General features: G+C 24.0%; 100 protein-coding genes, 2 tRNA genes and 1 pseudogene (1 of these 103 only partly in view). 61 read left to right on the top strand and 42 right to left on the bottom strand.

Translation table 11 applies throughout. The annotated features are described in order from the left end of the window. Nucleotides 1–17: 17 nt before the first annotated feature. The 12 genes from ACZ5EC_RS03990 (at nucleotide 18) to ACZ5EC_RS03935 (ending at nucleotide 13,646) form a co-directional block, all read left to right on the top strand. A complete protein-coding gene (locus tag ACZ5EC_RS03990; protein WP_464303670.1) occupies nucleotides 18–971 on the top strand; it encodes a flagellar filament outer layer protein FlaA in 954 nt (317 codons plus the stop codon). A 119-nt stretch (nucleotides 972–1,090) separates the two neighbouring features. Next, the gene (locus ACZ5EC_RS03985; protein WP_464303669.1) at nucleotides 1,091–1,594 is read left to right on the top strand and encodes a CvpA family protein; all 504 of its coding nucleotides are present in this window, start codon (nucleotides 1,091–1,093) and stop codon (nucleotides 1,592–1,594) included. 36 nt (nucleotides 1,595–1,630) lie between these two features. After that, nucleotides 1,631–2,338, top strand: coding sequence for a FliG C-terminal domain-containing protein (locus ACZ5EC_RS03980; protein WP_464303668.1), 708 nt, complete (start codon nucleotides 1,631–1,633; stop codon nucleotides 2,336–2,338). 64 nt (nucleotides 2,339–2,402) lie between these two features. Continuing rightward, nucleotides 2,403–4,730 (top strand): endonuclease MutS2, encoded by a 2,328-nt coding sequence (locus tag ACZ5EC_RS03975; RefSeq protein ID WP_464303667.1) that lies wholly within the window; start codon nucleotides 2,403–2,405, stop codon nucleotides 4,728–4,730. After that, a complete protein-coding gene (locus ACZ5EC_RS03970) occupies nucleotides 4,703–5,503 on the top strand; it encodes an aldolase/citrate lyase family protein (RefSeq protein ID WP_464303666.1) in 801 nt (266 codons plus the stop codon). Before ACZ5EC_RS03975 ends, ACZ5EC_RS03970 begins: the two co-directional genes overlap by 28 nt. 12 nt (nucleotides 5,504–5,515) lie before the next feature. Continuing rightward, on the top strand, nucleotides 5,516–6,088 hold the full coding sequence (locus ACZ5EC_RS03965) for a hypothetical protein (protein ID WP_464303665.1): 573 nt from the start codon (nucleotides 5,516–5,518) through the stop codon (nucleotides 6,086–6,088). 59 nt (nucleotides 6,089–6,147) lie between these two features. Continuing rightward, nucleotides 6,148–7,278: a tRNA guanosine(34) transglycosylase Tgt gene (gene tgt, locus ACZ5EC_RS03960; RefSeq protein WP_464304151.1), complete on the top strand. Its 1,131-nt coding sequence runs from the start codon at nucleotides 6,148–6,150 to the stop codon at nucleotides 7,276–7,278. A 371-nt stretch (nucleotides 7,279–7,649) separates the two neighbouring features. Continuing rightward, a complete protein-coding gene (locus ACZ5EC_RS03955) occupies nucleotides 7,650–9,251 on the top strand; it encodes an ABC transporter substrate-binding protein (protein WP_464303664.1) in 1,602 nt (533 codons plus the stop codon). 63 nt (nucleotides 9,252–9,314) lie between these two features. After that, nucleotides 9,315–10,328, top strand: coding sequence for an ABC transporter permease (locus ACZ5EC_RS03950; RefSeq protein WP_464303663.1), 1,014 nt, complete (start codon nucleotides 9,315–9,317; stop codon nucleotides 10,326–10,328). A 302-nt stretch (nucleotides 10,329–10,630) separates the two neighbouring features. Further along, complete coding sequence (locus ACZ5EC_RS03945) at nucleotides 10,631–11,584, top strand: ABC transporter permease (protein ID WP_464303662.1); 954 nt, start codon at nucleotides 10,631–10,633, stop codon at nucleotides 11,582–11,584. 55 nt (nucleotides 11,585–11,639) lie between these two features. Further along, nucleotides 11,640–12,632: an ABC transporter ATP-binding protein gene (locus ACZ5EC_RS03940; protein ID WP_464303661.1), complete on the top strand. Its 993-nt coding sequence runs from the start codon at nucleotides 11,640–11,642 to the stop codon at nucleotides 12,630–12,632. Nucleotides 12,633–12,680: 48 nt separating this feature from the next. Further along, a complete protein-coding gene (locus ACZ5EC_RS03935) occupies nucleotides 12,681–13,646 on the top strand; it encodes an ABC transporter ATP-binding protein (RefSeq protein WP_464303660.1) in 966 nt (321 codons plus the stop codon). A gap of 3 nt (nucleotides 13,647–13,649) precedes the next feature. Here ACZ5EC_RS03935 and ACZ5EC_RS03930 read toward each other — a convergent pair whose 3' ends face one another. From ACZ5EC_RS03930 to ACZ5EC_RS03910, 5 genes are all read right to left on the bottom strand, one after another. After that, a complete protein-coding gene (locus ACZ5EC_RS03930) occupies nucleotides 13,650–15,269 on the bottom strand; it encodes a hypothetical protein (protein WP_464303659.1) in 1,620 nt (539 codons plus the stop codon). Next, complete coding sequence (locus tag ACZ5EC_RS03925) at nucleotides 15,262–16,116, bottom strand: DUF58 domain-containing protein (protein WP_464303658.1); 855 nt, start codon at nucleotides 16,114–16,116, stop codon at nucleotides 15,262–15,264. Before ACZ5EC_RS03925 ends, ACZ5EC_RS03930 begins: the two co-directional genes overlap by 8 nt. A gap of 152 nt (nucleotides 16,117–16,268) precedes the next feature. Further along, the gene (locus ACZ5EC_RS03920) at nucleotides 16,269–17,336 is read right to left on the bottom strand and encodes an AAA family ATPase (RefSeq protein ID WP_464303657.1); all 1,068 of its coding nucleotides are present in this window, start codon (nucleotides 17,334–17,336) and stop codon (nucleotides 16,269–16,271) included. A gap of 15 nt (nucleotides 17,337–17,351) precedes the next feature. Continuing rightward, complete coding sequence (locus ACZ5EC_RS03915) at nucleotides 17,352–18,131, bottom strand: hypothetical protein (RefSeq protein ID WP_464303656.1); 780 nt, start codon at nucleotides 18,129–18,131, stop codon at nucleotides 17,352–17,354. Then, on the bottom strand, nucleotides 18,128–19,030 hold the full coding sequence (locus tag ACZ5EC_RS03910; protein WP_464303655.1) for a hypothetical protein: 903 nt from the start codon (nucleotides 19,028–19,030) through the stop codon (nucleotides 18,128–18,130). The genes ACZ5EC_RS03915 and ACZ5EC_RS03910 overlap by 4 nt, the downstream gene beginning before the upstream one ends. 524 nt (nucleotides 19,031–19,554) lie before the next feature. On the opposite strand from ACZ5EC_RS03910, the gene ACZ5EC_RS03905 reads away from it, so the two are divergent. The 12 genes from ACZ5EC_RS03905 to ACZ5EC_RS03850 all read left to right on the top strand — a co-directional run bounded on the left by ACZ5EC_RS03905 (nucleotide 19,555) and on the right by ACZ5EC_RS03850 (nucleotide 34,075). Further along, nucleotides 19,555–22,377, top strand: coding sequence for a prenyltransferase/squalene oxidase repeat-containing protein (locus tag ACZ5EC_RS03905; RefSeq protein WP_464303654.1), 2,823 nt, complete (start codon nucleotides 19,555–19,557; stop codon nucleotides 22,375–22,377). 158 nt (nucleotides 22,378–22,535) lie between these two features. After that, on the top strand, nucleotides 22,536–23,021 hold the full coding sequence (locus ACZ5EC_RS03900; protein WP_464303653.1) for a hypothetical protein: 486 nt from the start codon (nucleotides 22,536–22,538) through the stop codon (nucleotides 23,019–23,021). Between the two features lie 76 nt (nucleotides 23,022–23,097). Beyond that, entirely contained in the window at nucleotides 23,098–24,765 is a 1,668-nt protein-coding gene (locus ACZ5EC_RS03895; protein WP_464303085.1) for an IS1182 family transposase, read from the top strand. A 132-nt stretch (nucleotides 24,766–24,897) separates the two neighbouring features. Continuing rightward, nucleotides 24,898–25,407, top strand: coding sequence for a hypothetical protein (locus ACZ5EC_RS03890; protein ID WP_464303652.1), 510 nt, complete (start codon nucleotides 24,898–24,900; stop codon nucleotides 25,405–25,407). Between the two features lie 189 nt (nucleotides 25,408–25,596). Continuing rightward, the gene (locus ACZ5EC_RS03885) at nucleotides 25,597–26,142 is read left to right on the top strand and encodes a class I SAM-dependent methyltransferase (protein ID WP_464303651.1); all 546 of its coding nucleotides are present in this window, start codon (nucleotides 25,597–25,599) and stop codon (nucleotides 26,140–26,142) included. Between the two features lie 138 nt (nucleotides 26,143–26,280). After that, entirely contained in the window at nucleotides 26,281–27,048 is a 768-nt protein-coding gene (locus tag ACZ5EC_RS03880) for a DNA-3-methyladenine glycosylase I (protein ID WP_464303650.1), read from the top strand. A 222-nt stretch (nucleotides 27,049–27,270) separates the two neighbouring features. Then, nucleotides 27,271–27,579 carry a hypothetical protein gene (locus ACZ5EC_RS03875; RefSeq protein ID WP_464303649.1) on the top strand — a complete coding sequence of 103 codons (309 nt, stop codon included), beginning with the start codon at nucleotides 27,271–27,273 and terminating at the stop codon, nucleotides 27,577–27,579. Between the two features lie 272 nt (nucleotides 27,580–27,851). Further along, complete coding sequence (locus tag ACZ5EC_RS03870) at nucleotides 27,852–29,483, top strand: right-handed parallel beta-helix repeat-containing protein (RefSeq protein WP_464303648.1); 1,632 nt, start codon at nucleotides 27,852–27,854, stop codon at nucleotides 29,481–29,483. A 384-nt stretch (nucleotides 29,484–29,867) separates the two neighbouring features. After that, on the top strand, nucleotides 29,868–30,980 hold the full coding sequence (locus ACZ5EC_RS03865; RefSeq protein WP_464303647.1) for an SLC13 family permease: 1,113 nt from the start codon (nucleotides 29,868–29,870) through the stop codon (nucleotides 30,978–30,980). A 99-nt stretch (nucleotides 30,981–31,079) separates the two neighbouring features. Further along, nucleotides 31,080–32,093: a CE1 family esterase gene (locus ACZ5EC_RS03860; RefSeq protein WP_464303646.1), complete on the top strand. Its 1,014-nt coding sequence runs from the start codon at nucleotides 31,080–31,082 to the stop codon at nucleotides 32,091–32,093. Continuing rightward, nucleotides 32,093–32,854: a type 1 glutamine amidotransferase domain-containing protein gene (locus ACZ5EC_RS03855; RefSeq protein WP_464303645.1), complete on the top strand. Its 762-nt coding sequence runs from the start codon at nucleotides 32,093–32,095 to the stop codon at nucleotides 32,852–32,854. The genes ACZ5EC_RS03860 and ACZ5EC_RS03855 overlap by 1 nt, the downstream gene beginning before the upstream one ends. Before the next feature lie 549 nt (nucleotides 32,855–33,403). Then, nucleotides 33,404–34,075: a DUF6064 family protein gene (locus ACZ5EC_RS03850; RefSeq protein ID WP_464303644.1), complete on the top strand. Its 672-nt coding sequence runs from the start codon at nucleotides 33,404–33,406 to the stop codon at nucleotides 34,073–34,075. Nucleotides 34,076–34,268: 193 nt separating this feature from the next. On the opposite strand, the gene ACZ5EC_RS03845 is transcribed toward ACZ5EC_RS03850, so the two are convergent. From ACZ5EC_RS03845 to ACZ5EC_RS03825, 5 genes are all read right to left on the bottom strand, one after another. Beyond that, nucleotides 34,269–34,766 carry a hypothetical protein gene (locus ACZ5EC_RS03845; RefSeq protein WP_464303643.1) on the bottom strand — a complete coding sequence of 166 codons (498 nt, stop codon included), beginning with the start codon at nucleotides 34,764–34,766 and terminating at the stop codon, nucleotides 34,269–34,271. Beyond that, entirely contained in the window at nucleotides 34,763–36,247 is a 1,485-nt protein-coding gene (locus ACZ5EC_RS03840; RefSeq protein ID WP_464303642.1) for a hypothetical protein, read from the bottom strand. Before ACZ5EC_RS03840 ends, ACZ5EC_RS03845 begins: the two co-directional genes overlap by 4 nt. A 502-nt stretch (nucleotides 36,248–36,749) precedes the next feature. After that, nucleotides 36,750–39,401, bottom strand: a complete 2,652-nt coding sequence (locus ACZ5EC_RS03835; RefSeq protein WP_464303641.1) for a vWA domain-containing protein — start codon at nucleotides 39,399–39,401, stop codon at nucleotides 36,750–36,752. A 433-nt stretch (nucleotides 39,402–39,834) separates the two neighbouring features. Further along, the gene (locus tag ACZ5EC_RS03830; RefSeq protein ID WP_464303640.1) at nucleotides 39,835–43,236 is read right to left on the bottom strand and encodes a hypothetical protein; all 3,402 of its coding nucleotides are present in this window, start codon (nucleotides 43,234–43,236) and stop codon (nucleotides 39,835–39,837) included. Nucleotides 43,237–43,259: 23 nt separating this feature from the next. After that, nucleotides 43,260–44,423, bottom strand: coding sequence for a hypothetical protein (locus ACZ5EC_RS03825; protein ID WP_464303639.1), 1,164 nt, complete (start codon nucleotides 44,421–44,423; stop codon nucleotides 43,260–43,262). 511 nt (nucleotides 44,424–44,934) lie between these two features. Here ACZ5EC_RS03825 and ACZ5EC_RS03820 point away from each other — a divergent pair. Beyond that, complete coding sequence (locus tag ACZ5EC_RS03820; RefSeq protein ID WP_464303638.1) at nucleotides 44,935–46,869, top strand: aconitate hydratase; 1,935 nt, start codon at nucleotides 44,935–44,937, stop codon at nucleotides 46,867–46,869. 251 nt (nucleotides 46,870–47,120) lie between these two features. Here ACZ5EC_RS03820 and tsaD read toward each other — a convergent pair whose 3' ends face one another. Further along, nucleotides 47,121–48,353 carry a tRNA (adenosine(37)-N6)-threonylcarbamoyltransferase complex transferase subunit TsaD gene (gene tsaD, locus ACZ5EC_RS03815; RefSeq protein WP_464303637.1) on the bottom strand — a complete coding sequence of 411 codons (1,233 nt, stop codon included), beginning with the start codon at nucleotides 48,351–48,353 and terminating at the stop codon, nucleotides 47,121–47,123. Between the two features lie 53 nt (nucleotides 48,354–48,406). Continuing rightward, the gene (locus ACZ5EC_RS03810) at nucleotides 48,407–48,598 is read right to left on the bottom strand and encodes a hypothetical protein (protein WP_464303636.1); all 192 of its coding nucleotides are present in this window, start codon (nucleotides 48,596–48,598) and stop codon (nucleotides 48,407–48,409) included. A 311-nt stretch (nucleotides 48,599–48,909) separates the two neighbouring features. On the opposite strand from ACZ5EC_RS03810, the gene ACZ5EC_RS03805 reads away from it, so the two are divergent. From ACZ5EC_RS03805 to ACZ5EC_RS03790, 4 genes are all read left to right on the top strand, one after another. Then, the gene (locus tag ACZ5EC_RS03805; protein ID WP_464303635.1) at nucleotides 48,910–49,155 is read left to right on the top strand and encodes a hypothetical protein; all 246 of its coding nucleotides are present in this window, start codon (nucleotides 48,910–48,912) and stop codon (nucleotides 49,153–49,155) included. Between the two features lie 484 nt (nucleotides 49,156–49,639). Beyond that, nucleotides 49,640–50,194, top strand: coding sequence for a hypothetical protein (locus ACZ5EC_RS03800; RefSeq protein WP_464303634.1), 555 nt, complete (start codon nucleotides 49,640–49,642; stop codon nucleotides 50,192–50,194). Nucleotides 50,195–50,841: 647 nt separating this feature from the next. Then, nucleotides 50,842–51,396, top strand: coding sequence for a hypothetical protein (locus tag ACZ5EC_RS03795; RefSeq protein ID WP_464303634.1), 555 nt, complete (start codon nucleotides 50,842–50,844; stop codon nucleotides 51,394–51,396). A gap of 46 nt (nucleotides 51,397–51,442) precedes the next feature. Beyond that, nucleotides 51,443–52,000: a hypothetical protein gene (locus ACZ5EC_RS03790; RefSeq protein ID WP_464303633.1), complete on the top strand. Its 558-nt coding sequence runs from the start codon at nucleotides 51,443–51,445 to the stop codon at nucleotides 51,998–52,000. A 202-nt stretch (nucleotides 52,001–52,202) separates the two neighbouring features. Here the strand turns inward: ACZ5EC_RS03790 and ACZ5EC_RS03785 are convergent, their stop codons facing one another. Next, nucleotides 52,203–53,441: an IS110 family RNA-guided transposase gene (locus ACZ5EC_RS03785; RefSeq protein WP_464303632.1), complete on the bottom strand. Its 1,239-nt coding sequence runs from the start codon at nucleotides 53,439–53,441 to the stop codon at nucleotides 52,203–52,205. Nucleotides 53,442–53,725: 284 nt separating this feature from the next. On the opposite strand from ACZ5EC_RS03785, the gene argF reads away from it, so the two are divergent. Continuing rightward, nucleotides 53,726–54,706, top strand: coding sequence for an ornithine carbamoyltransferase (gene argF / locus ACZ5EC_RS03780; RefSeq protein ID WP_464303631.1), 981 nt, complete (start codon nucleotides 53,726–53,728; stop codon nucleotides 54,704–54,706). 136 nt (nucleotides 54,707–54,842) lie between these two features. Here argF and ACZ5EC_RS03775 read toward each other — a convergent pair whose 3' ends face one another. After that, nucleotides 54,843–55,184: an HP0495 family protein gene (locus tag ACZ5EC_RS03775; protein ID WP_464303630.1), complete on the bottom strand. Its 342-nt coding sequence runs from the start codon at nucleotides 55,182–55,184 to the stop codon at nucleotides 54,843–54,845. 420 nt (nucleotides 55,185–55,604) lie between these two features. Between ACZ5EC_RS03775 and prfA the strand changes: the two genes are divergently transcribed. Next, nucleotides 55,605–56,687 carry a peptide chain release factor 1 gene (gene prfA, locus ACZ5EC_RS03770; protein ID WP_464303629.1) on the top strand — a complete coding sequence of 361 codons (1,083 nt, stop codon included), beginning with the start codon at nucleotides 55,605–55,607 and terminating at the stop codon, nucleotides 56,685–56,687. A 126-nt stretch (nucleotides 56,688–56,813) separates the two neighbouring features. Here prfA and ACZ5EC_RS03765 read toward each other — a convergent pair whose 3' ends face one another. The 13 genes from ACZ5EC_RS03765 to ACZ5EC_RS03705 all read right to left on the bottom strand — a co-directional run bounded on the left by ACZ5EC_RS03765 (nucleotide 56,814) and on the right by ACZ5EC_RS03705 (nucleotide 70,067). Then, nucleotides 56,814–57,233 (bottom strand): putative zinc-binding protein, encoded by a 420-nt coding sequence (locus ACZ5EC_RS03765; protein WP_464303628.1) that lies wholly within the window; start codon nucleotides 57,231–57,233, stop codon nucleotides 56,814–56,816. Between the two features lie 241 nt (nucleotides 57,234–57,474). Beyond that, nucleotides 57,475–58,119, bottom strand: coding sequence for an IS110 family transposase (locus ACZ5EC_RS03760; RefSeq protein ID WP_464303627.1), 645 nt, complete (start codon nucleotides 58,117–58,119; stop codon nucleotides 57,475–57,477). 1,002 nt (nucleotides 58,120–59,121) lie between these two features. After that, the gene (locus ACZ5EC_RS03755) at nucleotides 59,122–59,304 is read right to left on the bottom strand and encodes a hypothetical protein (RefSeq protein ID WP_464303626.1); all 183 of its coding nucleotides are present in this window, start codon (nucleotides 59,302–59,304) and stop codon (nucleotides 59,122–59,124) included. Nucleotides 59,305–59,490: 186 nt separating this feature from the next. Further along, nucleotides 59,491–60,696 (bottom strand): Shedu immune nuclease family protein, encoded by a 1,206-nt coding sequence (locus ACZ5EC_RS03750; RefSeq protein ID WP_464303625.1) that lies wholly within the window; start codon nucleotides 60,694–60,696, stop codon nucleotides 59,491–59,493. Between the two features lie 279 nt (nucleotides 60,697–60,975). After that, nucleotides 60,976–64,107 (bottom strand): N-6 DNA methylase, encoded by a 3,132-nt coding sequence (locus ACZ5EC_RS03745; RefSeq protein WP_464303624.1) that lies wholly within the window; start codon nucleotides 64,105–64,107, stop codon nucleotides 60,976–60,978. Between the two features lie 57 nt (nucleotides 64,108–64,164). Next, nucleotides 64,165–64,353 (bottom strand): hypothetical protein, encoded by a 189-nt coding sequence (locus tag ACZ5EC_RS03740; RefSeq protein ID WP_464303623.1) that lies wholly within the window; start codon nucleotides 64,351–64,353, stop codon nucleotides 64,165–64,167. 338 nt (nucleotides 64,354–64,691) lie between these two features. Next, nucleotides 64,692–65,468: a S1 family peptidase gene (locus ACZ5EC_RS03735; protein WP_464303622.1), complete on the bottom strand. Its 777-nt coding sequence runs from the start codon at nucleotides 65,466–65,468 to the stop codon at nucleotides 64,692–64,694. Further along, complete coding sequence (locus tag ACZ5EC_RS03730) at nucleotides 65,465–65,932, bottom strand: hypothetical protein (RefSeq protein WP_464303621.1); 468 nt, start codon at nucleotides 65,930–65,932, stop codon at nucleotides 65,465–65,467. The genes ACZ5EC_RS03735 and ACZ5EC_RS03730 overlap by 4 nt, the downstream gene beginning before the upstream one ends. A gap of 141 nt (nucleotides 65,933–66,073) precedes the next feature. Continuing rightward, a complete protein-coding gene (locus ACZ5EC_RS03725) occupies nucleotides 66,074–66,199 on the bottom strand; it encodes a hypothetical protein (protein WP_464303620.1) in 126 nt (41 codons plus the stop codon). Nucleotides 66,200–66,543: 344 nt separating this feature from the next. Continuing rightward, nucleotides 66,544–67,239, bottom strand: a complete 696-nt coding sequence (locus tag ACZ5EC_RS03720) for a class I SAM-dependent methyltransferase (protein ID WP_464303619.1) — start codon at nucleotides 67,237–67,239, stop codon at nucleotides 66,544–66,546. 441 nt (nucleotides 67,240–67,680) lie between these two features. Further along, on the bottom strand, nucleotides 67,681–68,532 hold the full coding sequence (locus tag ACZ5EC_RS03715) for a GIY-YIG nuclease family protein (RefSeq protein WP_464303618.1): 852 nt from the start codon (nucleotides 68,530–68,532) through the stop codon (nucleotides 67,681–67,683). 177 nt (nucleotides 68,533–68,709) lie between these two features. After that, a complete protein-coding gene (locus ACZ5EC_RS03710) occupies nucleotides 68,710–69,162 on the bottom strand; it encodes a DUF6884 domain-containing protein (protein ID WP_464303617.1) in 453 nt (150 codons plus the stop codon). Then, a complete protein-coding gene (locus ACZ5EC_RS03705; protein WP_464303616.1) occupies nucleotides 69,159–70,067 on the bottom strand; it encodes a hypothetical protein in 909 nt (302 codons plus the stop codon). The genes ACZ5EC_RS03710 and ACZ5EC_RS03705 overlap by 4 nt, the downstream gene beginning before the upstream one ends. A gap of 799 nt (nucleotides 70,068–70,866) precedes the next feature. Here ACZ5EC_RS03705 and prmC point away from each other — a divergent pair. The 4 genes from prmC (at nucleotide 70,867) to ACZ5EC_RS03685 (ending at nucleotide 77,552) form a co-directional block, all read left to right on the top strand. After that, complete coding sequence (gene prmC, locus ACZ5EC_RS03700; RefSeq protein WP_464303615.1) at nucleotides 70,867–71,775, top strand: peptide chain release factor N(5)-glutamine methyltransferase; 909 nt, start codon at nucleotides 70,867–70,869, stop codon at nucleotides 71,773–71,775. Then, the gene (locus ACZ5EC_RS03695) at nucleotides 71,768–73,768 is read left to right on the top strand and encodes a RelA/SpoT family protein (RefSeq protein WP_464303614.1); all 2,001 of its coding nucleotides are present in this window, start codon (nucleotides 71,768–71,770) and stop codon (nucleotides 73,766–73,768) included. The genes prmC and ACZ5EC_RS03695 overlap by 8 nt, the downstream gene beginning before the upstream one ends. A 201-nt stretch (nucleotides 73,769–73,969) precedes the next feature. Next, nucleotides 73,970–76,099, top strand: coding sequence for a replication restart helicase PriA (priA, locus tag ACZ5EC_RS03690; protein ID WP_464303613.1), 2,130 nt, complete (start codon nucleotides 73,970–73,972; stop codon nucleotides 76,097–76,099). Between the two features lie 148 nt (nucleotides 76,100–76,247). Beyond that, the gene (locus ACZ5EC_RS03685; RefSeq protein ID WP_464303612.1) at nucleotides 76,248–77,552 is read left to right on the top strand and encodes a 3-deoxy-D-manno-octulosonic acid transferase; all 1,305 of its coding nucleotides are present in this window, start codon (nucleotides 76,248–76,250) and stop codon (nucleotides 77,550–77,552) included. Between the two features lie 230 nt (nucleotides 77,553–77,782). Here the strand turns inward: ACZ5EC_RS03685 and ACZ5EC_RS03680 are convergent, their stop codons facing one another. The 3 genes from ACZ5EC_RS03680 to ACZ5EC_RS03670 are packed head-to-tail and all read right to left on the bottom strand — an operon-like array spanning nucleotide 77,783 to nucleotide 78,989. Beyond that, the gene (locus ACZ5EC_RS03680; protein ID WP_464303611.1) at nucleotides 77,783–78,187 is read right to left on the bottom strand and encodes an ISL3 family transposase; all 405 of its coding nucleotides are present in this window, start codon (nucleotides 78,185–78,187) and stop codon (nucleotides 77,783–77,785) included. Nucleotides 78,188–78,194: 7 nt separating this feature from the next. Then, nucleotides 78,195–78,476: a transposase gene (locus ACZ5EC_RS03675; RefSeq protein ID WP_464304150.1), complete on the bottom strand. Its 282-nt coding sequence runs from the start codon at nucleotides 78,474–78,476 to the stop codon at nucleotides 78,195–78,197. 6 nt (nucleotides 78,477–78,482) lie between these two features. Continuing rightward, nucleotides 78,483–78,989 (bottom strand): DUF6431 domain-containing protein, encoded by a 507-nt coding sequence (locus ACZ5EC_RS03670; RefSeq protein WP_464303610.1) that lies wholly within the window; start codon nucleotides 78,987–78,989, stop codon nucleotides 78,483–78,485. A gap of 309 nt (nucleotides 78,990–79,298) precedes the next feature. Between ACZ5EC_RS03670 and ACZ5EC_RS03665 the strand changes: the two genes are divergently transcribed. From ACZ5EC_RS03665 to ACZ5EC_RS03640, 6 genes and pseudogenes are all read left to right on the top strand, one after another. Continuing rightward, nucleotides 79,299–79,961 (top strand): SPOR domain-containing protein, encoded by a 663-nt coding sequence (locus tag ACZ5EC_RS03665; protein WP_464303609.1) that lies wholly within the window; start codon nucleotides 79,299–79,301, stop codon nucleotides 79,959–79,961. 13 nt (nucleotides 79,962–79,974) lie between these two features. After that, nucleotides 79,975–80,460, top strand: a complete 486-nt coding sequence (locus ACZ5EC_RS03660) for a metallophosphoesterase family protein (protein WP_464303608.1) — start codon at nucleotides 79,975–79,977, stop codon at nucleotides 80,458–80,460. Nucleotides 80,461–80,493: 33 nt separating this feature from the next. Next, the gene (locus ACZ5EC_RS03655; RefSeq protein WP_464303607.1) at nucleotides 80,494–81,513 is read left to right on the top strand and encodes a bifunctional heptose 7-phosphate kinase/heptose 1-phosphate adenyltransferase; all 1,020 of its coding nucleotides are present in this window, start codon (nucleotides 80,494–80,496) and stop codon (nucleotides 81,511–81,513) included. Between the two features lie 80 nt (nucleotides 81,514–81,593). After that, a complete protein-coding gene (locus ACZ5EC_RS03650; RefSeq protein ID WP_464303606.1) occupies nucleotides 81,594–82,484 on the top strand; it encodes a M23 family metallopeptidase in 891 nt (296 codons plus the stop codon). A 39-nt stretch (nucleotides 82,485–82,523) separates the two neighbouring features. Then, nucleotides 82,524–82,610 (top strand): annotated as a pseudogene (locus tag ACZ5EC_RS03645) (hypothetical protein); the annotation flags it as partial. Between the two features lie 240 nt (nucleotides 82,611–82,850). Continuing rightward, nucleotides 82,851–84,053, top strand: a complete 1,203-nt coding sequence (locus ACZ5EC_RS03640; RefSeq protein ID WP_464302846.1) for an ISL3 family transposase — start codon at nucleotides 82,851–82,853, stop codon at nucleotides 84,051–84,053. Between the two features lie 46 nt (nucleotides 84,054–84,099). On the opposite strand, the gene ACZ5EC_RS03635 is transcribed toward ACZ5EC_RS03640, so the two are convergent. Continuing rightward, complete coding sequence (locus ACZ5EC_RS03635; protein WP_464303605.1) at nucleotides 84,100–84,621, bottom strand: hypothetical protein; 522 nt, start codon at nucleotides 84,619–84,621, stop codon at nucleotides 84,100–84,102. 159 nt (nucleotides 84,622–84,780) lie between these two features. Here ACZ5EC_RS03635 and ACZ5EC_RS03630 point away from each other — a divergent pair, with 159 nt between their 5' ends. The 6 genes from ACZ5EC_RS03630 (at nucleotide 84,781) to ACZ5EC_RS03605 (ending at nucleotide 90,052) form a co-directional block, all read left to right on the top strand. Next, nucleotides 84,781–85,512 carry a hypothetical protein gene (locus tag ACZ5EC_RS03630; protein ID WP_464303604.1) on the top strand — a complete coding sequence of 244 codons (732 nt, stop codon included), beginning with the start codon at nucleotides 84,781–84,783 and terminating at the stop codon, nucleotides 85,510–85,512. Continuing rightward, nucleotides 85,505–86,494: a Gfo/Idh/MocA family oxidoreductase gene (locus ACZ5EC_RS03625; RefSeq protein ID WP_464303603.1), complete on the top strand. Its 990-nt coding sequence runs from the start codon at nucleotides 85,505–85,507 to the stop codon at nucleotides 86,492–86,494. The genes ACZ5EC_RS03630 and ACZ5EC_RS03625 overlap by 8 nt, the downstream gene beginning before the upstream one ends. Beyond that, entirely contained in the window at nucleotides 86,491–87,513 is a 1,023-nt protein-coding gene (locus tag ACZ5EC_RS03620; RefSeq protein WP_464303602.1) for an aspartate-semialdehyde dehydrogenase, read from the top strand. The genes ACZ5EC_RS03625 and ACZ5EC_RS03620 overlap by 4 nt, the downstream gene beginning before the upstream one ends. 25 nt (nucleotides 87,514–87,538) lie before the next feature. Then, entirely contained in the window at nucleotides 87,539–88,432 is an 894-nt protein-coding gene (locus tag ACZ5EC_RS03615) for a bifunctional enoyl-CoA hydratase/phosphate acetyltransferase (protein WP_464303601.1), read from the top strand. Between the two features lie 272 nt (nucleotides 88,433–88,704). Further along, a complete protein-coding gene (locus ACZ5EC_RS03610; RefSeq protein WP_464303600.1) occupies nucleotides 88,705–89,337 on the top strand; it encodes a hypothetical protein in 633 nt (210 codons plus the stop codon). 25 nt (nucleotides 89,338–89,362) lie between these two features. Next, a complete protein-coding gene (locus tag ACZ5EC_RS03605; protein WP_464303599.1) occupies nucleotides 89,363–90,052 on the top strand; it encodes a HEAT repeat domain-containing protein in 690 nt (229 codons plus the stop codon). Nucleotides 90,053–90,073: 21 nt separating this feature from the next. On the opposite strand, the gene ACZ5EC_RS03600 is transcribed toward ACZ5EC_RS03605, so the two are convergent. The 3 genes from ACZ5EC_RS03600 to ACZ5EC_RS03590 all read right to left on the bottom strand — a co-directional run bounded on the left by ACZ5EC_RS03600 (nucleotide 90,074) and on the right by ACZ5EC_RS03590 (nucleotide 92,255). Beyond that, nucleotides 90,074–90,604, bottom strand: a complete 531-nt coding sequence (locus ACZ5EC_RS03600; protein ID WP_464303598.1) for a hypothetical protein — start codon at nucleotides 90,602–90,604, stop codon at nucleotides 90,074–90,076. A gap of 173 nt (nucleotides 90,605–90,777) precedes the next feature. Beyond that, nucleotides 90,778–91,833: an N-acetylneuraminate synthase family protein gene (locus ACZ5EC_RS03595; RefSeq protein WP_464303597.1), complete on the bottom strand. Its 1,056-nt coding sequence runs from the start codon at nucleotides 91,831–91,833 to the stop codon at nucleotides 90,778–90,780. Nucleotides 91,834–91,943: 110 nt separating this feature from the next. Continuing rightward, on the bottom strand, nucleotides 91,944–92,255 hold the full coding sequence (locus ACZ5EC_RS03590) for a hypothetical protein (protein ID WP_464303596.1): 312 nt from the start codon (nucleotides 92,253–92,255) through the stop codon (nucleotides 91,944–91,946). 122 nt (nucleotides 92,256–92,377) lie between these two features. On the opposite strand from ACZ5EC_RS03590, the gene ACZ5EC_RS03585 reads away from it, so the two are divergent. The 5 genes from ACZ5EC_RS03585 to ACZ5EC_RS03565 all read left to right on the top strand — a co-directional run bounded on the left by ACZ5EC_RS03585 (nucleotide 92,378) and on the right by ACZ5EC_RS03565 (nucleotide 96,595). After that, nucleotides 92,378–92,448: transfer RNA gene (locus ACZ5EC_RS03585), tRNA-Gln, on the top strand. A 454-nt stretch (nucleotides 92,449–92,902) separates the two neighbouring features. Further along, nucleotides 92,903–93,976 (top strand): IS110 family RNA-guided transposase, encoded by a 1,074-nt coding sequence (locus ACZ5EC_RS03580; protein WP_464301847.1) that lies wholly within the window; start codon nucleotides 92,903–92,905, stop codon nucleotides 93,974–93,976. A gap of 83 nt (nucleotides 93,977–94,059) precedes the next feature. Then, on the top strand, nucleotides 94,060–94,878 hold the full coding sequence (locus tag ACZ5EC_RS03575) for an SDR family oxidoreductase (RefSeq protein WP_464303595.1): 819 nt from the start codon (nucleotides 94,060–94,062) through the stop codon (nucleotides 94,876–94,878). A gap of 15 nt (nucleotides 94,879–94,893) precedes the next feature. Continuing rightward, nucleotides 94,894–96,465, top strand: coding sequence for an aldehyde dehydrogenase family protein (locus ACZ5EC_RS03570; RefSeq protein WP_464303594.1), 1,572 nt, complete (start codon nucleotides 94,894–94,896; stop codon nucleotides 96,463–96,465). Nucleotides 96,466–96,523: 58 nt separating this feature from the next. After that, nucleotides 96,524–96,595, top strand: a tRNA-Glu gene (locus ACZ5EC_RS03565). A 78-nt stretch (nucleotides 96,596–96,673) separates the two neighbouring features. On the opposite strand, the gene ACZ5EC_RS03560 is transcribed toward ACZ5EC_RS03565, so the two are convergent. Next, nucleotides 96,674–97,111: an NUDIX hydrolase gene (locus tag ACZ5EC_RS03560; RefSeq protein WP_464303593.1), complete on the bottom strand. Its 438-nt coding sequence runs from the start codon at nucleotides 97,109–97,111 to the stop codon at nucleotides 96,674–96,676. A 77-nt stretch (nucleotides 97,112–97,188) separates the two neighbouring features. Continuing rightward, nucleotides 97,189–97,413 carry a hypothetical protein gene (locus tag ACZ5EC_RS03555; RefSeq protein ID WP_464303592.1) on the bottom strand — a complete coding sequence of 75 codons (225 nt, stop codon included), beginning with the start codon at nucleotides 97,411–97,413 and terminating at the stop codon, nucleotides 97,189–97,191. Nucleotides 97,414–97,588: 175 nt separating this feature from the next. Here ACZ5EC_RS03555 and ACZ5EC_RS03550 point away from each other — a divergent pair, with 175 nt between their 5' ends. Further along, entirely contained in the window at nucleotides 97,589–98,224 is a 636-nt protein-coding gene (locus ACZ5EC_RS03550; protein WP_464303591.1) for an MBL fold metallo-hydrolase, read from the top strand. 9 nt (nucleotides 98,225–98,233) lie between these two features. Here the strand turns inward: ACZ5EC_RS03550 and ACZ5EC_RS03545 are convergent, their stop codons facing one another. Further along, nucleotides 98,234–99,244 carry a hypothetical protein gene (locus ACZ5EC_RS03545; RefSeq protein ID WP_464303590.1) on the bottom strand — a complete coding sequence of 337 codons (1,011 nt, stop codon included), beginning with the start codon at nucleotides 99,242–99,244 and terminating at the stop codon, nucleotides 98,234–98,236. A 158-nt stretch (nucleotides 99,245–99,402) separates the two neighbouring features. Between ACZ5EC_RS03545 and ACZ5EC_RS03540 the strand changes: the two genes are divergently transcribed. From ACZ5EC_RS03540 to ACZ5EC_RS03505, 8 genes are all read left to right on the top strand, one after another. Beyond that, on the top strand, nucleotides 99,403–101,676 hold the full coding sequence (locus ACZ5EC_RS03540; protein ID WP_464303589.1) for a DNA translocase FtsK: 2,274 nt from the start codon (nucleotides 99,403–99,405) through the stop codon (nucleotides 101,674–101,676). Between the two features lie 130 nt (nucleotides 101,677–101,806). Further along, nucleotides 101,807–102,490: a LolA family protein gene (locus ACZ5EC_RS03535; RefSeq protein ID WP_464303588.1), complete on the top strand. Its 684-nt coding sequence runs from the start codon at nucleotides 101,807–101,809 to the stop codon at nucleotides 102,488–102,490. Nucleotides 102,491–102,499: 9 nt separating this feature from the next. After that, nucleotides 102,500–103,591 (top strand): helix-turn-helix domain-containing protein, encoded by a 1,092-nt coding sequence (locus ACZ5EC_RS03530; protein ID WP_464303587.1) that lies wholly within the window; start codon nucleotides 102,500–102,502, stop codon nucleotides 103,589–103,591. Further along, nucleotides 103,545–104,831: a MiaB/RimO family radical SAM methylthiotransferase gene (locus ACZ5EC_RS03525; protein WP_464303586.1), complete on the top strand. Its 1,287-nt coding sequence runs from the start codon at nucleotides 103,545–103,547 to the stop codon at nucleotides 104,829–104,831. Before ACZ5EC_RS03530 ends, ACZ5EC_RS03525 begins: the two co-directional genes overlap by 47 nt. Then, nucleotides 104,828–105,916: a CDP-diacylglycerol--glycerol-3-phosphate 3-phosphatidyltransferase gene (pgsA, locus tag ACZ5EC_RS03520; protein WP_464303585.1), complete on the top strand. Its 1,089-nt coding sequence runs from the start codon at nucleotides 104,828–104,830 to the stop codon at nucleotides 105,914–105,916. The genes ACZ5EC_RS03525 and pgsA overlap by 4 nt, the downstream gene beginning before the upstream one ends. 38 nt (nucleotides 105,917–105,954) lie before the next feature. Further along, nucleotides 105,955–106,575, top strand: coding sequence for an RNA polymerase sigma factor (locus ACZ5EC_RS03515; protein ID WP_464303584.1), 621 nt, complete (start codon nucleotides 105,955–105,957; stop codon nucleotides 106,573–106,575). A gap of 95 nt (nucleotides 106,576–106,670) precedes the next feature. Then, nucleotides 106,671–108,986, top strand: coding sequence for an ATP-dependent helicase (locus ACZ5EC_RS03510; protein ID WP_464303583.1), 2,316 nt, complete (start codon nucleotides 106,671–106,673; stop codon nucleotides 108,984–108,986). A 207-nt stretch (nucleotides 108,987–109,193) separates the two neighbouring features. After that, entirely contained in the window at nucleotides 109,194–110,315 is a 1,122-nt protein-coding gene (locus ACZ5EC_RS03505; RefSeq protein WP_464303582.1) for a deoxyguanosinetriphosphate triphosphohydrolase family protein, read from the top strand. A 4-nt stretch (nucleotides 110,316–110,319) separates the two neighbouring features. On the opposite strand, the gene ACZ5EC_RS03500 is transcribed toward ACZ5EC_RS03505, so the two are convergent. From ACZ5EC_RS03500 to rbr, 5 genes are all read right to left on the bottom strand, one after another. Beyond that, nucleotides 110,320–111,036, bottom strand: a complete 717-nt coding sequence (locus tag ACZ5EC_RS03500; RefSeq protein WP_464303581.1) for a hypothetical protein — start codon at nucleotides 111,034–111,036, stop codon at nucleotides 110,320–110,322. Nucleotides 111,037–111,111: 75 nt separating this feature from the next. Then, nucleotides 111,112–112,632, bottom strand: a complete 1,521-nt coding sequence (phnE, locus tag ACZ5EC_RS03495; RefSeq protein WP_464303580.1) for a phosphonate ABC transporter, permease protein PhnE — start codon at nucleotides 112,630–112,632, stop codon at nucleotides 111,112–111,114. Continuing rightward, entirely contained in the window at nucleotides 112,622–113,416 is a 795-nt protein-coding gene (gene phnC, locus ACZ5EC_RS03490; RefSeq protein ID WP_464303579.1) for a phosphonate ABC transporter ATP-binding protein, read from the bottom strand. The genes phnE and phnC overlap by 11 nt, the downstream gene beginning before the upstream one ends. Before the next feature lie 160 nt (nucleotides 113,417–113,576). Then, nucleotides 113,577–114,485 (bottom strand): phosphate/phosphite/phosphonate ABC transporter substrate-binding protein, encoded by a 909-nt coding sequence (locus ACZ5EC_RS03485; protein ID WP_464303578.1) that lies wholly within the window; start codon nucleotides 114,483–114,485, stop codon nucleotides 113,577–113,579. A 306-nt stretch (nucleotides 114,486–114,791) separates the two neighbouring features. After that, nucleotides 114,792–115,343, bottom strand: partial view of a rubrerythrin gene (gene rbr, locus ACZ5EC_RS03480; RefSeq protein ID WP_464303577.1) — the 3' portion only. The gene runs 24 nt beyond the window's last position; the window shows 552 of its 576 coding nt (coding positions 25–576); its start codon lies off the right edge, out of view; the stop codon is at nucleotides 114,792–114,794.

Below are 115,343 nucleotides of genomic sequence, written 5' to 3'. Positions count from 1 at the left end.
AATTAAAGGAGAATTTTATGAAGAAATGGATTTCCATTCTAGCTGTTTTATTGCTTTTTGCAAGTGTTAGTGCATTTGCTGAGCGTCAAGTTTTAATTGATTTTAATTCTTTAGATAATACTGACTTAGATATTATTAAAATTGCTGGACCTAATGCTTTTTCATCTATTGGTGCTGAAGAAAAAAAAGATTTACTTGTAAATCTTTCACCTGAAAACTGGGAAGTTCAATTATCTCCATCAGCAAGAACAATTGAAAATATTGTTAATTCATATTGTAAAACTGTTAAAGTTGCTGGTGGTAAATATAAGGATCAAAATGTTTTAGGCGCTAGAATTCATTTTCCAACAGGAAGATATAGTGCCTGGGCTAAAATTATGCCTCCATATGAAATACCATCGTATGAACCAGCTGATGAAAATGATAAAATTGGTAACAAGTATGTTAATAAAGGTGTATTAAGAAATGTTGGTCCTATTAAAACAATTATGGTAACTGTTTATGGAAGAAATTTTCCACATTCATTATCTTTAAGATTAAAAAACCAGAACGATGAATATATTGACTGGTTTGTTGGCTATTTAAATTTTACCGGATGGTTAACTTTTAGAATTGATAACCCAAATTATATTCCAGATGCTAGAAAAAGAGCATTAAAAAAATATCCTTTATATCCACAAGAAGAACCTTATATAAAATTAGATTCTTTTATTATTTATAAATATGCTGATAACCCAGGTGGTGATTTTATTATTTACATAAAATCAGTTGAATTAATTTATGACCTTGCAATATTAAAAACTACTGAAGATATTAATGATGAAGAGGTTTGGGGTATTTTAGCAGCTAGAAGAGAAGCTAAAAAGAGAGCTGAAGCAGCAAGAGTAGGTGTTATTCAATTATTAAGATTTGAAGAAAAGAAAAAAATAGCAACTGAAAAGGCTACAGATCAAACTAATAATGGACAATAAGTTAATAATAATTAATAATAAGAATAAGAAAAGGGGCTGTCTCAAGTTTAGAGGCAGCTCTTTTTTTATTTCTTGACGAAATATAATTTGACTGTAAATTTTTAATATAGGAGTTAAAAATGGGAATAAATTATTTTGATTTAATTATATTAGTAATTATTATTTCTTTTTCTATTTCATCACTATTAAGAGGCTTTATAAAAGAGTTTTTTAGTTTATTTGATAATATTTTAGCCATTATATTTACCTTATTAACAATGGATTATTTTACTAAATTTTTAATATCAAAGATTGGTAATTTTAAATATATTCAAATTATATCCTTTATATTGATGTATTTTGTTTTTTTATTAATTTTCAAATTAATATTACATCCTTTAGAAAATGCTATTAACAATATTGTTGAGGAATCACAAATAAATGGTATAAATAAACTATTAGGATTTTTATTTGGGTTAACAAAGGCTATTTTAATTATTGTATTGATTGTAATTTTTTATCAAAAGTATTTTTATAATATTAATCTTGGAAATTTTAATGAAACCATAAATAATTCTATTACCTACAAAGTTGTTAAAATTTCATTTTTCAAAATAAAAATGGTAGCTAATTTTCTTAAATAATTAGAAAATATAAAAAATTAATATGGAACACTTGCAATGAGATTAAAAGAAAAATATCTAAAAAGATTTAAAGAAATTGTTGATAAATTAAATTTAAATCAAAGTGCTATTGAACAAATAGAAAAAAATTATTATTTACCTATTATCAGTTATATTTTCGAAGATGAGATTATTTTCAAAGAAAAAAATTTATTGGTTTACAAGAAAGGTAATTTAATTGGATTTAAACTTAATGATTTTTTAATTAAATTAATAATAAGTAATGTTTTAGATGAACCTAAAAAATCATTAGTTATCCCTTTTTCACTTGATGAAGGGGAAGAATTGCTTATAAATCTTATGGAGGAACAAAAAGGTATTTATGATTTTATTGATATTGTTTTTTCTAAATTAAGTGAAAAAGAAAAAAAAGTTCTATATAAAAATATTGATAAATTGGATGATGATATAAAATATTATGTATTAAGAAATTATCCTTTACTAACAAGGATTAATGGGATCTTAGACGATGTTATAATGAAAATTCTTGAAAAGATGACAAATAATGAAATTGTTACTTTGATGTTAATGATGGATATTCCAGATAGAAAGAAAATATTAAGAAATATTTCAAAAGGTAGAAAAAAAATTATACTGGAAGAACTTTCCTACATTCATTATTTTAGAAAAAGTGAAAGACAAAGAGTAAAAAATAAATTTTTTAAACTACTTAAACAATTCATGGTAGTTGAGGAATTAAAATAATTCAAAGTTATGTATATCAAAATATTTTTTTTATTTTTTATAGAAAAACTAAAGGTTGTTATAAGTGAATAAACATACAATAGATATATTAGAATTTAATAAAATTATTGAATCTATATCTAAATATTGTTTTACTGATATAGGTAAACAAAAGGTAATAAATTATAATTTCTATTTTAACAAAAAAGAAATAAATGAAGAATTATCCAAAATTGAAGAAATTTATCAAAATTTAAAAGATCAAAAAAAGATAACTTTTGAGCAAGTTGAAAAAATTGATAAAATTTTTGAAAATCTAAAAAGTTCTGGTTTTATCAATTCTTTTCAGATATTAAGATTAAACAAAATTTTAAAACTTTATGAAAAATTTAAAAATTTTTTTAAACTTAATAATGAGAATTATCCATATTTTGCAAATATTTTCCAGTTTGATGAAGATTTCAAAAATATAATAAATAAAATTGAAAATTCTATTTCAGAAAATGGTGAAATTTTGGATTCTGCTTCTCACGAAATTCGATCTATTCGAAAGCAAATAAAAACTTTAACAAATAAAGTATTTGAGAAATTAAACAATTTTACAAAATCTAATAAATTTAAGGATATTTTAGCTGATAATAATTATGTTATTAAAGATGGAAAATATCTTTTGCCAATTAAACCTCATAAGAAAAAAGAAATCCCTGGTATAGTTCAAGAAATTTCAGCAACAGGAAAAACTATATTTTTAGAACCATTTGAAATAATTGAATTAAATAATAAAATCTTACTTGAAAAAGCAAAGGAAAATGAAGAAATTTATAAAATACTAAAGAATTTTTCAGATTTTTTTTTAGAAAACATAAAGGTTATAGAAGATTTTTTAAAGGTTTATTATGAACTTGATTGTTATAATGCTAAAGCTGTATTTTTTTACATAAATAAATATTCAAGACCTATATTAAGTGAAATAAAAGAAATTAAGTTAAACGACTTTTATCACCCATTTCTAAAAAATCCAGTTAAAAACAATTTAAAAATTGAAAAAGAAAAACCAATTTTAATTATTTCTGGACCTAATACTGGAGGTAAGACTGTTACTTTAAAAGCAATTGGAATAATTTTTCTTTTAGCTAAAGCTGGTTTATTTATTCCAGCATCTGATAATTCTACAATTCCAGTAGTGAGAGAGATTTTTGTTGATATTGGTGATGAGCAATCTATTGATAATTCGTTATCTACTTTTTCCTCTCATTTACAAAATTTAAAAATTATAACTGAAAATGCTGATGAAAATGATCTTGTTATAATAGACGAAATAGGTACAGGAACTTCTCCTGAAGAAGGTGAAGCTTTATCATGTGCTATTATAGAAAGACTTATTGAAAAAGGACCAATTTCAATTATCTCTTCCCATTTTACAAAAGTTAAATTGTTATCAACTAAATTTAAAGAAATTAAAAATGGTGCCATGCAATTTGATCTTAAAAATTTAAATCCATTATATAAGCTTGTTCTTGATATCCCTGGTGCTTCATATGCTTTTTATATATCTAAAAAACTTGGATTGGATGATAGATTAATTGAAAAAGCTAAAAATTATATATCAAGAGATCGTAATATTGATGATATAGTTATTGAATTACAAAATAAATTATCAAATTTAAATTTAGAAATTATTGAGTATAATAAAAAAAAAGTTGAACTTGATAAACTAAAATTAGAATTGGAAGAAAGAATAAAACAATATAATAAAACTAAAAATGAAATAAAAAAGGAATTTTCTGAAAAAATTAATCAAGAAGTGAAAGATTTAAAGAAAATTGTAGAAAGACGAATATCTATTTTAAAAAAAGGGGGATATGATTTAAATAAATCCAGGGAATTAAGCGAGATAATTAATATTAAAAAAAATAAACTGGAAAAAGAACTAAAATATGATATTTTACCAGAAGAAAATGAAAAGTATAATTTTCAAATTGGTGATAAAGTATTGGTAAAATCTATTAAAAAAAATGGAAAAATACTCGAAATTAAAAAGAACAGGATTAAGGTTTCTGTTGATAATATAACACTGGTTATTGAACCTAAATATCTTGAAAAATTAGAAAATTTTGAAAAACCTGAAAATACATATTCTTTTTATGCAAAGGGAATTTCAAAAAAAATATTAGATAGTATTGATATTAGAGGTAAAACCAGTATTGAAGCAAAAGATTTACTAGATGATTTTTTTGATTCAATTGTTTTTACTAATTTTGAAAAAATATATATTATCCATGGTAAAGGTGAAGGGAAACTTCAGGAGTTTGTTCATGATTATTTAAGTGAAAACCCTTTTGTAAAATCATTCAATTTTGCTTTACCTGAGGAGGGAGGAACTGGATGCACAGTAGTTTATCTAAAATTATAGAATTTAATGAAGATGTTATTGAAAGAGATTTACCTGAATCAAGAATAATTAGCCTTTTAAAAAGTATTTCATCAAAAGATTGGTTTGATGCAATAAAACTTGGAACAGAAGTAGAGAGTAATGATTTTGATCAGATTAAATTGGTAAGAGAAATTTTTAAAGATAAAATAATAAAATTGAAAATAGGTGGAGCAGGAGCTAAAAATGATATAAAAAAAGCTTTTGAGTTAAATCTTAATGGATTGATCTTACCTATGGCTGAAACCGCTTATGCTGTGGAAAATTTTTTAAATAATTATTTTTACTTTAACAATAAGTTTAATAAAAAAATGTTTTTAGCTATGAACCTTGAAACAATAACAACTGTTGAAAACCTTATAGAAATAAAAAAATTTTTTGAATATTTTAGTGCTGTAACTATTGGAAGATCTGATTTATCAGCTTCAATGCATGTAAATGTAGATTCAGATGAAGTTGATAATGTTATTCAGAAAATATTTAAATTTTTTGAAGATGAGAAAATTTCTTTGAAAATCTCTATAGGTGGTAAAATTACACCAAATTCTTCCTATAAATTATATGAAAAGTATAAATCTGATTTTATTAATACAAAATATGTTTATGTTAAGCGAACTGAAAATATTTCCTTTAATGTAAATGAAGCATTGATTTTTGAAATATTGCTTTATAAATTATTTTATAAAAAAGAACTTGTAACAAAAGAGGATTATAAGCTTTTTGTTGAAAATAACATTAAAAGGATACATGCTTAAAGAGAGGGAAAAATGGGGAAATTTAACAAATTTAATTTTAACAAAAATAAAAAAAATAAAAAAAGTAAAAATAAGAATAAAAATTATAATAATAACAATAGAAATAACAAAAGTAATGCAAATAATTACGGAAAATATTATAACTACTCAAGTAACAAAAATAATCATCAGGAAAATAGTAAAAATAAAATATATAAAAATTTTATTCCTAAAAATAATAAATATGTTCAAAAGGATAAAAAGGAGACTCAAACACAGGAAAGTTTTAAAGAATTTAAAGTCTGCTCTTTATGTAAAAAGAAAATTATTGATGATACTACCTCCTTTTATATTGAAGATGAAGATAGATACTTATGTTTTGATTGTGCAATAAAAGAAATTAAAAATAAATTTAACATCTCTTCAAAAAACAAAATTATTTATCTGGGTTCTGGTACATTTGGAGAAATAAGAGAAATTAAATCTGAAAACACTTTTGTCATTTTAAGAAGAATTCAATTAGTAAAACCAAAATATGAAAAATTTACTTCAAGTTATTTGCAAAATACTAAAATCGAAGAATATAATGACAAAGATTCAGAATAAAAATAATATAATATAAAATCAATAGTATAATATAAAATCAGGGTACTATATTGAAAAATATGAAAATATTTACCTTAGAAAAAAAATCAAAAAATTCAAAAGCAAGAGCAGGTATTTTAAATTTACCCCATGGTAAAGTTGAAACTCCTGTATTTATGCCTGTTGGAACAAATGGTGTAGTTAAAGCTTTAACATTTGATCAAGTTAGAGAAATCAATTTCAAAATTATTTTATCAAATACTTATCATCTTTATCTTAAACCTGGAGTGGAAGTATTAAAAAAAGCTTCAGGTTTACATAAATTTTCTGGATGGGAAAGAAACATATTAACTGACTCAGGTGGGTTTCAGGTATTTTCACTAAGTGATTTCAGAAAAGTTAATGAAGAAGGGGTAATATTTTCCTCTTACATTGATGGTTCAAGACATTTTTTTACACCAGAACATGTTATTGAAGTTGAAAAAATTATAGGTTCAGATATTATAATGCCACTTGATGAATGTACTCCTATTCCAATTGAAAAAAAAATTGCAGAACTTGCAATGAAAAGAACAATAAATTGGTTAAAAAGAAGTAAAGAATACTGGATATCGAATTTAGATATATCAAAACAGTTTTTATTTGGGATAATACAGGGGAATAAATTTTTCGATTTAAGGAAAGAATCTGCTTTACAAACATTATCTCTTGATTTGCCAGGTATTGCAATAGGTGGTCTATCTGTAGGAGAAGAAAAATCTATAATGTATGATATAATTGAATATCTTGATGAAATAATTCCTGACACAAAACCAAGATACCTTATGGGGGTCGGAACACCTGAAGATCTTATTAATGGTGTTTTAAGAGGCATTGATATGTTTGATTGTATTTTCCCAACCAGAGTAGGTAGAAATGGAACATTTTTTACAGATGAAGGTAAAAAAAATATAAAAAATTCAATATTTAAATTTGATTTTGCTCCTTTAGATGAGAATTGTACATGTTATACATGCAGGAATTTTTCAAGAAGTTATATAAGGCACTTATTTAGAGCAAAGGAAATTACAGCCTTAACATTACTTTCAATTCATAATTTGCATTATCTATATAATTTAATGAACAAAATAAGAGAATCTATTCTTAATAACAACTTTGAAAATTTTGCAAAAGATTTTCTAGATAAATATTCAAATAAAAATAAATTTTAAATTTCTCATGTAATTTTTTTCAAAATATTTTCAATCTTTTTGATAAACTAAGATAAAAATATAATTAACAATTAATAATATATATTTGTAATTTTTAATTTTAATTTTAAATATAAATAAAATAAAATTTTTTATTGACAAATGTTGATAATTAAATACAATATTTAATAAATAACAAAGAATATAAATATAGCTATAATTTAATTATATTAATAAAATTACTTTTTAAAATTCATTAAATTATAATATAACACAAATTAATTAATAATATTTTAAAGTATATTAGTTAGTAGAAATATTAATGTTATTTTTTATTTATAATCTTTAAATTTTTTAAGTATTAAAAAATAAACTAAAAAGGGGGAGTTCTTATGAACAAAAAGTTTATTGTAGTGATCCTTTTGGTTGTTGCTTTAATGTTCACATTCTTTTGGGGATGTGGAAAAAAAGCTGAAACAACTCAAAAGAATGAGAAAATGGGTGGTGTACTTGTTTTTGGTACATCTGGAGATGCTGTAGGATTAGATCCAGCAAGAGAAGATGACGGTAATTCATTTAATGTTACCAATAATATTTATGAAACTTTAGTAGCATTTAAACCTGGTACTACTGAATTAGTACCTGCTTTAGCTACTTCCTGGGATATTTCCAGTGATGGATTAAAATTTACTTTTCATTTAAGAAAAGGTGTAAAATTTCAGGATGGAACTGATTTTAATGCTGATGCTGTTGTATTTTCTCTGGGAAGACAGTTCTACAAAGATCATCCATTTTATCAATATGGTCCATGGAAATACTGGGGCTATATGGATATGGATAATATAATAAAAGATATTAAAAAAGTTGATGATTATACTGTAGAAATTAATCTCAAAAAACCAGAAGCTCCATTTTTAGCTGACCTTGCTATGGATTTTGCTTCAATTGTTTCACCAACTGCAGCTAAAAAATGGAAAGAAGATTTTAAAAATCATCCTGTAGGTACAGGTCCTTTTAAATTTGTTGAATGGATTAAAGATTCTTCAATTACATTAGAGAGATTTGATGGTTATTGGGGACAAAAAGCTTACCTTGATAAGTTAGTATTTAAACCAATACAAGATCCTACTGCTAGATATTTAGCTTTAAAAAAGGGTGAAATTGATATAATGGATTTTCCATCACCTGAAGATCTTCCAAAAATTGAAGAAGATACTAATTTAAAAATAGTTCAACAACCTGGATTAAATGTTGGTTATTTAGCAATGAATACTCAGAAAAAACCTTTTGACAATAAATTAGTAAGACAGGCTGTAAACTATGCTGTTAATAAACAGGATATTATAAAAGCTGTATATGGTAAATTAGGTATTCCGGCTAAAAATCCATTGCCACCTACAATGTGGGCATACAATGATAATATTAAAGATTATCCTTATGATCCAGAAAAAGCAAAAGAATTATTAAAAGAAGCTGGTTATCCAGATGGATTTGAAACAACTTTATGGGCAATGCCTGTATCAAGACCATATAACCCTAATGCAAGAAAAGTTGCAGAGGTATTACAGGCTCAATTTGCTAAAGTTGGAATAAAAACTAAAATTGTATCTTATGAATGGGGTACTTATCTTGATAAAACAGATCACGGTGAACATGATATGGCAATGTTAGGATGGACAGGTGATAATGGAGATCCTGATAACTTTTTATGGGTATTATTATCTATACCTTCAGCAGAAGTACCTGCTGGTAATATTGCTTTCTGGAAAAACGAACAATTTACAGATTTAATTAAACAAGCTAAAGAAACTTTTGATCAAGAAAAGAGAAAAGAATTGTACTTTAAAGCTCAAGAAATTTTTCATGAAGAAGCACCTTGGGTTTGCTTAGCACACTCAATTGTTGTTGAACCTATGAAAAAAGAAGTTATGGATTTTGTTTTATATCCAACTGGTAAAAGAATTTTTCATCAAGTATGGATTCAGAAAAAATAAATTAATCTTTCATGGAGGGGGATTAAACCCCCCTCTTTTTTATAAAGATTTGGGAGCTTATTGATGTTTAGATATATTTTAAAGCGATTAGCTCTTTTAATTCCAACATTGTGGGGTGTTGTTACATTAGTATTTCTAATGATTGTGTTCGCTCCAGGTGATCCTGCAAGAGTAATGCTTGGAGAAAGAGCAACAAAAGAGTCTGTTGAAAAATTAAGGCATGAACTGGGTCTTGATCAACCCTTACATGTCCAATACTGGAGATATTTAAAAAGAGTTGTAGTTTTTGATTTTGGTAGATCAATAAAATCTGGACAAAAAGTAATTGATGAAATAAATGCTAGATTTCCTGCAACTATAGAATTATCTTTAGTATCAATGTTATTTGCAGTTGTTTTTGGAATTTTATTTGGAGTGTTATCTGCAACGAAGCAGTATTCATTTATTGATTATTCCTCCATGGTTGTTGCCTTAATTGGTGTTTCTATGCCTATTTTCTGGTTAGGATTGGTTTTAATAATTATTTTTTCAATAAACTTAAATATACTTCCAACAGGAGGAAGAATTGGTGTAAGATTATTTTTTAAACCAATTACGAACTACTATATTATTGATTCATTTATTTATTATTTTAAATCTGGTAATATCAAGTATCTGGGATCAACCTTATCCCATTTGATCTTACCTGCTGTTACTCTTGGTACAATACCTTTAGCTATTATTGCAAGAATTACAAGAAGTTCTATGTTAGAAGTTTTAAGACAGGATTATATCAGAACAGCCAGAGCAAAAGGAATTTCAGAAAGAAAAGTGATTTATAGTCATGCATTAAAAAATGCATTATTACCTGTAGTAACTGTTATAGGTTTACAATTTGGTATGTTACTTGGTGGTGCTATTTTGACTGAAACAATTTTTGCATGGCCAGGTATTGGTAGATGGTTGTATAATGCAATTGAAGCAAGAGATTATCCTGCAGTTCAAGGTGGAGTTATAATAATTTCTACTTCATTTGTTTTAATTAATTTATTAGTTGATCTACTTTATTCATATATAAACCCAAAAATTAAGTATTAAAAAAAGATAAGTATATCTATTAAATAGATTAAATTAATTGAAGAATAAAATTGCTATTTACAATACTATTTACAATAAAAGATAATTAAGCTAAAAAATAAATAAAAATAAATAATAATAAATAGTAATAAAATTTTAAAAAACTAATGAAAGAAATATAAATGTATAAAAAATTTATAAATTAATAATTTATAATGAAAAAATTGTTTTAAAAAATATGTAAAATTTAAAACTGGATTTTAAATTTTATTAAAATAGATTTAAATAGTTTTAAAAAATAAAATTATAGGTTAGGGGTTAATATGGATTTAATCTCTTTTTTTAAAAAAATACTTAAATTAACTGATCCAGAAAAAGAAAAAGCTAAAAAAGAATTATTAAGAAAACAGAGAGAAGAACTTAAAGAAAAAGAATACACATTGTTTCATGAAAACTGGATAATGTTTAGAAAAAATAAAACTGCTATGGCTGGGTTAATTATAATTATCTTTTTTATATTACTTGCTATTTTTGCTCCGTATATTTCTCCACATAAACCTATTGAACAAAATATAGAAATGAGATTAACAAAACCTTTTACAGGAAATTATATACTGGGTACAGATGATTTTGGAAGAGATATTTTAACAAGAATTATATATGGTTCAAGAATTTCACTTATGATTGGTGTTGTTTCTGTTTCTATTTCATTGTTTTTTGGTTTAATAATTGGTTTAACAGCTGGTTATTATGGTGGCTGGTATGATAATATAACTATGAGATTAATGGATATAATGTTAGCTTTTCCATATATTCTTTTAGCAATTGTAATTGTCGCAGTTTTAGGTCCTTCGTTAATAAATGGTATGATTGCAATAGGTATTGTAGGAATACCTCAATATGCTAGAATTATAAGGTCTTCTGTTTTAGCTGAAAAAGAGAATGACTATGTAGTTGCTGAAAGATCGTTAGGAGAAAGTGATAATAAATTAATGTTATTTAGTATTTTACCAAATTGTATAGCTCCTATTATTGTACAGACAACATTAGGTTTTGCTAATGCAATTTTAGAAGCAGCTGGATTATCATTTTTAGGATTAGGAGCTCAACCACCTACACCAGAATGGGGTTTAATGCTTGCTTCAGGTAAAGAATTTGTTGCAAATGCATGGTGGGTTATTACTTTTCCAGGTATTGCTATTTTACTTGCTGTTTTAGGATTTAATTTATTAGGTGATGGATTAAGAGATGTATTAGATCCTAGACTAAAAGATTAATATATAATTCTAATCTTATCGTTTAACTAATTTATATTTATAAAGGGAGTCAATTGTGGTTGAAGAAAAATTATTAGAGATTAAAAGTTTAAATACATTTTTCTATACACAAAAAGGGATAGTTAAAGCTGTTAGGGATCTGGATTTAACTATTTCAAAGGGTGAAACTTTATGTGTTGTTGGTGAATCAGGATGTGGAAAATCTGTAACAGCATTATCAATAATGAGGTTAATACCTGAACCACCAGGAAAAATTGTTTCAGGTGAAATAATTTTTGAAGGAAAAAATTTATTAAAATATTCAAAAGAAGAGATGAGAAAGTTTAGAGGTGATAGAATATCTATGATTTTTCAAGAACCTATGACTTCTTTAAATCCTGTTTTTAAAATTGGTGAACAGATTTCAGAGGTTTTTATCACCCATCATAAATTACCAAAAAAAGAAGCTTTAGAAAGATCAATTGAAATGTTAAAACTTGTAGGTATACCTTCACCTGAAAAAAGAGTTTATGATTATCCACATCAATTATCAGGTGGTATGAGACAAAGAGTTATGATTGCTATGGCTTTAGCATCTCCAAATCCTGGATTATTAATTGCTGATGAACCTACTACAGCTTTAGATGTTACAATACAAGCACAAATTCTAGAATTAATGAAAGATCTACAAAATAAAATTGGAATGTCTATTATGTTGATTACCCATGATATGGGTGTTGTAGCTGAAATGGCAAAAAAAGTTATTGTTATGTATGCTGGTAGAAAAGTTGAAGAGACAGATATTTTCACTATTTTTGAAAATCCTTTACATCCATATACAGTTGGTTTATTAAATTCTATTCCCTCAAATAAGAAATATAAAAATGCTAAAAGATTAGAAGCAATTCCTGGAACTGTTCCAAATTTGCTTGAAATTGGTGATGGATGTCCTTTTGCAAATAGATGTAAATATGCTAAAAAAATCTGTTTTGAAAAGTTTCCTGAAGATAAATATTTTAATGATAACCATTTAGTTAGATGTCATTTTGCAGGAGAAATAAAATTTTAATTAAATTCATTATCTTAAATAAAGTGATAATTTAATAGGGAGTAAAGAATGGAAGAACTTCTTAAAGTTAATAAATTAAAAAAATTTTTTGAAATAAAACCTCAGGGTATGAGAGATAAAAAAGCTACTTTAAAAGCAGTTGATGATGTCAGTTTTAGTGTTTATAAAGGAGAAACATTAGGTATTGTTGGTGAATCAGGATGTGGAAAATCAACTTTAGGTAAGACTATTTTAAGATTATATGAAAAAACTGCAGGAGAAGTTTTTTATAATGATAAAGAAATATTTTCCTTAAATAAAATAGAGATGAAAAATTTACGAAGAAAAATGCAAATGATTTTTCAAGATCCATATTCTTCTTTAAATCCACGAAAAACTGTTTCTGCAATGTTAGCCCAACCATTTAAAATTCATAATATAATTCCTCAAAATGAAATTCAAGATAGAGTAAATGAATTACTTGAAGAAGTTGGACTTGATCCCAGATATAAAAGAAGATATCCTCACCAATTTTCTGGAGGTCAAAGGCAAAGAATTGGTATTGCAAGAGCAATAGCTTTAAATCCTGAACTAATTGTTTGTGATGAAGCTGTATCTGCTCTTGATGTTTCTATTCAAGCGCAAATATTAAATTTATTATTGGATTTACAGGGAAAATATAATTTAACATATATTTTTATTGCTCATGATTTATCAGTTGTAGAATTTATTTCTGACAGAATTATTGTTATGTATCTTGGAAAAATTGTTGAATATGCTGATAAAAAAGAACTTGTGGAAAATCATTTACATCCATATACAAAAGCATTATTTGCTGCTTCTCCGATAATTGATCCAAAAGAACGAAGTGATAAAAAAATAATTTTAGGTGATGTACCTTCGCCAATAAACCCTCCAAAAGGGTGTTATTTTCATCCAAGATGTCCATATAAAAAGGATATATGTACAAAAGAATATCCTCCAATGAAAGAAGTTAGACCAGGGCACTTTGTTTCTTGCTGGTTGTATGAATAAAAATTATACTATATTTTTTCTTTGGGTTTTGAATAAAAAATAAAATTTAGCTACAAAAATTAATATTAATAAAATTATAAAAAGTATTTTTGAATTGTTTTTATTGTGGATAATAAACTTTTTATTTAAATAAATAGGTTTTATAAATTCATCAATCGCAAGATTTTTAATTATTAATGTATCATTAAATTTGTATATAAAATTTTGTGTTCCATCATAAATTAATTTTAATTTTTGATTTATTGTTTTTGTAATATTATTATTTGAAATTGAATCTAAATTTAATTTATAAATTAAATTTAAAACAGTAACCGGGAAATATAAGGATTTAGAAAAATTCTCATCAATTACTAGGATATTTTCAAGATTTTGTGTTTTTTCTAAATTAGAAAAATTTTTTAAAAATCTGGATTTATAATTTTGAAAATTATTTTTATTAAGAAAAAATATTAATGATTTAAAATAAATTTGAGATCCATAATTATTATCAGTGATCTCTGGGTCAAGATAATAATAAAATATATCAGGTGCTATTACTTTTTCCTGGTCATCACCCCATAAATCATCTGTCTTTATAAAAAGGATAAAACTTTGTTTATTTGAAATATTTAATTTTAGATTATTTTTGAAATCATAATAATATAAATTAATACTTTTTTTTGTTTTATCTTTTATTTCGCTGTTAATATTTTTATTTGCAAAAAAAATCTTAAAATTATCAGTAAATTTTGAATGAGATATTATATTTAAAGCTGGATATTCTAGATTTATAATAAAATTTAAATTCCCTTCTTTCAATAAATAATAACCTTCTTCACCTATAATAATTTTTAATTTATCAGGATTATCCATTATTATTTTATAATTATTAAATGGTTTTAATTTATTGTAATCATCTTCTAAACTAAACAATTGAATATCTATATCATTTGAAAAAGGGATATTTGAAATTGTATTAATAAAGTATATTTCAAATTGTTTTGTAAAGATATTATAATAAATATTTACAGGATAGAATATTGAAGTAGAGTCAAATCCTGATTGATAAATGTCAATATTATAAATTGTAAATGGAAAGTAATCTGTTAAAAAGATAATTTTTTTGTATTTTTGTTTTAGCTTTGTAAATAATTTGTAAATATTATTATAATCATTATTAAAATGGATAAAATTGTTATTAATAAACAAGTAAAAGTTAGAAAAATTATCATGAGGTAATTTCCCGCGAACATTATACAACTTGTTTTTGCCAATTTTAGAATCATAGGAAAGAATAAAAATATCTTTATTAAAACCATTTTTTGTTTTTAAATAATTGTAAAATTTTTTTAAGCTTTTTTGTTTTATTGAATAAGAACTATCAATAACAAACGCTACTTCTTTTTTATGGAAAATGTTAATGTTTGATAAAATTAAAGAAATTACAATTATTATTAAAAAATCAAAAAGTAAGTCATAATAAAGTAAAAACAAAATACTTAATCTACTTTTGAATTTGTGAGTTTCATTTTGTTTTAGTAAAAAATGGGAATAAACAACTTTTATTTTTTTACTTGAAGAAAAAAATAATAAAAAAATAAATGGAATTGATAAAATAAATAACCAGAATAAAAAATTAAGCATAAAATTGTTCCATTACATTAAAGTAAATATTGTATCTTTGTTTATGAGGTTCAATTAAAAAATAATTAGCATAATTTTGTTTACTTAAAAATAAAAGATCATTTAAATAATTGTTTTCTTTTTCAATAATTTTATTTTCAGTAAGATTATTTAATGGAAAAATTAAAGTTTTCATAAACTCTTCATCATTTACTAACAGTGTATCATAATCAAAGTTAAAATTTTTAAAACGATTATAAAAATGTAATAAAAAAATTTTTTTAAAATTTTTAAATGTGGTGAAATAATTATTTTCAAAAAGAAAATCTGAAAAAATAAAAATGATTTTAGGATTAAATTTAGTATTTAATTGTTTTAAAGAATACATAAAATTGGAATCTCCAGTAAAACTTGTTTTTGAAAAAACTGAAATAATTTTTGAAATATTTTTAACTCCCTTTAATTGAGTTAAAAAACTTCTAATTCTATTATTAAAAAATACAATATTTAAAGTAAAATCAAGTTTTAAGAAGATATATGATAGAGAAAATATAAAATTTAGATAATAATTTAAATCGAAAAGTTTCATTGATGCTGAAATATCAATAAAAAAATATATAGGAAGGTTTTCATGTTCAAAATATTCTTTTATGTAAAATCTTTCAGTTCTTCCATAAAGTTTCCAATCAATTTTTCTAAAATCATCTGTTATCTGGTATTCCCTTATATTTTTTAGTTCAAAAGAATTACCAGCTTTTTTATAAATTTGATTTTGTATTTTATTATTACCATGAATTTGTAGTTTTACCTGTCTTTTGATAAATATATTAATAATTTTTTGTGTTTCTTTATCAATATGAATATTCATAATTATTTTCACTATATTTTTAATTCATCTATATTTAATTAAAATTATATTATATTTTTATTATATACTATTATTGACATGACCTTCTATAATGCATAAATTAAATTTAAATATTTAAAAATACATAAATATTTATAAAAAACTAAAATGATTTAAAATTCTAATTCTCTTTTTGATTTAAAAATTATATCTTCTATTATCCCTTTTTTATTTAAATTTTCTGCTTCACCCTCAAAATTCAACACTATTCTATGTATTAAAATACTATAAACCAGTGAATCTACATCCTCGATAGAAACATTTAATCTACCGTCAAGCAGAGCTTTCCATTTGCTTCCTATTATCAAAAAAATTCCAGTCCTTACAGAAGCAGGATATAAAATATATTTTTTAACCAATGATGATGATGAAGATTCAGGATTTGTATTTAATACAATTGAAGTTATATATTTTTTTATGTTGTCAGCTACAACAACTTTTGAAATTAAGTTATAAAATTCTTTTTTAATTATTTTATTATTAGAATTATTATTAGAATTATTATTAGAAATATTATTAGAAATATTATTAGAATCAGGATTTTTATTTAAAATATTTTTATGAAAATTTAAATTTATTTGTTTTTCTTTAAGATTGATAATGTTGTAAAGAGTTTTATAATCAGGATAATCTATGTTTAATTTAAACATAAATCTATCAATTTGCGCTTCTGGAAGGGGGTAAGTCCCTGATAGTTCAATAGGATTTTGAGTGGCAAAAACTAAAAATGGATATTCTAAAGGATAAGTATTTCCTAAAAAAGTTATTTTTTTCTCTTCCATTGCTTCTAAAAAAGCTGATTGGGTTTTTGGTGTTGCTCGGTTAATTTCATCACCTAAAATGATATTTGAAAAGATAGGCCCTTTGTAAAATTCAAAATATTTTTTACCTTTTTCATCTTCCTGAATAATATTTGATCCAATAATATCTAATGGCATCAAGTCAGGTGTGAATTGTATCCTTGAAAATTTTAAATTAAAAAAAGATGCAAAAGTTTTTACTAAAGTTGTTTTTGCAAGTCCAGGATAACTTTCAATTAAACAATTACCATTTGAAAATAGAGCAATAAACATTTTTTCAATTATATCTTCAAGTCCAACAATATATTTTTTTATGTAATTTTTATAATCATTGTATAGTTGAATAAAATCATTTAAAATTTCCATTGTATTATCATTCATAAAATACCCTTTTAATTATTTTAAAAAATTAAATAAAAAATAATTTTTCATGTTGTTTATTGTTCCTGATAATAAAATAAGAAATAAAATTGGATTTGCAATAAATAAAATTTTTATATTATAAATTCCTTTGTATAAAATAATATTGTTAGAATAGTGATAGAGGGAAGTAGTTATTAAAAAGATTAAGTAGAAAGCTATATATTTGATAAAATTAATTAAATTTATATTTAACTTAAAATTGTTTATAAAATTTATAATTTTTGTTTTAGAAATTAAATAGGTTAATAATAGTCCAGTATTAATATGAATTAAAAACCCAGTTATTATTCTTAAATAAACAGTATTAGTGGGATAAGCTATAAAATAAAATATATTTTCCGTTATGGTAAAAGTAAAATAAATTAAAAAACAATTTAATATAAAAAGATTAAAATTTTTTAAACTCTTTAAAGATAGTAATATTGCCAGCCAGTTTTTAAAAGTTAATTTGATATTAAAATTCAGGTTAAATTGATAACTATTTTTTTTTGTTGAATTTAAAATTTTAATATTATTGTTATTATTGTTGTTGGTATTATTGTAATTATTTTTATTGTAATTTATATTATTATGCCCTTTGTTATGGTTAATTTTAGTTAACCTCTCAATTATAATTAATATAAATAAATAAATTAAACCAATTGATTTTAAAAATTCCTCAATAAATGCTTTAATGAATATATTATTAATACTAATTTCTAAATATCGTGATAGTAAAAATATTAAAATTCCTGTTATAATAGAATAAATCATTTTATTATCTTTTTGTTTTTATATAGATCATACAATTTTATAATATCTTCATCAATTATATTATTATTATCTGTATTAATTATAAAGTCATTAAATAGAGTATCAATGATATTTAGTTTAACTTTATTAGAATATATATTTAAAGTTTTAATGTTATTTCCTTTTTTTTCGGAATAAATAATATCCAGAAAAGTTTTGTATTTTTTTATAGGGGATTCAATTAAAATTTTTTGATCGATTTTTTTAAATCCTTTCTGGTTTTGTGAAAAAGATATAGGGAAATTTTTCTTTATCTCACTTTTGTTTTGATTTTTATCATTTTCATTTAAAAAAGAATTTTCAAGCAATTTATTAAAACTATTATTAGATTTATTTTCGTTTAAAGTTTTTTCATTTTGTTGTTTTATTATTTTAGATTTATTTTGATTATCAATATCCCCATTTTTTAATTTTCTTTCTAGTTTATTTAAAGTTTCTAACAATTCAACTTCATTATTAAATTTATTATTTTTTATATTGCTTCTAATTTTGCTTATTTCTGATAATAATAATTGCTTTTCATTATCTTTTAAAACCGGGAATTTATAGAGATTTTCTTTTTGAGATATAAATTTTTCAATATTTAAGATTTTTTTCTTATTTTCACTTACATAAGAGAAGAAAAAAGAATCAAATTTTTTATAAGATATAATTTCTATTATGATTAAAAATATTAAGTTTAACAATATTAAAAATATTAATGATTTAGAGAATTTAAATTTTATTTTTTTAAAACTATTTTTTGATAATCTTAATTTATAAAGCGATTTTTTATAGAATATATTTAAAAGAAGGTCTAATTTTTTCTTAATGTCATTTTTATCATTCTCATTACGCTTTTCTAATTCATTTAAATACAAATATGAATATAAAATATTTTTATAATCTATTATATAGATAAATTTTTTATTGTTAGAAGTTAGTAAAGGAAAAATTATAAATATAGGAAATAGAGAGATAATAAAATAATTGATAAAATGAAAAATAATAGGTTTGTAATTAAATATTAATGATAATAATACCAATGATAAATATACAAAGCAATAACTTAATAAATAATATATAAAAAATTTGTATATTTTATATAAAATAAAATATATATAATTTAGTGATATAAATTTTTTAATTGCTTTTTTTATTTTGTATCCCATTTCCAAAATAAATTATAAGTTATTATAATAGTTTTGCAAAGTAGGATGTAATTAAAAATGTGAAAATAGAATTGAAATGAGTTTGACTTTTTGATTTAGTTTTATAAAATCTATAATATGATGATATACTTTTAAATGCTAAAAAAGAATATAAATTTTGATGTATATCCACAATGCGGATATGAATTAGTTAGGTGACATTTCCAAGACTACCTTTGAAGGAGGAAGAAACCATGAGAATTAAAAAAGTAAGGATTAGAAATTTTCGATCAATAATCGATAGTAGTGAGATTAGCCTAGATGATAAGATAACCATTTTATTAGGAAAAAACGAGCAAGGAAAAACTAATTTTCTTAAAGCAATTGAATCGTTTGATAAAGACTATGAATATCAGGAGGATGATCTTAGTTATTTGTTAAGTCATGGAGAAATATCAAAAATACCTATTATCACAATTTGGTTTATACTGGACAATGCTGAAAAAAAAGATTTAATATCTATAAATGAAAGTTTTGAAATATCTAATGAACTTGTAATTACAAAGTATTTTGATGGGCATTATGAAATAGAAAAACCTGATATGAGTAAAAAATTACAATTGAAAATTGAGAATATAAAACATGATATTTTAAACCTTTTTAAAAAGAATGAGAACAACCTAAAACAATCTGTTAATTGCATAGACAAGATTGATAAAACCAAACACATCAATTGGTTAAAATCTCTTCAAAAGTCAGACGGTGGATTTAGTCATGTTCCTGGACAAGCATCACATATAACATATACCTATTTTGCTGTTAGAGCATTAATAGAATTAGGGGGATTAGAACAGATAGATAAAAACAAACTTATCCAATTTGTTGTTTCCTGTCAGAATCAAAATGGTGGGTTCGGTCATCTTCCAAATCAGCAACCACAAGTGCAATTTGTCTATAATGCCATCCTGCTTCTAAAAGAATTAGGTGCATTAGACAAGATAGACAAAACCAAACATATCAATTGGCTTAAATCTCTTCAAAAGTCAGATGGTGGATTTAGTCATGTTCCTGGACAAGCATCACATATAACATATACCTATTTTGCTGTTAGAGCATTAATAGAATTAGGGGGATTAGAACAGATAGATAAAAACAAACTTATCCAATTTGTTGTTTCCTGTCAGAATCAAAATGGTGGGTTCGGTCATCTTCCAAATCAGCAACCACAAGTGCAATTTGTCTATAATGCCATCCTGCTTCTAAAAGAATTAGGTGCATTAGACAAGATAGACAAAACCAAACACATCAATTGGCTTAAATCTCTTCAAAAGTCAGATGGTGGATTTAGTCATGTTCCTGGACAAGCATCACATATAACATATACCTATTTTGCTGTTAGAGCATTAATAGAATTAGGGGGATTAGAACAGATAGATAAAAACAAACTTATCCAATTTGTTGTTTCCTGTCAGAATCAAAATGGTGGGTTCGGTCATCTTCCAAATCAACAACCACAAGTGCAATTTGTCTATAATGCCATCCTGCTTCTAAAAGAATTAGATGCATATCTTATGGTATTATATAATGAGTACATTGAAAAACTTAAAAAAGCTACTGATGCAACAAAAATCGATAAAATATTAACTAATATTATAAACTTTCCATTGATAAATGTCGAATTAGTTGATGTGATAAAAAAAGACTTGGAAAATCTAAGAAAGATCATTAATAATAATCTGCAAAATAAAATCTTAAATCTAATCCATAATTTTGTATATTTTGATAGTATAGATTTTGTAGGAGACTCTATTTCTCTTGATCAGTATCTAAACAACAAAGACAAATATAGAACTTTTTCAAATTTATTTCAATTGGCGAATTTAGATATTGAAAAGATAAAAAATACAAAAAATCCACATACTATAAGTCGATTTTTTAAAAAAGCAACCACAAATATAACTGGGATGATCAACGAATTTTGGGAACAAGAAGAAGTAACTGTAAATTTAGAGATGATCGGTGATGAAATATTGGTATCAATTGACGACAAGTTGGGTGCTAAAGCTGATCCCCCAAGTAGGAGAAGTGATGGGTTTAGATGGTTCTTATCATTTTATATTAATTTTATAGCTGGAACAAATGGGGAATTAAGTAATGCAGTTATTCTACTTGATAATATAGGATGGTTGTTACACCCTTCTGGACAAAAAGATTTTCTAAGAGCTTTGGAAAAGATTTCAAAAACAAATCAAATAATATTCTCTACACATTCTCCTTTTTTAATAGATAAAAACAAACTGGAAAGAATTAGAATTGTAGAAAGAAAAGAAAGTAAAGGAACAAAAATATATGAAAAATTCTGGGACACTTTATATGATTCTTTATATGTAATCAGGGCAAGTATTGGAGCAGATATATCAGATTCACTTTTTGGACATAAAAATAATATTATTGTAGAGGGAATTTCTGATAAGGTATATTTGGAAACTATAAACAATTATTTGAAGAAAAAAAATAAGAAAACAATTAAAATGAACAAAGTAATGATTAATGGTGCTGGAGGTGCGGATAAAATCCTCTATCTATGGGCATGGCAAAAAGCAGAAAAATATAATGTATTAGCTCTTGTTGATGCAGATAATGAAGGAAGGAAAGTTGTTCAGGAAATTAAAAGTAAGTATATGTATGAGGATTCAGAAATTTTAAAGTTAGATGAAATTTCTAATGATTTTAAAGGAAAAGATATTGAAATAGAAGACTTATTTAATGAAGAATTTTATCATATGGCTGTTAACAGAGCATACAAAGATATTTTTGAAAGTAAATTAAAGAAATCCGAGATTAAATTAGAAGAAGTATCTACTAATGGATTGAGAACTAAAAGATACAGTAAGTTTTTTAAAGATAATGGTTTAGGAAGTTTCGATAAAATAAAAGTTGCATTAGAAATTAAGAAGATATTGTCAAAAAAGATAAGTAAAGACACAGAGAACACACTCAAAGAAACTATTGATAATTTTGAAAAATTGTTTGAAAAAATCAAAGAAAAATTCAAAAATAAGGAGATAGAACTGTAATATAAAACGGGTTTAGGTATTCTGCAGTGCTTCCTTGCCCCTATCGGGGTCACTTAACAAGCGGGTATCTGGTTCGGGCTTTCAGCCCTTACCCAAATCACCTTCGGCGACCTCAGATACCCGCCGACCGACGTTAGGCAAAAGAAGGTGTTTAAAATATGAATGAACTACTTAATGCAGTTAAACAAGCTCTAATTAGATTTATTGAAGAAATCAAAATGGAAAATTGGTTTGGAAAAGAACGGGAGATAATCAGCAGATTTGCATTCACCAACCTACTGGAACAGACAGTCACGATAATCCAACCAAGTCAAATAGGGATCGAAGTCCGAGTACGTCAAATAACTGGAAAAGGTAAAAAGGAAGTCTGCAAAGACTTAGTTATATGGAAATTTCCATTTCAAACAGTATGGTCAAAACAAAGTTCAGTTCCTATGATGATTATTGAATGGAAACACAACCAAGGGACCCCAAATCAAATTGATATTGAATGGCTGAAACAATACACATTCATGAACTCTGATTGTATAGGTGTTGCTGTAAATGTAGATACAAATCCAGAATATCGATTAGTTGCATCATTAATAAATAATGGGGTCGTGAAAGAAGAAAAGTGGATTGATTTTCCACGGTCATTCACCTAAAAATTGATAAAAGGGGTTGTCTCAAAACTTGGGGACAACCTCTTTTTTTTTATAATTTATTTGCTATAATTGAATTATGAAAAAGAGAAGAACAAAAGTACATAATAAGGTAGTATTTAAAAGATATATACAGGATGAACCACTATTATTTCCAGAAAGATTAGAAGAATATATACCAGAAAATGATATAGTAAGAATAGTAAATGATTTAATAGAAAATATGGATTTAAATTTTCTTTACAGAAGCTATAAAGGAGGTGGTAGAAGTAGTTATCATCCGAAGATGCTTTTAAAGGTAATAGTTTATGCTTATACCCAGAAAATATATTCATCAAGGAAGATAGCCAAGGCATTAAGAGAGAATATATATTTCATGTGGTTAAGTGGGAAGAATTATCCAGATTTCAGGACAATAAACAAATTCAGGAAAGAGAAGTTAGGAAGACATTTGGAAGAAATATTCAGTATATTATTATCCTATTTATATGAAACAGGTTATGTAGATTTAAACAATTATTTTTTAGATGGGACAAAAATAGAAGCTAATGCGAATAAATATAGTTTTGTATGGTCAAAGAGCATAAAAAATTACAAAAAGAAGCTTAAAGAGAATGTAAAGAAATTATTAAAAGAGATAGATTATTTAAATGAAGAAGAAGATAGATATTATGAAGAAAAAGAGTCTGAAGAATCTAAAGGTAAAAAGGAAGTATTAGATTCAAAGAAACTAAAAAAGATAGCAAAAGAATTAGAAGAGGTATTGAAAGAAGGAGGAGAAGATAAAAAAGATAAAAAGAGCAAACAATTAAAAAAAAGTATTAAGAAGTTAAAACAGGATTACATACCAAGATTAGAAAGATATGAAGAGCAGGAAAAGAAATTTAAAGGACGTAATAGTTATTCTAAGACAGATGAAGAAGCTACATTTATGAGGATGAAAGAAGATGCAATGTTAAATGGTCAATTAAAAGCAGGCTATAATGTACAGATAGGCACACAAAATCAATTTATATTGTGGTATAGTATCCATCAAGATAGATCAGATACAAACACCTTAATCCCTCATTTAGAAAGTTTAATATCAAAGACAGGGAGAAAACCAACAAATTTAATAACTGATGCAGGATATGGTTCTACTTATAATTATTTATATTTAAAAAGGAGAGGAATAAATAATTATGTTAAATATTCAGGATATTTTAAAGAAAGTAAAAGAAGTTTTAAAAAGGATAAATTAAACAGACAGAATTGGAAATATGATGAGTCAAAAGATTGTTTTATATGTGCAAATGGGAAAGAATTAAAATATGTTTATACTGCAAGATCTACAAAAAGGAAGAAATTAGAATTATACAAAGTATATTCAACAAATGGATGTAAAGGTTGTATTTATCAGGATAGGTGTAGTAAAGGAAAACCTTACAAGAATATATGGGTAAATCCAGTATTTTTAAAATTAAAATCAGAAGTTAAATCGAATTTATCAACATTAATGGGACAGGAGTTATCATTTAGAAGGAAGATAGAAGTTGAGACCGTATTTGGAGATATTAAACACAATATGGGATTCAGGAGATTTATGTTAAGAGGAATAAATAATGTAAAAATAGAATGGGGATTAATAAGTATAGCACATAATATTAGAAAGTTGTTTAAACTAAATAAAGGAAAAATTTTACCTTATTTTTTATATTTATTAAATAATTCATTTGAAAATTCTTTTATTTTTTCCTTTAATTTATAAATTTTTATATTTTTATTTTTTTTAAAAAAAAGGACTGCCTTAAGATCTAAGACAGCCCCCAAATTGCCTTCGGCAACTTCTCTTATCCTTGGCCATTATTCACTTTACCAATACAAAAGGAGATAATGAATTATGCAAAAACGAGATGAAATTACAAAAGGGGAACTGAAAGAAATATTAAAAAACCCACTGCTAAACCAGAAATTACATGAAATTCTGTCTACTAGATATTTTAATAATTGCTGGAAATTCATTGACGAAACAGAGAAAACTTCTGATGATGTCGAAAATATGATTCTTTTGGCATATTCCTCTCTTTGGCACTGGAAACAAAGAAAAGACTACAAACCTGTGAATCTTTCTGTTGGTTACTGGCTTGTTTCTAGGGTTCATGCCCTTGCTGGACATTATGAGATGGCAAAATTCTGGGGAGAAAAATGTTTAAAAATAAGCCTTGAAAATAACCTTTCTCCATTCTATGTAGGTTATGCTTATGAAGCTCTTGCACGTGCAGAATTGCTTGGGAAAAATAGCGATTTAGGGAAGGATTTTTTAAATAAAGCACAAAAAGAATTAGAAAAGATTGAAAATACAGAAGAAAGGGAGTTTTTATACAGTGATATCTCTTCTTTAATGAAATAAAATCGATTAATGTTTTTGAAGTATAAATTATGATGACAGATACAGTGTATAATAAGCGGGTATCTGGGTTTGGTTTAGATCTACCTAAATTTGCTCTGCTATGTTCCTCAAACCTTAGATACATATAACATATTATACGTTATTATCCTAAAAATAGGGAGTTAAAAAATGAAAAATTTTAAAGCAGAAATGTTTAACAAAAAGGCAGCAGATCCAAAAAATAAACCCGATAAAATTATTGAAGTTATAGGATTGAAACAAGGACAATCCATTGCTGATATTGGAGCAGGAGGAGGTTATTTTTCACTAAGATTTGCTGAAATAGTTGGAGATAAAGGTAAAGTTTATGCTATTGATACAAATCCAGAATTTTTACAATTTATCAAAAGTAATGCTAAAGAAAAAAGTTTGAACAATGTAGTTACAATTTTAACCAAAGATAAACTGGATTTACCTGAAAATAATTTAGATTTCATATTTATGAGAAATGTCACTCACCATATACCAAATCGAATAGAATATTTTAAGAATCTAAAACGATTTCTAAAGTCGAATGGCAAAATTGTTATCATAGAATATAAAAAAGGTAAGATTTTCACTTTTCGTGGATTATTTGGACATGATGTTCCTAAAGAAACTATCATTCAAGAAATGAAAGAAGCAGGGTACTTATTGGAAGAAGAATTTGATTTTTTACCAGAACAGCATTTCACAATTTTCTCAAAAAGTGAGTAATTATGAAAAGAATGTTGGTAATAGCTTATAACAAGCAATTATCTGACTATGGTAATTTGCACATACATTTAAATCCTCATTACTCTTAGAATTTAGATACTTATCAGACATTACCTATAATTATTTGCAGGTGTGAAAATGGAAAAATATAAAGAAATATTTAATCAAATAGAAAAGACACTACGAAAGAATAGCAAACTTTCCAAAGAACAATTTGAATCACATTTTGGAAAATTTAAAAATCTAAGTTATAAGAACATGCAAGACAAAAATATTTTTTGGGTGCTTGTTTATGTGACTTTTTATTCAGGAATGCGTGCATCTACTGTGACAGAGAAGCTACCGACAATAAAAAAATACCTTTACGATTTTAAAAAAGTAAAAGATTACTCTGAGAAAGAAATAAATAAAATCTTAAAGGATCCAAATGTAATTCATCACAAGGGAAAAATTGTAGCGTGTATTAATAATGCTAAAGCATTTTATAAACTTTTAAATGAATATGGTTCTTTTTATAAATATCTTGAGTCTTTTGGTCAATTCTCAAAAGAAGAAACTATTGATAAGTTGAGAGCAAATTTGAGAAGAAGATTTCAATATCTCGGTGAAAGGACAGTTAATCATTTTTTAACAGATTTAGGATTAAATACTCTTAAACCAGATAGGGTTATTTGTAGAATTTTCTCACGACTTGGATTTATTGATGATGTAAATAATCTCTCTCAAGCTATTAAAGTGGGTAAGGAGATTTCAATTGCAACAGGTTACCCAATAAGATATATAGATATTGTTTTTGTAACATATGGTCAAATGGGAGATTATGGAATTTGTTTAGAAAAAAATCCAAAATGCTCTATCTGTGGTGTCAAGAAATATTGTTATTATTATGCTAATAATAGAAGATAATATAGTGTATATTGTTTTGTTCCTTTGATTCTTCCTCTAAATTTTCATTTAGAGCATTTACATATGTTAATAATATTATATGTTATTTAAAATTAAACTTTATGCAATTACAGATTAACCAATACAAGGTTTAAATTAATATAGAACATTTTTAATAGGATGAAAAAAGGTATTATCACATTTATTTTTTCTTTAATTTTGCTTACATTCAATGTGTATAAAATGAGTCAAAAATTGTCTGTGGAAAATCCAGGTTATTTATTAAATACTAAATTTAGTGAAAAATCAGAATTAATAATTATAGGAACAGTTATAAAAAAGGAAGAAATATGGAATAGGCGCCCTAATCCCATGATGGGGAGACTGGATTTTCTTGAAGAAATAATTTATACTGTAAAACCAGAAATCATTTTAAAAGGTACATTGCTTATAAATAATAAACCAGTTACTGTTTCAGTTAAAGGAAAAACATTACTGATATTGTTTCATGATCTGATACATATTGCAATTTGGAAAATTAAAAAAAGGTGATACACTTGAAGATCCAAAACACTATCAAAAATAACTTATATTATGCAAGAAAAAACATTTTGATTTGTTTTGCAAAGCAAGATGTAATAAAAAAAATATGAAAATAAAATTGTAATGAGTTTGAATTTTTTATTTGTTTTGCTAAAATTTCTATATGACATTATGCTTTTAAGATGAATAGTATATGTACTAAAATTGCTAATATAAATGAGTTAATTATAATAGCATACCAAAACCATTGCTATATAAATATCAATTAAAGGAGTAGCAAAATGAAGAGTAAAACAATATTTTTTATAATTTTAATTACAATTATCATTTTAGTACCATCATGTAAAACTTTAACATATGTACCTGAAATAATAAATCCCATACCACCAGTTATATATGTAGCAGGTGACGGTAGTGGAAATTATAATTGCGATGGGAAAAGTGACCAGATAGAAATAAATGCTGCATTGGATTTTGTAGCTGAACATCCGGAATTTACAACAGTACATCTAAAAGGTCCAAATACTTTTTGGATTGATGAACCGATTTACATCTCTGCAAATACGATATTGGAGGGAGATAAAGACGCAGTTGTTAAACTCGTTAATCATGCTAGATGGTGGAAAAAATACAAACCACTTATTGGACAAAAAGGAACCGTATTTCTTGTTAGGCCTGAAGACCAAAGTGTTACTACTGGAAATATTACAATAAGAGGATTTGAACTTGACGGAAATAGAGCAAACCAAAGCGAACCCGCAGGGCATGGTTACTATCGAATGATACAGTTGCAAAATTGTTATAATGTTACAATAAATGATATGTACATACATCATGGTCTTGCTGATGGGATTATTATAACTAATCCAGGACCAATTATGGACATTAATGCTAAATTTTATAATAACCGTATTCATTATGACGGACATGATGGTATTTATGTTGAATATGGCGAAAATATTGAGATTTATAACAATAACATAACCAATACAAGAACAGATGCTGCTATAAGAGTGCAAAATTGTAATCATGTGAAAATTTATAATAACATTGCAGGAAATGCAGTAGACAGGCGAATATCAGGAGTTGCAGCTGTTCATGTTGAAAACAGGGGAGATGTTCCAGTTAATGATATTGAGATTTATAACAATTTCTTTTATGGAAATCAAAATTGGCATAGTATCTGGTTGGAACGAGTAAAAAAGGGGTGTCCTGCTGACCTAAATACTCATACAGGAGTATATATTCACAACAATGTAATTTCACAATACAAATTAGCTGGTATTGGAATTTATGGTTTCAATAATACACGAATTGAAAATAATATTATAGAAATCAGTACAGAAGGAGCAGGAATAGCTTTTTATAGGGGTGATCCTGTAAATACATCATCATCAGGATTTATTACTTATGTGAAAAATAATATTATTATTAGAAATGCAACTTACGGAATTGACAACCAGGCACCTGATATTCACACCTTTGTTTCAAATTATAATTGTATCTATGGAAATATTAGAGGAAATTATAATAATGTAATGTCCAAAACCGATATTTATACTGACCCATTATTACCGTGTAAATATGAACTTTATGATAACAGATATTATAATGCTACAAGCTACTACATTTTTAGCCCAATTTGGATTAACGCTGATGATGAAAACGATGCAGAAAATCCAGTTTGCAAAACTGATTTAGGTGCAAACAAAGTTTGGCAAATTTACCATCTGAAATCTCAAAGCGGACGTTGGTATAATAATCAATGGGTTAAAGATAGTGTTACAAGTCCTTGTATTGATGCTGGTGATCCAACTTCTGATTATTCAAATGAACCGATACCAAATGGAGGCAGAATAAATATTGGAGCTTTTGGTAATACTTCTACAGCTTCAAAATCGAATAAAAATTAAAATTAGTTAAAAATTGAAAAATTTAGAGATTCAAAACTCCTAACTATGTAAGGCAATAGGATTGAGTCGACCATGATAAGACCAGTCCAATGTTATAAAAGTATCATAAAATTTAGTATAATTAGCCTGTGTTAAAAAAAGTTCTTTAATTTGTTTGTTAATATTATCAGTTATGTTCGTTTTTTTGTTGTAGGATTTTTTGGATATGTTTGAATCTTAGGTGAAAAACAAGAATATCAAAAAAAAAGATTTAAAAGAGCATTTTACAATATGAAAATATTTCCCTACAGATATGAACATTGTTAGTATATTACTCAAAAATGCAAAGATATCCGAACCAATTTAATATATAACAACATTAAATGAAATTTAGTTGGAGTAAAATTGAAAATAATTAATATTGTTAAAAAAGAATTTATTTTATCTATATTTATCATCTTGCTTATAATTTTATCTATTATTTTTCCTGATCAAATAATTAATTATCCTAACTTTGTTGACTGGAGAACAATAATAGCACTTATAGGATTGCTCATAATTACAACTGGATTAAAAGAAAGTATGATTTTTGATAATATATCAGGAATAATGTTAAAAAGAATTGAAACTGAAAAATCTCTTTCATTATTTTTAATTATTTTATCAGTATTTCTATCCACATTTCTTACAAATGACATTACACTTTTTTTAGTTGTTCCTCTAACTCTTAGAATTCAGCACATAATCAAAAACGATATTTCTAAGTTAATAATCTTTGAAGTTATTTCTGTTAATGTTGGTTCTTCTTTAACTCCAATTGGCAATCCACAAAATCTATTTTTATGGCACAAATGGAATATTTCTTTTATCACATTCGTTATAAAGATGTTTCCATTAGTTATTTTTCTTCTTATAATTCTTTTGATATTTGCATGGATTATTTTCTCTGATAAAAAGATAAAGATTTCAAATGATATCAATAACAGTAAGACATTTGAAAAACCACTAGTATTCTTATCTACATTGATGCTATTAGTTTATATTATCTTTTTAGAGTTAAAATTGGCTATTTGGATATTACCAGTTATTTTTCTGATATATATAATATATAACATGAAAATTTTATTGAAGATAGATTGGGGATTATTGTTACTTTTTATAATTATTTTCATTGATTTTCATATTATATCTACTATACCAATAGTGTCAAAAACTATAAATGCCCTTAATTTAAGCTCTACACACAATATTTTTTTAGTATCTGCGTTAATATCTCAGGGGATTAGCAATGTTCCAGCAAGTGTATTTATTACAAGATTTACTCATAATTGGTATGCAATAACATATGGAGTAAATGTTGGTGGAAATGGTTTATTAATCTCTTCATTGGCAAACATTATTGCTTTGAGAATAGCAAGAAATAAAAGGTTATGGTTGAGTTTCCACAAATATTCTATTCCATACTTTCTTTTAACAGAAGGAATCATATATGTTTTTATGTTGTATTTTGGGATTTAATACTAACCATACTGATGATACCCACAATCCATTGTATGGAATTTAAACAAGACCAAGGAGAATATTTATATTAAAGAATATTATATTAAAGGGGATAATATGAAAATAACAAATAAAAAAAACATTTTGTTTTTCATCCTCATTGTTCAATTATTAATTTCTATGGGTTGTCATGAACTTGATAATAGAATTGAACAGAAAAAATATGGTTTATTTATAAAAAATATTATAATAAATGGTGAATCAAGAAGATATGCAATTTATGTTCCACAAAACATAGGGAATTTCCCTGTTCCGTTAATTATCGAACTTCATGGTGGTGGTATTTATATTGAAGATATGACTGGTGAAAGTGGGCATAAAACACCTTACAAATTATGGATGAAACTTGCCAATAAGGAAAAATTTATAGTTGTTTATCCAGAAGGATTGAATGGAGCATATAATAAACCAACCTGGAATGATTGCCGTGGTGATTGTATTGTAAATTCCAATGCTGATGATGTACACTTTATTGATATATTGATTGATAAAATAGAAGCACAATATCTTATTGACTCCAGCCGTATTTATGTATCGGGAACTTCAAATGGTGGATTTATGGCTCAAAGATTAGGAATTGAATTGAATAACAAAATTGCAGCAGTAGCCTCTATTGCCGCTGCAAAACCCGCAGTTTCTAAATGTGGTTCACCATCTTATCCTATTTCTATATTATTTATGAATGGAACTGATGACAATCATATGCCTTACAATGGAGGGACAATTGGAAATCCTCCAGATTCTTACAATGGTACTGTTTTATCAACCGATACCACCATCAAATATTGGATAAATTTCAATCATACTGATACAATTCCTGAAAGTTATACTTATCCTGATTTGGATACAACTGATGGAGGAGTTGTTCAAAGATTTGTTTACAAAAATGGGGATTTGGGAACAGAAGTTGTTTTATATAAAGTTAATGGTGGAGGGCATTCGGCTCCAAGTATTGAAGAACGATATTCACAATTATATGAAAAATATTTTAATAAACAAAATCACGATATAGAAATGACAACAGAAGTATGGAATTTTTTTAAAAATAAAACATTAAAAAGGAGGCAATAATGCAAAGAAAAATAAACATATTAATTCCCTTACCTTCATACGGCTTTGACCCATCAGAAGCTGCTATCCCATGGAAAATATTGTCTGCTAATAATATTAAAATAACATTCGCTACACCGAAAGGAATACCTGCTTCTGGAGATGAGATAATGCTAACCGGAAAAAAATTGGGGATATTCAAAAGCTTACTAAAAGCAAGAAATGATGCAGTCCAAGCTTACAATATGATGATTAATAGTAATGAATACAAACATCCTTTACGATATGATGAAATACAACCCTCAGATTATGATGGCATTTTTTTACCCGGGGGTCATGATAAAGGCGTTAAAGAATATCTGGAAAGTGAGATACTGCAAAATATTATTCCATTGTTTTTTCAATATAATAAGAAAATAGGAGCAGTCTGTCATGGTGTTGTTCTATTGGCTCGAAGTAAAGACAAAAAAACAAACAAGTCGGTAATTTATGATTACAAAACAACAGCATTATTAAAAAAACAAGAATTATTAGCTTATAATTTAACAAAACTTTGGCTGAAAGATTATTACCTGACTTATCCAGAAATGACTGTTGAAGATGAAGTTAAATCCGCGTTGAAAAATCATTCAAATTTTATTCATGGAAATTTACCTATTTTTAGAGATAGTGAAAATAACCTTAAACCTGGATTTGTAGTAAAGGATAGAAATTATTTATCAGCAAGATGGCCAGGTGATATTTATAAATTTAGCAATGAATATTTGAAATTAATAACATAAAAAAGTTGATAACAAAGACTATACATAATGTGTGTGATATTGATAAATAGAAGAATTGTAAAAAATAATAGAATTTAGTAGTGAATTAAAAGTTAGGTTTTTTAAATTGTCTAACATCTTATATATTTAATGTTAAGCCAAATGCAAGTTATTTCATTTCAAGGTTTTGGGATAAATAGGAGGAGAACTCATAGAGTTAGAATGGTCAAAAAAGAAATTGAAAGTATAGTATCAGGGATAAAAAAAAATAAATAGTATAGAAAGTTTAATATCAGAAATAGAGAAAGAGCTTTTAAAGATGGCAGAAAAAGATGAAGCAGTAAGAATTTTAAGGAAGTGGAAAAGCAATAATAGCGACTTCAAGAAAGTCAAGTAAATTGATATGGACATTATTAAAAAAGATTTCAGAATAAGATCCAATAAAATCAAATGATATATTGTTAGATAAAGATTATTCTATGCCTGAAAGCAATAATTTGAGGTTTTACCTCGTTTATATAAATTAGTAGATTTTTTGATATTTAATATTGATCTTTATAGGAGACAAAAATGTATAACAAAGAAATGGTAGATAAGATATTAGAAGGTATTGTGTGGTTAAACAATTTATTGGGTATTTGGGCTTTTATTATTCCCATTGTTTTTGCAATAGTTGTTTTGATTCAGCTTTATCGCAGCTATAAAAAGCCATCAAAAACTAATAGCAGAATTTTAATGGGAATTTATGCTGTTATTTATATTTTTTCGGGTTATTCAATCTACATTGGTAAAGATTTTATGGGAGAAAATGCTGCTATTATTGGGGGAATTGCACTTTGGTTGGTTGCTTTTTTCTTAGTTTTAGATGTTCTTTTTAATTGGACACATATTAAATTATCTGATAATAAAACTATTAGATACACTTCCTTGTTTTTTATTTTTACAGGAATTTTTCTATATCCTTTAGTTGAGATTGCAACAGGATTTACATTTCCAAAAATGGTATTTTTTGGTGCTGAGTGCCCTACAACTATAAGTCTGATAGGGATATTTATAGGTAGTATTCCAAAAGTGAATAAACCATTATTTATTCTTGTAAGTTTAAATGCTATGTTTACTGGTATTTCTGTTGCAATTTACGGTGCTATATTCGATTATTTATATGGATTAGCTGGTTTTTTTGGAATATTATTTATGATCATATATTTTAAAGATATTTTTTTGAAAAAAGTAAAACAATAAAATTAAATAATTAAACAATAACAAAATGTATAAGTAAATTTGATAAAAATTTTAAAAAATTTAATCAAAAAAATGAAAAATATTATGAAACAAAATTTGCAGAAAGAATAAAACAGATACTTTAAAATTTTATATTGAAAATTCTAATGAGAAAAGAATACATTTTTAATATAAACTAACACATATATAATAACTAAACATATTTTTTATTCTTATTTATCAATATATAAAATATTATTAGTAAAAATAAAATTAGTGAAACTATATAAAAACTAATGTTTATAAATGAATAGATTTTTATAAACACATAAGAAAGAAAAATATTTATAATAAAAGTTAAAAGAACAAAGACAGCATCGTCTTTGATACTTATAAAAAATTCATTTACAATAATATAAACTTCTAAAATGGTAAGAAGCTTAATATTTATAATAATCAATTTTTGATAGGATACAAAAGAACCTATTAGAAGAATTCTATCAAATACAGGTATAGAAAATCCAAAAAGTAAAAAAAGAATAAGAGCATTTATTTTCAAAAATGTGTTTGTAAAAAATATAAATATTAAATAGAAAAAAATTATAAAATTAAGGTTTAAACTAAAATTGTAAATTTTAAAATATTCAAACAATAGCTCAAAATAATATAAAAATAAAATTAAATAAACAATATTTTTTGTTTTTGTATTCATTTTATTCCTATTAAAGAGATAGTTTTATCAAATTTAATGTAAAACTTTTTGTTTTTTTTCACCATAGTAGGGTCTTTATCTATTTTTATAAAATAAAATTTTTGAAGTTCCTCAATGGGATATAAATTATTTTGAGATAATATTTTTATATAAAAAAATGAATTTGTTCGGGAACAGTTATTATGATCTGGAGAAAGTAAAACTTTGTAAAAATTGTTTTTGTCATACTTTAAATTAATAGATTTTGTTGAGAAATTAATGTATTTTTCACAAATATTGTTTAATGGAAGTTCAAATGATAAAATATAGGTAGAATCAGGTTTATAAAATAGATAAGTGGAATATAAAAATAAAATTATAAAAATAAGAAAAATAGAAACAATTTTATTATAAAGTTTAGACTTATAAAAAATCAATAATAGAATTGTCAATAATGCAATAATTATTATATATATGGTTAAATTTAAATTTATAATTTTAGGTTTATAAAAATATTTATTTATAGTTGTAATTGTTTGATTAATGTTCTCTATATTGATTTTGTATTTATTATTATTGGTAAATTCGATATAAGCTTGAGTTCTTGAATTAAAATTAAACTCAATAAATTTATTATAAAATTTTAATTTTAAAAATTTTAATTTTTCAAGTATTTGTTTTAATTTATCTATATCTATATTATTTTTTTTAAATTTTACAAAGGTAATTGAATTAGAAGAAATTTGATTTGTAATTTGATAAATAATATTATTGTAATTTTTATTGTTATCATTATTTTTATTATTATTGTTGTTATTACTATTATAATTAGAAAAGTTATTGATAATATTTATTGAATTTTTACTTTTAATTATTTTATTAAATAAATTTATTGAGGATATTAAATTATCATCGGTGTTATAAAAGAATATAATATTTAGGTATTTACAGGTAAATAACTTATAGAAAGATTGAAAAAGATCTTTAATTTTATTAAAATCATTGTTTTTATATAAATTATCTATGTTTACAAATAAAATGTCAAAAGGTTCTAAATTATTTAGTTTATTACTTTTTATTAGTTTATAAATATTATCTAAATTTAAATTATTTAAATTAATATTATAAAGATAATATTTTTGATATAGGATAGGATTTTGAACAATAAAAACCTGTTTGTATTTTTTATAATCATCAATATTTACAATAATCTCAATTTTAGATATCTTTTCTGATACAAAAAAAATAATTCTATATTCTTGATTAAAAATTTTATAAGATTTATTAAATAAAATAATTTTATTGTTATTAAAATCTATTGCATTAACAGTTATATTAAAAGATTTTTCAAATTGAATATTTTTTAAAGTAATAACATTAAATTTATTATTGAAAATAAAATTTTGATTAATAAGAATATCAGGTTTATTTAAATTATTATTTGATAAAATATTATTATTGAATTCCTGAGCTAATAAACTGGATGGTTTAAATAATAGCATCCGACTGTCATAAGAATTAAGAAAAAAGCTGAAACATAGTAAAAAGATTATAGAAAATGCATATTTTCTTAATTTAAATTTTGATAATTTAAACTTACTTGATATATAATTAATTAATAATGAAAATGATTTTTTTAATTTTTTGAAGTCTTTTATAAAATAGAAATAAAACTTTGAAATTAAATGTGAAATCATATAAAAAAATGTTTTTATCATAATTAAATATTTTTATTTAATTTTTTTTTAAAAATTTATTTTTTAATATTTTATTTTTTTATATTTTTTTAAATTTTTCAATATTTCTTTATATTTTTATTTTTATACTTTCATAAATTGCATGAACAATTATCAAGTAATGTAATTGACATTACCTTTTTCTTTTATTTTTTATAGTTTTTTTATATTTTTTTTAATTTTATATTTTTTTTAATTTTATATTTTTTTTAATTTTATATTTTTTTTATATTTAATTTGATTAATAAAATAACTTTATTAAAAATTATCAATGTTTTGATTTATTTATTTTAATATTTCTATTAAGTACAGTTAGATATAATGAAAGTAGAAAGAAAAAAATTAGCCAGTATTTTGAATCAGCAATATTAACAAAAAATGTCTTATTAGATTTTAAATAATTATTAACCATGGGTTGTGTAATACCAGAAAAATTATTATTAAAATAAATTTCATATTTTAAAATGTTTTCATTTTTATCATTTACTGCAATTAAATATTTACCAGGTTTTTCCATAAAAATATTTTTATTGTAATAATTCAAATTGTATTTATTTAATTTAACCCTTTTTATTTCTTTATTGTCTTTATAAATAATTACTTCTGGAGAATATAAAAATTCTCTTTTTAGTGATATAGTTATCTCTTTAAAATGTTCAGATATAGATACAGGAATATTTCTATTTTTATTTAAATTATCAAGTATTTTTAAAAAACTATTTTTAACAAAATTATTATTAAAAAAGATATTTGTATACTTTCCATAAATATCTGAAGAAAATAATATTTGAAATCTATTTTTGTATTTTTTGTAAATCAAAAGGGGATCATTAAATTCATTTTGAAAAATTACAATGCTTTGATCTTTTGGGGTATAGAAATTCATGCCGGTTATATAAGAAATGTAATCATTATTAAAATCATATATATTAAATTTATTATTTGCAAAATTTGACCGTGATATCTTTTTTCTATCTTCAAGTATAACTTTTGGTATAGCATCAAACGAATTAACCTGATAAAAATTACCAGAAGTTTGAGAACTGAGTTTTGATAAAAGTTGAAAATTTATTTTATCTCCAATTCCAATAGTAGTTATAGTTATATTTTTTAATTTTGTTCTGTAAATCAAATTATCAAAATCAGCTTTTTTGGTAAATCCATCTGAAATAACAATTATATGTTTATCTTTATCATCATTAATTGAATATTGATTTATGATTTTTAATAGAGGAGTGTAAAGGTCTGTACCACCCTGTGCTTTGATCTCTTCAATATTAAAGGATTTAATAATTTGATTTTTTGTTAGATGTTCAAAAAGCAATTTGTATTTATCCCAGAAAAGAACAATTGTAATTAAATCCTGATCTTTTAAATTTTTTATAAATTCAAGTAAAGAAACTTTTGCAAGTGATAACTTTTGGCCAAGCATACTTGAAGAGATATCCAGTAATAAAGCAATATTGATAGGAGGTAAGTATTTTAGAGATCTTGGTTTTAAAATAACAGGTAAAATATTTTCAATTAAAGTATTATCCTTTTCTTTTCCTAAAAATTTTCCATTAGATATAAACATAAAAGATGTTAATCCATTCTCATATAATGAATAAAATATATTTGAAATATCTCTATTTAATTGTTTAATATTTATACCATCAAGTATTATTAAATTATATGATGTTAAATCTTTATTTAATAAATTGTTTATATCAATTTTATCCATTTTAAAAAAATTATCAAAAAAGTTATATTTATAATTCTGGCTAACAAATAGAATATTATTTTTTTTAGATTCTGGAAAAATAATTTTAAAATATGTTTCAAATACTATATCATTTTTTTGTTCAGATTTTAATTTAATATTAAATAGAACATTTTGATATTTTGAAGGTATTAATATTTTCATCTTATAATCATTTTGAATTAAACTATTTAAATTCACTTTTAAAGATTTAAAGGGTTTATAAAAATTATAGCTGTTATTTTGATAAAAATAAGAGAGATCAATTAAAAATTGAAAATCTTTAAAAGATAAATTTTGTTCTTTTCCAAAATATGTTGAAATCCAATTTTTTGAGAAATATATTGTAACATAATTTGTTTTTTGAAATGAATTAAAAGTATAACTAACATTATCTAAAAAGGAATAATATTTTGAAAAATTAGATAAATTTGTATCATTAAATAAATATTTTATTGTTATATTTTTTTTGAATATTTTAGAAAAATTTTCAATATTTTGCATTTCTTCATTAGTTAAAAAATAAGGAGATAAAATTGTAAATCTATTATAAAAATGAAAATTATTTAAAGGTAATAGGATTTCTTTTGTTATTGTTTGAGGGAAAATAGCACTTAAAAGAAAATTATTTTCTTTATTATCATAATTAAAGTTATTTTTATTATCATAATTAAAGTTATTAGAGACATATTGAAGTATATATCTGGATAATATATTTTTTAAATTCTCTTTGGTTTTAATTTTTTTATATTTTAATTTTAAAAAACCATTATAAGTCACCAATAAAACTGATTTATTTTTTTTAAGTATATTAAAAATAACATTATAATCTATTTGTTCATTTAAAAAATTTGTTAATTTGTTTAAATTTATTTTATTGTTATCTTTATTGTTTTTATTTTGATTATTTTTATCTTTATCTTTATCTTTATTTTTATTTTTATTATTATTTTTATTGTTATTATTATTTTCTTTAGTGGAGTTATTAATAACATTATCATTTGTAGAGCTAATGTTAATTACAGTATTGAAATTATTTTTAGTTAATTTATATTCAGGGATTAACAAAATATAGTTATTTTTAAGAAATAAAGCTGGAATAGTAATAGGAATATTAAATATATATAAAAATAAAAACAATAGAGCAAGTATGCTGGTTATTAATTTTTTTATATTCATCATTTATAATTTAGTAGTATAAAAGATTTTATCAATTGGTTTTTAAAAAAAAAGAATTAGTAAGTTAAAGCAAAATTACAGATAAAACAATATACAATATAAATGATATAATATAAGCAAAAGAATATAAACCAATTAAATATAAAGCAAAAAATATTTTTAATTAGTTTTTTAAAAAAATAATGAATTAAAAAAAATTGCAGATAGAACAATATCAATAATATAATCAAAATAATAAAATATAATCTAACTAATAGAAAATAAATAGCATATTAAATATTAGAATATTATAAAATAAAATAATATAAATAAAATAAAGTAATACAAAAAACAAAATAATATAAAAATATATTATGAAATGAGAAAATGTAAATTACTTAATAAGTTGTACAAATTAAGTTATTGGTCTTTTTTAAATTAAAGTAAAAATCAATTATAAATTAAATTTTGTTATATAAATATATGAATCTGTATTAGAATTAATTGCATTAATAATTGGTTTTTCAATTTTCTCAAATTCAAGATTGGTTATATCAATAAGTTGATAACGATAACTATATTTTTGAACATCAAAAGGTGTAAGCTTAATATTAATATCAACTATATTGTTTTTAGAAAAATTATAAAAACTTGAGATAAAAAAGAAATTATCATTATTTAATGTTTTAACTTTTTTAATATCAACATTATTGTTTTGAGATTTAATTTTTATCCCTTTTAAAATAGAGCTAATAATATCTATTTTTAGTATAATAAGTTCACTTTTACCTCGTATTCCTGAAATAAAGATATTATCTTTATTATTTTTAAAAATAGATAATGGTAACATTGATGAAAATAATTTATATGATTTTATAATATCAAAATTTGAATCTAATTGAATTAAAAATGATCTATAATTTGTAGAATTTTCATTTTTTGTTTTACCATATATATAGTAATTATTTTTATAGCTTAAAAATTTTGTTGTATAAATATTTTGGTTAAATTTATATTGATATGAATTTAAAATATCAATATCAAAATTAGTTTGTAAAATATAAATCTTATCTTTATTATATCCTGTTAAAATTAAGGTATTAGAATTTTTATCGTATTCTAAAGATTTAAAATAATTAAAATTTTTAAATTTTTTAATAAAAGAAATTTCATCATTTTCAATTTTTATTAATAAATTGCTTAAATTATTTTCATAATATCTTGCAAGAATAACTAAATTTGAAATATTATCTGTTTTTGCAATTATAAATTTAATATTATTTTTAAAGGATCTGGAATAAATAATTCTGTCTGAAAATAAAGAACCATCAGAATTTAGTTTAATTATTCTAATGGAGTATTTTGATTTACCATTAATTTTTTCTAAATTTGTTCCAATTATATAAATGAAATTTTTTAATGGATAAATATTTGGATTTATCAATGTACTCTGGGGTGAAAAAGTTTTTTTCCAGATAATTTTCCCATTTTTGTCAGTTTTGAAAAGTGTATAAATAAAAATATCAGATTTATATGAGGTTAAAATATAGGAAAAACCATTTTTATCTATTACAAATGAATTAAATATTGATTTATCAGGAATTTCATATTTTTTAGAAAATTCTTTATTAGAAGTTTTAATAATATCAAACTTAATTGAAATAATTTGAGAAATATTATTATAAACATCCTCTGCTTTTATATATATAGTATGGTTACCAGTATTAATATTTTCTAATAAATAATTAAAGGACTTTTTTGAAAATTCTATTGAAATCCATTTTGAATCATCAATCTTTATAAAGATATTTTTTATCTTAGAAAAATCTTTTATCTTCCCACTCAAAAAATAAGGAATTTCAATTTTATCCCCATTTTTTATATTTAATGAAGTTATTTCAGGAGGGGACAAATCAGTAACATACAAAGATAAAATAACAGGTTCAGATTCATTTCCATTTGCATCAATTGCCTTAATATAAACTAAATGATTCCCTTCATTAATGTTTTCAAATTTAAATTGAAATGAATTGTTTCCTTCTATAGTTTTCCAATTATTACTATCAATTTTTAATAATATTGATTTAATTTTAGATAACTCAGATATTTCCCCTTTAACTAAAAATGTGTTATCTACCTTTGAAGTATTAATAGGAGATGTAATTGTAATTTTTGGTGGTTCAAGATCTTTGACATTAAATATCAATTTAAAAACTTTTGATTCATTGTTTTTAGAATCAGTTGCTTTAATTAAAATAATATGCATTCCAATATTTAGATTACTAAAATCACAATAAATTTCATAAACATAATTATCTTTCTTTTTAAATTTAATATTACTTATGTTTTTAGTTAATTGAGTATTTTTATTTATAGTTTCCCATCCTTTATTATCAAGATTAATAGAAATTTTTGAAATATCATTTTGATCTATGTAATTGAACAATAAAGTAAAATTGGTACCAACAGTTGAATTATTTTCAGGATTAATAAATACAATTTTAGGTGGGTTTGAATCTTCTTTTATTGAAACATTTTTCCTGGTTTCATAAGTTTCAATGTTTTTTGAATTGTCCATAATAAATGTGATGGAATTATGAATTTTATAAAGTGTATCAAAATTTTTAAAAATTTTATCATTTTTTATTTTATCAAATAATTCCTGTTCAAATTGATCTAAAGTACCCAAATAGTAAAGATAATAAACAATTTCATTTTGAGAAGAAGTTTTTGATTCAAAACTTTTTGTTTTTTTTAAGTTTTTTACTAAATTTCTGAATTTTATTTTCATTGGTGTAAGTTTGTTTGATGTATTATTGATCAATTTCACCTTATATCTAATTCCATCTTTAAATGATTGGATGAAATAGTAACTGGTTCTTTCAAGGATATCATCTATAACTTTAGAAATAGCATAGGATATTGTGCTTTTAATTGTAAATTCTAGATTTTTTCCGGTTTTTTCTACAATTAAAGGTTTTTCTCCAAGTCCTCTTCCTGTTAAAGAATCAAAAGTTTTAATAATTGCGCTAATAACAACATTATAACTATTAATATTTTTTTTGTATTTAATATCAAGAGAAGAAAGTAATATTATAATATCAGAACCATATTTTTGAGATATTTGATTAATAATTTTTTGATCTTTAGTGGTTGAATTGATAGATGTTTCATATTGATTTAAAGAGTTTAAAATTTCTATATAATATTCATAGTTAAGATATTCAAAAGAATTTTTTGAAAGATAATCATTTATAACAGATATTGCATAAGAAACATATTGTGAATTTTCTTCTTGAATTAGATTTACAGAAGGGATAGTTGCAATAATCAAATTATTAAGATACTGATACAAAGCTATTTTCAAATCTTGAGGTAATGAATTGATCAAATTTATCGATTCTTTAGAAAGATATTTAAAAGATAAAATTCCTGTAGATGATTTTAAAGAAAACTCATTTTTTAATTTAATATTAAGTTTTTTTAATTCACTTTTTAGTTTATCTATATTCACTACAATCTCAGCAGTTATCTGTAATTTATCAGAAATTTTTTCTTTTTTTAAAATTTTTATACTAATAATATAGATCTGGGGTTCATTTAAAATAGAATTATTAATCTTATTTTCAAAAGTTTTGTAAGATCCATCTTCAGTTAATTTAATAATAAAATATTTTAAAGCTTTTATATAACTATCCCTTTTTGCTGAGATTATGCTTTTACCAATACCTGTTACCTGTATTGAAGTAGAACTTTGAGCGTATACTTTAGTTGAAAAATAGTAGTAACTAAATGCTGAAACTATAATTATTACAAGGAAAAATATTTTTAAAAACAGAAAATATTTTGTTTTCATTTTTTACTCAATCAAATATATATTTAAAACTCAACCTCAATAGATTTAGAATAAACATAATATACATTTACCCAATCTTTATCTTTTAGAGAAGTTAATTGTTCATCGCTATGAGTATAACTGCAAGCATTAACATAGATTGTTCCAATTAGATCATCTTCTGATTTTCCTTTAAGGTATTTTAAATCAGATAAAATGTCATCTATATACAATTCCCCTTCATCTTTAACGATATAATATGCTATAAAATCAAATCCATCTTTAGTTTTTTTATAAAATTGTATTTCGTTATTTTTAAAAGCAAAATTTGAAACATTTAATGTAAAATTAATATCATCATATTCAACTGATGGAAATTTTGGGAATCCCATATTACTTGAGTTTCCAAAAGAAACATTTTGTGATGCTTGAACTATTGTTCCTTCTTTAAATTTTGCTTCAAAAGTATATTTACCATTTAAAAATCCATCCTTATTGGTAATTTTATTGTGAAATACAAAATAATATTTTTCTTTATTGTATTTTACTAAATTTAAATTCCAGGATTTACTACCATTACCTGGTTCAAAAACACCTAAATATTCTAATGAAGAGAGAAGGTAAGATTCAAAAAGATAAGCATATATTTCCATAACCTGTGAGTCTTTTTCCCAATCAAGAAATCCATTTTGATAAAATTTTATAGGTCCTATCGAAATAGAAGCTGATGGAAAATAGTTATCAACATAATTAAATTTTGCTGTTAAAGATTTTTTAAAATCACCTTTTTGTAAAAACAAATTTATTAAAAATTGTTTTTTTAATAATCTATAAGGTACAGTATAATATAAAGTAATACTTAATTCTTTTTTAGCAGGGATTATTAATGATTTAAATAAAGATTTTAAAGTTTCGTTATCAGTAACTTTATCTGAAAAAAGTTCTTCACCTTTATCATCTAAAATGGCAATATCAAATTCTGATATTTCTACATCAAAAGAATTAAGATTTGTAATTTTTAGTAATAATGGATATTTAAATGTTCCTTTTTCTGTATTCCATGTATAGTTTTGGTTATCAACCTTAAAATCAAGTTGAGCATTAATATCGCTTTTGACTATTGATGGACCAAAACATGAAATTAAAGAAAATATAGATATTGACAGGATTAAAAATAGTAAAGGTATTTTCCTTTTTTTTGAAAACATAAAATCTCCTTTTAAATTTAATTTGTTTATTATAAATGTTTATAATAAAAATTTATTACAAATACAAAATAAACTATTTATTAAACATATTGTTTTAAAAATAACTTTTTCCTTAAAAGAGATATAAAATTATAATTTGCTGGATAATATAAAGAAATAAATAGAAATAATTTAAAAAGAATAATTTATAAGGATTGAAAAATTTCTATAAATAAAGAAATGAGTCATATTAAAGGATAATAAGGTTAATTAATAAAAATCCCTATATTTAAAATTATTCTAAATATTTAAAATTATTCTAATATAAATTATCTTTTTGTCAATTTTATATTAATATTTTTTTATTTTTATAATAAATATATAATTTTGTTAAAAAATTAATATAAATTTCAAAAATGATTAATTTATTGATTAAATATAAAAATATAAACTTAAATTTAAACTCATTGTTGACAAAATATGTTATTAATCTACATTTTTAATTGTATACATCAATTAAATGGAGGCCTAAATGGGAAAATCTTTAGCGTACAAGATTTTAGAAAAACATCTTGTTTCTGGTAAAATGATCCCTGGTGAAGAAATTGCAATTAAGATTGATCAAACTTTAACTCAAGATGCTACAGGTACTATGGCATATTTACAATTTGAAAGTATTGGAGTTGACTCTGTTAAAACTGAATTGTCTGTTTCATATGTTGATCATAATACTTTACAAACCAATTTCATGAATGCAGATGACCACAGATATTTAATGAGTGTTGCAAAAAAATTTGGAATTTATTTTTCTAGACCTGGTAATGGTATATGTCATCAAGTTCATCTTGAAAGATTTGGTATACCTGGAAAAACATTACTCGGTTCTGATTCTCATACACCTACAGGTGGTGGATTAGGTATGATTGCTATTGGAGCAGGAGGATTGGATATTGCTGTTGCAATGGCAGGCGGAGCATTTCATTTAAGAATGCCAAAAATTGTTAAAGTTCATTTGACTGGTAAATTACCACCTTTTGTTGCAGCAAAAGATGTTATTCTTGAACTTTTAAGAAGATTTAAAGTTAAAGGTGGTGTGGGAAAAATTTATGAATATTCTGGTCCTGGAGTTAAAACATTATCTGTTCCTGAAAGAGCAACTATTACAAACATGGGAACTGAACTTGGTCTTACTACTTCTATTTTTCCTTCAGATGAAATAACCTTAGAATTTTTAAAATCTCAAGGTAGAGAAAAAGATTGGGTAGAATTAAAAGCTGATAGTGATGCAGAGTATGATGAAATTATTGAAATTAATCTTTCCGAATTAGAACCAATGATTGCAAAACCACATATGCCTGATCAGGTTGTAAAAATTTCTGAATTAGAAGGTATGAAGATTGATCAGGTAGCTATTGGTTCATGTACTAATTCTTCATTAAAAGATATTTTAACAGTTGCAGAACTTGTTGATGGAGAAACTGTTGCTGAAAATGTTGAAGCAGCTTTATCTCCAGGTTCAAAAAATGTAATTTTAAATGCTATTGAATTAGGTGCAATGAAGAAGATAACAGATGCTGGTTTTAGAATTTTAGAATCAGCCTGTGGTCCATGTATTGGAATGGGATTTGCTCCAAATTCAAAAGCAAAAAGTTTAAGAACATTTAATAGAAATTTTAAAGGAAGGTCAGGTACTAAAGATGCAGAAATTTATCTTGCATCTCCTGAGGTCGCTGCAGTTTCTGCAATAAGAGGAGAAATAACAGATCCAAGAAAATTTGGAAAAAAAATTGAAGTTAAATTACCTGAAAAATTTATTGTTAATGATAATTTAATTATTCCTCCAGCAAAAGAAGAAGAAAGAAAAAAAATTGATATAATCAGAGGTCCTAATATTAAACCTTGTCCTGTAAATTCACCTTTAGAAAATTCAATTGAAGCAAAAGTTTTAATAAAAGTAGGGGATAACATTACAACTGACCATATTATGCCAGCGGGAGCAAAAATTTTACCATTAAGATCAAATGTACCTGAAATTTCAAAACATGTTTTTGAACAGGTCGATCCTGAATTTTACAACAAAGCTAAAGAAGCTGGTATTGGATTTATAATTGGGGGAGATAATTATGGACAGGGTTCTTCAAGAGAACATGCTGCACTTGCTCCTATGTATTTAGGTGTTAAAGGTGTAATTGTTAAATCTTTTGCTAGAATTCATAGAGCAAACCTGATTAATTTTGGTATTTTACCATTAGTTTTTGTAGATCCTTCTGATTACGATAAAATTGAAGAAGGAGATGTTCTTAAAATTGAAAATATTCTTGATAATCTTGAAAAAGGAGAGTTTGTATTAAAAAATATTACTAAAAATCAAGATTATAAAATCAAACTTGATGCAAGTGGAAGATTTATTGATATATTAAAAGAAGGTGGACTTTTAAATTATACTAAAAAACATGGAAGTAATTAATAAACCATTATAAAAAACATTTTAAAAACTTTTATTTAAAAATTTTTATAAGGACTACCAGATTATTACTGGTGGTCCTTTTTTGCAATTTTAAAATCTTTATTATTCTATCAAAAACTTTTTAATTCGATTTCAATATTTTAATACTATTAAAATCTTAATTAATCTTAAATTATTGTTTATAGCATGTAAATTATTTAATTTATTTTAATAATTAATAATATTTTTTATAAAAATTTTGATAAAAATAATTAGATAAATGTTCCCCGTTTTAAAGTTTTAATTCGTGAAAAAGGGTTAAGTGTAAGGTCAGCAAATATTTTTTTGTTGTAGTAATGATATGCAATTCCAGCTACCATTGCACCATTATCCATACATAAATTTAAAGGGGGAAAATGTACTTTGAAACCTGAAGATTGAAAATCTGATAAAAGTTCTCTAACTTTGCTATTAGCTGAAGCTCCTCCAGCAACCACTATATTCTTTATATCAGGATTTTGTTTCAAAGCTGCATTAACTTTTAAATATAAAGTTTTTGCAATAGTATTCTGGAATGATGCAGCTATATCAAAAAGATTTTCATTTTCACCTAATTTCTTAACTGATTTTAGATATTTTTGTTTTAAAATCATGTTATAATAAAATTCATCTTTGTCTTTAGATAAATCAATTTTCTTTTTATCAATATTTTTATTTTGTTCTTTTTTAACAATATTTCCCTTTTGTTTATTTCCAACAATATTTTCATTTTGTTTTTTTTCAATAATATTTTCATTTTGATTGGTATTTATTATTTTAGTGTTTTTGTATTTTTCTCTATGATACATTACAGCAGTTTTAATACCTGAAAAAGAGAAATTAAGTCCATATTTTTTTAAATTGTTTAATGGTACAGGGAAAGAATAAGCATCTTTATTTCCATATTTAGAAAGCTTATCAATTATAGGACCTCCAGGATAACCAAGTTCAAAATATTTGGATACTTTATCAAATGCTTCACCAGTAGCATCATCAATAGTTTTTCCAATAATTTCGTAATCAAAAAAGTCATTCATCCTTATAATAGCAGTATGTCCACCAGAAATAAGTAAGGCAATTATAGGAAATTCTATATCATTGGAAAGAAAAGATGAGTAAATATGAGCAATGAGATGATTAACTGCTATTAAAGGTTTTCCAAGACTAATTGATAATCCCTTTGCAAAATTTACACCAACAATCAATGATCCAATTAAACCTGGATAATTTGTAACAGCAATTGCATCAATTTTAGTTAATGGTATATTTGATAATTTGATTGCCTCATTAAATACAAAGTCTATAATTTTAAGGTGTTCCCTTGAAGCAATTTCAGGAACAACACCAAAATATTTTTCATGTTTTTTAATTTGAGAAAAAACTACATTGGATAAAATTTCTTTTCCATCTTTTACAATTGAAATTGATGTATCATCACATGATGATTCAATACCTAAAATATACAAAATTAACCCTTTTTTTAAATTTAATAAAATTAAATAAAAATGAAAGGTTAATTTTAGACTTTTTCATTAACTATATTACCAATAGATTCATCTTTTAATTCAATTTTAGGTGATTCATTTGCTTTAATTATTTCTTCAGATTGTGCTTTAGTAATATCTAGTAATTTTTTAATAAAAAATGCCTGTATATTTATATGTTGTTCAGTTGCCTTAAATTGAGTTATTCCCTCAACAGATATGTTCATAACTACCTCCTTGTAGTTATCTATAATAATTTATTATTTTTAATAACTTTACTTTTAATTAACTTAATTTAATTCTTAATTTTTTTATTAAAGTTTTCTTACTCTATTTATCGGTAAATAATTATAAAAATAACATTATTACTAAAAATATTTTAAAAATAATAAAAAAAATTAAATAAAACTAAATAATATAAAAAAATAGGAAAAAATAATTTGACATATTTTTAACATTTATTAAAAATTTTCAAAATCATTTTTTAGTAAATTAAATATTTAATTTAAATTAAAATAATACAGTATTGGATTCATATATGTATTTAAAAGTAAAAAAATGTATTATTAAAAATATTGTATTAATTTCGTTAATTGTTTTTTTATTATATTCTTCATCATCATTCCTTTTTTCACAAAATAACCAAAAATTAAGCAAAGAATTAAATGATTTTAGCTTGCATCCTGTTATCTATAAGAATCTATTATTTAAAATAATTTTAAAGGAGAAAAAATATACTCATAACATTTTTTCGAGGTTGGTGCTTTTAATTATAAAATTATAAATTGTTGTATTTTATTAAATAAGGGAAAGATAAATATCTATCATTACAAAAATTTTTTGAGTGGATGTCAGTTGCCAAAGGCTAAAAAGAATATATTATTTGATTTTTTTAAATGTTTTAAAAAGATTAAATAACAAATTAGAAAACTGACTTAATGAGAAAAATTTTTATAATGATAGAATCTTATTCATTTTTTAAATAACTCAATAATTTAAATTTATTATTAACAAAAAAGGATGAATTTATGTTATATTTTAAGTTTGATTTTATAAGGGACAACAAATTGTTTTAAAAACCCTGCAGGTATGCAAAAGGCAGAATTTATTAGGTTCTGTCAATGTTTGTTCTTCACAATATCCAACCAATTAAAAGTTTTTAAAAAACTTTAAAAAAGAAGTTAAAACACATACCTGCAGGGTTTATATAAATATAATATTATTTGTAAAAAATATCAATTTCTAAAGAGATAAAATGGAGGATAATGATGAGAAAAATTACATATATACTTGTAACATTAATTTTGTTAATTTCTTTAACTACAATAAACATATTTGCGGAAGAAGTTAATAAAGCTTCAATTGGACAAAAGATATTTGCTCAATCTATAGAAAATAATGAAATTACAATCAACAATAATGAAGAAGAGGATTTTGCAGAGCTTGATGCAATAATTGGAGATAATGAAATAAGTGATGAAGAGATGAGCAAAGTTGTAGGAGAAGTTGGTCACAGTTTGGTTTTAACTGGTAGTCATAAACCTTGTGGTGGAGTTCCTAGCAAAAATTATTTAATAAAAGAAAGAGATAAATTAGCATATAAATATAGATTAATAGGTTATGGAATTGAAGGAAGTTTATTTATTAGTGGAATATTTACATATGGAATTGGAACTATAGTCATAAATTCAATTAATGGTATAATATTGTACAATAACATTATAACTTATATTGCTTCAAAAGGTAAATCTGATTTTGCACAAGTAATCAGTCTTCTAATTGCTACAGATAAAATAGAAAAAAAAATACAAAACCGACATTAATGGTGATGGTAAAAGTGGTCTTTAATAATTTATAGGAGAATTAAATGATTTTAGCTTGCATCCTGTTATCTATAAGAATCTATTATTTAAAATAATTTTAAAGGAGAAAAAATATACTCATAACATTTTTTTGAGGTTGGTGCTTTTAATTATAAAATTATAAATTGTTGTATTTTATTAAATAAGGGAAAGATAAATATCTATCATTACAAAAATTTTTTGAGTGGATGTCAGTTGCCAAAGGCTAAAAAGAATATATTATTTGATTTTTTTAAATGTTTTAAAAAGATTAAATAACAAATTAGAAAACTGACTTAATGAGAAAAATTTTTATAATGATAGAATCTTATTCATTTTTTAAATAACTCAATAATTTAAATTTATTATTAACAAAAAAGGATGAATTTATGTTATATTTTAAGTTTGATTTTATAAGGGACAACAAATTATTTTAAAAACCCTGCAGGTATGCAAAAGGCAGAATTTATTAGGTTCTGTCAATGTTTGTTCTTCACAATATCCAACCAATTAAAAGTTTTTAAAAAACTTTAAAAAAGAAGTTAAAACACATACCTGCAGGGTTTATATAAATATAATATTATTTGTAAAAAATATCAATTTCTAAAGAGATAAAATGGAGGATAATGATGAGAAAAATTACATATATACTTGTAACATTAATTTTGTTAATTTCTTTAACTACAATAAACATATTTGCGGAAGAAGTTAATAAAGCTTCAATTGGACAAAAGATATTTGCTCAATCTATAGAAAATAATGAAATTACAATCAACAATAATGAAGAAGAGGATTTTGCAGAGCTTGATGCAATAATTGGAGATAATGAAATAAGTGATGAAGAGATGAGCAAAGTTGTAGGAGAAGTTGGTCACAGTTTGGTTTTAACTGGTAGTCATAAACCTTGTGGTGGAGTTCCTAGCAAAAATTATTTAATAAAAGAAAGAGATAAATTAGCATATAAATATAGATTAATAGGTTATGGAATTGAAGGAAGTTTATTTATTAGTGGAATATTTACATATGGAATTGGAACTATAGTCATAAATTCAATTAATGGTATAATATTGTACAATAACATTATAACTTATATTGCTTCAAAAGGTAAATCTGATTTTGCACAAGTAATCAGTCTTCTAATTGCTACAGATAAAATAGAAAAAAAAATACAAAACCGACATTAATGGTGATGGTAAAAGTGGTCTTTAATAATTTATAGGAGATATAAAAATGATAAATATTAATATTTTTTTATTTATTTTAATTATTCTATGTGGTTTTATTATAATGATATTAAGTTACAATATATATGAATTGGTATATTCTTATAATAAAATAAAAAAAAATAAAAATAAAGTATTGCTTATAAAATCAAAATTAAAAATGAATTTAATTAATTATAAAATTGAAATTTTATATGGACTTCTTTTATTAATAATCTTGTCTATATATTTGTTTTTTAATATAAAATATATTAAAATGTACTTTAATATAAAATATATTATTAGAAGTATTATAATTTTAATACCTTTATTTTCAATTATTTTTTCAATAATATTTCATTTATTTCCTGAAAAAATATTTATAGTTAATAATGATGGTATTATAATTAATAGAAAATATTTTAGTTTTAAAGAGATTACTATTAGAAAGGAAGCAGAAAATGTAATAATTATAGAAATTAAAAATAAATTAAAGAAATATCTATTTAAAAATAAGTATGTAATTTTTTTAGATGAAGTTAAAAATTCAAATTTTGTTAATAAAATTAAAAATTATTTTGTTTAGTTATTTTTAATTATTTGGTTTGATAATTTAAAAAGATTTTTTGTATTATTAAAATCTAAATAAAAATTTTATTGACTTTAAATGTTAATAATTTATCTATACAAAAATAGTTTAAGACATCCTATAATATGTCAACAAAAAAATAAAAAAAATAGGATGTTGACAACCTAATATAATTAGTGTTCTTTGACATTTATATATATCAGGCACAATGAGGTTTAGCAACAAAAACCTTAACAGGATCATAAATAGAGGAATAAGTATACAAATGCCAGATAATTTTAGCAAGTTTAACCATAACTTTAAAAATAGCTTTTTTAGAATTACCTCCTTTATTAATTTCATTAAGGTAAACCTGTTTTAATTCATTATTATGCATTAAAGCAGATACAGCACAACAATATAATTGTTTTTTAACAATAGAGATTCCTTTTGATTTTTGATATGCCCTATCTTTAGAACCACTTTGATCTTTACCAGGGTAAAGGCCAATGTATCCTAAAAATTTATTTACATTAGTAAATTTGTTTAAATCACCACAACAACCAATGATTGTAGCAACTGTTTTTTTACCAACACCAGGGATTGATAAAACAGCTTTTATAGGGTTAATACTATTTTTGTTATTATTATCAGAATAATTAAATTCTAAATTTTTTAATATAAGGTTAATATTTTTTTCTATATTTTTTATTTGTTCAAGAAGAAGTTCTAACACAGTAATTTGATTTCTTAGATTAAATTCATTAGCTTTAATGCCATTATTTGGAGTAATAGAAATTTTAGCAAATTCAATAATTTTTTTAGCTTTATGTTCAGAATTATTGTTACCTTTAATTGATCTAAAAATTTTAACAATATCGTTTTTGTTAGCTTTGGCTAAAGCAAAAGCAGAAGGATATTTTTTTAAAATGGTTCTTGATGTAACATTAAAAGGGTCTCTAAAAACAATATCATACTCATAAAAAGTTTTTTGTAAAATACTTGAAATTCTTCTTTTGAGATTGTATATTTGTTTCATAAGGAAATTGTATTCCTTTATGAGTTCTCTTAGGTTAGAGACATCATTTTCTGGAACCAGTGATTCTTTAATTAATCCAGTAGATAACTGGATAGCAAGATTTAAAGCATCTTGTTTATCAGTTTTAGTATGTTTATTAAAGGATTTAGAGAAATAGGAAGAGGAATAAGGATTAACAAGAGAAATTTTATATCCTTTTTCTCTAATACTAAAGAACACTGGTTTCCAGAAAACATTTGTAGCTTCTAAAGCAAATTCAAAATCATTTTTATTATTTGACAGTTTATTAATAATTTCAAAAAACTTTTTAAAATTCTTAGAATTATGAATTAATTTAAATTTTTTAACAATTTTTCTTTTTTCATTGATAATACAAACTTCAGAAGATTTTTTTGCTACATCAATACCCACAAAAAACATAATTCAACTCCTTTTAATTTTTTTTTAATATCTGGCATTTGCACAACCTCGAATACACAGTGAGACGAATAACTTCGAATCCTGTAACATCCTGAATATTTGCTAAACAGCCTGATATATAGATTTAAGATGGATAAAATCAAAATTCTTAATTAAGTCTTTAAAAAGACAAGGAGATTTCTATTTGTATTTTATCCATTAAACACATACTATATTTATTATCCCTAATATTATTAGGTTGTCAATAGTACTTTTATTTTTAATATATTATACGAGGAGAATTTATGGGATTTAATTTAAAAGGTAGGTCATTATTAACTTTAAAAGATTTCACTCCATATGAAATTGAATATTTAATTGATCTTGCTATTGATTTAAAAAAATTAAAAAATATGGGAGTTTCTGGAAAAAATTTAGAAAATAAAAATATTGCATTAATTTTTGAAAAACCTTCAACAAGAACAAGAGCTGCATTTGTAGTTGCATGCGTTGATGAAGGTGCTCATCCAGAATACCTTGGTAAAAATGATATACAGTTTGGTAAAAAGGAAACTGTAAAAGATACTGCAAGAGTTTTAGGTAGAATGTTTGATGGTATTGAATTTAGAGGCTTTAAACATGAAACAGTTGAAGAATTAGCAAAATGGTCAGGTGTTCCTGTATGGAATGGTTTAACTGATAAATTTCATCCAACACAGGTATTAGCTGATTTTATGACAGTTAAAGAAAAATTTGGGTATTTAAAAGGTATTAAATTTGCTTTTGTTGGAGATGGTAGAAATAATATGGCAAATTCTTTAATGATTGGTGCTGCTAAAATGGGTATGGATTTTAGAATTGTTGCTCCTAAATCTTTATTTCCAGAAAAAGAACTTATTGAATATTGTGAAAACATTGCAAAAGAAACTCATGGAAAAATAACAATTACTGATAATATTGATGAAGGTGTAAAAGATGCTCATGTTATTTATACAGATGTTTGGGCTTCAATGGGTGAAGAAGAAAAAATTCCTGAAAGAATTAGATTATTAAAACCATATCAGATTACAATGGACATGATTAAAAAAACTGGAAGAGATGAAGTTATATTTATGCACTGTTTACCATCATTTCATAACCATGATACAGATGTTTCTAAAAAATATCCTGAAATACTTGAAGTTACAGAAGAAGTTTTTGAATCAAAACATTCTGTTGTTTTTGATGAAGCAGAAAATAGAGTTCATACTATAAAAGCGGTTATGGTGGCAACATTGGGAAAATAATATTTAAACTATTGAAAAAAAATGAAATAAGATATTAATAAATTATTAAAAAAATATATTCTTAAAAAAAATTAATATAAAAATAAAATTGGAGACTTTCCTTAAGTATTTTATACTAATGGAAAGTCTCTTTTTTTTAAAGAGCAAATTTGACTTCTTTTATTTGTTTAATTTCATTGTAAATTTTATCTAATTCGTTTTTTGAAGTAACATAAATTTCAAAAGTATATGAGATGTATTTTTTATTTTTAGAAAATTTATACATTGGTCTATCTTTAAGTTTTTTGTTGGTTAAAAAATCAATTATTTTTTCCCCAAATTTTTCATTGTTTACACCAATAACTTTAAAAACCCACCATGCAGGAAATACATATTTAACTTTGATATGTTTTGCTAAATGTTCAAGTTCAATATATTTTTGTTTATTTTCTTCAAATGGGATAAAAAAATTTTCAGGATCAATTTTGTAATCAGACACAATTTTCTCCATTTTTTTTTTAAATTAATTAATAAGAGTTATTAGTCAATTAATAATTATTTTTATTTTAAAAATATTAATTTATGGTAATTTTTCAAAGAAGATTTTAAATAATTGATATTGTTTGTTATAATAAAATGGTATATTAAAAAATATATTTAGTTAAATTATTAAAAAATATTTTATTCTGTTTTATTTTTAGGAAATAGTTTAATTTAATATATTACCTTTTAATTTATTATACTATCTTTTAATTTGTTATATATCATTAGATTATTTATTACACTGGTTTTTAAAATTAATAATATTTTATATTATTAACAAAATTTATTTTATTAAATATACCTTATATTAATATTATATAGTTAAATTTAATAAATTTACTTTTATTTTAATATGCTATACAGGAGGAGTTTTTTAATGAATACAGAATTTGAGAATCAAATGAAAAGTATTTTGGACACATACAATAAACTTTTAAATCAATTAGCTGATATTAAAATTATTCAAAATCAAAAATTATATAAAGAGATTGGTAAAAAGAAAGCATCTTTAGATGAACTAGTCCAGAAAATTAATTTGTATTTTAAAATTAAGGAAGAAATTGATGAAGCTAATGAAATTATTTCTGAAGGTGGTGATGAAGAATTTGTAGAAATGGCTAAAGGTGAATTAAAAGAAAATGAAGAAAAACTGGAAAATATAATTAATGAAATAAGATTTTTAATGTTACCAAAGGATCCTAATGAAGGAAAGAATGTTATAGTTGAAATTAGAGCAGGGACTGGTGGAGATGAAGCAGCACTATTTGCAGCAGATCTATTTAGAATGTATTCAAGATATTGTGAAAGAAAAAGATGGAAAATGGAAATTATTTCTATGAGTGAAACAGGAATAGGTGGATTTAAAGAAATAATATTTTATGTAAAAGGGGAAAATGTTTATAATTATTTAAAGTTTGAATCGGGAGTTCACAGGGTTCAAAGGGTTCCAGAAACAGAATCTCAGGGAAGAGTTCATACTTCTGCTGTTACAGTTGCAGTCCTACCAGAAATTGAAGAAACTGAAATTAATATTGATCCAAAAGATTTGAGAATTGATGTTTATAGAGCTTCAGGTCATGGTGGGCAACATGTAAACAAAACTGAATCAGCTGTTAGAATTACTCATATTCCAACAGGAATAGTTGTTACATGCCAGGATGAGAAATCGCAATTGAAAAATAAAGCTAAAGCAATGAAAGTATTAAGGGCTAGAATATATGAATTAGAGGAAAGTAAGAAAAATTCTGAGTTAGCCAATAAAAGAAGGGAATTAATTAAAACAGGAGATAGATCAGAAAAAATTAGAACATATAATTACCCTCAATCAAGGGTTACCGACCATAGAATCAACCTTACTCTTTATAAGTTACCTCAAATTATGGATGGTGACCTTGAAGATATTTTAAATGCTTTAATTGTAAATGAAAAAGAACAACTTTTAAAAATGAATAATTTTTAAATTAAATAAAAATAATATTTTTTACATTAACTCTCATCAATTTTCTTGTGCTAATTTGTATCTTTTGCCAGTATGCTTTTATAAATTGTAATTTTTTATCCAATTTTTTCATTTCTTTACTTATGTTTACTCCTCTTTTCTTGATTTATTCAAAATTTTATAAATCTTTTCAAGAATATAAGATGATACTTTTTCAATTTCATAATCTGTGCATTCAAAACTTGTAAATGGACCTTTTTTCTTTAATCCTAAATCTTTCTCCAGATTTATGTAATCATTATAACTTATATGGATATTCTCTAATATTTTTTTAGCACATTGCTGATGACATCCATCTATCACAATAAGGTGATTAATTTTTTGCACAAGCATTACTTGCCTGGGAACACTATTAGCCAATGAAGGTAAAGAACATATTCCTACTTGATTATTATCTATCTTTTCAATTACTCTAAAGACAGCAGAACCTGTTATGTAACCTGCATTTGATGCACCACTATTGCACATAATAATCCCTATTTTAGGTATTTTAATGTTGTTTTCCATTTTTATCTCTCCTCCTATAAAAATCAATATTAAATATTAAAAAATCTGCTAATTTATATAAACGAGGTAAAACCTGAAAATTTTTGCTTTCAGGCAACGGAATAATCTTTATCTAACAATATATCATTTGATTTTGTTGGATCATATTCTGAAACCTTTTTTAATAATGTCCATACCAATTTACTTAATTTTCTTGAAGTTGCTATTATTGCTTTTCCCCTTCCTTAATATATTTGCTGTTTCATCTTTCTCTTCTCATCTTTGAAAGCTCTTTCTCTATTTCTGATATTAAACTTTCTATACTATTTATTGTTTTTATTATCCCTGATACTATACTTTTTTTTATTGGGTCCGATATTTGTTCTATAATTTTTACCCTTCCTGTTTTTGTATTAAGCTGTCCATTCTTTGTTTCTATACCCATTTCTAACATTATTCCATGTATTTGATTCTTTAAACTTACATTGGTCTTTTTTAATACTGACCTATGCTTTAATAAATCTCTTAAATTTTTACTATCTTCTTTACATAAATTTACTTCTGGTATCATGTCTTTCGATAAAAATTCTGCTAATGTCCTTGCATCATGTTTATCTGTTTTGTTTATTGATTCATTTATTACTTTAAACTTTAAGGTATTTACTACATGTACTTTAAATCCATAATTTTCCATTTCTCTTTTAAAATATCTTGTATTTCCTGTAGATTCTACTGCTATTTCAATTTCTTCTGGTTGGGATAATTTCTTTAACAATCTTACAAATTCCATATATCCTTCTTTTTTTGTAGAAAATTTCCAATTAATATCTGCAATCCTTTGTTCTAAATTTTTTATACATACTGTCATTTGATGCTTGTGTAAATCAACTCCAACTGATAGTTTCATCTGCCTCCTCCAATTATTTTTTTTAATTGAAAGCAGATTCTTTACGATATTTATTACAGAGAATAATCCATTCTCCTATTCAATCTGGATTGTTAAAATCCGATTATTATGTTGATTCGGCTGTAGGCTCTTCATTCTCCTAAACGGTCTTTTTGACCAAATTAAATGTCGAACCTAAGCCTATCTGCTTTCAGGTTTATTTTCGTTGCCTGAAAGCAGTTTCTTTATCCCCTGCTATTGATTTTTATCACATCTCTTTTTTTCAATATATAAAAATTAATAAAATTGTAAATTCATCTTATTTATTTATTTTGACAAATTATGTAATGAAATAGATTATGTGTATATGGAGTCTATAAAGGTGATTTAGAAGAGGGATCAGCAAGATATATAACCCTATACTTGACTATCAGCTGAATTTGTAATTTTATTTTCAAAAAAAATGTTGATACTTTAGACAGGTTTACATTCCTGGGTAAATAGTGTTGTAACTAAATTCTTAACATATATTGGACATAAATATAAAGATGTGTCCTATTAATAGGACGAAATATATTACAGAATAGTAACAGGTTAATTTAAAAAGCCAATACAATTGGAATAGAAGGGTAATATACATAAAGATTTCAAGTAATGTTAAATTAATTTTATTAAACTTAGATTTAAATTTTCAATTTATATAAATTATAATAGAAGGAACTTATACCTTTTCGACCATAGATAGATGTTTTTGTTGTCACACATTGTATTCTTTTTTAATATTATTTATATAATTTTTAAAAATATCAGGTTATGATTTTGAAGACATCTAATGTTCTAAGATATATAGAAAAAACATTGGAATACTGCAAATATCTGGAGATTACTTGCCTTTCAGATATATATTTTTTTATTTAGATCCGCATTTTTACTGATAAAATTCCATCCGAAAACTTCCTCATTATAATAAATCAGGAATTTGTAGCTATTATTAAAAATAATCAAATTTGTGCTTGCTTTAAATCATTTAAAAATATTGTCTCCAAGTTTATCAAGATATTCATGCACACCTTTCAGCATTTTAGGTTTTTTAATATTATTCATTTTAATAACCTTGCCTAATTCGAATAATCTTTGTTTCAATTTATCAAATGCCTGTGTAACTACATCAAAAATAGGCTCATATAATTTGCTGAAAGATTCCACATTCCTTGTTTCCGGTTTTTGATAACTTTTTTTGATGTATGCGACATTTTCATACAATTGTAGTAGAGTTAAAGATGTGGTGAAGTAGAAGCGACCAAAGAATTACAACACATGACATCAAGTTATATGATGTTTTAGGCTTTGCAAGCAAAAGTTTTCAAAGTAAACGGATGTTTTTTGAAAAAGTTAGTCAATATAAATTTTATTTTGTTGATTTTTCAACCTTTCTAATAATTCATCATATAGTATTATCTCAATATTTTTGAGTGACATTCTTAAAATTCTAAAATCTTCCATTTTATTATCATTATCAAGCTGGGAATTATTACCTATTAACAAAAATACTCTAGGTTTTACAATTTTAACTGATATATTATTTTCTCTCTTTATATCAGCAGCTAATGTATCCTTTTTTGATATTGCATTATATAAATATTTCTCAGCTTGAGTAATTGCTTTTATAGCATCTGTTGACCAATAATAATTACCTCTATCTTTATTTTGGGATAAAAGAGAAGTTGTAGGTTTTTTTATTTCAAAAATATCTAGAAAACCTTGAGAATCAATTAATCCAAAATCAACTTTTCTAGATGTTGATAAGACTAGATTTAACTCTGGAATTATTGACACATATTTTGAATCTAAAAGATATAGATTTTTTTGTAGAAATTTACCCCATTTTGTTTCATGAGGATTTTTTTTCAATAGCGTTTCAAATTCATCCAAAATTTGTTTAATTGCAATATCATCAACTTTTAATTTTGCTAAACCTAACAACTTATGTTTATTTATAGATTCATTATATTTAGATTTTAGTAATTTACTAAAGAAAGCCATTATTTTATCAATATCATCTTGAGTTAATATATCTATTATTGACGGATCAAGATTATTAATAACTTTTTTAGCCTTTTTGTTTTTTGTGATACCTTTTGATTTATATTGATCAGGAAATTCTTTAGCAAAAAAATCATCTACAGCAATACTTCTCTCATTCTTTGCTTCGTGAAATAAGATAGAAAGATATTTAGATAGAGTTTTAATTGAATCATAATTAATAATTATCTTTGTCCCATTTTTCAATTTACGAATTGAACTTGATTTATTTTTTGATATTATAATATTTTTTGCGTTTATTTCCTTTAATTTCTTATCAATGTAATAAGATAAACCTGCTTTAAAATAACCTTTTTCATTCATTATATCAGGTAATTTTGAAAAACCATCGAAAATAATTTTTTCTTTACTATGTAATTTCGGATAAAAAAATATTTTTTCTTTACTTTTATAAATTTTAAAAACTAGATGTTCTTCTTCAGGATATTTTTCATTAAAAATATATACTTTTTGAACATCATCTGATATGTTTTCATATCTAATATCAAATCCCATTTTTTATCCTTTAAATTTCATTTTCAGGGTCAAATATGACAAATCTAAAAAATTTATAAGCTGTAAATATCATATAATAGTCAAGTGTATGATCAGTTACGCATTTTTTCCTCACTTTGCTTCAATTTTTACTTCTGTTTATTTTATTCATATCTATTTTATTTTTAAGACTTTTAACGTCATTGCTTATACACAATGTTGTGCCATGTGTTTTTTCATTCTGTTCAATACTTTTAATTTTACTAACATTTTTTTCAGTAGCGGTTTGCTGTACACTGGCTATTCATAATCAATTTTTGTTTCTTCTATTTTTTTTAATTCGGTATCTATTATTTTTTTTATTTCTTCAATTTTTTTGTATTTATTGGCTATTTCTTTTTGTGCCTCCAGGTTAAATTCTCCATTTGGTTTTATTGGAATTGGGATAAGGATATTTTTAATTTTGCTTTTCCCCGCTTTATTTTTAAACCCGAAAGAATATTTTTTAAATTCATTTTCAATAGTATACTTTAAAAAAATATAATCTAATGATTTAATATACTTATCTTTAATGATTAATGGAATAACTTTTTCAGATAAACTGAATTTACCTTCTCTAAAATGAGCCACCCCAATAGAACCATCAATATTCCAGGTTAAACAATCATTGAAATATTTAATTCCTTTTAAATTATCAGCAACATAACCATATTCAACATTATTAGGGTCTTTTGACGCTGAATAAACAGGAATAGTTCCCTTATGTTTATTTATAAATGTTTTAGTAAATTTACTATTATTAGTTTCTCTCGTAAGGTCAAATATTTCATCAATTTTTTTTAGAGAGAAGTTATATTTTTCTTTTATTTCAATTTTGACTTCTTGAACTTTTTCTCTGTATTCTTTTACTTGTTTTTTTATTTCTTGAATGGCATTGTAACGCTCTATTACTTCTTTTTGTTTTTCAATATCAATATTTCCGTTTTTATCTATCGGAATTAATATTTTGACTTTTGACATATTTTTCAAAGAAGCACGCAATCCCCTATCAAAACCATATATATGTTTCACACTTTCTAATTGTATCATTAAATATTTTGGTAAAATATTGTCAGATAAAATTCTGATTACACCACAATGATCTGTTGAAATGAAAGGTGTATTTTTAGGAATTGCGTTAAATTTAAAATCTCCATCAATACCCCATAAAACAAAATTATTATCAAAGTTTGCTATATTACTTTTATCTGAATAACCAACAGGTTTAAAAACATTTGCACTATATATTGGAATATTACCAGAGAAATTTACAATGTCTTTTTTTAGAATCCTTTTACCAATAGATAAATCAAAAAATGATTTATCACTTAAAGAAATTTCTTTAAATTCACTTATTTCTTTTTTTTTTACAGAAACTTCTTTTGCTATTTCACTAAATTCTTCAAGAGTAGAAGAAATATCTTTAATGAGTTCACTAAATTCTTCTATTGTAATAATATTTTCTTTTTCTTCAATTCCAAGTTCAATTTTTTCTTCCTTTGTCCACCATCTATCAATTGACCAATGTTCATTGGCTTGAAATTTTGATATTGGTTGGATTTTACATCTTTTGTCTGTGTTTATTTTTTCGAAATTTGATTTATTCCCTTTGAAAAAAGAAAAAAGTGTAACTGCTTCCTGTAAATCATTTTGTTCAATATCAAAACGATAAACATCTCTTGTTTCGCCTATTTCACTTACAAGATATGTAAATACAGGATCTGTTTGTTCTATATTTTTGTCTCTTTTTTTTGTTAAAGCAAGGATATATGTTTTTTTGGGTGTAGTAAAAAAAGTTTTTTCTGGTAAAGAAATTATAGCATCAATAAAACATTCATCTAACAAAAATTTACGCAGTTTTGCATCGTTTTGTCTATTAAAAATTCCATCAGGAACAACAATAAAAGCTTTTCCTCCAGGTTTTAAAGCTCTAACAATCCACTCCATAAATAAGCCTTCAACGCCCATTGCGTTTACCTTATAATATTTTTCAAGTTCCGCAACCTTTTTAATTTCTTCTTTTAAATTACTACTACCACTTGTTACATAAGGTGGATTGGTTAAAATTAGATCGTATTTTTCTTTTACAGGGTCAGCAAGTGTTCCAAGAATTGAATTTGTTTTTAATATAAAACTTTCATTGAAAAGTTTAGCAAAATCTTTTGTTAAACCTGGATTTTCTTTTATTAAATCTGAAAAATAAATCAACATATTTGCTTTTGCCAATATGATTGTTTTTTGTTCGTCTTTATCAAATCCTTTATCAAATCCGTGAATAGTTATTTTAGGTTTGATGCTGTTCTTTTCAATTTTGTAAAATTGGTCAAGTTTTGTTTTAATTGGCTCTAACAAGAATTTTCCAACGCCACAAGCAGGGTCGCAAATCTTAATACCTTCTTTTATTTCATCTTTTGCCATTTCAACTACAGCACGAACAACTTTTAACGGAGTAAAGAATTGTCCCCAATTTTTCTTACTGATACTTTCTTTTAAAAAACTTTCAAATAATTGGCTTTTAAAGTCATAGTCAATATGTTCAAGCTTGCCGTAATCTTTAAATCTCAATAAAACTTTTTTGAAAACCGTGCTGTATCCGGCTACGGCTTTTTGGTCTTTACTGACAAAGATAGTTCCGTTTATAATAGTTGTATTGTCAATATCATTTTTAGGAAATAACTCTTTTATTTTGGGTCTAATATTTTTTGCATAATATTCTAATACAAATTCACTATTCCGTTTTTCATAAAGGTTAAGTAAGTAATCAAAATTTTCAGGGTCTTGTAAAACTTCTAAATCACTTAAATACTTGAAAATAAAAAGTTCTACAAATGTATAAAGGCAATTTTCAGGTGTTGCCCCACTAACTGACCATATATCTTGCCAAATTTGTTTTGCGAGGTCAGTTGGATTTACTAACTTTTTTGGTTTTATTTGGTCATTTTTCTCATTAATTGAATTTATTATTTTTTCAATTAATTCGGGTAATCTCTCATCTTTAAAATCAAAATTATATTTTAAAGTTTTTCCGTCCTCGTCTTTTATTTTATTCCCTGTTTCTACATTTATCCAAATACTTTCTTTGCTATCAGTTGCGATTAGGATATTTGCTTTGAGTTTCTGTGCAACCGTTAGTTCTTGCTTAACAGCTTTTTGTTTTTTTGCTTCGGTATTAAATTCAGAAGGTTTTTTATATTCAATAACTGCAATTACATTTTTCTTCTGAACAATTAAAGCATCTACCTTTTTCTTCTCTTCTTTACCATAATCAACATTTCGGATAATACCATTTTCTTTGAGTTGTTTAATTGTTGTAGCACCTATATTATAAAAATCCCATTTTCCAATTTTTTCTGGGTTTTTTATTAAGTCTTTTTGTATTAATTCTTCGCTCATAGTAATTGCCTTTAAAATTCTAAATTATTTTGTTTGGTATTGGTTGTTTTAAATACTTCACTTTTTTTCTGCAACCTTAAAAACTATTTCTAAAACTTGGTTTTTATAAACTTTATATACGAATTTGTCACTAATATATTTTTCTTGTAATGTTTCAAAAGAAATTTTAATTTTTTCAGCAAGTTTTGGTAATAAATTTTCTTTAAAACTAATTTTATTATTTTCAATTTTAGTAATTGTCGACATACTAAACCTCTAAATCATTATAAGATGAATTTTATTTAATACATTTTTTTTACATAATTTTTCATGTATTTGCTAAAACTTTCCATATTTCTCTTTTTAAAAAACAAATGTCAGCAATATTACTATTTTATTTGTGTATTTGCTTTTTGATAACTCAATCATATTTTTCATCTATCTTTTCTCGCATTAGATACAACATTATAAGAATAGGCGAAGTTTATCATGGTCCAATTTGAGTGAAACGAAGTGTACCCGCCTATTCGATGTTATAAGAAGTACTTGACTTTTTATTTTAATTTTTCTCAAAGTATACCTATGTAATTTGAGAACAGTATAAGTTATTTATTAACTTCTGTGCTTACTCTATCTATCAGTTCTTGAACTTTAGAACTGTGAATTACCTCTCCTAAACCTAAGTATACCTGAGATTCGTTTTCATTTCTTTTAAATGTTTTGGAAATTACTCCTAAAAAAAGCACTCTATTACCAATTGTGATACCATTTCGAGTGGAATAGGAGCCACTGTTTATAATTAATACAGGACTACCACTCGAGCCGGGATAAACACCTGCATCAATTAGGAATCGATGCTCCCCATTGAAATTATTCCAGACAGGTGTTGCGGTTATTCCTTTTCGAACAATAGGAGTATTATTTTTCCGATCATATAAACCACTTGGATAACCAATAAAAGTAATTTCTTCTATTGCTGATAAATCATTTAAAACACTATCTTTAGGGATAATTGTTTCATCGATTGATCTAAAAAAAACTTCAATATTTTTATTTGAAAGCTGATTCAAAATTGGACCTATTGGAAAAATAGCAAGATCATTCGCTTCATCTTTAAAACGAGTCAGCATTTCAGCGGGAATTTCAACTGTAATTTTTTCTGTTAATATAGGTTCTTCACCATTTTTTTTAATTAACGAAAGAAATCCTTTTTTAGCTCCAGAAACAACATGATGATTTGTAACAATAAATGGAATACTTGTATTCTCAGATATTTTCTTTATATAGAAGAAGCCAGTTCCTGTTTCTATTTTTCCTTCTTTTTCAATCCACAACGGTACAGTTATAAAAATTATTTGTGTACTAATGTCATTGATATTCACAATTTATCCTCCAATTCATCTTTATTAAAATAGATATCAATTATACTCTGAATGGTAGTTGCAGAGTTATTTGAAGTTTTTGCTATAAATATTTTATACATAATAGTAAAAATGAGAGTGCCCATACTAATTAAAGGTACCACAATATAAAATAAAATACCTAAATTGTCTGTTAAACTTAATCCTGATAACAATGCACTTAAAGTTGCTCCCAATCCTAATGTAGTTATTCCCAATGAAATCTCATCCCACTTGATTTTATTTTGCTTAATATTTTGCAATTCTTTATATATTTTACTAATGTCACTTCTTTTAATTGGACGTACAAAATCATTTTTAGTATTAATTTTAGGAATAACAGGGAGTTGTTCAGTCTGTACTATTCCATTTTCATTTTCAGTTAGTACAATATCTGCTACAGGTTCAGATTCTACATTTGGTTCTGGTTCAATAAAGTCACTCATGTTTTCCTCTCTTTTCTTTCAAGCTAGGATATTAAGGTCTTTTTTTTTAATATGTCTCAAGTATTTATTTTAACTCGTTTATATCCTAAGTTAGTTCAGATATACCTTCCGCTGGTTGAAGCTTTTTTTAATTGAATATGGCTATCCTTCATTTTTATTATTATTTCCCAGTTCAATTTTAATATATAAGATTTTTATTTCCCTTGCCATTTCATAAAGATTAAATTTTACTAATTTTAAATATTTTGTGTTTTTCTCAAAGATCATTACTTATTCTAAATTTTCCATCATATGTTTAACTTCTTTTGAGTTTTAAAAAACTAATTATCATTAAACATAGATTAATAATAAAAAGAAAAAAATCAAGTACATTTTTAAAAAAATCCTTTTCAGAAAGGGTAGGGATGAATTTCATTGCCGATTTTTTAGCTTTTTTTAAATTATCAATTGTAACACTTGACTAAAAACATTACATTTTTTCCATTTCTCTAAATTCTTTCAATATAATAACAAGTTGAGTTGTTTGGTGTAAAATTGCATTTGTTTATGTATATGCAAAAGACTGTAATATATCCAAATATACCCAAAATGTTTGTTATGTTCTAATTTTCTTAAATATCTTTAGTCCATACTCCAGTGTATTCTTCAATAATTATCTTTTTATGATTTATAATATCTTCTTTCATATAATCTCCAAAGAAAAAGCCCATTATTCTAGCTGCTTCTTTAAAATTAGGGAATTTATAATCTGTTCTTAAAACTACTTTTTTAAATTTATATTCCTCTTCCATCAAATTATAGAAATTTCCCAACACTTCAAGAGAAAATGTTGGTTCAGAAACATTTGTTCCCAATGATTCAATTATTACAATTTTACCATTTCCATCTAATATTTTGATAATTCTATTATAGATATTTGCAAATATTTTCTTAAAATTTTCTTTATTTTCAACTATAGTATGACCAAAGCTCCAGCCTTCAATAAAAACATCTATATTTTGATTTAATAACGAGAGATTACAATTATCAGAGATATTCAGCATCAACTTGTCAGAGAAAACTTTTAAATTATTCGCACATTGTTTTAACATGTGATTTTCTCTATCAAATCCATAACAAAATTTAACTTTATCAATATACAATCTAGTTAATCGACCTGTTCCAATTCCTGCTTCATATACTGATTTATTTTCCCAATTAGTTATGTTTTTTATATATTGAGCCAAATTTTCTTCATAATCTTCCGCTGATACAAGTTCATCATAATTGGTTGAATATTTTTTATATATTTCCATCATACCAGGCATTAGTTTTTCTCCTATTTATTAATAATATAGTACATTTTTCATAAAAAAACTTGCAATATTTAAAATCATACAATCAATTTGTATCTTCTACTCTTTTTAATTTTATTTTCAGGTAATTTTCTATGTTTTCTATGAAATCTTGAATTTATTATTTCATTTTTATGATATTTATTTTTCTTATTTATATTTTTATTTTTTTCCTTGTTTTATAGTTCTAATGGTTTTCACACATACTACCAGGTTCATAATATATTACATTATTAGTTTTTCTTAATTATTCTTTGCCTTACCATTCATGGCAATGAACTATAGAGCTAAGCCAAGTATTTAATTTAACAGTTAGATACTATACTCGCTGACGAAGTAGGTGACATGAGGTGCAAATAACTTGTTTCTTGAGGTATGATGTTAAATTACCTACTAAATGGCTTTAATATCAACTTAATTTTTATTTAATCCAAATGCACGAGAGCCTAACTTTTTCTTATAAAAATTTTCTCTCGCAATAACTTCATTTTTTGTCAAACTTTTTGGTAATGTTTGCAATATAGAAAATTCAAAATTATATTTATATATATTATTATTTTTAGTAAGTGCAATCAATAAATCATTACCACCATTACCATTTTTAACATAATTTTCCCACCGACCCCAAATCCCGTTTTCGCCATATGCTGAACCAATATATTGTTTCCCTGTTTTAGTATCTAAAATCAAATATATACCATTAACTTCTGAAAGCATTTCTTTCCATTTTTTATTAGCATCTGGATAAGAATAAATCAATTCTAACTCTTTAAATTCTAATATAAAATCCAAATAACCAGGAAATTCTTTAACATAACCTTTTGGTAAGATTTGTATAACTTCTTTTTCAATATCCCATTGATGCCATGCTAAGGTGCTTTTTCCCCAATCAATTATTACTCTATTTTCAAGATCATCAAAACCAGAAACTTTTTTTAAGTCATACCAATAATCAAAATTTAAAAATTCATCCCATTGCTTTTTATATATGAATTCTTTAGGTAAAGGATGATTTTTCCCTGGTTCACCTTTGCTAGTAACCGAAAAAATTCCATAAAATTTTGCTTTAGTATTTTCTATTCCAATAAAGGAGATTATATAGTCACATTTATCAAAAATTGGTTTAGATTGGTAAGATTGATATATTTCTAGCTGATTATATAGTACTAATTTATTAACATCAAAACGATTATCTTTATGTCTAACCAATTTAACTTTTTTTGAAAGATCAAAATTTTTCATCAACAATATATCTTTTAAGTTCATATCATATCCTTTATTGTTTTTTATAGAATCTCTATTAATTATACTTTTATTTTGGGAGTATTACTAATTCAATTAGTTATTAAACATTGTATGGCAGGAATCTGAAGTTCTTATTAGTGGATTTGGCCGAAACATAGCTAAGATATATACTTGCCTTGTTAGGCGATAGTGTGTAAGTCATAGCGGAACTCCTCTTTGAATAGCTTTGTTGAGTTTTCCCATTATATATCCAATTCCTTGGCAATCAGATAATGGTGCATAAATTTCCTTTTGATGAAAGACTACTTTTACCATATTTACATAATTCTTCCCACCTAAAACTACTATTTTGTTGAATCTATCCAATCTTTTTTCTATTACTTGGTTAGAAAGTTCATTTAAAGAAATTGGGTTTGTGTTTTTGTCATTAAAACTTACATTATATGGTCCTGGGACAATTTCATCTGGGAACAGAAATCCATATTTTGCAGATAGAATATACCAAGAGGATGGAAAAAATTTCTCTGCATATTCTCTACACTTTTTAGCAAAAGTACCTATATATACATTTCTTGCTATGGTAGGTCCTGCTTTTGGTTTTTCATCCCATATCTTTCTATTTCCGCAAGGAATTATACATAAAGTTTTCATGTTTCCACTTCCACAATACTACCTTCTATTTTAACTCGTCCTTTAATGCAAAACTCTTTTATCTCACATCTATGATAGAATGGGCAATTTCCGGTGTTCTTATCTCTCTTTGCACATCCATATTTTGAGAGATGCCAGAGAGGTTCATCTATGTCCAAAGCAATCATAGGTCTATTTTTAACATTTAAACCTTTCACGCTCTTAAACCATGCTTTTCTAATGTATTTAAACAAGTCATTTAGATTCCCTTTGAATTGTCCTCTCACAACCCCTGTAGTTAGAGTAGATCTGGCTACATGAATATCCACAGGAATAGGGACTTCATCTAAATTTTCTAATTCTGTAATACCAACATTATCCCTAAGCATTCTCAACCATAAAGGGCCAATCTTATCTCCGCGAAGATATAGATAATCAGGCTTCCACTGGCTATTATACAAATGATTGTCTTTTTTTAATCGTTCTAAAATTTTTGGCGCATCCCAATTACAACTTTGAAGAAAGTTTCTTGGGTCACCGTTCCATTTTTTATAAAATGTTACCCCTATTGTTTTCCAGATATAGGCATCCTTTTGTGGTTTCTTTGATAGTCCGTATTTTTGCATATCCTCAATAATTTTTTTAAAAGGGGTTTCTTGTAAATCTTTAGGATCAAATAAATATCTTGTTTCTGAGTCCTCAAAAGTCTTTCTTGAAGCATTCCATAATACTAGTGCATCTCTTTGATAATCTATAGCAACTGTTAAAGTTATGAACATGAGATGTTCAATTGATCCCCTAACTACACCTTTTGGCATTATATCCTCAGGCATGTCATTTCTTCCATGAATACCAATAGTTGAAAACAAATTATATAGGTGTTCTGCTACTTTCTTTCCTCTCTCACTATCAATCAATAATCCCATATATTCCTACCTCTTATGCATTTGATATAACTCTGCTATATCCAAAGTTGATTCAGATATAATTCTAATTTGGTAATATAACTAAACTTAGTTTGTATATATCTTTCTATGATTAACCCCCTTTTGATTAAATATAAATTATCCCTTATTTTTACACTTCAATTAAAAGCTATATTATAATAAATTCGTTTTATAATTTTATTATTATCTCTCCAAAATTTTCCATCATATGTTTAATTTCTTTTAAGATTACCAATATATATTATCATTTAACATTTTATAATAATATTATGTAAAGTAAAGAAAAAAAATAAAATCAATTTTCAAAAAAAATCCTTTTCAATAAGAGTAGGAATGAGCCTCATTACTAATCTAAAAATATAAAAGAATAAAATATTTTTCCGTGACCGGTGCAGTTAATAATAAAATTGAAATTGGTATATTTAGTTAAATAAGTTGAATTAATATATATATATCCTAATTAAAATTTCTTGACTGGATTACAGTTGCCAAAGGCTGAAGAGAAAAAAAATAAATATTTCTGTTTAATATTATAAAAGATTAAATTTAATGATTATATAACTGTACTAAGGAAAGAAATTTTAATTAGGATATAATTTATTCTATTTTTTAAATATCCCAATTCCAATTTTATTATTAAGAAAAAGGGTATTGGAAATTTAAGTCTTGACTTTTAAAGTAATTTAATAATAATTCATTTAAGTTTATTTCGACCTTCTAATTGTTTGTTCCATTATTGGATACTTATTATTTTTATTTGTACACTTTTATTTTTATCATGAAATTTAAAATTAATAATAAAAAAATAATTCAAATATCAAATAAATTTTTATATGATAATGAATCTCCATATAAAGCAATAATAAGGATATTAGAATATATATTAAAAAAAGATAAAATATATATTTTAAGTAATATTGATTATATTGAACTATCATTGATAGAATATTTTAAATTTAAGTATTTTGTTCATTTATTAAAACAAAATTACCCCATTGAATATATAATTAAAAAAAGAGAATTTTATAATAATTCATTTTATGTTAATAAAAATGTGCTAATTCCAAGACCAGAAACTGAATTTTTAGTAGAAGAAGTTATTAATATTATTAAGAAAAATTTTATAAATACTCAAAAAATAAATTTAATTGAAATTGGTGTTGGAAGTGGATGTATTATTATTTCTTTAATTGATGAGATTAAAAAAGTTTATAACAATAATAGTAATCCAGAATTTACTTTTTATGGAACTGATATTTCCAGAAAATCGTTAAATGTTGCAAAAATAAATGAGAGTAATATTTTAAAAAAAAGTATTATAAAATGGATTAAAACTAACATTTTTAATAAAAGATATTTTGAAAAGGAAAAAATATTATTTGATATAATTATTTCAAATCCACCTTACATTTCAAAAAAAGATTACAAAATTCTTGATAAAAAAGTAAAAAAATATGAACCAAAGCTTGCTTTATATAGTATAGATAATGGTGATTATTTTTATAAGAATATATTTTTTAAAACTATAGATTTTCTAAAAATAGGTGGTTATTATGTTTTTGAAGTTGGTGATGATTATCAAGGAGAAAGAATAGCAAATTTTTTTAAAAAATATAACTTTAATTATTATTTTATTAAAGATTATAACAATATAAAAAGGGTTTTGGTTTTAACGAAAAATGGGTAATAAAGAAACTGAATTTAATAAATTTCTCAAAAAAGTTAAATCTGTTCAAAACTTAAAATATGATTTAATTAAAAAAGCACTTTATTTTTCTGATGAAAAGCATAAAGGTCAAAAAAGGTTATCTGGTGAAGATTATGTTATGCACCCATTAGCAGTTGCTAATATTTTAGTTGACCTTCATCTTGATAGTGACACTGTAATAGCAGGATTGCTTCATGATGTTTTAGAAGATACAAATACAACTGAAGATGAAATTAAAAATCAATTTAATGAAACTATATTAAAATTAATCAAAGGTGTAACAAAAATATCTTTTATTAAAACAAATTATAAATTTGTTCATGAATATGAAAATTTAAGAAAATTTTTATTTTCTATAATTGATGATGTCAGGGTTTTAATGATCAAACTTGCTGATAGACTACATAATATGAGAACTCTCTCTGCACAACCTCAACCAAAACAGATTGAAATTGCAAAAAATACACTTGAAATTTATGCTCCATTAGCTGCAAGGCTTGGTCTTGAATGGATGAAAAACGAGTTAGAAGACCTTTGTTTATATTATCTTGATCAAAAAAGTTATAGTTACATAAAAGAAAATGTAGCAATGAAAAAGGTTGAAAGAGAAAAAAATATTAATGAAATAAAGGAAAATATAAAAAAACTTTTAAATAATGAAGGAATATTTAAATTTGCAATAAAAGGTAGAGCAAAACATTTTTATTCAATTTATAAAAAAATAAATGAACAAAATAAAACATTTGAAGAAATTTATGACCTCTATGGTATCAGGATAATTACAGAGGATATAAAAGAATGTTATTCTATTTTAGGTATTATTCATAGCCATTATAAACCAATACCAGGAAGATTTAAAGATTACATTGCTATACCAAAATCAAATTTCTATCAATCGTTACATACAACCTGCATAGATGATAAAAAAAGAAAACTTGAGATACAAATTAGAACTTATGAGATGGATAGAATAGCTGAATATGGTATTGCTGCACACTGGATGTATAAAGAAAATATAACTGATTTTGAAAAAATACAAAATGAAATAAAAATATTTTCAAAATTAAGGGAATGGAATAAAGATGATTTTGCATCTTCAAAATTGATGGAAAATTTAAAATCTGATATTCTTCAAGAAGATATTTTTGTTTTTACTCCTAAAGGAGACGTTGTTGAACTTCCAAAAGGGTCAACTGTTCTTGATTTTGCCTTTGCGATTCATACAGATATTGGATTAAGTGCAATTGGTGGTAAAATTAATGGAAAATTTGTACCTTTGAGAAAAGTTCTCCGGAATGGTGATGTAGTTGAAATATTAACCTCATCAAAAAAAGTTTCTTCATATGACTGGATAGACATTGTAAAAACAAGAAAAGCAAAAGTTAAACTTAAAAGCTATTTTAATAAATTAATTACTGAAAATAAAACACAGAAAGTAAAAGTTGAGAAAGAGATTATAAAAAATATTCCTCCAACAATAGTTATTAACAAAAATGAAGTTAAACAAAAGGTCAAAGAGAAAAAAACTCCTAAAGAAATTTATATAATGGGGGAAAAAAATATTGTTTTTGAATTTGCAAAATGTTGCAATCCAGAGCCTGGTGATAAAATTATTGGGGTAGTATCAACAAAAAAAAGGGCAATTATTGTACATAAATTCGATTGTCCGCAAATTAAAAATATTGAAAAAAACAAAAATAAAATAATCCATATTACCTGGAATGACCCTTTTAAAAAGTTTACAAGAAAATATAGAGTCATATCTTCAGGAATTACTACAAATATTATTACAGATCTTTTACTTACAGTTGATAAGATCAATTTAATATTAAAGTGTATGAAAATGGAAGTAAAATCTGAAAAAATATTTTGTGATCTAACACTTGAAACAAAATCGGAAGAAAATTTTAAACTTTTTGAAGAAATATTAAAAAAAGAAAAAATAAAAATGGATTTTTTCAGGATTAATTAAAACTATTAAAAATATGTACTAATTAATTTTATTATTTAAGATATATTATTTATTGTATCAAAATAAATATTATTTAGTAAATAATAGTTAATGAAAATAAAACTTACATGCTATGAATAAAAGTATGAAAAAGGCAGAATAAATTATTAAAGCAAATAAACAAAAACATAAAAGAAATGAAAAAAACAGGATATTAAAATAATGTATGTTAATCTAATTTTTAATATACCTTTGGATAAGAAATTCATTTACCATGTTCCTGAAAAAATTAAAGATAAAGTCTCTATTTTTAAAAGAGTTAAAGCTCCATTTGGAAAGAGGAAACAATTAATTGGAATAATAATTGATGTTATTGACAAAGAAACTATTGATGAAGAATTTGAAATTAAAGATATTTATTCTGTTATAGATGAAGATATTCCAATAGAAGAAAAAGATTATATATTTGCAAAATGGATATCTAAAAACAACTTTTGTTCCCTTGGTGAAGTTCTTCCACTTTTTTATACTAGAGGAAAAATTCCGAAATCTATTGATTTAAGACAATATATTGATAAAAAAGAAATTAAAAATAGTGACAACAATAGTAACATAAGTAATACCATAAATAATGATGAAAATAATAGTAAAAATAATAATGAAAATAATAATGAAAATCAAAATGCTGAATATAAAAAAAATGATTCCAAAATTAAGACATTACAACTTACAGAAAAACAGAATGAAATATATAATAAAATTAAAAAATCTATTGATAATAATGAACAAAGAAGTTTTTTAATATTTGGTGTAACTGGAAGTGGAAAAACTGAGATTTATTTACATGTAATTTCTGATATTATAAAAAAAAATAAGCAGGTAATATTACTTATACCTGAAATAGCATTAACTTCTCAGGTTATTAGATACTTTTTTGATAGACTTGGAAATGAAATTGCAGTTATTCATTCTTATTTAAAACAATCAGAAAAACTTTATCAATACAATCTCATTAGAGAAAATAAAGCAAAAATAATTATTGGCCCAAGGTCAGCACTATTTGCACCTGTAAGAAATTTAGGTGGTATTATTATAGATGAGGAACATGATGATTCATATAAATCAGATAAAAAGCCACGATATCATACAAGACTTTTAGCTTTAAAAAAATGTGTTGATAATAATGCAATTTTAATTATGGGGTCTGCTACTCCATCTATAGAAACATTTTATTTTGCAAAAAAAGGATTTTTTACACTTTTTGAATTAAATGAAAGATACAATAAAAATTCTTTACCTGATATAGAAATAATTGATTTAAAAACAAGTGAAAAAGCTGGAAATTTTTATATTACAAAGAAACTTTATGCTGAAGTTAAAAAGACATTAGAAAATGATGAAAAAGTGATTCTATATTTAAATAGAAGAGGTTTTTCCAATATAGTTACATGCCTTGATTGTGGAGAACCAATTTACTGTCCAAAATGTTCAATTCCAATGACATATCATAAATCTAAAAATATTTTAAAATGCCATTATTGTAATTTTGAAATGGAGAATATAAAAAATTGTCCTTATTGTGGATCTGAAAATTTGAGATATAAAGGTGTTGGTACTGAAAAGATTGAAGAAGATTTAAAGGAGATATTTAAAAATTATAATATTGAAAGATTTGATGCAGATTCAGTTAAAGAAAAAGGTGGGCACAATAAAATATTAAATGCATTTCGAAGAGGTGAAATTGATGTTTTAATAGGAACTCAGATGATAACAAAAGGGCATCATTTCCCTGAAGTTACTCTTGTAGGTGTTATTAATGGAGATACATTTTTAAATTTTCCAGATTTTAGAGCAAATGAAAAAACATTTCAAACTTTAGTTCAGGTTGCAGGTAGAGCAGGAAGAGGTGAAAAAAAAGGAAAAGTATTAATCCAGACTATGAGACCCGACCATTATGCAATAAATCTTATACAAAATCAAGATTATAAAAAGTTTTATGAAAATGAAATAAAAGTTAGAAAAGAAGGATTTTATCCACCATTCTCCAGAATTTTAAGAATTTTGGTTAGAAGTAAAAATGAAGATAAAGCATACAACTATATAAAAGAAATTTCTCTTTTTATTAAAAAATTGGTGTTAAAAGGAAATTCAAAATATAAATTTAAAATAAATGTTGTTGGACCTTCTGCTGCACCATTTGAAAAAATAGATGAAAATTTTAGGTTTCATTTAATTTTAAAATCCAATAGCACTAAATTTCTTCTATTTATAGGAACACAAGTTTTACATGAATTTCCAAATAAAAATAAATGTTATGTTGAAATTGATCTGGATCCGGTTAGTATGTTGTAAAAATTTAAGTTATATTTAAAAGTAAATAAGAATTATTATAAAACTATAATAGAAATTAAATAATAAATCTAAAATAGAAAAGAAATAATATATCCAAAACATAAAATAAATAAAAGATCTAAAATGAAAAAGAAACAAAAGGGATTAAATGAAAACTAATAAATCAAATTTAGAATTTAAATTAAGTAAATATTTTCAAATTATTATTTTTTATATAATTTTTGCTTTATACAACATTTTATGGATAATCTTTTTACCGCTGATTTTTATATTTTTTTTAATCAATCCATATTTGAATTTTGATATATTAAAGAGATTTGGATTTTATAAATTTAAAATTCAAAAAAAATGTCTTGTCCATGGTTCATCAAGTGGTGAAGTAAAAATTAGTTTTGATTTATTTAAAAATAGAGCTAATTATACAACTTTTAATAAGGATGGATATCTATTTTTAAAGAAACAAAAAATAAAACCTGTTCCATTAGTTTTTGATAATATAGTTTCTACATATATTTTTTTAAAAAGAAATAAAATAGAAAATATATATTTTATTGAACAGGAGATATGGCCTTCTTTAATATTAGCTGCAAAATTTTTAAATATAAAAATTTATATATTAAATGGGATAATTTATAAAAGATCTTTTAAATCAATGAAATTTGTTAAATTTTTTTATTCTTACCTTTTTTCCAGATTTGACATTATTTTTGTTAGAGATAAGAAACAAAAAGAGCTTTTTTCAATTTTTGTTGATGAAGAAAAACTCAAAATTTGTGGAAATTTAAAATTAAATATTAATAAAAATGAATTAATTAGAGATTTTAAAGAAAAATCAAAGATTTTATCTTTTTTTTCTAAACCAATACTTTTATTTGCTTCTATCCATCAACAGGAGTATAAATTTATTAAAAAAATAATAGATAATTTAAAAGATAGTTATTTTTTTATGTTAGTTCCAAGAAAAATTAATGAATCTTTACTGTTAAAATCAATGTTACAAAACAATCACAAAGTTTGTCTTTTTTCAGAAGTAAGTAACAATTTGAAAAATGAAATAGAGGAAAATGAATTAATTAAATTAGTTTATAAAACATACAAAACATATAATATTATTATTGTTGACAAAATAGGTATTTTAAAAAAACTCTATGCGTTTGCTTATATTTCATATATTGGTGGTTCTTTTATAAAAAAAGGGGGGCAAAATTTTATTGAATCTTTAGTAAAATATACTCCAGCAATTGTGGGAGATTATATATATAATTTTGAAGATCTTTTTAATCAATTTAAAAACAAAGGTGTAATTAAAATAAATAAAGATAATTTAATTTCATTTTTGCAAGATAAAAATATGATAAAAAAGTCATATAATTATTTGCCTCAAGCAATAAATATCCTTAAAAATAGTAGCTCTTTAAGAGTATCATTAAATAATTTTTTAAATTGTGAATAAGTTGTTAATAAATCAATGCACTATATTAATATTTTTGTTATAAAAACAGAATAAAAATTAATATATACTTGTATCCCTTGATAATAAAGATTCCTGAACTATATTAATTAAACGATAAAAAATAATTAAATAAATTAAGTTTGTTTAGACCTGTGAATAAATTGTGAGTTTTAACAAAATAACTTAATTTATATTAAATTGTTTGGTTCTCTTTCATAATGTATGGATAGTTATTCTAAATCTCCTGCAATTTGTAATATTTTTAATTTAAGATAATTATTATCTTTATAACCATATCCTCTCTTTAATAATGTTTTTATTACATTATTTAATCCTTCCGCTTTACTATTTGATATTGGATATTTAAACCAATTTAATAATTTATCTATTCTCTTTTCTATCTTCTTTGCAAATCTTTTTAAATATTTATATTCACTTGATAATACCATATTCAACCAGTTTAATAGCATCTTTAAAGCTTCCTTTACTGTATATAGCCTGCTAAATGTTGATAAAAAGTCTTCTTTCATAAGATATATTTCATATAAAGGTTTATTTAATTTCTTTAATTTTTCTATGTACTGTCTCCCATTTAAATCTAGTTTTGAATATCTTTTTAATATTATCCATCTCATATGCTTCTTAATAAATAACCCTATCTTTGAATGATAATTGTTTTTGATAAGTTCTTCTTTCTTCTTCTATTGCTTTATTTAATAACCTTGATATATGAAATTTATCATATACTATACTAACTTTCCCTTTAAAATAATTATTTATTGCACTTTCATAAGGCTTCCATAAATCCATTGTTACTACTTGAAGGTTTTTAATTTTTTTATCTAAACTTTCTAATCCTCTAATACAATCACTGTGTTTTCTTCCTTTTTCTAACCAGATAACTTTTGACCTTTCATTATCTATAAATACTCATAAATATTTATGTCCCTTTTTATATGATACTTCATCTATACTCATTTTATTTACTTCTGGCAATTTAGAAATATGTGTTTCAAATTTCTTAGTTAGCATATTTTTATCAATCCTATAAATACTTGATTCTGATATACCTGTTATTTGTGATATTGATTTGTTATCTAACTTTTTGCTATATCTTAATATTTCTTCCCCTAAATATATTGAATAAGTTTTTTTAGGATCAGTAAAGTCAAGTTTTTCAGTTAATACTTTGTTACATTTTTTACAGTTTACTCTTCTTAATTTAAATTTTAAATAAATAATTCTTCCCAACAAAAATCCTATTTTAATTTCTCTATATTTTGAATCATAAATACTACATTCTGTTCTGCATATTGGACAAATAGGTTTATTTTTATGATTAACTTCAATAATAATTTTATTTTCAATTAATTTTATGTTATCAAATAAAAATCCTTGAATTTTAAATAAAACTGTTATAATTTTTTCTAATATCATTTTTTTTCTCCCTGTACTAATTTTTTTTAGTATGGGGAGAAATTATTTTTTTTAAACTTTTTTTTTATCCACTCATTTTGAAATTGAACCAATTGTTTTTAAAAATAAAAAGCAATAAACATAATAAATACCATTAATATTATGGTGTAACAAAAATTTAATTATTATCTAAAATAACAAAATTGTATTTTTTATTATAAAAAAGTAAATAAAAATAAAAAAGAATTAAATTAATAAATATTTATAATTCCTGTATATTTACGATAAATTAAAAAAATGTTATAAAAATAATTTATTATGAGGATTTTTTTGAAAAAAAGTTATTTTATATTTTTTATTCTTTTTACTTTTATTTTATTGTTTATTTCTGCTTCATCTAATTTAACAGGAATTGCTAAGGTATACGATAGTTCTTATATAGGCAAAACATTATCCTCAGGTATTATTTATAATCCAGATGAATATATTGCTGGTTCTAATAAATTTGATTATTTTTCTGTTTTATTAATTGAGAATCTTACAAATAACAAAAAAACTATTGTATACATTGTTGACAAAATTGAACCTAAATCTCCTGATACAATAATATATCTTTCTTCCAGAGCAGCAAAAGAATTGGGTGAAATTACCAGAACTGAGTTTCCTGTTAAAATCACCTTACTTAAAAAAATTAATAAAGAAAATTATTTAGAAATGATAAAACAGAATGAAAGTAATGAAAAAAATGCAACAAATGAAGTAAAGGGAAATTATTTTATTCAGGTTGGTGCATTTTATGTTAAGAAAAATGTAGATGAGGTTAAAACAAAACTTATATCTCTTGGATTTAATGTAACCATTAAAGAGAAAAAAGTTAATAATAAAATTCTTTATAAAATTTTAGTTGGTCCATACACTAAAACAGAAGCACAGGATGTTCTTATTTTGATTAAAAAGCTTGGATTTAAAGATTGCTTTATTTTAAAAATGTGATATAGAAAATTTTATGAAAATCATTGTTTTATCAGATATACATTATCCAGGTAGACTTAAAAATCTTCCTGATTTTACAAAAATTCTACAATCAGCAGAATATGTTTTTGCTTTAGGTGATTTTACTAAAATGGATGTTATCGATCTTTTATCTGTCTCAACTGACAACATCGATATTGTTTATGGTAACATGGATGAACCTGTTATAAAAAATTATTATCCACAAAAAAAGATTATTAGATTATTTGGTAAAAAAATTGGAATTATTCATGGATGGGGTCCACCCTGGGGATTAAGAAAAAAATTAATTCCTGTGTTTGAAGAAAAACCTGATATTATTTTTTATGGTCATACACATGTTTTTTATGATGGAATCCAGGATAATATTCATTTTATTAATCCTGGTGCTTTTGTTGATGGTGATTATATTGAAGTTGAATTTTCTTTAGATAAATTTGAGATAATTAGGAAAAATTGGAAAAAAAATATTATCAAATAATGTTTTATTAAACAAATTTTTAAGAAATAATTTATGAAACAATTTGATTTTAATTCTATATCAAAAAATGAATTAATAAATTCTTTATACAAACTAAAAAATTCGAATATTTTAGTTATAGGTGATTTAATACTTGATGAATATATTTTCGGTGATGTTGAAAGGATATCTCCTGAAGCGCCAGTTCCAATAATAAATGCAAAAAATAGAACATACCATATAGGTGGTGCTGGAAATGTATTAAGGCATCTTAAAAATATTGGGTGTAAATATTATTTTATTTCTGTTGCAGGGAAAGATCAATATGAAAAAAATTTAAATTTACTACTAAATAATTATATAAATAAAGATAAAAATAATATATTTATATTTAAAGATGAAAATAGAAAAACAACAAGAAAAATCAGAATTATTTCTCAAAATCAACAACTTTTGAGAATTGATTGGGAAGATACCCATGATATAGATTATGAATATGTTCAAAGAATTATAGATGAAATTTCGAAAATTATTTATAAATTAGATGCTATAATTATTTCAGATTATGGAAAAGGAGCTATAACTAAAAAACTTCTTAACTTTCTATTTAAAATAAACAAAAATAATATTCCAATAATTGTAGATCCTAAAAAAGATGACTTTTCTTTTTATAAGAATTCATATTGTATTACACCAAATATTAAAGAAAGTGAAAGAGCAGTAAAATTTAAATTAAATGATTTTGATGATTTTGTTAGAGCAGGAAAAAAAATAATAGACATAGCTAATTTAGAATATCTTTTAATGACCCTTTCAGATAAAGGGATGTTATTATTTGATAGAAAAAATAATTTAGAAACAAGAATTCCTGTTGTACCTGTTGAAGTTAGTGATGTTACAGGAGGTGGTGATACTGCTATAAGTTACTTTACAGCATCAATTGCAAGTGGTAATTTACCAGAAATTTCAGCACTTATATCTTCTATTGCTTCATCAATTACTGTTCGTCATCTTGGAGTATATCCTCCATCTTTGAATGAAGTTGAAGAACAGATAAATCTAATGTTTTCTTAACAAAAAGATGTTATTTTAATTGACAAATCCAATACATTATTTTCAATTGACTATTTCCTTTTTTAAACCATATTTAAATTATGAAAAATAATTTTTTTTTAATTATATTTATTTCTATTTTAATTACAATATTGACAATGTTTTCAGGAACCTCAAGAAATATAGAATACAGTTTTAATTTAAACAATATTTATGAAGGTTCTTTACAAAAAATTGAGTTTAATAATTTAGATAGTAAATTTCATTATTACATGGAAGTTTTATTGGATAAAAAATATAGTTATAATCTATTTAGTGTTAATAATAAAAATATTTTTATTTTTGGAATTCCTTTAAATTACAAAGGAAAAGGTAAAATAAGAATTTATAAATACGATAAAAATAGAAAAAATAGTTTTTTAGTTTTAGAAATATATTTTAATATTAAAGAATTAACTAGAAAAACAACAAATTTAACGATAAATAAAAAATATGTTTCAAAAAAAGTTGATAAAAAATTGTTAAATAGAATTGAAAATGAATATTTTTTAGTAAATGAGAAAAAGAAAGAATTTATTAATAAAAAATACTTTTCAGGAATTCCTATTTTTCCAATAAAAAATGGAAAAATAAGTTCCCCATTTGGTGCTATAAGAGTTTTTAATGGAATAAAAAAAAGTGAGCATCATGGAGTAGATATATCTTCTCCAATTGGTACACCAATTTATAGTACTTTTGGAGGAAAGGTAACATTGATTAAAAATTTGTATTATAGTGGAAATACAATAATTATTAATAGTGGTTATGGATTAGTTTTTGTATATGCACATTTAAGTAAAACAATGGTAAAAGAAGGAGAAACAGTAGTAAAAGGACAGAAAATAGGAGAGGTAGGAAAAACTGGAAGAGTTACAGGTCCTCATTTACATTTTGGTATGTATATAAATAATATATGTGTGGATCCATTATCACTTTTTGAAGTATTCAAATAGAAAATTGTTTTTTAAAATAAAGAATAGGCAAAGCAACCTTACTGGCAATATGACAGAAAAAAAGTAAAAACTCCAAAATTTAGAATCAAAGAATGGGATTATTATGCGGCTATTTCACACAAGTGAAAATGCAATATTTTATATAATGAGAAAATGTTTGAGTTAAAAAATATTTTAGGTTTTGCTGAAGATGTATTAAATGTTTAGTGATATTTTTCCATTTAGAAAATTTTAGTTAACTTTTTTAAATAAAAAACAAACTTACTTTAAAAAATTGGTTCAATTTCAAAATGAGTGGATAAAAAAAAAGTTTAAAAAAAATAATTTCTCCCCATACTAAAAAAAAATAGTACAGGGAGAAAAAAAATGATACTAGAAAAAATTATAACAGTTTTATTTAAAATTCAAGGATTTTTATTTGATAACATAAAATTAATTGAAAATAAAATTATTATTGAAGTTAATCATAAAAATAAACCTATTTGTCCAATATGCAGAACAGAATGTAGTATTTATGATTCAAAATATAGAGAAATTAAAATAGGATTTTTGTTGGGAAGAATTATTTATTTAAAATTTAAATTAAGAAGAGTAAACTGTAAAAAATGTAACAAAGTATTAACTGAAAAACTTGATTTTACTGACTCTAAAAAAACTTATTCAATATATTTAGGGGAAGAAATATTAAGATATAGCAAAAAGTTAGATAACAAATCAATATCACAAATAACAGGTATATCAGAATCAAGTATTTATAGGATTGATAAAAATATGCTATCTAAGAAATTTGAAACACATCTTTCTAAATTGCCAGAAGTAAATAAAATGAGTATAGATGAAGTATCATATAAAAAGGGACATAAATATTTTACAGTATTTATAGATAATGAAAGGTCAAAAGTTATCTGGTTAGAAAAAGGAAGAAAACACAGTGATTGTATTAGAGGATTAGAAAGTTTAAGTAAAAGAATTGAAAACCTTCAAGTAGTAACAATGGATTTATGGAAACCTTATGAAAGTGCAATAAATAATTATTTTAATGGGAAAGTTAGTATAGTATTTGATAAATTTCATATATCAAGGTTATTAAATAAAGCAATAGAAGAAGAAAGAAGAGCTTATCAAAAACAATTATCATTCAAAGAAGGGTTATTTATTAAGAAACATATGAGATGGATAATATTAAAAAGATATTCAAAATTAGACTTAAATGGCAAGCAATACATAGAAAAATTAAAGAGATTAAATAAACCATTATATGAAATATATCTTATGAAAGAGGATTTTTTATCTATATTTGGCAGGATATATACATTAAAAGAAGCTTTAAAGATGCTATTAAACTGGTTGAATATGGTATTATCAAGTGAATATAAATATTTAAAAAGATTTGCAAAGAAGATAGAAAAGAGAATAGATAAATTATTAAATTGGTTTAAATATCCAATATCAAATAGTAAAGCGGAAGGATTAAATAATGTAATAAAAACATTATTAAAGAGAGGATATGGTTATAAAGATAATAATTATCTTAAATTAAAAATATTACAAATTGCAGGTGATTTATAATAACTATCCATACATTATGAAAGAGAACCAAAAAATTAATGAAAAATTATTTTAATAAATCAATAATAACATTTTTAGTTTCTTTCATATTATAACCAACTGCTTGTGATAAATAATTTTTGATTTTTTCAATATCGCTTTTTAATGATACTGCATTAGTATTTTCATTTGTAACCAATTGAGTAGCAAGATTCTGGTTTAATTGCTTTTCTTGTTGTGAATATTGCTTTATAATAGAATTCAAGTTGTTTCTATTAGTAGTAATATTTTTTAGTTCATTTTGGTTAAATAAAGGCTTTTGGTTATAAGTAGCATTTTGAATAGTAGAAAGATTGTTATTATTATTGAAATTTTGTAAATAAGAAATCTTTTGTTGAATCTTAGAAAGTTCCTCCTGAGTTGAAAAAGTTTTTCTAATATTATTAACTTGATTGGTAACAGCTGTTTTATTAACAGAATTCGAATTTTTGTTAAGATTTGAAGTTACCTTTGATCTTACAGAATTAACTTTACTTTTAAGATCGTTGACTCTCCTTAGAGAATTGGCATTCTCTTTGTTAATCTTCATAACCTACCTCCCTGTTTATAATGGACATATTTTGATATAAAAACAATAATTTATAATTAAAAAATGTCAATAGGTTGAAAATAAAAAAAATTTTAATATACTCTCAATGTGAAAAAAAAGGGCATTTTATTATTTATATTAATTTTTATTGTAATTATTTTGTATTCTAAAAAAATATTATTACTTCCGCAAAATAAAGATATAAATTTTCCTGAAATTATTAAAATAGGATATTTTTTTGAAAAAAATCCATTTTTTTATTATGATTTATCAGAAAGCACTTTTAAAGGTTATGAGATTGACTTTTTAAGGTATTTTTTCAATAAATTTTTAAAAAATAAATTAGAAAATAGTGATTATATTAAAAATAAAAATGAAAAAGAAAATACATATAGTTTTAAGTTTTATAAAATTCAAATTAATGATATTCCTTATAATCTAGATTTTATTATTGGAGGGTTAATATATTCAAATTATTTAAATAATATAACAAAAAATTATATTAAAATATTTTATTATCAAGATAATATATTACTTTTAAGAAATAGAAACTTTCAAGAATTACCATTTAATGAAATAAATAAAAAGAAAATAAAAATTGGTGTAAAATTATACACAAAAGGGTTTTATCTTTTTCAAGATATACCTAATATTACAAAATTTTCTTTTTATAGTGACCTTTTAAACAATTTAAACAATGGTAATTTGAAATATGCTCTAATTGATCAATATGATTTAAAGTTTGTAAATTTAAAAAATTATAATAATATTTCATTACAGAATGCAATATATAAAGAAGATTATGTTATTCTGTTAAATTTTAAATATTCTAAATATGAAGATATAATTAAGGATTCAATTGTGTCTTTTAAAGGAGATTATAATGATTAATGTTGGCGTAATTGGAACTGGCCATATGGGGGAATACCATGTAGCAATATTAAAATATTTACATAATAATCAAAAGGTAAATTTTGTTGGTATCTGCGATATAAATGCAAAAAGATTAGAACAGGTAAGTAAAAAATATGAGGTAAAAGCATTTAATAATGCTGATGAACTTTTAGAAAAAATTGATGCAGTAAATATAGCTGTATGGACATCAAAACACTATGAAGTGACAAAGAATGCTCTATTGCATAATGTTAATGTTTTAGTAGAAAAACCATTTGCACATTTATATGGTTTAGCTGATGAAGTTGCTAATCTTGCAAAGAAAAAAAATCTTGTTTTACAGGTAGGACATGTTGAAAGATTTAATGGTGCAGTAGTTGAACTTAGAAAAAAATACATAAAAAATCCGATTTATTTTGAAGCAAAGAGATTTTCACCTAAATCTGATAAAGTTAGAGATACTGGTGTTATATTAGATCTAATGGTTCATGATATTGATATTATTTTAAATTTAAATAATTCAAAACTAATATTTGTTAATGGGTTTGCCAAAAAAATTTATACAGAGTATGAAGACTTTGCAACTGCTTTATTAGGTTTTGAAGATGGTTCATTTGCTACTATTACAAGTTCCAGAGCGAGTTTTGTTAAGCAAAGAGCTTTAGAAATATCTCAAAAATCTAATTTTATAAAATTAAATTACGATACACAGGAAATTGAAATTTATAGAAAAAGTTCAACTCTTTTTGAAGTTGATCAAAGAGAAATTATTTATCATAGAGGATCTTTTATTGAAAAAATTGCTGTTTATGTTGAAAATGCACTTAGAGATGAAATTGTACATTTTATCAATTGTGTAGAAGGTAAAGAAAAACCATTAGTTGAAAATGAAAATGATCTATTTGTATTAAAAACGACATTGCAGGTAATTAAAAAAGCAGGAGAGAAAAACAATTTTAAATATGAGGTGGATGTATGAATTTAGCAATTTTAGGAGCTACTGGAGTTGTTGGACAGAAAATGATGGAAGTTCTTGAACAATTTCAAGAAATTAAAATTGAAAATCTATATCTTTTTGCATCAAGTGCAAGTGAAGGGAAAGAGTTATATTTCAATGGTAAAAAACTATATGTTGAAACATTAAATGATGAAAATTTGTTTTCTAAAAAATTAGATGCTGTATTAATTGCTTCTGGTAATTCAATTTCAGAACAATATTCTCCAAAACTTGCTGAAAAAGGTATTTTTGTAATTGATAATTCTTCAAGGTTTAGATTAACAGAGGGGGTTCCTCTTGTTATCCCTGAAATTAATATTGAATCTATTAAAAATAATAAACTAATTGCAAATCCAAATTGTTCAACAATACAACTTGTCATAAGCATCTATCCAATTTACAAAAAATTTGGTATTGAATCTATTTTTTGTGCTACCTATCAATCTGTAGCAGGAGCAGGTAAAAAAGCTTTAGAAGATTATGATGAACAGGTAAAACAAAAAGCTAACAATAAAGAATTAATTGCAAATTATTTTAATTTCCCTATTTTAGGAAACATTATCCCTCAAATTGATGTTTATTTTGAAGAAGGGTATTATTCTGAATTTACAAAAGAAGAAGTTAAAATAATTGAAGAAACAAAAAAAATTTTAAACGATAATGATATATTTGTTAATAGCATAGCTGCTAGAGTGCCTGTAAGAATTTGTCATTCTGAAGCTGTTTTTTTTAAAACAAAAACTGAAACAAATGTAAAAGAGATTGAAGAAGTTTTATCAAATTTTAAAGGGATTAAAGTTTTAAATGATACTAAAAATGCATTATATCCTATGCCATATTATCTGGAAGATACTGATGAAGTTTATGTAGGTAGAATAAAAGGACATCCGGGTAGCAAAAAACAATTCTCCTTATGGAATGTAGCTGATAATTTAAGAAAAGGCGCTGCTACTAATGCTATACAGATTTTAGAATATGTGTATAAAAAATTTTTTAAATAGAAAATAGATAAAAGGAGATATTAAAATGAGAAATTTAAATGAGTTAGTAGAAAAAGCAAAAGGGAAAAATGTTAAAGCGATTGTTGCAGGAGCTAATGATTCTCATGTATTAGAAGCAGTTAAACATTCTTATGAAAATAAAATCATTGACCCAATTCTAGTAGGTCCAAAAGTTGAAATTGAAAAAGTTGCTCAATCCTTAAATTTTGATATTTCAAATTTTCAAATCATTGAAGCAAGTGATGAAAAAGATATTGCTGTAAAATCCGTTAAAGAAGTTGCAAAATATAATGATTCCATTTTAATTAAGGGTTTGATAAATACTGGTACAATTTTAAAATTTGTTTTAAATAAAGAATTTGGGTTAAATAGAGGGAATATCCTTTCACATGTTGCAATAATGGAAGTTCCAGAAAGAGACAAATTAATTTTATTAACAGATGCTGCTTTAAATATAAATCCTGACTTAAATCAAAAAATTGCAATATTAAATAATGCAGTTGAAGTTGCACATTCTATAGGAATTGAGAATCCAAAAGTTGCTATGATTGCACCAAATGAAAAAGTAAGCATGAAAATACAATCAACCATTGATGGTGCCATTATATCTAAAATGGCAGATAGAGGTGTAATAAAAAATTGTATTGTAGATGGTCCTTTAGCTTTAGATATAGCAATTTCTAATGAAGCTTTAAAAATAAAGAAAATAAATTCGAAAGTTAATGGAGAAGCAGATATATTAGTAGTTCCAAATATTGATGCAGGTAATGTACTTTATAAATCTTTAATCTATTTTGCAAAAGCACAAACTGCTGGAATTATTGTAGGAGCCTTAAAACCAGTTGTAGTAACATCTAGAGCTGACTCTGCTGAGTCAAAACTATTTTCAATATCACTTGCTTGTGTATATAATTTTTAAAAATAATTATTATATTTAAATATTTTATATACTTATTATTAAATAATATTCAATAATAAGCATTTTTTAAGAATTTATCTAAAAATAATTGTTCTTGTAATTAAATGTTTAAATATATTTATACGATTAATAAGATATAAAGTTGTAAAAATTATTTATTATTTATTTGAAAATTCTTTTAAGTATATTATTATAAATTAAAGAAAATAATTTTTTATCTGATATAGTTATATTTTTAAAATAATATTCTAAAATTATAATAAGGGATCATAATGTATAAAAAATTTAGATTAGAATTTTTATTTATTTTAATTTTTATAATGGTTGCATTGTTGTTTTTATATTCATGTCAAACTGGTAAAGCTGAGGTAAAAAAAGAAGAGAATACAATACAGCAGGAAGAAAAGACTGAGCAAGAATCTCAAAAAACAGAAGAGGAAACAAAAGAGGAAAAACCTGTTAACTTAGTCAATAAAGAATATGAAGGTGTTATTTTTGAAAATGTTCCAGAAAATCTTGATTTATCAGTTTTAAAAAAAGAACTTGAAACTTTTTTTCTTGAATATGAAAAAGTAGTATTGTCAAAAAACTATGACCAATGGTTAACAATGATTTCTCCAGGGTATTATAAAAGATATAATTCGTTAGATTATTTAAAAAAGATAAATGCAACTGCTTATGGGATATATAACATTAAACAATATTTTTTTAAAGTTGTATATGCATCCAGAGTTAGTTTAAATAATGGTGAACCATTAAAAATTTACAAAATTGTTTTTAAAGAAAATGATTTAGATAGAGCTATAGTATTGGTTAAGTTCGAAAATAAAATATTAAAATATTATTTCATTAAAATTGATCAAAAATGGAAGATCAGCATAAATGATGAATTTTTTGCTGACTAAATAGTATATAATACAGGAGGTTTTTATGAATAAAAAGCTTATTATTGTTCTGGTCTTTGTAGCAATATTTTCGATTTCAATTTTTGCCCAGGAGGGGGAGGATAATAATCCATACAATACAGAAGAACCTGAAAATTTAACCTTAGAGGAATTATTTTTAGGATTACAAAATATACCATTAGAATCTGTAAAGACTGTTATTGAAGCTGGTAATAATCATGATTTGTTACTAACAATGATTCAAGTATTAAAAAACAAAGGTGATGATGAATCAGTTGATTTATTAATGGATGTTCTTGATATTGGAATTAAAAATGTTTCTACACAGAACGGAAAAATTTTGAATGACTTTTGGGATGTTAGAGTTGAAGCTTGTATTGCTCTTGGTGAATTAAAAGCTAAAAAGGCTGTAAAAAAATTACAAGAAACTTTAATCTCAGATCCAGATCCAATTGTTAAAACTTATGCTGCAATAGCATTAGGCAAAATTGGTGATAAAAGTGCTGTACCTACACTTATAAATATGTTAAACTACTATAAATCAGAATATAGATCACAAACTGCACCATTATTTTATGGCATTATAGTTGCTCTTGGTGATTTAGGTGATCCTCAAGCATTTGCGATTCTTTTAGAAATTTCTCAAGGACCTTATCCTCAATTTATTAAACAAACTGCTATTACTTCAATTAAAAAAATACAAAGTAAGAGTTAAGATGCAAAAAAAAAGGGATGATTAATCATCCCTTTTTTTATTTTCTTTTACTTTATTTTCTAACTCTTGATATTTTTGATAAAATTGTTGTAAAAGAAAAGATAATTCTTGAAATTCATCATTTTTTCTAACTTTAAAACTTATATATTCATCACTTTTATTTTTACCTTCAAGAAGTATTCGCAAAGTTTTTTTAAATCTATATATTGGCCCTGCTATTTTATGCGAATATAAAAGACCAATAATAATACCAATAATAGAAGTAATTAAACCTGAAATTAAAATTATAGGAAATAATATTCTGAATAATGAAATTATATGTTGCTTACCATTTACAACTTTAATGTAAATAACTTTAAAATTATTAACATTAAGAGAGGTTGTAAAATAAACATATAATGCAGTAATTAATAGTGACAACCCAACTGATATTGTAATGATTTCAATATATGAAAGGATAAATTTACTTTGAAATTCTTTGTCAATAAATTTTGTTTTTCGCTTATAATTTTTAGATAATTTATTTTCTGATTTTTTTTTAGAAATTTTCATTATATTTTCCTTGATATATTTATAGAATTTAAGTAAAAACAAAATTTATAAAAAATTATAATAAAACATTAGTTAAAATAATTAACTATAATAATAATTATCTTCAAATAAAATAATAGTAAATATTTAAAATTTTACAATAATTTATTTTAATTTGTTATAAACAATCAAAACTATCTTTTTACCTCATTTGAAACAACTATTGGGTCACCTTTTTTGTATCTATTTTTTGATTTTTTTTGTAATAGAATATTAAAATATTTAGAATCGTTGAATTCAAGATTTGGCCTTTGAGTTATAAGATTATTAAAACCAAAATCATCTCCAATATTAATATTTTTTTTTGCATATATCCCTTTCCTTGCAAATTTTCTTTCATTTTTTTCTTTTCCAGTTAAGAAAGGTTCACCATTTCCAATAATCTTACTATAGTTATTTATTATAAATGATATAATCTTAAAATCTTGAGATTCTGTTGACATAGGATTGTCAGCAAATTCAAGTTTATTATTATCAGTAAAATGTTTTTCAATGACATCAGGTTCAAATTGTAATGAGAGAAGAGGTATCTCAATCCCCATAGAATGATCAGATAACCCTGTTTTATAACCAAATATTGTTTTTAATTCTTTAATTCTTTTTAAATTTGATATTTCAAATTTCTGGGGATATTCTACTTTACAATGTAATAATGTTATCTTATTTTTGAATTTACTTTCTGGATCAAGTATTGAAAGAGCTTCATTTATCTCTTCATTTGTGGAAACCCCTGTTGAAATAATAATTTCTAAACCATATTTGTATAAGATATTAGAATAGGATTTTAATAAAGGTATATCAGTTATTTCACCAGAAGCTACTTTTAAAAAACTTAATTTTTTAAAAATATCTATTTCAGTTTTCAAATAAAAATAATTTTTTAATGTTTCTAAATCTTCTTTTGAAAAAAAAGATATTCCAGATGGTATATTTAACTCAAAAGTGTAAAGAAGAAGATTAACAAATTCTTCATTACTTAAAAGTAGTTGATTTATAGAATGTTCAAAATTATTATCTAAATTTAATAAAGTTTTATAATTTTCAAGATTAATCAAATTATTTAAAGTAAAATATTGAAATTTTACACCCCATACATTTGAAGATTTAGCTAAATTCACAAGTTTTTTTGCTCGTTTTAATGATCCACCATGATTTAAACCGATTTCTGCAATTAATTTTGTGTTTAACATTTTTATAATCCATAAAACTGATATTTTTGTTTAAAAAAATTAAGTAAATTGTTATATTTTTTAAATTTATTATTGGTAAATATAAGTAAAATTTATATTCAAAATATTATTTATGAATTTTGATGAATTGTAGATTTAAATATTTCTAAAAGCTTTTGTTTTATAAAATTATCTCTTTCATTTTTATCTTTAAATTGATTAAGTTGATATATTTGAATCATTTTTTTGTCTTCAGTTAAAAAATAATACTTATTATCATTTTTTTCCCTCATTAAAAAAAATTTCAAATCATCAATTTGATGTGGTAAAACATAATAAATATGATTACAACATTCAACAAAATTATATTTTTCGTTTTTTTCTATATAAATATATTCATAAAGTTTTTGAATACAACATTTTAGATAACCAGCTTTAGCCATATTAACCTCCAGATATAGTTTAACATAATAATTTAAATTTTATACAAAAAATTTATTGTTTTTATTTTGATTTAAAAAAATCTTGACATTATTAATTATAATGTTAAAAAACAAAAAGTAATTGCGGGTTGGTGTAATGGTAGCACGACAGACTCTGGCTCTGTTTGTGAGGGTTCAACTCCTTCACCCGCAGTTATCTTTTATATTAATTAATATATACAGTTAAGAGTGTAAGAAAAGCTGTCTCAAAAATAATGAGGCAGCTTTTTTTATTATTTTAATGTAATTTTCTACTTTTAAAATTTGATTAAAATTTTTCTTGAATTTAAATCAGTTTTGACATAATATAAATTTATAAAAATGATTTAATCAACCATTTAATATATGTAGGAGATGTGATAAAAATCAATAGCAGGGGATAAAGAAACTGCTTTCAGGCAACGAAAATAAACCTGAAAGCAGATAGGCTTAGGTTCGACATTTAATTTGGTCAAAAAGACCGTTTAGGAGAATGAAGAGCCTACAGCCGAATCAACATAATAATCGGATTTTAACAATCCAGATTGAATAGGAGAATGGATTATTCTCTGTAATAAATATCGTAAAGAATCTGCTTTCAATTAAAAAAAAATAATTGGAGGAGGCAGATGAAACTATCAGTTGGAGTTGATTTACACAAGCATCAAATGACGGTATGTATAAAAAATTTAGAACAAAGGATTGCAGATATTAATTGGAAATTTTCTACAAAAAAAGAAGGATATATGGAATTTGTAAGATTGTTAAAGAAATTATCCCAACCAGAAGAAATTGAAATAGCAGTAGAATCTACAGGAAATACAAGATATTTCAAAAGAGAAATGGAAAATTATGGATTTAAAGTACATGTAGTAAATACCTTAAAGTTTAAAGTAATAAATGAATCAATAAACAAAACAGATAAACATGATGCAAGGACATTAGCAGAATTTTTATCAAAAGATATGATACCAGAAGTAAATTTATGTAAAGAAGATAGTAAAAATTTAAGAGATTTATTAAAGCATAGGTCAGTATTAAAAAAGACCAATGTAAGTTTAAAGAATCAAATACATGGAATAATGTTAGAAATGGGTATAGAAACAAAGAATGGACAGCTTAACACAAAAACAGGAAGGGTAAAAATTATAGAACAAATATCGGACCCAATAAAAAAAAGTATAGTATCAGGGATAATAAAAACAATAAATAGTATAGAAAGTTTAATATCAGAAATAGAGAAAGAGCTTTCAAAGATGACAGAAAAAGATGAAGCAGTAAGAATACTAAGGACAATACCAGGATGTGGATTGATAACTTCAATTACTTTAAGGGCTTACATAGATGACATAAATAAATTTAGTTCATATAAAAAGCTTTCTTCTTATTGTGGATTGGTACCATGGGTACAAAATTCAGCAGACAAAGAAAGATATGGGAATATAACTAAAAGAGGTTCACAAGAATTGAGAACAGCATTTGTACAGATGACAATGGGTATGATAAGGGTAAAAAGAGAAAGAGAAAATAGATATATGAAATCTTATAGAAATATGAAAAAAATAAAAGGAAGTGGAAAAGCAATAATAGCAACTTCAAGAAAGTTAAGTAAATTGGTATGGACATTATTAAAAAATGGTTGTGAATATGATCCAGTAAAATCAAATGATATATTGTTAAATAAAGATTATTCCGTTGCCTGAAAGCAATGATTTGAGGTTTTACCTCGTTTATATAAATTAGCAGATTTTTTGATATTTAATATTGATTTTTATAGGAGAAAATAATGTCAAAAATTAATGGTAGTAATATTTTAATTACGGGTGCAGCCAGTGGAATAGGGAGATTATTATCTTTTCATATTGTGAAAGAAGGTGGTAATTTAGTTTTGCTTGACATTAACAAAGCAGGATTAGAAGATTTAAAACAAGAATTATTAAAAACAAATAAAAATGTAAAAATTTTTATTTATAAAATTGATTTATCAAAAAAAGATGAAGTATTGGAAACTACTAAAAAAATTAAAAGTGACATAGGTTTTATTGATATAATTGTAAATAATGCTGGAATTGTTAATGGTAAATCTTTTATTGAAGCTGATATTGATGACATAGATAAAGGTTTTAGAATTAACACAATGGCTCATTTCTGGATTATTAAAAGTTTTATTGATTTAATGATTGAAAAAAATAGAGGTCATATAGTAACAATTTCTTCTGCAGCAGGTATTATAGGAGTAAAAAAACTTTCAGACTATTGTGCTTCAAAGTTTGCTGTTTTTGGATTAACTGAATCTTTAAGAATGGAATTTAAAAAAGATAATATTAATATTAAAACAACAATTGTTTCCCCTTTTTATATTGATACTGGAATGTTTAAAGGGGTAAAAACTAAGGTTCCATGGTTATTACCAATTTTAAAACCTGAAAAAGTAGCTTTAAAAATTTTTAAAGCAATAAAAAAAGATAAACCATTATTATTAATGCCTCCTATTGTAAAATCTGTATGGTTTTTTAGATTATTTTCTGTTAGTTTTTTTGACTGGATTGCAAATTTTTTAGGCATTAATAATACTATGGATGAATTTAAAGGTAGAGATAAGTAAAGAATAGGAGATAAAATGGAAACAAGACAATATACAATATCTAGAAATCCTTATACTGGTGAAGAATTAGGAAAATTTTCTATAAATACAAAAGAAGAAGTTTTTGATATAATAAAAAAAGCAAAAATAGCTCAAAGAAAATGGAATAGCATCCCCTTACTACAAAGGGTTAGTAAAATAAAAAAAATTATAAAATACATAATAGAAAATGTAGATGCTATTTCTGAGGAAATTTCACTGGAAAACGGAAAAGTTAAAATTGATGCATTAGCTACTGAAGTTTTACCTGTTACCTTAGCAATAGACTATTATTGTAAAAATGCAAAGAAGTTTTTAAAAGAGGAAAAAATTAAAAATAGTAATATTTTGCTTTTTAATAAAAAGAGCAAGATTATTAAAACTCCTTATGGTGTTATTGGAATTATTTCTCCATGGAATTACCCTTTTTCAATCCCGTTTTCTGAAATTATTAAAGCTCTTTTAGCAGGTAATAGTGTAATTTTAAAAACTGCTTCTCAATCTCAATTAGTTGGGAATAGAATTAAAAAATGTATTGAATTTGCTGAATTACCAGAAAATGTATTCAATTATGTAAATGTACCTGGTAAATATGTAGGTGACTATTTTATCGATGGAGGAGTTGATAAAATATTTTTTACAGGTTCAGTACAGGTTGGGAAGTATTTAATGGAAAAAGCTTCCAAAAAGTTGATACCCTTATCCTTAGAATTGGGCGGGAATGACCCAATGATTGTTTTAAAAGATGCTGATATTGATAGAGCTGCATGGGGAGAAATATGGGCTGGATTTCAAAATAGCGGGCAATCTTGTGGTGGAATTGAAAGAATTTATGTTCAAAAGGAAGTTTATAATAAATTTTTAGAAAAAACTAAAAACTATTTAGAAAAATTAAAAATAGGTCCAGATATTGATTATGATAGTGATATAGGAGGTTTAACTTCTCTACAACAATATAACATTGTTAAAGAACATGTTAATGATGCTATTTCAAAAGGAGCTAAAATTTTTTATCAAAAAAATATAGATGAGAGGAATAAAAATTATAAAAACATATATCCACCAACTATAGTTATTAATGTTAATCATCAAATGAAATTAATGAAAGATGAAACATTTGGCCCTGTAGTTGGAGTAATGACATTTGATTCTTTAGAAGAAGCTATAAAACTTGCAAATGATTCCTATTTAGGATTAACTGCATCAATCTGGACAAAAAATAGAAAACTTGCATTAAAATTAGCAAAAAATATTGAAGCAGGAGTTATAACAATTAATGATCATCTAATGAGCCATGGATTAGCAGAAACACCATGGGGTGGTGTAAAAATGTCTGGAATAGGTAAAACTCATGGTAGATTGGGATTTGAAGAGATGGTGCAACATAAGGTTGTTGTAGATGACCTTCTTTATTTTACCAAAAAAAATTTATGGTGGCATCCATTTAACAAAAATATTTATAATGGATTAAAAAGTGCAATGTTTGCTTTATATGGAAATGGAATTTTCGTTAAAATAAAAAATTGGTTTAATGTAATAAAAGTTTTTTTAAGAATATTTAAAGCATAAAAATTGTTTAAAACAATCTTTACTAAATTTTAAAATATGCTATTTTTTCCCTGCAATTGGCCCATTCGTCTAGTGGTCAGGACACAGCCCTCTCAAGGCTGAGACAGGGGTTCAATTCCCCTATGGGCTAATTTTTTTTGTAATTTAAACAACTTTAATTATTAATTCCAATCCATCAATTTTTTTAAGTTCTTGAGAATCAATATTTTTACATTTTTCCTTCATTTATTAAATCAATTGAGGAAGGACCTGTTTGATTATGAAAGTAAGTTTTACTTTTATCAGAAAAATACTCTTTTATTCTTTCCACCTGCTTTGGTGAAGTGTTCTTTGGAATTTGATCGATTTCAAAATACTCAATTTTATCTGCTTCATCAGTTAACATGATTTTACCCCCAGTAATTTCACAAACGAATGACAGTACAATTTCGTTTTTATCAGGTTTACTGTAAACACCTGTAAGTTGAATTGGTTTTGCTGTAAGACCAGTTTCTTCTTTAATTTCACGAACAAGTGCATCCCAGGGGCTTTCACCTGCTTCAACTCCACCTCCAGGTAAATTCCAGAGATCATAGTCGCGCCGATGACAAAGTAGAACTCTGTCCTTGTTATCTGTAATGATACCAAATACTCCGATTGTAAACATTGTTGATAGTACCTCCTTAAATTAAAAATTTTATTCATTTTATCCAAAAACATGCTTAAATAAGTTTATATCTGAAATTACACGGATTTAAGATACAAATTACATTTTTCAACAAAATCAATTGGTTTACTGGGAGTTAAATAATAAATTCTGCCATCTTTCATCTTCAATAGTACCATACCTCTATCTTCTTTTACATTTGAAGAATGTAAATGTTCTGTTTGACAAGATGCAACTACTTTTGCTTCAGTTAGCCTGGATTTATTCTTATTTGCTTTAAAAACAAAAGTTCTGTGTTTCATGAATCATTCTCCTTAATGAATTTAATTTGATTTTATCTTATTATAGTTTATCGTTATTTGAAATTCAAAAATTATATAATTTTCTGGACATTTTTATTATAAATTTTTATTGTAAATAATAATTTTTATTATAAATAAAGTAAAAAAAACAAATAATTAAAATTCAGGAATAAAAATGAAATTAAAAATATTTAAAGTAGGGGAACTTTTAACTAATTGTTATGTTTTAGAATTTGAAAAACATCTTATAATTATTGATCCAGGATATTATTCAAATGAGTTAAAACAATTTCTTTATCAAAAAATAAATAAATTTATTAAAAAAAATATTTACATAATTCTTACTCATAATCATTATGATCATATAGGTGGTGTAGCTCCATTATACGAGGAATTTAATATCAAGAATATAATTATGAGTGAACATGATTCTTCAAATTTAAACAATGAATTTTATACTGGTGAACTTCTTATAAATAAAAAAATTAAAAAATTTAAAGTAACCAAAACATTTGATAAAGAATTAAATTTAGATATTAGTAGTTCAGAATCTTTATATTTATTTAGTACTCCTGGACATACAAAAGGTTCAATTTCAATTATTTATAATAATTTATTATTTTCTGGTGATACTCTTTTTAAAAATGCTATTGGAAGATACGATTTACCTTCAGCATCTTATAATGATATAATTAATTCAATTAAAAAATATTTTTCTTTTAATAAAAACTTTTATATATATCCAGGACATGGTGAACAAACAACGCTTTTTGAAGAAAAAGAATGGTTAATCAATAATGGTATCATTTAACTAACTAAATCAATATCCTATAATTCGACTAAATTCATCAATAGTAGTAATACCATATCCCAATGTATTTTTATTAACTCCATCATTAATTAGAACAATGTTTGACCAGAAATCCTCAAAAAATGTAGTATAAATACTTTCTTTTTTCAAAGGGATCAAATTAAAAGAGATCTTATCCAAAATAATATACCAATTTAAACCATATCTACGGTTTTTATTGGGAAATACTTCACTATATGTGTAAGAAACATTTTTAATTTTTTCAAATGATTTTTGATTTATTAAATATCCATCGATTATATTATTTTTTGGGTTACTGGCAATTATATAGGTTTTATCTTTAAGTGGAATGAAAAACATTTCTAGTTTGTCAGGAAAAGTTTTCCCAAAATATCTATAAACAAATGTTTTGCCTTTAACACTTGAATTAATTTTAAATTTATCATCTTTAAGGAATAGGTTACCGTTAGAAGTAAAATCCCTTGAAATATAATATATATTATCTTTAGAAAAATCTGAAAATCCTGGTAAAATTTGAAAATTTTTAATTTTATTGTTTAAAATTGAACTGATTTTAAAATCTATATTGTTCGATTTAAATCTTAATTCCAGATAATTATCATTCCATTTTAGATATGATTTTCCAAGTTGTATAAAATTTTTCTTAACTTTTAAAACATTAAAAGGATCAATAGAAGTTAATTCATAAAAATATTTTTTATTATCTTTATCAGTGTAAATACCAGCATCAAAAATCCAAAAATTATTAGAATCAACAGTTATTTTGTAAATATATAGAAAATATTGGTATAAATTCGATTTATCATCTTGCATTACACCTGAAATTTTCCAGGTTTCAAATGTTGAATCGATATGAAACTCTAAATTTGAAAGAAATGTTTCGTTAGTATCAGATTTAGTTAAATCTTTAACATGTGGAATATATGGAGAACATGACGATAATAAAATTGAAACTATTATAATAAATATAATAAATGCTAATTTTTTATAATTGGGCATTTCTACTCCTAATAAAGACTAAAATTAAAATAAATTGTTGTAAAATAATATTCTTTTTCTACATAAAGAATATAACAAAAGTATAATAAAACAATATTTTTTTGTGAAGTAAATTATATTACATTGACAATAAAAATGTTGTTGTTAGATTTTTTTATATGAAAAAATTCATAAATGATATAATTTCATTTCTTTTAGTTTTTCTTTCTATACTTTCTTCATATTTTTTATTTTTTTCTAATTTAGGAACTTATTTAACCAGTTTTTCAGGAATTATTATTTTTATTATCCCATTTTATCTTTTTTTAAAAGCAATTAACATTAATTTTTATTTTAATAAAAATATATTTAATTTTATTATTTCTTTTACTTTTATCATTTTTATTTTAAATATATTTACTATAGTTAATTTTAACTTTTCTATATATAATGTATTTCCTAAAATAATTGAATTTATAATAAAAGTAAAATATTATAAAATACTTTTTAACTTATTTTTCATATCTATTTTTTTATTAAGTATGAGTTATATACTTGAATATATTTTAATTAAGAAATTAAAAAATCAAAAAGAAAAAATAATTGATAATAAAAAAAATAAATCTATAAAATTGTTAAGTTATAAAAATCCTATTATTAATAAAAATAGTGATAATTTTCAAGAAAAAGTTATTTCCTTAAAAACTGATAATAAGAATAAAAATCTTGTAAGTTTGGATAATTACAATATAGATAATAATGACAATTTTAAAAACAAAACTGATATTATTAATAATAACAACAGTTATAAGGTAAACAACAATTCAAATAGTTTATTAATTGAAGAAAACATTAAAAATCAAGAAAAAACTACTTACAATTTAATTGATAGTAAAAATATTTTAAAAAATGAAATAGAAAGTAACATTTTTAGGGAAAATGGTAATTCTAATAATGATCTTGATTTAAACATTAATAAAGAAGAAAATATTAAAAATAATAGTTCTAAAAATAAAAATGAATATAAAAGCAATGAAATTAAAACATTAAATAACAACGAAAATTATCTTCAAAGTGTAATAAATTTACTTGACGATATCAAATTTGGTATTGATGAAAAACCAGATGAAGAGGAAATCATAAAAAAAGGTGGAATTATTGAAAAAACACTACTAGATTTTGGGATTAAATCTAAATTGCTGAATTTTCATGTAGGTCCTGTAGTAACTCGATTTGAATTTTTAGTGGATGAGAAAATAAACCTTTCTAAAATAGAAAAAATTGAAAAAAATATTTCTTATAACCTTTCTGCAGAAAAAATTAGAATTCTTGCTCCAATACCAGGGAAAAAAGCTGTCGGATTTGAAGTACCAAATGATATAAAAGAAATTGTAAGATTTAAAGATTTTTTGAAATTACCTGAGTATAAAAGCAAAAATTATGAGTTACCTTTGATTTTAGGTAAGGATATAGACGGTGTTCCTTATATAGTTGATTTAACAGAAACCCCTCATATGTTAATAGCTGGTCGTACAGGTTCTGGTAAATCAGTGTGTATAAATTCTTTAATTAATTCTCTTATTTTAAAAAAATCTCCTGATGAATTAAGAATTATTTTAATTGATCCAAAACGAGTTGAACTTTCTTTATATGAAGAACTACCACATCTTTTAAGTCAGGTTCTAGTTTATCCTGATGAAGCTGCTTTATCTTTAAAATGGTTAGTTAATGAAATGGAAAACAGATACAATAAATTAAAAGAAAATAAGGTGAGAAATATTAAAGATTATAATAAAACCGTAACAGAAGAAGAGAAGATGCCTTACCTTGTTCTTATTATTGATGAATTTTATGCTTTAATACAGGTTGCACAAAAAACAATTGAAGATTCTTTAATTCGTTTGTCTGCTATGGCAAGGGCTGTTGGTATCCATTTAATATTTGCAACTCAAAGGCCATCTTCAGATGTTATTACTGGTGTTATAAAATCAAATTTACCTACAAGAATTTCTTTTCAAACTTCTTCTAAAACAGATTCTAGAATTATTCTTGATGTTAATGGTGCAGAATCTTTACTTGGAAATGGAGATATGCTTTTTTCTTTTGGTGGCTTACCACCTGTTAGAATTCAGGGAACTTATATTTCTACACCTGAAGTAAAAAATATAGTCAATTTTGTAAAAAACCTTTATTCAAATTATGAAAAGAAAAACATCATAGAAGAAATAAAAAATATAGAAAATACTCCAATAAATGAAAATGAATTATTTGATGAACCTCTTTATATGGAAGCAGTTGAAATTGTAAAAGCTGAAAGAAGAGTTTCAGCTTCATATTTACAAAGGAGACTGAAAATTGGATATAATAGAGCTGCACGAATTATTGAAAAAATGGAAGAAGAAGGTTTAATTGGACCTATGAAAGGAAATAAAGAAAGAGATATTTTTATATAATGTTATTTTATATTTATATATTTATATACATAAATTATTAAAATCATTTCTATTTATAATTATTTAATTATATATTGAAATTTAAGCAATTTTTGATAAAAGTTATTTAGATATTAAAGGAATACCAATTATGAAGAAAAAAAAATTATTTTTTATTTTTTTAATTATTTTACTTGTATCAACAATTTATATTTCAGGACAAGAAGTTTTTTCTATAAATGATGTTATCAGAATAATGAAGGATAGATATAGTAAAATACAGGATTATCAGGGAAAAATTATTTACATGAAACAAAAAAATGAAAATAGTAATCCTGTTAATTCTGAAGGGGAAATTTTTTATAAATTTCCTAATAAACTAAAAATTGTAATTAGTTCACCTAAAGAGATGACAATTGTAACTAATGGTAAAAAATTATGGGTTTATATTCCTTCTTTATATATTGTTGGTGAACAGGAACTTTCTGAAAAATTAACTATTGATGTAGATAATTCTCAAAAATCTATTTCATATCTATTGGATAATTATAATTTTAAATTTAAAGAGGAAAAAAATCTTTATAAATTCAATAACTTTGAAGTTTATAAAATTATTGGAACACCAAAAAGAGTTGAAGCTGGATTTAAGTCAATTGAATTATATGTTACAAAAGATGGATTTATTGTATATCAAAAAGCAAAAACTCTTGATAATAAGGTAGTTTCTTATTATTTCACAGAGGTCAAATTTAATATTGATATTCCTGATAGAATTTTTGAATTTGAGAACGAGATTCCTGATGATGTTCAAATAATAAAAAATTTTTTTGGATAAGGTATAAGTATGAAATCATTTGGTAAAATTTTAAGAGAAAAAAGACTTAATTTAAACAAAACAATTAAACAATGTGCTGAAGAAACAAAAATATCAAAAAGATTTATTGAAGGTTTAGAAGAGGAAAATGTTGAAATTTTTCCAGGGGAAGCTTATTTTACTGGTTTTTTAAGAGTATATGCTGAATATCTAGGATTAGATTCAAAGGAACTTATAGATATTTACAAAAAGCAATCAAAAATCGAGCAACCTATTCCCTATAATGAACTTACAAAACCTTTAAAAAAAGGTTTATCAAAATCCAGCATTATTATTTTATCTTCTTTACTTGTATTAATAATTATTCTATTTTTTGTTTATAATTTCTTTATTAAAACACCAAACAAAGAATTTACAAATACAACTAAAAAAGAAGAAGTTACACAAAATAAAAATACTCAAAATCAACAAAATAATGATTTATATAATGATTTTTATAAATTTTCTGAAAAAAAAATTTTAAAAAATTTTAAAATAAATGAAGGTTTTACTTTTATAACTGATGATAATAATGACATGCATTTTAAAATAAATGATATTGACCTTGTAAACAAAACAGTGAAAATTTCTTTTATTGAATTAAATAAGTTAATTAGTCTACCAATAAAGAACCAGATTATATTTGATTTTAATAATGATAGTTTTCCAGATTTTACTATAACTGTTGAAAATATTACAAATGAAGGTGTTGTTATTGATCTGGAAAGAAATTCTAATGTTACTCCATATGATAAATCAAGTTTTGTTAACTATATTATTAAAGATTTAAATAAGGAGATTCAAAAAATAAATATACTTATTTCAAGTACTGGATATGCTTATGTTAAATATATTGCTGATAATAAAGAAGAAAAAGAACTTTTAATGAAACCTGATGATACTCTAAGAATAGAAAGTAAATCAATGCTAGAACTTCATATATCAAATTTAAGAGCTATTTCACTTAAAATTAACGATAAATTAGTAAAATTACCAGATCAAATATTAGGATTTTTTGTAATAAAGTGGGTTTATAATGAAGAACTTGAAAAATATCAATTGGTTTTCAATTCCAAAGAATAAGAAATTTTATATAGAAACTTTAGGTTGTCCAAAAAATGAAGTTATTTCAGAAAAAATCGCTTATTTATTGAATAAACGATTTAACATTACAAAAAATCCTGAAAATGCTGATTATCTACTTGTTAATAGTTGTGGTTTTATTGAACCTGCATTAAGTGAAACAATAAACACTGTTTTAGATTATTCTACCAATAAAAAAGGTAAAAAAATTATTTTAACTGGATGTGCAACTCAGGTATTTTATGAAGAGCTTAAAAAGGAATTAACTGAAGCAGATTATGTTTTAAATTATGATGAACTTAACAATATTCTTTTAAATAATAATTTTGAACAATCTGGAAGATACAGGTTATTTCAACGTTTTTACACTTATCTAAGGATTTCAGAAGGTTGTTCGCAAAATTGTACATATTGTATAATTCCCCAAATAAAAGGGAAATTTAAACCTTTTTCAGAAAAATTAATTCTGGATGAAATAAAAGAACTAAATAAAGAACATTATAAAGAAATAGTTATTGTTTCTCAAGACACCCTTTCTTTTGGTATTACTAATTTAAAAAAAATTATAAATTTTCTTGCTGAAAAAAATTTCCATTGGATCAGATTAATGTATTTTAATCCTGATGTTTATACTGATGATGTACAGGATCTTTTTAGTCTTAAAAATGTTGTTAAATATGTTGAGATACCTATTCAGCATACAGAAGATAGAATTTTGAAGTTAATGGGTAGAAAATCCAGTTATGATAGAATTAAAAAAATAATATATAATTTAAAAGAAAAGTATCCTGAATTAATTTTAAGAACCACTGTAATTACTGGTTTTCCTTCAGAAACAGATGAAGATTTCAACAATTTGAAAAATAAATTATTAGAGCTTCCTTTTGATTATGTTGGTGTATTTCCATATTCAGATATAGAAAAAGCTGCTTCATATAAACTTGAAAATAAAATTGATGAGAATATTATTATTAAAAGATATAATGAATTAACTGAAATTTTAAATAGTAAAGCGCAATTTTTATTTAAAAAATTAAAAAATAAAATTGAATTTTTTATAGAAAATATTGATTATGAAAATAATCAACTTATTGGAAGAATTTATGCTCAAGCGCCAGAAATTGATGGTATTACTTATGTTAAACCAAAATTTGAATTAAATAAATATAATCCAGGAAATTTTATATATATCAAGTTATATGACAATATTTTATATGATTTTTATGGAGAGGAAATATGAATCTTTCTAATATTTTAACAGGGTTAAGGTTTATCCTTGTTATCCCTTTTATAATCTATCTTTTAAAACCTGATCCTGTAAGTATAATAATATCTTTTATTATTTATCTTATAGCTTCTATTACTGATTATTTTGACGGTTACTTCGCTAGAAAACTTAATGTTGTATCAAAAATAGGTGCTTTTTTAGATCCTCTTGCTGATAAAATATTGGTAATCACTGCTTTTGCTATATTTTCACTAAAAAAATTTGTTTATTTACCTTTTTACTTTGTTATTATATTAGCATTCAGAGATTATTTTATTACAGTTCTAAGAATAGAGGTTGATAAACAAAAAGAAAAAGGAAATTCTAATAAAAAAGAATTTAAAACTTCTTTTGCAGCTAAATTTAAAACAGCTTTTCAAATGATTACAATTATTATTTTCTATTTTGTATATCTTGTAAATATAAATTATATAAAATTAAACCAGACTAATTTTTTAAAAATTATACCTTTAATATTTTTTACAATTTCACTTTTATTAACATATTATTCTGCTATAAAATATGTTCTATCTTATTTGAAAGAATCATATATAACTTTAGTTAAATCGATTGCAACATTTTTTTATTTAGGATATTTAACAAAATTCCCAGGAACTTTTGTTACATTAATTGCAACTATTATTATATTTTTTTTAAATTTCAATTTATATTCGTTTTTAATAATTTTAGTGATAATTATTATTTTAGGAATAATAAGTTCAAATATTGTAGAAAAAATTGAAAATGTAATTGATCCTGGATACATTACAATTGATGAAATAAGTGGAATTTTAGTAAGTTTGTTTCCTTTTTATCTATTTAACTATATAGGAAGAGATTATTTTATAAATAATTTGTCTTTTAATCTTAAAACAGTTTATTTAAATAAATGGATTTATTTTTGTATAGCATTTATTTTGTTTAGATTCTTTGATATAATCAAACCACTTGGTATTAAAAAAATTCAAAAAATTAAAGGTGGTGTTGGAATTATGATAGATGATTTTTTAGCTGGAATTTATGTTGCAATAATTATGGGAACTTTTTTGCTATTTTAAGTTTTTTAAAATAATAAATAATAATTAAAGTTTAAATTATGGTAGAAATGTTAAATGAAATTTTAAAAAAAGCTCAAAATGGAGATAAGAAAGCTTTTGATATTTTATATAAAAGATTTGAAGTTTACCTGTTTAAAATTTCTGAACCTTTTGTTTCTTTAATATTCAATAGAGATGATATTTTACAGGAAGCATCAATAGCTTTTATAAAAGCTGTAAATACATATAAATTAGATTCAAAAGTTAACTTTAGTGTTTACCTGAAGAAGTTAGTAAAAAATCATTTAATTAATTATGTTAATCAATATAGAAAAAATCTTGAATTTCAATTAAGAATTTTAGAAGATCACTTAAATCAGAGCTATATTGATAAAAATTCAGAATTTACAGAAGAAGAAATATTAGAAAAAATATTAAAAGTTTTAAAAGAAAAATTAACACCTCTTGAAAAAAAAGTATTTCATTTATACACACTTAAAAATTCATATAAATCTATTGCTGCTGCTTTAAATATTTCTGAAAAATCAGTTGATAATGCAATTTACCGTTTTAAATCAAAGATATCAGAAAATCTTACTGAAGAAGAAATTCATTTTATATCAGAAAACTCAAGATTAATTATGAAAATTTTAGATGAAATTACAAAATTCCAGAAATAGATAAAAAGTTCAATTTAAAGAACAATATTTGTTATTAATAAATAAAACAAATAATGAAAAACAAATACTTAAAATTAAATAATAAAAAATAAATAATGAAAAATACAGAATCAAAAAACAATGTTAATTTAACTCCTTCACAAATAGAAGCAATAAAAACTGTTGATAAACCTGTTTTAGTAATTGCAGTTGCTGGTTCTGGTAAAACTCGTGTTATAACTGAAAAAATTAAATATCTTATCAGTTTGGGGTATCCTGCAAATTCCATTGTTGCAATTACATTTACAAATAAAGCAGCAAATGAAATGAAAAAAAGAGTAGGGGAGTTTACTTTTCAAACATTACCTTATGTTACTACTATTCATTCGTTTTGTTTAAGATTATTGAAACAGTATCCTGATTTATTTAATATAAATAAAGATTTTTTAGTTGCTGATGAAGAACTTCAACTATCTATAATTAAAGATATTTTAAAAAAGAAATACAACCTGACAAATTACTCTACAAAAAGTATTAGACATGAAATTTCTCTTATTAAAATCAATCTTGATAACGATATCTCAGGACTTATAAAAATTTTTAGTGATCAAAAAAAAGCATTAGATTTTTATAATACATATCAAAAATATCTATTGGAAAATAATCTGCTTGATTTTGGAGATTTAATACTTAAAGTTGTTGAAACTCTAAAATCAAATGAAAGTATAAAATTATTTTTTCAAAATAGGTTTTCCTATTTTTTAATTGATGAATATCAAGATACAAACCAGATTCAAAGAAAGCTATTGAAACTACTGGTAAAAGTTAATAATATTACTGCTGTTGGTGATGAGGATCAATCTATTTATAGTTTTAGAGGTTCAGATATTACCAATATAATGAATTTTGAAAATGACTTTGAAAATGCAAAAATTATTTTTATGGAAAAAAATTTCAGAAGTAATGTAAAAATTCTTGATATTGCCAATATAATAATCAAACAAAATCAATTTAGAAGAAATAAAAAGTTAATACCTGATAAAACTGATAATGGGGAAGTGCATTTCTTTAGAGAATATGATGAAAAAAGAGAAGCTAAACGAGTAGTTAATATTATAAAAAATAACATAAACGATGGTTATAACTATAATGATATAGCTATATTATATAGAGCTAATTGGCAATCTGCATATATAGAACAATACCTTTTTAAAAATCATATCCCATATAAAATTTATCATGGACTTTCTTTTTATAAACGTAAAGAAATTAAAACTATATTTAATTTTATAGGGTTTATCTTAAACAGCAATTCAATATTTCTTCTTAAAAGTGTTATTAATATTCCTAAAAAAGGGATTGGTGAAAAAACAATTGATAAAATTATTGATAAATATCAATCGTCCAAAAACAACATTCTTCTTGATATTTTAAAAGAATCAAGAAAAAATACAATTAAAGAATTTGCTAAAAAAATAATTAAATTAAAAAAAATTAAAAAACCTTCAATTTTGATAGAATCTATAATTAATGAATTTAAACTCTATGAATATTTTGAAAAAGAAGATTCTACTAAATTAGAAGATAGAAAAGAAAATATTTCTCAATTAATTAAAATTTCAAAAGAATTTGAAATCGAAAATGGAAAGTTAAATAATAATAATAATAGTAATATAAATAACCATTTAAATGAAAATAATTTATTAGATAATAAAAAAGAAAATAATACTGATAATAAAAATTTTGATCCGTTATTAGAATTTTATAACCAATTTATGCTTTATTCAAATGAAAATCCTTTAAATACAAATGGAGTAAATTTATTAACCTTACATTCTGCAAAAGGGTTGGAATTTAAAATTGTTATTATTATAGGTGTTATAAACGGTATAATTCCAATGATTAAAATGGAAGATGTAAATGAAATTTCTAATATAAAAAAAATAATGAAAAAAAGGATTGAAGAAGAAAGAAGATTGTTTTATGTTGGTATTACCCGTGCTAAAGAAAAAGTTTATTTTATCTCTTATTATTATTCTTCAAATTTTTATAGATCTAAAAATTCACATAAAAATGTATCCAGTTTTTTAACACATATTCCAAAAGAATATTTTGACACAATATCAATTGCTTCTGAAAATCCAAATTATTTTGATTATAAAAATACCTTTAAGAATAATAGTTTCAATTCAACATTGGATGAGTTAAAAAAACTTGGTGAAGATTCAAAAGAAGATAATGAAAAAAGTAAAGATATAATTAACAATTTTGAAATTGGTGATAAAGTTTTAATACAAAATTATGGCAAAGGAGCTATATTAGAAATAGCAAAACTAAAAAATATGACAAAATTAACTATTAAAATGGAAAATGGGAATAATATGACTTTTATTAAGGAATATGCTAAAATTAAAAAACTGAATGAAAAATAACATTCATACTAAATATTAATTATAAATAATAACTACATATTTCATTTTTAGAATATTTTAATTATTTATAAGAATAGTTAATTGGGGAATCTTAAAAAATAATAAAAATATAGTTAAAAAAGTGATATAATAATCAATTATATATTAAAAATTATATGTATTGAAATAATAATATCTATTTTAATAATTATAAAATCAGGATAAAATATGTTTAAAAATAAACTAACAAAAGAGCAACTGAAAAAAAGAAAATATCCACGTAAAGAAGATTATAGAGGTCATTATTTTCGTGATACAACAGCTATTATTCATTCCTTACCTTTTAGAAGACTAAAACATAAAACACAGGTTTTTTTTTCACCAAAAAATGATCATATATGTACCAGGATTGAACATGAATTACATGTAGCTTCCATTTCAGCAACTATAGCAAAAGCTCTTGGATTAAATGCAGATCTTGCATGGGCTATTAGCCTGGGACATGATTTGGGGCATTCTCCATTTGGACATGTGGGTGAAACAATTATAGCTGATTTATTTAAAAAATTATATGATTTTAAACATGAAATTTATTCTCTAAGGGTAGTGGATTATATAATCAATTATGGAAAAGGATTGAATTTAACATACGCTGTAAGAGATGGAATTATTAATCATTGTGGAGAAAAGTTTGAACAATATATTGAACCAGACCATCAGGTAAAAGATTTAAGTAAAATCAATGATAGAGCTCATTTTCCATCAACATATGAAGGAACTATTGTTAGAATGTCTGATAAAATTGCTTATCTTGGCAGAGATCTAGAAGATGCAATGAAAATGGAAATTATTAAAGAAACAGAAATTCCTGCTAAAATAAAAAAAGAAATTGGAATACAAAATAGTAAAATTATTAATTTTTTTGTAAGTGATCTTATTCAGAATTCCTTGAAATCAGGGAAAATTGGTTTTTCAGATAAAGCTTATGAAATTTTAATAATATTCAGAGATTTTAATTACAAATCTATTTATCATAGCAAAAAATTAATTGAATACCATATTTATTTTAAAAGAATTTTGACTTTATTATACGATTATCTAAATGAAATTCTTATAAAATATAAAAAAAATTATGATGATTATTCTAAGGAAAATAATTTTATAGCTTTTAGATTTGGTGATTATTTATCAAAAATGGAATCCTTTTATAATAATTCTGGAGAAAAAATAGAGATGAGTGTACTTGATTATATTGCAGGTATGACTGACGATTATGCTATAGAATGTACTAAAGAATTAATTATGCCAGATAAATTTAAATTTGAATATAACAAAATGTTTTTTGATTAGAAAATTATTTATACAAATTCCATAGGTTATTAAGAACTTCCTTTAATCTTTTTTCAAGTTTTTCATCACCCTCTGTTGTGACATCATCTTCATTTTCAAAAACTACAAATGGGATATCAATACCATTAAAATTAACATAACCATTTTTATCTTTTGTAATCTCTTCCCAATCATTTTCTTTATATAAAAGTTCCATTTTGTCATCTGACAAACCATGTTCAAGTATGCTGTGAGGTTTATCAGGATTAAATCTTTTTCTGTTTTTACGCAATGATTCACTATAAGAAACATTTATATAAATAATTGATGAATCTTTTAACAACTCTTTTGAAAAAAGATTAAAAGCATGTTTAAATCCGCCGTGTTCTTTCCCTCTTGAAAACTCAAATAAAATAGTATTAGTGTCTAATAAATTTTTATCTTCAATTAAAAGTTTTTTGTATTCAAGTTCAATTCTTTTGATTAAAACATCCCACAGGTATTTGTATTTAAAAAGATTATCAGAAGTAGAATGAAGTCTTGGTTTCCCAAGACTTTCTAATATATTATCTTCTTCAAACCATGTCCATAGCATTGGAAAATCGTCTATTTCAATAATATTTGAAATTTTAAAATCTTTAACCCTTTTTTCAGGATCTAATTTTTTAAGAAAATATATAATCTCACTTTTACCAGCAGCTGGTCTTCCAATTAAAAACAACTTTTTTATATGTTCACTCATAATTTAAATTCCTTATCTATTAAATTGATAGACAATTTTATTTTTATAAATTAATTCTAAAAATAATTTTTTTTATTAAATAACTCTTCTTCTAATTTCTGCACTTACATAATCTAAAATTGAAACTGTAACAGCAATAAACCATACTGCAATACCAGCAGATTTATAATCTAATAATCTTATGTACTGGATTAAAATAAAACCAATACCACCACCACCTACTAAACCTATTACAGTAGACATCCTTACATTAATATCCCATCTATAAATTGAAAAGGAAACAAAAGGAGAAATCATTTGAGGAATAACACCATAAAAAATGACCTGTAATTTGTTAGCACCAGTTGCTTGAATTGCTTCAATTGGTCCATGATCTATTCCTTCAATTGCTTCAGAATAAAGTTTACCTAATGCTGCAATTGAATGAAATGTTAATGCAATGATGCCAGCAAATGGTCCTAATCCTACCCATACAACTGCAATAATAGCCCAGATTAATGGTTCAATCGATCTAATAATATTTAAAATAGTTCTTGTTAGATAATATATTGCAAGTGTTAATTTAGATCCAGACATTATATTTCTAGCAGCTAAAAAACTAACAGGAATTGCAAAAATTATCCCAAAAAAAGTTGCCATCATACCCATAAAAATAGTCTCTATCATTTTACTTATACTTATTATTAATGGTTCACTTGGAATTGGTGTTCCTTTTCCAGCAATTTGTCTGGCTTCAACAGTATGATATTGTGGTCCCTTCGCACTAGGTGGAATTAATCTATAAGGCATATGAAATTGTATTTGAAAATTACCATCTTTATCAGCCATTACCTGTAAATATTTTCCATTTTCTCTAGGTTGAAATTCATTGCTTAAAGAATCTTTCCACCATATTTTAACTAGCTTATTTGGAATAAAATTTTTACCTTTGAGTGTCACTAATGTACCAGGAATAGTATTTCCATCATCTCCTAATTTGGATAAGTTTCCTTTTCTAGGAGTTATCTCTATATAGGGTTTACCTTTTTCGTACTTTGGCTTTTCAGGAAGTTTCCCCTCATTACCAATTAAAACTTTATCCTGTGCTTTTATTTCTATTAAAGGATGTTTTATTGCAGCTTCCCATGGCCATAAAACTTTTGATAATGGTTTTACAGCATCACCAAATTCACTTACAGCTTTATAAATATTTATTTCACTAATCTGCCAGCCAATAATGAAAAAAAGTATTAATAAAATAGCACCTAAAATTGAAAGACTTTTATTTTTTTCTTTACTTGTTTTATAAGCATCCAATACATTTAAAACCCATAAAATTAAAAGAAATAAAATAGTCAAAATCATAAATGTGGGTTTTCTTTCAATTGCCCTTGACAATTTGGAAAATACACCATGATTATAAGGAGTTAATAAATTAATTCTCCATATAAATAAACCAATTAAAGATGCAGTAGAAAATAAGATAACCAGACCCTTTTTAAATGCTTTTGAAATTAATTGCCCTAATCCAGGTAAAAATAAAGATAATATTGCTGAAATAAAAGGAAAAATTGATAATGTTTTTTTAGAATCACTATTATTATTTTTATTTGTCATGTTTTCTCTCCCCACTAATTCCTGCACTAATTCTAACAGCTTCTTCACCATAAACTTCTTTAAATTCTTTATCAGTCATATTTATAATATCTTGTTTTGTACCCTGATATACAATTTTACCAGCTCTTAATCCAATAACCCTTGTAGCATAACGTTGTACTAAATCAAGATAATGTAGACTACACATAACAGTAATTTTTTCTTCCTGATTAATTTGTTCAAGATAAGATAAGATTGTATGAGCTAAAACAGGGTCTAAACTTGCTACAGGCTCATCAGCTAACATTAATTCTGGTTGTTGTACTAATGCTCGGGCAATACCAACTCTTTGTTGCTGACCACCAGATAATTCTCTAGCTAATTTATGAGCTTGATCTTCAATGCCAATTCTTTTTAAAGCTGAATAAGCCATTTCAATGTCTTCTTTTGGAAATTTATAAAAATATGATTGTATAGGATTAACATATCCTAATCTACCTGCAAGAACATTAGTTAAAACAGAAGACCTTTTTACTAGATTGAAATGTTGGAAAATCATACCAATTTTTCTTCTGAAATGTCTTAATTCAATATTATTTGCTTTTGTTATATCTTTTCCATTCCATAAAATTTGTCCTGAAGTTGGCTCAATTAATCTGTTAATACATCTTAAAAGAGTAGATTTACCTGAACCACTTAACCCAATAATTATTAGAAATTCTCCATCTTCAACAGTAAAACTAACATCTTTTAAAGCTACTGTACCATCTTCATAGACTTTAGTTAGATTTTTAACTTCCAGCATAATGTCTCCAATCTACAATTTAATTTAAAAAATAAATTTATAAAAAAATATAAAATACTAATTATAAGTATTTTTTTACAAAACTAAAAAAATAAGAAGAGGGAATTCTTCTCCCTCTTCTTATATAAAACTAATTAAATAAAAAATCAAATATTAATTACTATTTTAAATAATCTTCTGGATTAACACCAGCTGCCTGTAATAACTGTCTAAAAGGATCATAAAAAGAATCATCATGTCTTTCTAAAGCATCCCATTGATAAGCAGTTTTTAAAGCTTTCTTGCCTTCTTCTGTTTTAGTCATTTCTAATAAAGCTTCAACAATTTTTTCTCTCATATCTTTAGGTACAGATGGATGAAACTGTACACCATCATTTGGAATTGGAGGAGTTAATTTAATAGGAACTACAACGTCCATAACATCAGGGTGTTGTTTTTCAAGTCTGGTTCTTGCATCAACATAGCAAGCTCCTGCATCAACATCACCATTATAAACAGCAGCAACTACTGCATCATGACTTCCAGCGTCTACAACTTTTAAATCAGTATCTGGATTCATACCTTCTGCTCTTAATAAAAGACTTGGCATAATCCAACCACTAGTAGAAATAGGGTCAGGTCTTGCAAAAGATTTACCTTTTAAATCCTTTAAAGTTTTAATACCACTATCTTTTCTTACAATAATCTGACCAGTATAAGTTGGACTACCATATCTAACAGAAACTAATGCAACCTCAGCTACATGTTTAGCTGAAGCAACAATATAAGCAAATGTAGCCAATGAAGCCATATGTGCAGAAGGTGGATCTGATGCTAAAGCTTCAATTACACCAGCATATTCAGTTGCAACAGTAGTTTTAAAATAGTATCCAGTCATTTCATGTAAAATTTTAGCAACTTCTTCAGCACCTGCTGATACTCTTTCAGTTTCACCTGAAGGTACAAAAGCCCAAACTATAGGGTTTTCTTCTGATCCTAAAGGTGCTTTACCCTGTTTACCAGAAGTAAAAATAAAAAGAGAAAGAACAAGGGCAAAAACAATCAAAATTAAAAAAAGTTTTGTTTTCATAGAGACTCCTTTTTTTTAAGTGCTATAAATTAATATAAAAAATTCTTTTAGCTATTTAATTATAATAAAAAAAATTATTTTTTCAATACTTTTATTAATTATTTTTAATATTTATTTATATCTGTTAATATATTTGAATATTTAATTAAAATTATCTTTAGCAGTATAGAAATTTTAAAAATGAAGGATTAATAGATATATTTTAAACTTTTCAAATAATTTTATAACTAACATTTATACCCCTTAGTATAAAAAAGAGAATCCCATGCAGAGATTCTCTTTTTTCTTTTACGGATATAATAATTTTTACCAATTTTCAGATAATTGTTCAAAATATGCTTTTGGGTGAGCACAAGCAGGACATTTTTCAGGAGGTTCATATCCTTCAAATATAAATCCACAATTAGAACATTTCCATAAAATTTTTTCTTTTTTCTTAAAAACAGTACCATCTTCAATATTTTTTGCTAATTTTAAAAATCTTTTTTCATGCTCTTTTTCAGCAACTGCAATTGCTCTAAAAACTGCAGCAATTTCTCCAAATCCTTCCTCTTCTGCTATTTTTGCAAAAGTAGGGTACATTTCAGTTTGTTCATAATGTTCACCAGCTGCAGCTGCTTTAAGATTATCAACAGTATTTCCTATAACTCCAGCTGGAAAAGAAGCTTGAATCTCTACTTCACCACCTTCTAAAAATTTGAATAATCTTTTTGCATGTTCTTTTTCATTTAAAGCAGTTTCAGTAAAAATATTAGCAATTTGTACATAACCATCTTTTTTAGCCTGTTTTGCAAAAAAATCATAACGATTTCTAGCTTGACTTTCACCAGCAAATGCTGTTAATAAATTTTTTTCTGT

Source organism: Exilispira thermophila, from assembly GCF_055389015.1.
Note: the sequence above shows the minus strand (reverse complement) of the source record. Positions and strands in the feature narration are given on the sequence as shown.

Bases quoted from the DNA above. Each gene is read 5' to 3' on its own strand.
- ACZ5EC_RS03990 (WP_464303670.1), top strand. From the start codon at position 18: ATGAAGAAATGGATTTCCATTCTAGCTGTTTTATTGCTTTTTGCAAGT.
- ACZ5EC_RS03985 (WP_464303669.1), top strand. From the start codon at position 1,091: ATGGGAATAAATTATTTTGATTTAATTATATTAGTAATTATTATTTCT.
- ACZ5EC_RS03980 (WP_464303668.1), top strand. From the start codon at position 1,631: ATGAGATTAAAAGAAAAATATCTAAAAAGATTTAAAGAAATTGTTGAT.
- ACZ5EC_RS03970 (WP_464303666.1), top strand. From the start codon at position 4,703: ATGCACAGTAGTTTATCTAAAATTATAGAATTTAATGAAGATGTTATT.
- ACZ5EC_RS03965 (WP_464303665.1), top strand. From the start codon at position 5,516: ATGGGGAAATTTAACAAATTTAATTTTAACAAAAATAAAAAAAATAAA.
- tgt (WP_464304151.1), top strand. From the start codon at position 6,148: ATGAAAATATTTACCTTAGAAAAAAAATCAAAAAATTCAAAAGCAAGA.
- ACZ5EC_RS03955 (WP_464303664.1), top strand. From the start codon at position 7,650: ATGAACAAAAAGTTTATTGTAGTGATCCTTTTGGTTGTTGCTTTAATG.
- ACZ5EC_RS03950 (WP_464303663.1), top strand. From the start codon at position 9,315: ATGTTTAGATATATTTTAAAGCGATTAGCTCTTTTAATTCCAACATTG.
- ACZ5EC_RS03945 (WP_464303662.1), top strand. From the start codon at position 10,631: ATGGATTTAATCTCTTTTTTTAAAAAAATACTTAAATTAACTGATCCA.
- ACZ5EC_RS03935 (WP_464303660.1), top strand. From the start codon at position 12,681: ATGGAAGAACTTCTTAAAGTTAATAAATTAAAAAAATTTTTTGAAATA.
- ACZ5EC_RS03930 (WP_464303659.1), bottom strand. From the start codon at position 15,269: ATGCTTAATTTTTTATTCTGGTTATTTATTTTATCAATTCCATTTATT.
- ACZ5EC_RS03925 (WP_464303658.1), bottom strand. From the start codon at position 16,116: ATGAATATTCATATTGATAAAGAAACACAAAAAATTATTAATATATTT.
- ACZ5EC_RS03920 (WP_464303657.1), bottom strand. From the start codon at position 17,336: ATGAATGATAATACAATGGAAATTTTAAATGATTTTATTCAACTATAC.
- ACZ5EC_RS03915 (WP_464303656.1), bottom strand. From the start codon at position 18,131: ATGATTTATTCTATTATAACAGGAATTTTAATATTTTTACTATCACGA.
- ACZ5EC_RS03905 (WP_464303654.1), top strand. From the start codon at position 19,555: ATGAGAATTAAAAAAGTAAGGATTAGAAATTTTCGATCAATAATCGAT.
- ACZ5EC_RS03900 (WP_464303653.1), top strand. From the start codon at position 22,536: ATGAATGAACTACTTAATGCAGTTAAACAAGCTCTAATTAGATTTATT.
- ACZ5EC_RS03895 (WP_464303085.1), top strand. From the start codon at position 23,098: ATGAAAAAGAGAAGAACAAAAGTACATAATAAGGTAGTATTTAAAAGA.
- ACZ5EC_RS03890 (WP_464303652.1), top strand. From the start codon at position 24,898: ATGCAAAAACGAGATGAAATTACAAAAGGGGAACTGAAAGAAATATTA.
- ACZ5EC_RS03885 (WP_464303651.1), top strand. From the start codon at position 25,597: ATGTTTAACAAAAAGGCAGCAGATCCAAAAAATAAACCCGATAAAATT.
- ACZ5EC_RS03880 (WP_464303650.1), top strand. From the start codon at position 26,281: ATGGAAAAATATAAAGAAATATTTAATCAAATAGAAAAGACACTACGA.
- ACZ5EC_RS03875 (WP_464303649.1), top strand. From the start codon at position 27,271: ATGAGTCAAAAATTGTCTGTGGAAAATCCAGGTTATTTATTAAATACT.
- ACZ5EC_RS03870 (WP_464303648.1), top strand. From the start codon at position 27,852: ATGAAGAGTAAAACAATATTTTTTATAATTTTAATTACAATTATCATT.
- ACZ5EC_RS03860 (WP_464303646.1), top strand. From the start codon at position 31,080: ATGAAAATAACAAATAAAAAAAACATTTTGTTTTTCATCCTCATTGTT.
- ACZ5EC_RS03855 (WP_464303645.1), top strand. From the start codon at position 32,093: ATGCAAAGAAAAATAAACATATTAATTCCCTTACCTTCATACGGCTTT.
- ACZ5EC_RS03850 (WP_464303644.1), top strand. From the start codon at position 33,404: ATGTATAACAAAGAAATGGTAGATAAGATATTAGAAGGTATTGTGTGG.
- ACZ5EC_RS03845 (WP_464303643.1), bottom strand. From the start codon at position 34,766: ATGAATACAAAAACAAAAAATATTGTTTATTTAATTTTATTTTTATAT.
- ACZ5EC_RS03840 (WP_464303642.1), bottom strand. From the start codon at position 36,247: ATGCTATTATTTAAACCATCCAGTTTATTAGCTCAGGAATTCAATAAT.
- ACZ5EC_RS03835 (WP_464303641.1), bottom strand. From the start codon at position 39,401: ATGAATATAAAAAAATTAATAACCAGCATACTTGCTCTATTGTTTTTA.
- ACZ5EC_RS03830 (WP_464303640.1), bottom strand. From the start codon at position 43,236: ATGAAAACAAAATATTTTCTGTTTTTAAAAATATTTTTCCTTGTAATA.
- ACZ5EC_RS03825 (WP_464303639.1), bottom strand. From the start codon at position 44,423: ATGTTTTCAAAAAAAAGGAAAATACCTTTACTATTTTTAATCCTGTCA.
- ACZ5EC_RS03820 (WP_464303638.1), top strand. From the start codon at position 44,935: ATGGGAAAATCTTTAGCGTACAAGATTTTAGAAAAACATCTTGTTTCT.
- ACZ5EC_RS03810 (WP_464303636.1), bottom strand. From the start codon at position 48,598: ATGAACATATCTGTTGAGGGAATAACTCAATTTAAGGCAACTGAACAA.
- ACZ5EC_RS03805 (WP_464303635.1), top strand. From the start codon at position 48,910: ATGTATTTAAAAGTAAAAAAATGTATTATTAAAAATATTGTATTAATT.
- ACZ5EC_RS03800 (WP_464303634.1), top strand. From the start codon at position 49,640: ATGAGAAAAATTACATATATACTTGTAACATTAATTTTGTTAATTTCT.
- ACZ5EC_RS03795 (WP_464303634.1), top strand. From the start codon at position 50,842: ATGAGAAAAATTACATATATACTTGTAACATTAATTTTGTTAATTTCT.
- ACZ5EC_RS03790 (WP_464303633.1), top strand. From the start codon at position 51,443: ATGATAAATATTAATATTTTTTTATTTATTTTAATTATTCTATGTGGT.
- ACZ5EC_RS03785 (WP_464303632.1), bottom strand. From the start codon at position 53,441: ATGTTTTTTGTGGGTATTGATGTAGCAAAAAAATCTTCTGAAGTTTGT.
- argF (WP_464303631.1), top strand. From the start codon at position 53,726: ATGGGATTTAATTTAAAAGGTAGGTCATTATTAACTTTAAAAGATTTC.
- prfA (WP_464303629.1), top strand. From the start codon at position 55,605: ATGAATACAGAATTTGAGAATCAAATGAAAAGTATTTTGGACACATAC.
- ACZ5EC_RS03765 (WP_464303628.1), bottom strand. From the start codon at position 57,233: ATGGAAAACAACATTAAAATACCTAAAATAGGGATTATTATGTGCAAT.
- ACZ5EC_RS03760 (WP_464303627.1), bottom strand. From the start codon at position 58,119: ATGAAACTATCAGTTGGAGTTGATTTACACAAGCATCAAATGACAGTA.
- ACZ5EC_RS03750 (WP_464303625.1), bottom strand. From the start codon at position 60,696: ATGGGATTTGATATTAGATATGAAAACATATCAGATGATGTTCAAAAA.
- ACZ5EC_RS03745 (WP_464303624.1), bottom strand. From the start codon at position 64,107: ATGAGCGAAGAATTAATACAAAAAGACTTAATAAAAAACCCAGAAAAA.
- ACZ5EC_RS03740 (WP_464303623.1), bottom strand. From the start codon at position 64,353: ATGTCGACAATTACTAAAATTGAAAATAATAAAATTAGTTTTAAAGAA.
- ACZ5EC_RS03730 (WP_464303621.1), bottom strand. From the start codon at position 65,932: ATGAGTGACTTTATTGAACCAGAACCAAATGTAGAATCTGAACCTGTA.
- ACZ5EC_RS03725 (WP_464303620.1), bottom strand. From the start codon at position 66,199: ATGATCTTTGAGAAAAACACAAAATATTTAAAATTAGTAAAATTTAAT.
- ACZ5EC_RS03720 (WP_464303619.1), bottom strand. From the start codon at position 67,239: ATGCCTGGTATGATGGAAATATATAAAAAATATTCAACCAATTATGAT.
- ACZ5EC_RS03715 (WP_464303618.1), bottom strand. From the start codon at position 68,532: ATGAACTTAAAAGATATATTGTTGATGAAAAATTTTGATCTTTCAAAA.
- ACZ5EC_RS03710 (WP_464303617.1), bottom strand. From the start codon at position 69,162: ATGAAAACTTTATGTATAATTCCTTGCGGAAATAGAAAGATATGGGAT.
- ACZ5EC_RS03705 (WP_464303616.1), bottom strand. From the start codon at position 70,067: ATGGGATTATTGATTGATAGTGAGAGAGGAAAGAAAGTAGCAGAACAC.
- prmC (WP_464303615.1), top strand. From the start codon at position 70,867: ATGAAATTTAAAATTAATAATAAAAAAATAATTCAAATATCAAATAAA.
- ACZ5EC_RS03695 (WP_464303614.1), top strand. From the start codon at position 71,768: ATGGGTAATAAAGAAACTGAATTTAATAAATTTCTCAAAAAAGTTAAA.
- priA (WP_464303613.1), top strand. From the start codon at position 73,970: ATGTATGTTAATCTAATTTTTAATATACCTTTGGATAAGAAATTCATT.
- ACZ5EC_RS03685 (WP_464303612.1), top strand. From the start codon at position 76,248: ATGAAAACTAATAAATCAAATTTAGAATTTAAATTAAGTAAATATTTT.
- ACZ5EC_RS03680 (WP_464303611.1), bottom strand. From the start codon at position 78,187: ATGAGATGGATAATATTAAAAAGATATTCAAAACTAGATTTAAATGGG.
- ACZ5EC_RS03670 (WP_464303610.1), bottom strand. From the start codon at position 78,989: ATGATATTAGAAAAAATTATAACAGTTTTATTTAAAATTCAAGGATTT.
- ACZ5EC_RS03660 (WP_464303608.1), top strand. From the start codon at position 79,975: ATGAAAATCATTGTTTTATCAGATATACATTATCCAGGTAGACTTAAA.
- ACZ5EC_RS03655 (WP_464303607.1), top strand. From the start codon at position 80,494: ATGAAACAATTTGATTTTAATTCTATATCAAAAAATGAATTAATAAAT.
- ACZ5EC_RS03650 (WP_464303606.1), top strand. From the start codon at position 81,594: ATGAAAAATAATTTTTTTTTAATTATATTTATTTCTATTTTAATTACA.
- ACZ5EC_RS03640 (WP_464302846.1), top strand. From the start codon at position 82,851: ATGATACTAGAAAAAATTATAACAGTTTTATTTAAAATTCAAGGATTT.
- ACZ5EC_RS03635 (WP_464303605.1), bottom strand. From the start codon at position 84,621: ATGAAGATTAACAAAGAGAATGCCAATTCTCTAAGGAGAGTCAACGAT.
- ACZ5EC_RS03625 (WP_464303603.1), top strand. From the start codon at position 85,505: ATGATTAATGTTGGCGTAATTGGAACTGGCCATATGGGGGAATACCAT.
- ACZ5EC_RS03620 (WP_464303602.1), top strand. From the start codon at position 86,491: ATGAATTTAGCAATTTTAGGAGCTACTGGAGTTGTTGGACAGAAAATG.
- ACZ5EC_RS03615 (WP_464303601.1), top strand. From the start codon at position 87,539: ATGAGAAATTTAAATGAGTTAGTAGAAAAAGCAAAAGGGAAAAATGTT.
- ACZ5EC_RS03610 (WP_464303600.1), top strand. From the start codon at position 88,705: ATGTATAAAAAATTTAGATTAGAATTTTTATTTATTTTAATTTTTATA.
- ACZ5EC_RS03605 (WP_464303599.1), top strand. From the start codon at position 89,363: ATGAATAAAAAGCTTATTATTGTTCTGGTCTTTGTAGCAATATTTTCG.
- ACZ5EC_RS03600 (WP_464303598.1), bottom strand. From the start codon at position 90,604: ATGAAAATTTCTAAAAAAAAATCAGAAAATAAATTATCTAAAAATTAT.
- ACZ5EC_RS03595 (WP_464303597.1), bottom strand. From the start codon at position 91,833: ATGTTAAACACAAAATTAATTGCAGAAATCGGTTTAAATCATGGTGGA.
- ACZ5EC_RS03590 (WP_464303596.1), bottom strand. From the start codon at position 92,255: ATGGCTAAAGCTGGTTATCTAAAATGTTGTATTCAAAAACTTTATGAA.
- ACZ5EC_RS03580 (WP_464301847.1), top strand. From the start codon at position 92,903: ATGAAACTATCAGTTGGAGTTGATTTACACAAGCATCAAATGACGGTA.
- ACZ5EC_RS03575 (WP_464303595.1), top strand. From the start codon at position 94,060: ATGTCAAAAATTAATGGTAGTAATATTTTAATTACGGGTGCAGCCAGT.
- ACZ5EC_RS03570 (WP_464303594.1), top strand. From the start codon at position 94,894: ATGGAAACAAGACAATATACAATATCTAGAAATCCTTATACTGGTGAA.
- ACZ5EC_RS03560 (WP_464303593.1), bottom strand. From the start codon at position 97,111: ATGTTTACAATCGGAGTATTTGGTATCATTACAGATAACAAGGACAGA.
- ACZ5EC_RS03555 (WP_464303592.1), bottom strand. From the start codon at position 97,413: ATGAAACACAGAACTTTTGTTTTTAAAGCAAATAAGAATAAATCCAGG.
- ACZ5EC_RS03550 (WP_464303591.1), top strand. From the start codon at position 97,589: ATGAAATTAAAAATATTTAAAGTAGGGGAACTTTTAACTAATTGTTAT.
- ACZ5EC_RS03545 (WP_464303590.1), bottom strand. From the start codon at position 99,244: ATGCCCAATTATAAAAAATTAGCATTTATTATATTTATTATAATAGTT.
- ACZ5EC_RS03540 (WP_464303589.1), top strand. From the start codon at position 99,403: ATGAAAAAATTCATAAATGATATAATTTCATTTCTTTTAGTTTTTCTT.
- ACZ5EC_RS03535 (WP_464303588.1), top strand. From the start codon at position 101,807: ATGAAGAAAAAAAAATTATTTTTTATTTTTTTAATTATTTTACTTGTA.
- ACZ5EC_RS03530 (WP_464303587.1), top strand. From the start codon at position 102,500: ATGAAATCATTTGGTAAAATTTTAAGAGAAAAAAGACTTAATTTAAAC.
- ACZ5EC_RS03525 (WP_464303586.1), top strand. From the start codon at position 103,545: ATGAAGAACTTGAAAAATATCAATTGGTTTTCAATTCCAAAGAATAAG.
- pgsA (WP_464303585.1), top strand. From the start codon at position 104,828: ATGAATCTTTCTAATATTTTAACAGGGTTAAGGTTTATCCTTGTTATC.
- ACZ5EC_RS03515 (WP_464303584.1), top strand. From the start codon at position 105,955: ATGGTAGAAATGTTAAATGAAATTTTAAAAAAAGCTCAAAATGGAGAT.
- ACZ5EC_RS03510 (WP_464303583.1), top strand. From the start codon at position 106,671: ATGAAAAATACAGAATCAAAAAACAATGTTAATTTAACTCCTTCACAA.
- ACZ5EC_RS03505 (WP_464303582.1), top strand. From the start codon at position 109,194: ATGTTTAAAAATAAACTAACAAAAGAGCAACTGAAAAAAAGAAAATAT.
- ACZ5EC_RS03500 (WP_464303581.1), bottom strand. From the start codon at position 111,036: ATGAGTGAACATATAAAAAAGTTGTTTTTAATTGGAAGACCAGCTGCT.
- phnE (WP_464303580.1), bottom strand. From the start codon at position 112,632: ATGACAAATAAAAATAATAATAGTGATTCTAAAAAAACATTATCAATT.
- phnC (WP_464303579.1), bottom strand. From the start codon at position 113,416: ATGCTGGAAGTTAAAAATCTAACTAAAGTCTATGAAGATGGTACAGTA.
- ACZ5EC_RS03485 (WP_464303578.1), bottom strand. From the start codon at position 114,485: ATGAAAACAAAACTTTTTTTAATTTTGATTGTTTTTGCCCTTGTTCTT.